At 64.4% G+C, this 111418-nt stretch carries 109 protein-coding genes, 1 tRNA gene, 1 other RNA gene, 1 pseudogene and 1 riboswitch (2 of these 113 only partly in view); of the genes and pseudogenes, 62 read left to right on the top strand and 50 right to left on the bottom strand.

Annotated elements, in window-relative coordinates:
• Positions 1-554 carry the 5' end (the start) of an esterase-like activity of phytase family protein gene (locus FJ546_RS11680; protein WP_140889464.1) on the bottom strand. It extends 916 nt beyond the left edge of the window, so only the first 554 of its 1470 coding nucleotides appear in the window; the start codon lies at positions 552-554; its stop codon lies off the left edge, out of view.
• 294 nt (positions 555-848) lie between these two features.
• Here FJ546_RS11680 and FJ546_RS11675 point away from each other — a divergent pair, with 294 nt between their 5' ends.
• The 4 genes from FJ546_RS11675 to FJ546_RS11660 all read left to right on the top strand — a co-directional run bounded on the left by FJ546_RS11675 (position 849) and on the right by FJ546_RS11660 (position 5502).
• Complete coding sequence (locus FJ546_RS11675; RefSeq protein ID WP_140889463.1) at positions 849-3260, top strand: FAD-dependent oxidoreductase; 2412 nt, start codon at positions 849-851, stop codon at positions 3258-3260.
• A gap of 13 nt (positions 3261-3273) precedes the next feature.
• A complete protein-coding gene (locus tag FJ546_RS11670; protein WP_140889462.1) occupies positions 3274-4827 on the top strand; it encodes a trimethylamine methyltransferase family protein in 1554 nt (517 codons plus the stop codon).
• Between the two features lie 99 nt (positions 4828-4926).
• On the top strand, positions 4927-5133 hold the full coding sequence (locus FJ546_RS11665) for a hypothetical protein (protein WP_246686812.1): 207 nt from the start codon (positions 4927-4929) through the stop codon (positions 5131-5133).
• 54 nt (positions 5134-5187) lie between these two features.
• Entirely contained in the window at positions 5188-5502 is a 315-nt protein-coding gene (locus FJ546_RS11660) for a hypothetical protein (RefSeq protein ID WP_095773971.1), read from the top strand.
• Between the two features lie 18 nt (positions 5503-5520).
• On the opposite strand, the gene FJ546_RS11655 is transcribed toward FJ546_RS11660, so the two are convergent.
• Complete coding sequence (locus tag FJ546_RS11655) at positions 5521-6546, bottom strand: LacI family DNA-binding transcriptional regulator (RefSeq protein ID WP_140889461.1); 1026 nt, start codon at positions 6544-6546, stop codon at positions 5521-5523.
• Positions 6547-6741: 195 nt separating this feature from the next.
• Here FJ546_RS11655 and FJ546_RS11650 point away from each other — a divergent pair, with 195 nt between their 5' ends.
• The 5 genes from FJ546_RS11650 to FJ546_RS11630 all read left to right on the top strand — a co-directional run bounded on the left by FJ546_RS11650 (position 6742) and on the right by FJ546_RS11630 (position 11704).
• Positions 6742-7761: a Gfo/Idh/MocA family oxidoreductase gene (locus FJ546_RS11650; protein WP_140889460.1), complete on the top strand. Its 1020-nt coding sequence runs from the start codon at positions 6742-6744 to the stop codon at positions 7759-7761.
• Between the two features lie 8 nt (positions 7762-7769).
• Positions 7770-8678: a sugar phosphate isomerase/epimerase gene (locus FJ546_RS11645; protein ID WP_140889459.1), complete on the top strand. Its 909-nt coding sequence runs from the start codon at positions 7770-7772 to the stop codon at positions 8676-8678.
• A 93-nt stretch (positions 8679-8771) separates the two neighbouring features.
• Positions 8772-9779 carry a substrate-binding domain-containing protein gene (locus FJ546_RS11640; RefSeq protein WP_019859056.1) on the top strand — a complete coding sequence of 336 codons (1008 nt, stop codon included), beginning with the start codon at positions 8772-8774 and terminating at the stop codon, positions 9777-9779.
• Positions 9780-9863: 84 nt separating this feature from the next.
• On the top strand, positions 9864-10661 hold the full coding sequence (locus tag FJ546_RS11635) for an ATP-binding cassette domain-containing protein (protein ID WP_140889458.1): 798 nt from the start codon (positions 9864-9866) through the stop codon (positions 10659-10661).
• Positions 10658-11704: an ABC transporter permease gene (locus tag FJ546_RS11630; RefSeq protein ID WP_140889457.1), complete on the top strand. Its 1047-nt coding sequence runs from the start codon at positions 10658-10660 to the stop codon at positions 11702-11704. Before FJ546_RS11635 ends, FJ546_RS11630 begins: the two co-directional genes overlap by 4 nt.
• A gap of 52 nt (positions 11705-11756) precedes the next feature.
• On the opposite strand, the gene FJ546_RS11625 is transcribed toward FJ546_RS11630, so the two are convergent.
• On the bottom strand, positions 11757-14447 hold the full coding sequence (locus FJ546_RS11625) for a UvrD-helicase domain-containing protein (RefSeq protein ID WP_140889456.1): 2691 nt from the start codon (positions 14445-14447) through the stop codon (positions 11757-11759).
• A gap of 84 nt (positions 14448-14531) precedes the next feature.
• Positions 14532-15398, bottom strand: a complete 867-nt coding sequence (locus FJ546_RS11620; RefSeq protein WP_246686811.1) for a DUF2059 domain-containing protein — start codon at positions 15396-15398, stop codon at positions 14532-14534.
• Positions 15399-15561: 163 nt separating this feature from the next.
• Between FJ546_RS11620 and FJ546_RS11615 the strand changes: the two genes are divergently transcribed.
• Positions 15562-17877, top strand: coding sequence for a glucose/quinate/shikimate family membrane-bound PQQ-dependent dehydrogenase (locus FJ546_RS11615; protein ID WP_140889455.1), 2316 nt, complete (start codon positions 15562-15564; stop codon positions 17875-17877).
• Between the two features lie 153 nt (positions 17878-18030).
• Here the strand turns inward: FJ546_RS11615 and FJ546_RS11610 are convergent, their stop codons facing one another.
• Together FJ546_RS11610 and FJ546_RS31195 are read right to left on the bottom strand one after the other, a co-directional pair.
• Positions 18031-18468: a hypothetical protein gene (locus tag FJ546_RS11610; RefSeq protein ID WP_140889454.1), complete on the bottom strand. Its 438-nt coding sequence runs from the start codon at positions 18466-18468 to the stop codon at positions 18031-18033.
• Between the two features lie 9 nt (positions 18469-18477).
• The gene (locus tag FJ546_RS31195) at positions 18478-18627 is read right to left on the bottom strand and encodes a hypothetical protein (RefSeq protein ID WP_181167910.1); all 150 of its coding nucleotides are present in this window, start codon (positions 18625-18627) and stop codon (positions 18478-18480) included.
• A 286-nt stretch (positions 18628-18913) separates the two neighbouring features.
• Here FJ546_RS31195 and FJ546_RS11605 point away from each other — a divergent pair, with 286 nt between their 5' ends.
• Positions 18914-19762 (top strand): dienelactone hydrolase family protein, encoded by an 849-nt coding sequence (locus FJ546_RS11605; protein ID WP_140889565.1) that lies wholly within the window; start codon positions 18914-18916, stop codon positions 19760-19762.
• Positions 19763-20054: 292 nt separating this feature from the next.
• Here FJ546_RS11605 and FJ546_RS11595 read toward each other — a convergent pair whose 3' ends face one another.
• Entirely contained in the window at positions 20055-20975 is a 921-nt protein-coding gene (locus tag FJ546_RS11595) for a DMT family transporter (protein ID WP_140889453.1), read from the bottom strand.
• A gap of 89 nt (positions 20976-21064) precedes the next feature.
• Here FJ546_RS11595 and FJ546_RS11590 point away from each other — a divergent pair, with 89 nt between their 5' ends.
• On the top strand, positions 21065-21544 hold the full coding sequence (locus FJ546_RS11590) for an Lrp/AsnC family transcriptional regulator (protein ID WP_140889452.1): 480 nt from the start codon (positions 21065-21067) through the stop codon (positions 21542-21544).
• Positions 21545-21595: 51 nt separating this feature from the next.
• Here FJ546_RS11590 and FJ546_RS11585 read toward each other — a convergent pair whose 3' ends face one another.
• Positions 21596-21793, bottom strand: coding sequence for a hypothetical protein (locus FJ546_RS11585; protein WP_010910205.1), 198 nt, complete (start codon positions 21791-21793; stop codon positions 21596-21598).
• 246 nt (positions 21794-22039) lie between these two features.
• Entirely contained in the window at positions 22040-22519 is a 480-nt protein-coding gene (locus FJ546_RS11580) for a thioesterase family protein (RefSeq protein ID WP_140889451.1), read from the bottom strand.
• Positions 22520-22705: 186 nt separating this feature from the next.
• Between FJ546_RS11580 and FJ546_RS11575 the strand changes: the two genes are divergently transcribed.
• Positions 22706-24148, top strand: coding sequence for an FAD-linked oxidase C-terminal domain-containing protein (locus tag FJ546_RS11575; RefSeq protein ID WP_140889450.1), 1443 nt, complete (start codon positions 22706-22708; stop codon positions 24146-24148).
• A 77-nt stretch (positions 24149-24225) separates the two neighbouring features.
• Positions 24226-24747 carry a hypothetical protein gene (locus FJ546_RS11570; RefSeq protein ID WP_140889449.1) on the top strand — a complete coding sequence of 174 codons (522 nt, stop codon included), beginning with the start codon at positions 24226-24228 and terminating at the stop codon, positions 24745-24747.
• 30 nt (positions 24748-24777) lie between these two features.
• On the opposite strand, the gene FJ546_RS11565 is transcribed toward FJ546_RS11570, so the two are convergent.
• Positions 24778-25764: a Dyp-type peroxidase gene (locus FJ546_RS11565; RefSeq protein ID WP_140889448.1), complete on the bottom strand. Its 987-nt coding sequence runs from the start codon at positions 25762-25764 to the stop codon at positions 24778-24780.
• 133 nt (positions 25765-25897) lie between these two features.
• Here FJ546_RS11565 and FJ546_RS11560 point away from each other — a divergent pair, with 133 nt between their 5' ends.
• Positions 25898-29899, top strand: coding sequence for an AsmA-like C-terminal region-containing protein (locus tag FJ546_RS11560; protein WP_140889447.1), 4002 nt, complete (start codon positions 25898-25900; stop codon positions 29897-29899).
• 50 nt (positions 29900-29949) lie between these two features.
• On the opposite strand, the gene FJ546_RS11555 is transcribed toward FJ546_RS11560, so the two are convergent.
• The 4 genes from FJ546_RS11555 to FJ546_RS31190 all read right to left on the bottom strand — a co-directional run bounded on the left by FJ546_RS11555 (position 29950) and on the right by FJ546_RS31190 (position 31887).
• Positions 29950-30837 carry an RNA polymerase sigma factor gene (locus tag FJ546_RS11555; protein WP_140889446.1) on the bottom strand — a complete coding sequence of 296 codons (888 nt, stop codon included), beginning with the start codon at positions 30835-30837 and terminating at the stop codon, positions 29950-29952.
• 31 nt (positions 30838-30868) lie between these two features.
• Positions 30869-31174 (bottom strand): hypothetical protein, encoded by a 306-nt coding sequence (locus FJ546_RS11550; protein WP_181167901.1) that lies wholly within the window; start codon positions 31172-31174, stop codon positions 30869-30871.
• Between the two features lie 123 nt (positions 31175-31297).
• Positions 31298-31735: a helix-turn-helix domain-containing protein gene (locus tag FJ546_RS11545; protein ID WP_140889444.1), complete on the bottom strand. Its 438-nt coding sequence runs from the start codon at positions 31733-31735 to the stop codon at positions 31298-31300.
• Positions 31723-31887: a hypothetical protein gene (locus FJ546_RS31190; protein WP_181167909.1), complete on the bottom strand. Its 165-nt coding sequence runs from the start codon at positions 31885-31887 to the stop codon at positions 31723-31725. Before FJ546_RS31190 ends, FJ546_RS11545 begins: the two co-directional genes overlap by 13 nt.
• Here FJ546_RS31190 and FJ546_RS11540 point away from each other — a divergent pair.
• Positions 31886-33682 carry a chloride channel protein gene (locus FJ546_RS11540; protein WP_140889443.1) on the top strand — a complete coding sequence of 599 codons (1797 nt, stop codon included), beginning with the start codon at positions 31886-31888 and terminating at the stop codon, positions 33680-33682. The two genes, FJ546_RS31190 and FJ546_RS11540, sit on opposite strands and share 2 nt — an antisense overlap.
• Here FJ546_RS11540 and FJ546_RS11535 read toward each other — a convergent pair.
• The 4 genes from FJ546_RS11535 to FJ546_RS11520 form a co-directional block, all read right to left on the bottom strand.
• Positions 33679-33906, bottom strand: a complete 228-nt coding sequence (locus FJ546_RS11535; protein WP_140889442.1) for a ribbon-helix-helix domain-containing protein — start codon at positions 33904-33906, stop codon at positions 33679-33681. The two genes, FJ546_RS11540 and FJ546_RS11535, sit on opposite strands and share 4 nt — an antisense overlap.
• A 24-nt stretch (positions 33907-33930) precedes the next feature.
• Positions 33931-34125, bottom strand: coding sequence for a DUF4169 family protein (locus FJ546_RS11530; protein ID WP_019859033.1), 195 nt, complete (start codon positions 34123-34125; stop codon positions 33931-33933).
• Between the two features lie 16 nt (positions 34126-34141).
• Positions 34142-34678 carry an SspB family protein gene (locus FJ546_RS11525; protein ID WP_140889441.1) on the bottom strand — a complete coding sequence of 179 codons (537 nt, stop codon included), beginning with the start codon at positions 34676-34678 and terminating at the stop codon, positions 34142-34144.
• A 146-nt stretch (positions 34679-34824) separates the two neighbouring features.
• A complete protein-coding gene (locus tag FJ546_RS11520) occupies positions 34825-35514 on the bottom strand; it encodes a TetR/AcrR family transcriptional regulator (RefSeq protein ID WP_140889440.1) in 690 nt (229 codons plus the stop codon).
• 187 nt (positions 35515-35701) lie between these two features.
• Here FJ546_RS11520 and FJ546_RS11515 point away from each other — a divergent pair, with 187 nt between their 5' ends.
• Positions 35702-36907, top strand: coding sequence for a multidrug effflux MFS transporter (locus FJ546_RS11515; RefSeq protein WP_140889439.1), 1206 nt, complete (start codon positions 35702-35704; stop codon positions 36905-36907).
• A 42-nt stretch (positions 36908-36949) separates the two neighbouring features.
• Here the strand turns inward: FJ546_RS11515 and FJ546_RS11510 are convergent, their stop codons facing one another.
• Together FJ546_RS11510 and ssrA are read right to left on the bottom strand one after the other, a co-directional pair.
• Positions 36950-37501, bottom strand: a complete 552-nt coding sequence (locus tag FJ546_RS11510) for an AAA family ATPase (RefSeq protein WP_140889438.1) — start codon at positions 37499-37501, stop codon at positions 36950-36952.
• Positions 37502-37614: 113 nt separating this feature from the next.
• Positions 37615-37975: a transfer-messenger RNA gene (ssrA, locus tag FJ546_RS11505) on the bottom strand.
• 168 nt (positions 37976-38143) lie between these two features.
• Here ssrA and FJ546_RS11500 point away from each other — a divergent pair.
• Together FJ546_RS11500 and FJ546_RS11495 are read left to right on the top strand one after the other, a co-directional pair.
• Positions 38144-38455 (top strand): DUF2853 family protein, encoded by a 312-nt coding sequence (locus FJ546_RS11500; protein ID WP_032930772.1) that lies wholly within the window; start codon positions 38144-38146, stop codon positions 38453-38455.
• A 155-nt stretch (positions 38456-38610) separates the two neighbouring features.
• Positions 38611-39405, top strand: coding sequence for a thymidylate synthase (locus tag FJ546_RS11495; protein ID WP_140889437.1), 795 nt, complete (start codon positions 38611-38613; stop codon positions 39403-39405).
• 66 nt (positions 39406-39471) lie between these two features.
• Here FJ546_RS11495 and FJ546_RS11490 read toward each other — a convergent pair whose 3' ends face one another.
• A complete protein-coding gene (locus FJ546_RS11490) occupies positions 39472-39681 on the bottom strand; it encodes a molybdopterin-binding protein (protein WP_140889436.1) in 210 nt (69 codons plus the stop codon).
• Positions 39682-39889: 208 nt separating this feature from the next.
• On the opposite strand from FJ546_RS11490, the gene modA reads away from it, so the two are divergent.
• The 4 genes from modA to FJ546_RS11470 all read left to right on the top strand — a co-directional run bounded on the left by modA (position 39890) and on the right by FJ546_RS11470 (position 42951).
• Positions 39890-40684, top strand: a complete 795-nt coding sequence (gene modA / locus FJ546_RS11485; protein ID WP_140889435.1) for a molybdate ABC transporter substrate-binding protein — start codon at positions 39890-39892, stop codon at positions 40682-40684.
• Positions 40685-40704: 20 nt separating this feature from the next.
• Positions 40705-41409 carry a molybdate ABC transporter permease subunit gene (modB, locus tag FJ546_RS11480; RefSeq protein WP_140889434.1) on the top strand — a complete coding sequence of 235 codons (705 nt, stop codon included), beginning with the start codon at positions 40705-40707 and terminating at the stop codon, positions 41407-41409.
• Positions 41406-42518 carry a molybdenum ABC transporter ATP-binding protein gene (gene modC, locus FJ546_RS11475; RefSeq protein ID WP_140889433.1) on the top strand — a complete coding sequence of 371 codons (1113 nt, stop codon included), beginning with the start codon at positions 41406-41408 and terminating at the stop codon, positions 42516-42518. The genes modB and modC overlap by 4 nt, the downstream gene beginning before the upstream one ends.
• 91 nt (positions 42519-42609) lie before the next feature.
• Positions 42610-42951, top strand: coding sequence for a winged helix-turn-helix domain-containing protein (locus FJ546_RS11470; protein ID WP_140889432.1), 342 nt, complete (start codon positions 42610-42612; stop codon positions 42949-42951).
• 120 nt (positions 42952-43071) lie between these two features.
• On the opposite strand, the gene cobF is transcribed toward FJ546_RS11470, so the two are convergent.
• Positions 43072-43836: a precorrin-6A synthase (deacetylating) gene (gene cobF, locus FJ546_RS11465; protein ID WP_140889431.1), complete on the bottom strand. Its 765-nt coding sequence runs from the start codon at positions 43834-43836 to the stop codon at positions 43072-43074.
• A 148-nt stretch (positions 43837-43984) separates the two neighbouring features.
• On the opposite strand from cobF, the gene FJ546_RS11460 reads away from it, so the two are divergent.
• The 6 genes from FJ546_RS11460 to FJ546_RS11435 all read left to right on the top strand — a co-directional run bounded on the left by FJ546_RS11460 (position 43985) and on the right by FJ546_RS11435 (position 49627).
• The gene (locus FJ546_RS11460) at positions 43985-45001 is read left to right on the top strand and encodes a DUF4424 domain-containing protein (RefSeq protein WP_140889430.1); all 1017 of its coding nucleotides are present in this window, start codon (positions 43985-43987) and stop codon (positions 44999-45001) included.
• A complete protein-coding gene (locus FJ546_RS11455) occupies positions 45001-45519 on the top strand; it encodes a dihydrofolate reductase (RefSeq protein ID WP_140889429.1) in 519 nt (172 codons plus the stop codon). The genes FJ546_RS11460 and FJ546_RS11455 overlap by 1 nt, the downstream gene beginning before the upstream one ends.
• A gap of 168 nt (positions 45520-45687) precedes the next feature.
• The gene (gene hflK, locus FJ546_RS11450; protein WP_140889428.1) at positions 45688-46803 is read left to right on the top strand and encodes an FtsH protease activity modulator HflK; all 1116 of its coding nucleotides are present in this window, start codon (positions 45688-45690) and stop codon (positions 46801-46803) included.
• Entirely contained in the window at positions 46803-47768 is a 966-nt protein-coding gene (locus tag FJ546_RS11445; RefSeq protein WP_140889427.1) for a protease modulator HflC, read from the top strand. The genes hflK and FJ546_RS11445 overlap by 1 nt, the downstream gene beginning before the upstream one ends.
• A 3-nt stretch (positions 47769-47771) precedes the next feature.
• On the top strand, positions 47772-47960 hold the full coding sequence (locus FJ546_RS11440; protein ID WP_140889426.1) for a DUF2065 domain-containing protein: 189 nt from the start codon (positions 47772-47774) through the stop codon (positions 47958-47960).
• A gap of 149 nt (positions 47961-48109) precedes the next feature.
• Complete coding sequence (locus FJ546_RS11435) at positions 48110-49627, top strand: DegQ family serine endoprotease (RefSeq protein WP_140889425.1); 1518 nt, start codon at positions 48110-48112, stop codon at positions 49625-49627.
• Positions 49628-49777: 150 nt separating this feature from the next.
• Here the strand turns inward: FJ546_RS11435 and FJ546_RS11430 are convergent, their stop codons facing one another.
• A complete protein-coding gene (locus tag FJ546_RS11430; RefSeq protein WP_140889424.1) occupies positions 49778-50350 on the bottom strand; it encodes a GNAT family N-acetyltransferase in 573 nt (190 codons plus the stop codon).
• Complete coding sequence (gene serB, locus FJ546_RS11425) at positions 50347-51234, bottom strand: phosphoserine phosphatase SerB (protein ID WP_140889423.1); 888 nt, start codon at positions 51232-51234, stop codon at positions 50347-50349. Before serB ends, FJ546_RS11430 begins: the two co-directional genes overlap by 4 nt.
• Here serB and miaA point away from each other — a divergent pair.
• Together miaA and FJ546_RS11415 are read left to right on the top strand one after the other, a co-directional pair.
• Positions 51224-52189: a tRNA (adenosine(37)-N6)-dimethylallyltransferase MiaA gene (gene miaA, locus FJ546_RS11420; protein ID WP_140889422.1), complete on the top strand. Its 966-nt coding sequence runs from the start codon at positions 51224-51226 to the stop codon at positions 52187-52189. The two genes, serB and miaA, sit on opposite strands and share 11 nt — an antisense overlap.
• A gap of 105 nt (positions 52190-52294) precedes the next feature.
• A complete protein-coding gene (locus FJ546_RS11415; protein ID WP_095787796.1) occupies positions 52295-53086 on the top strand; it encodes a GGDEF domain-containing protein in 792 nt (263 codons plus the stop codon).
• Between the two features lie 207 nt (positions 53087-53293).
• Here the strand turns inward: FJ546_RS11415 and FJ546_RS11410 are convergent, their stop codons facing one another.
• Positions 53294-55126 carry an ATP-binding protein gene (locus tag FJ546_RS11410; protein ID WP_140889564.1) on the bottom strand — a complete coding sequence of 611 codons (1833 nt, stop codon included), beginning with the start codon at positions 55124-55126 and terminating at the stop codon, positions 53294-53296.
• 154 nt (positions 55127-55280) lie between these two features.
• Here FJ546_RS11410 and FJ546_RS11405 point away from each other — a divergent pair, with 154 nt between their 5' ends.
• Both FJ546_RS11405 and FJ546_RS11400 read left to right on the top strand, forming a co-directional pair.
• Entirely contained in the window at positions 55281-55844 is a 564-nt protein-coding gene (locus FJ546_RS11405) for an XRE family transcriptional regulator (protein WP_140889421.1), read from the top strand.
• Between the two features lie 5 nt (positions 55845-55849).
• The gene (locus FJ546_RS11400) at positions 55850-56158 is read left to right on the top strand and encodes a hypothetical protein (RefSeq protein WP_140889420.1); all 309 of its coding nucleotides are present in this window, start codon (positions 55850-55852) and stop codon (positions 56156-56158) included.
• Between the two features lie 79 nt (positions 56159-56237).
• On the opposite strand, the gene FJ546_RS11395 is transcribed toward FJ546_RS11400, so the two are convergent.
• Positions 56238-57125, bottom strand: a complete 888-nt coding sequence (locus tag FJ546_RS11395; RefSeq protein WP_140889419.1) for a LysR family transcriptional regulator — start codon at positions 57123-57125, stop codon at positions 56238-56240.
• Positions 57126-57243: 118 nt separating this feature from the next.
• On the opposite strand from FJ546_RS11395, the gene FJ546_RS11390 reads away from it, so the two are divergent.
• Together FJ546_RS11390 and FJ546_RS11385 are read left to right on the top strand one after the other, a co-directional pair.
• Positions 57244-58395 (top strand): gamma-butyrobetaine dioxygenase, encoded by a 1152-nt coding sequence (locus tag FJ546_RS11390; protein ID WP_140889418.1) that lies wholly within the window; start codon positions 57244-57246, stop codon positions 58393-58395.
• Positions 58392-58976 carry an HD domain-containing protein gene (locus FJ546_RS11385; RefSeq protein WP_140889417.1) on the top strand — a complete coding sequence of 195 codons (585 nt, stop codon included), beginning with the start codon at positions 58392-58394 and terminating at the stop codon, positions 58974-58976. The genes FJ546_RS11390 and FJ546_RS11385 overlap by 4 nt, the downstream gene beginning before the upstream one ends.
• Before the next feature lie 281 nt (positions 58977-59257).
• Here the strand turns inward: FJ546_RS11385 and FJ546_RS11380 are convergent, their stop codons facing one another.
• Positions 59258-61060: an NAD(P)/FAD-dependent oxidoreductase gene (locus tag FJ546_RS11380; RefSeq protein ID WP_140889416.1), complete on the bottom strand. Its 1803-nt coding sequence runs from the start codon at positions 61058-61060 to the stop codon at positions 59258-59260.
• 488 nt (positions 61061-61548) lie between these two features.
• On the opposite strand from FJ546_RS11380, the gene FJ546_RS11375 reads away from it, so the two are divergent.
• The 9 genes from FJ546_RS11375 (at position 61549) to FJ546_RS11335 (ending at position 72297) form a co-directional block, all read left to right on the top strand.
• Entirely contained in the window at positions 61549-63330 is a 1782-nt protein-coding gene (locus FJ546_RS11375; RefSeq protein ID WP_140889415.1) for an acetolactate synthase 3 large subunit, read from the top strand.
• A gap of 78 nt (positions 63331-63408) precedes the next feature.
• A complete protein-coding gene (gene ilvN, locus FJ546_RS11370; RefSeq protein WP_013894763.1) occupies positions 63409-63984 on the top strand; it encodes an acetolactate synthase small subunit in 576 nt (191 codons plus the stop codon).
• Between the two features lie 119 nt (positions 63985-64103).
• Complete coding sequence (locus FJ546_RS11365; RefSeq protein ID WP_140889414.1) at positions 64104-64700, top strand: LysE family translocator; 597 nt, start codon at positions 64104-64106, stop codon at positions 64698-64700.
• A 214-nt stretch (positions 64701-64914) separates the two neighbouring features.
• Positions 64915-66177, top strand: a complete 1263-nt coding sequence (locus FJ546_RS11360) for an efflux RND transporter periplasmic adaptor subunit (protein WP_140889413.1) — start codon at positions 64915-64917, stop codon at positions 66175-66177.
• A complete protein-coding gene (locus FJ546_RS11355; protein ID WP_140889412.1) occupies positions 66174-69335 on the top strand; it encodes an efflux RND transporter permease subunit in 3162 nt (1053 codons plus the stop codon). The genes FJ546_RS11360 and FJ546_RS11355 overlap by 4 nt, the downstream gene beginning before the upstream one ends.
• A 78-nt stretch (positions 69336-69413) precedes the next feature.
• The gene (nthA, locus tag FJ546_RS11350; RefSeq protein ID WP_140889411.1) at positions 69414-70031 is read left to right on the top strand and encodes a nitrile hydratase subunit alpha; all 618 of its coding nucleotides are present in this window, start codon (positions 69414-69416) and stop codon (positions 70029-70031) included.
• Positions 70028-70687: a nitrile hydratase subunit beta gene (gene nthB / locus FJ546_RS11345; protein WP_140889410.1), complete on the top strand. Its 660-nt coding sequence runs from the start codon at positions 70028-70030 to the stop codon at positions 70685-70687. The genes nthA and nthB overlap by 4 nt, the downstream gene beginning before the upstream one ends.
• Positions 70674-71033, top strand: coding sequence for a nitrile hydratase accessory protein (locus tag FJ546_RS11340; protein ID WP_181167899.1), 360 nt, complete (start codon positions 70674-70676; stop codon positions 71031-71033). The genes nthB and FJ546_RS11340 overlap by 14 nt, the downstream gene beginning before the upstream one ends.
• Positions 71034-71169: 136 nt before the next feature.
• Positions 71170-72297 carry an ATP-dependent RecD-like DNA helicase gene (locus FJ546_RS11335; RefSeq protein ID WP_010910153.1) on the top strand — a complete coding sequence of 376 codons (1128 nt, stop codon included), beginning with the start codon at positions 71170-71172 and terminating at the stop codon, positions 72295-72297.
• A 2-nt stretch (positions 72298-72299) separates the two neighbouring features.
• On the opposite strand, the gene FJ546_RS11330 is transcribed toward FJ546_RS11335, so the two are convergent.
• Entirely contained in the window at positions 72300-72719 is a 420-nt protein-coding gene (locus FJ546_RS11330) for an STAS/SEC14 domain-containing protein (protein WP_140889408.1), read from the bottom strand.
• Positions 72720-72877: 158 nt separating this feature from the next.
• Here FJ546_RS11330 and FJ546_RS11325 point away from each other — a divergent pair, with 158 nt between their 5' ends.
• The 4 genes from FJ546_RS11325 to FJ546_RS11310 all read left to right on the top strand — a co-directional run bounded on the left by FJ546_RS11325 (position 72878) and on the right by FJ546_RS11310 (position 78813).
• Positions 72878-73618: a pyridoxine 5'-phosphate synthase gene (locus FJ546_RS11325; RefSeq protein WP_140889407.1), complete on the top strand. Its 741-nt coding sequence runs from the start codon at positions 72878-72880 to the stop codon at positions 73616-73618.
• A 98-nt stretch (positions 73619-73716) separates the two neighbouring features.
• Entirely contained in the window at positions 73717-75630 is a 1914-nt protein-coding gene (locus tag FJ546_RS11320) for a potassium transporter Kup (protein WP_140889406.1), read from the top strand.
• Positions 75631-75817: 187 nt separating this feature from the next.
• Positions 75818-77737: a potassium transporter Kup gene (locus FJ546_RS11315; RefSeq protein WP_140889405.1), complete on the top strand. Its 1920-nt coding sequence runs from the start codon at positions 75818-75820 to the stop codon at positions 77735-77737.
• A gap of 41 nt (positions 77738-77778) precedes the next feature.
• Entirely contained in the window at positions 77779-78813 is a 1035-nt protein-coding gene (locus FJ546_RS11310; RefSeq protein WP_140889404.1) for an aldehyde reductase, read from the top strand.
• A 6-nt stretch (positions 78814-78819) separates the two neighbouring features.
• On the opposite strand, the pseudogene FJ546_RS11305 reads toward FJ546_RS11310, so the two are convergent.
• Positions 78820-79056 (bottom strand): annotated as a pseudogene (locus FJ546_RS11305) (SDR family NAD(P)-dependent oxidoreductase); the annotation flags it as partial.
• A gap of 61 nt (positions 79057-79117) precedes the next feature.
• Here FJ546_RS11305 and FJ546_RS11300 point away from each other — a divergent pair.
• The gene (locus tag FJ546_RS11300) at positions 79118-80377 is read left to right on the top strand and encodes an NAD(P)/FAD-dependent oxidoreductase (protein WP_140889403.1); all 1260 of its coding nucleotides are present in this window, start codon (positions 79118-79120) and stop codon (positions 80375-80377) included.
• On the opposite strand, the gene FJ546_RS11295 is transcribed toward FJ546_RS11300, so the two are convergent.
• Positions 80364-81203 carry a glutathione S-transferase family protein gene (locus FJ546_RS11295; RefSeq protein WP_246686809.1) on the bottom strand — a complete coding sequence of 280 codons (840 nt, stop codon included), beginning with the start codon at positions 81201-81203 and terminating at the stop codon, positions 80364-80366. The two genes, FJ546_RS11300 and FJ546_RS11295, sit on opposite strands and share 14 nt — an antisense overlap.
• Positions 81204-81270: 67 nt before the next feature.
• On the opposite strand from FJ546_RS11295, the gene FJ546_RS11290 reads away from it, so the two are divergent.
• The 3 genes from FJ546_RS11290 (at position 81271) to ilvC (ending at position 83600) form a co-directional block, all read left to right on the top strand.
• Positions 81271-81729: a MarR family winged helix-turn-helix transcriptional regulator gene (locus tag FJ546_RS11290; protein ID WP_140889563.1), complete on the top strand. Its 459-nt coding sequence runs from the start codon at positions 81271-81273 to the stop codon at positions 81727-81729.
• A gap of 171 nt (positions 81730-81900) precedes the next feature.
• Positions 81901-82554, top strand: coding sequence for a TetR/AcrR family transcriptional regulator (locus tag FJ546_RS11285; protein ID WP_181167906.1), 654 nt, complete (start codon positions 81901-81903; stop codon positions 82552-82554).
• A 26-nt stretch (positions 82555-82580) separates the two neighbouring features.
• Positions 82581-83600, top strand: a complete 1020-nt coding sequence (ilvC, locus tag FJ546_RS11280; protein ID WP_010910140.1) for a ketol-acid reductoisomerase — start codon at positions 82581-82583, stop codon at positions 83598-83600.
• Positions 83601-83841: 241 nt separating this feature from the next.
• Here the strand turns inward: ilvC and FJ546_RS11275 are convergent, their stop codons facing one another.
• The gene (locus FJ546_RS11275; RefSeq protein WP_140889401.1) at positions 83842-84441 is read right to left on the bottom strand and encodes a BA14K family protein; all 600 of its coding nucleotides are present in this window, start codon (positions 84439-84441) and stop codon (positions 83842-83844) included.
• A 187-nt stretch (positions 84442-84628) separates the two neighbouring features.
• On the opposite strand from FJ546_RS11275, the gene FJ546_RS11270 reads away from it, so the two are divergent.
• A complete protein-coding gene (locus FJ546_RS11270; protein WP_140889400.1) occupies positions 84629-85744 on the top strand; it encodes an endonuclease/exonuclease/phosphatase family protein in 1116 nt (371 codons plus the stop codon).
• 41 nt (positions 85745-85785) lie between these two features.
• Positions 85786-86502, top strand: a complete 717-nt coding sequence (locus FJ546_RS11265; RefSeq protein ID WP_140889399.1) for a hypothetical protein — start codon at positions 85786-85788, stop codon at positions 86500-86502.
• On the opposite strand, the gene FJ546_RS11260 is transcribed toward FJ546_RS11265, so the two are convergent.
• The 4 genes from FJ546_RS11260 to FJ546_RS11245 form a co-directional block, all read right to left on the bottom strand.
• Complete coding sequence (locus tag FJ546_RS11260) at positions 86499-86741, bottom strand: hypothetical protein (protein WP_140889398.1); 243 nt, start codon at positions 86739-86741, stop codon at positions 86499-86501. The two genes, FJ546_RS11265 and FJ546_RS11260, sit on opposite strands and share 4 nt — an antisense overlap.
• Before the next feature lie 125 nt (positions 86742-86866).
• Positions 86867-88084 carry an ABC transporter permease gene (locus tag FJ546_RS11255; RefSeq protein ID WP_140889397.1) on the bottom strand — a complete coding sequence of 406 codons (1218 nt, stop codon included), beginning with the start codon at positions 88082-88084 and terminating at the stop codon, positions 86867-86869.
• Positions 88081-88794: an ABC transporter ATP-binding protein gene (locus FJ546_RS11250; RefSeq protein WP_140889396.1), complete on the bottom strand. Its 714-nt coding sequence runs from the start codon at positions 88792-88794 to the stop codon at positions 88081-88083. Before FJ546_RS11250 ends, FJ546_RS11255 begins: the two co-directional genes overlap by 4 nt.
• 4 nt (positions 88795-88798) lie before the next feature.
• Complete coding sequence (locus FJ546_RS11245; RefSeq protein WP_140889395.1) at positions 88799-90091, bottom strand: efflux RND transporter periplasmic adaptor subunit; 1293 nt, start codon at positions 90089-90091, stop codon at positions 88799-88801.
• Positions 90092-90192: 101 nt separating this feature from the next.
• Here FJ546_RS11245 and FJ546_RS11240 point away from each other — a divergent pair, with 101 nt between their 5' ends.
• Positions 90193-91101: a PhzF family phenazine biosynthesis protein gene (locus FJ546_RS11240; RefSeq protein ID WP_140889394.1), complete on the top strand. Its 909-nt coding sequence runs from the start codon at positions 90193-90195 to the stop codon at positions 91099-91101.
• Positions 91102-91308: 207 nt separating this feature from the next.
• Positions 91309-91384 (top strand) — tRNA-Lys (locus FJ546_RS11235).
• 465 nt (positions 91385-91849) lie between these two features.
• Here the strand turns inward: FJ546_RS11235 and cobT are convergent.
• The 7 genes from cobT to cbiE are packed head-to-tail and all read right to left on the bottom strand — an operon-like array spanning position 91850 to position 98183.
• Positions 91850-92860, bottom strand: a complete 1011-nt coding sequence (gene cobT, locus FJ546_RS11230) for a nicotinate-nucleotide--dimethylbenzimidazole phosphoribosyltransferase (RefSeq protein WP_140889393.1) — start codon at positions 92858-92860, stop codon at positions 91850-91852.
• A gap of 39 nt (positions 92861-92899) precedes the next feature.
• Entirely contained in the window at positions 92900-93676 is a 777-nt protein-coding gene (gene cobS / locus FJ546_RS11225) for an adenosylcobinamide-GDP ribazoletransferase (RefSeq protein ID WP_140889392.1), read from the bottom strand.
• On the bottom strand, positions 93673-94992 hold the full coding sequence (locus FJ546_RS11220; protein ID WP_140889391.1) for a cobyrinate a,c-diamide synthase: 1320 nt from the start codon (positions 94990-94992) through the stop codon (positions 93673-93675). Before FJ546_RS11220 ends, cobS begins: the two co-directional genes overlap by 4 nt.
• A complete protein-coding gene (gene cobA / locus FJ546_RS11215) occupies positions 94989-95807 on the bottom strand; it encodes a uroporphyrinogen-III C-methyltransferase (RefSeq protein ID WP_140889390.1) in 819 nt (272 codons plus the stop codon). The genes FJ546_RS11220 and cobA overlap by 4 nt, the downstream gene beginning before the upstream one ends.
• The gene (gene cobM, locus FJ546_RS11210) at positions 95804-96568 is read right to left on the bottom strand and encodes a precorrin-4 C(11)-methyltransferase (protein WP_140889389.1); all 765 of its coding nucleotides are present in this window, start codon (positions 96566-96568) and stop codon (positions 95804-95806) included. The genes cobA and cobM overlap by 4 nt, the downstream gene beginning before the upstream one ends.
• The gene (locus tag FJ546_RS11205; RefSeq protein WP_140889562.1) at positions 96565-96951 is read right to left on the bottom strand and encodes a cobalamin biosynthesis protein; all 387 of its coding nucleotides are present in this window, start codon (positions 96949-96951) and stop codon (positions 96565-96567) included. Before FJ546_RS11205 ends, cobM begins: the two co-directional genes overlap by 4 nt.
• Complete coding sequence (gene cbiE / locus FJ546_RS11200) at positions 96948-98183, bottom strand: precorrin-6y C5,15-methyltransferase (decarboxylating) subunit CbiE (RefSeq protein ID WP_140889388.1); 1236 nt, start codon at positions 98181-98183, stop codon at positions 96948-96950. Before cbiE ends, FJ546_RS11205 begins: the two co-directional genes overlap by 4 nt.
• A gap of 1 nt (position 98184) precedes the next feature.
• On the opposite strand from cbiE, the gene FJ546_RS11195 reads away from it, so the two are divergent.
• Positions 98185-98946 (top strand): cobalt-precorrin-6A reductase, encoded by a 762-nt coding sequence (locus FJ546_RS11195; protein ID WP_140889387.1) that lies wholly within the window; start codon positions 98185-98187, stop codon positions 98944-98946.
• Here the strand turns inward: FJ546_RS11195 and FJ546_RS11190 are convergent.
• From FJ546_RS11190 to FJ546_RS11155, 8 genes are all read right to left on the bottom strand, one after another.
• On the bottom strand, positions 98910-99674 hold the full coding sequence (locus FJ546_RS11190) for a precorrin-3B C(17)-methyltransferase (protein ID WP_140889386.1): 765 nt from the start codon (positions 99672-99674) through the stop codon (positions 98910-98912). The genes FJ546_RS11195 and FJ546_RS11190 overlap by 37 nt on opposite strands.
• Positions 99671-100429 (bottom strand): precorrin-2 C(20)-methyltransferase, encoded by a 759-nt coding sequence (locus tag FJ546_RS11185; protein WP_140889385.1) that lies wholly within the window; start codon positions 100427-100429, stop codon positions 99671-99673. The genes FJ546_RS11190 and FJ546_RS11185 overlap by 4 nt, the downstream gene beginning before the upstream one ends.
• Positions 100426-101058: a precorrin-8X methylmutase gene (locus FJ546_RS11180; RefSeq protein ID WP_140889384.1), complete on the bottom strand. Its 633-nt coding sequence runs from the start codon at positions 101056-101058 to the stop codon at positions 100426-100428. The genes FJ546_RS11185 and FJ546_RS11180 overlap by 4 nt, the downstream gene beginning before the upstream one ends.
• 2 nt (positions 101059-101060) lie before the next feature.
• The gene (cobG, locus tag FJ546_RS11175; protein WP_140889383.1) at positions 101061-102440 is read right to left on the bottom strand and encodes a precorrin-3B synthase; all 1380 of its coding nucleotides are present in this window, start codon (positions 102438-102440) and stop codon (positions 101061-101063) included.
• The gene (cobN, locus tag FJ546_RS11170) at positions 102437-105796 is read right to left on the bottom strand and encodes a cobaltochelatase subunit CobN (RefSeq protein WP_140889382.1); all 3360 of its coding nucleotides are present in this window, start codon (positions 105794-105796) and stop codon (positions 102437-102439) included. The genes cobG and cobN overlap by 4 nt, the downstream gene beginning before the upstream one ends.
• Before the next feature lie 18 nt (positions 105797-105814).
• Complete coding sequence (gene cobW, locus FJ546_RS11165; protein WP_140889381.1) at positions 105815-106852, bottom strand: cobalamin biosynthesis protein CobW; 1038 nt, start codon at positions 106850-106852, stop codon at positions 105815-105817.
• Between the two features lie 2 nt (positions 106853-106854).
• Positions 106855-107283, bottom strand: coding sequence for a DUF1636 family protein (locus FJ546_RS11160; RefSeq protein WP_140889380.1), 429 nt, complete (start codon positions 107281-107283; stop codon positions 106855-106857).
• Between the two features lie 39 nt (positions 107284-107322).
• Positions 107323-107529, bottom strand: a riboswitch (cobalamin riboswitch).
• Between the two features lie 30 nt (positions 107530-107559).
• Positions 107560-108759 carry a winged helix-turn-helix domain-containing protein gene (locus FJ546_RS11155; RefSeq protein WP_140889379.1) on the bottom strand — a complete coding sequence of 400 codons (1200 nt, stop codon included), beginning with the start codon at positions 108757-108759 and terminating at the stop codon, positions 107560-107562.
• Between the two features lie 333 nt (positions 108760-109092).
• Between FJ546_RS11155 and FJ546_RS11150 the strand changes: the two genes are divergently transcribed.
• From FJ546_RS11150 to FJ546_RS11130, 5 genes are all read left to right on the top strand, one after another.
• On the top strand, positions 109093-109458 hold the full coding sequence (locus tag FJ546_RS11150) for an NADH-quinone oxidoreductase subunit A (RefSeq protein ID WP_140889378.1): 366 nt from the start codon (positions 109093-109095) through the stop codon (positions 109456-109458).
• Positions 109449-110030 carry an NADH-quinone oxidoreductase subunit B gene (locus FJ546_RS11145; protein WP_140889377.1) on the top strand — a complete coding sequence of 194 codons (582 nt, stop codon included), beginning with the start codon at positions 109449-109451 and terminating at the stop codon, positions 110028-110030. Before FJ546_RS11150 ends, FJ546_RS11145 begins: the two co-directional genes overlap by 10 nt.
• A 4-nt stretch (positions 110031-110034) precedes the next feature.
• Positions 110035-110637 (top strand): NADH-quinone oxidoreductase subunit C, encoded by a 603-nt coding sequence (locus FJ546_RS11140; RefSeq protein WP_140889376.1) that lies wholly within the window; start codon positions 110035-110037, stop codon positions 110635-110637.
• A 34-nt stretch (positions 110638-110671) separates the two neighbouring features.
• Positions 110672-111049 carry a four helix bundle protein gene (locus tag FJ546_RS11135; protein WP_140889375.1) on the top strand — a complete coding sequence of 126 codons (378 nt, stop codon included), beginning with the start codon at positions 110672-110674 and terminating at the stop codon, positions 111047-111049.
• A gap of 66 nt (positions 111050-111115) precedes the next feature.
• Positions 111116-111418, top strand: the 5' portion of a protein-coding gene (locus tag FJ546_RS11130) for an NADH-quinone oxidoreductase subunit D (protein ID WP_140889374.1). It continues 888 nt past the right edge of the window; 303 of the gene's 1191 nt are visible here — the first part of the coding sequence; it begins with the start codon at positions 111116-111118; its stop codon lies off the right edge, out of view.

The following is a 111418-nucleotide window of genomic DNA, read 5'->3' as shown; positions in this document are numbered from 1 at the left end:
ATGAACATCGAGCCGTCCGGCAGGCGCACGATCGCCTCGTTGTCGAGGGCGAGCTTGCCATTGGTGGCGGCGGGCAGCATCGGCATGTCGCCTGCGGCGGCACGCACGTCCGACAGCGGATCTATGCCGGTGGCGTCGGCGTCCTTGTCGTCGGTGAGAAGCATGGTGTCGGTGAGCGTCGCCTTGACTTCGGTCTGTTGCTGGCCTGCGGCGCCTGCTGCTGCCGGCGTGAACTCGATGCCGACCGTGTTGAGGCGCGGCCGGTAGTCGGTGGTGCCGGTGACATTGTAGCCGCGATCCGGCAGCAGCCAGAGCGAACCCTTGTAGGTGCCCGCATCGCGCGTCCAGCTCGATGTGTCGATCGCCATGCCGGAACCCGAGCCGAACGTCTCGCCGAATTTGTCGCGCTGTGCGGCCGGGATGCGGCCGACGCCGACCAGGCCCTTGTTGACGAGGCCGCCGACTGTCGCGGTGCTGTCGGCAAGCGCCGGCGTGAGCGCGGTGAACAAGGCCAGCGCGACGCCGAGCGAGGCGGTTCGGTGCAGATGTTTCATGGATGATCCTCTTTGTGACAGATGTGCCGGAGCGGCCGAAGAGCAAAAAGCTGAAAGAGGCGGTACATCGATGATGCCGCGCGCCGCCCCCGAAAGCGATCTACGGCGCGAACATGATGCTTGCGTGACAGTGCGGCATGCCTGCCGGCCGTCATGTTCACAGGTCGAGAAAAACACGTGCTCTGGCGGAAGAATGGATCATCTCCACACATCCGTTCGGGCGTGCAAGCCTAGTACTGGACACTTGTGTCTAGTGTATATATGGTGCGCTTCTAACAGACCGGGAGGGGAGCCTTGAAGTCGCACTACCGCGCAGTCGTCATCGGAGGCGGGGTGGTCGGCGCCTCCGTGCTCTACCATCTGACGCGGTTCGGCTGGTCTGACGTGGCGCTGATCGAACGCGCGGAACTGACCGCCGGTTCGACCTGGCATGCGGCGGCCGGGTTTCATGCGCTCAACGCCGATCCCAACGTCGCGGCGCTGCAGGACTACACCATCAAGCTCTATCGCGAGATCGAGGCCGAATCCGGCCAGAACATCGGCCTGCACATGACCGGCGGCGTCAACATGGCCAGCGATCCCCAGCGCTGGGAATGGCTGAAATCTGCCTGGGCGATGTTCCAGTCGGTCGGCATCGAAACGGCTCGCCTGGTGACCCCGGACGAGATCAAAGAAATTTGTCCGATCGTCGAGGTCACCGGCGTGCTCGGCGGTCTCCACGATTCCAACGAAGGCCATCTCGACCCCTATGGAACGACGCACGCTTATGCCGGCGCCGCGAAAAAGCGTGGCGCCGACGTGATCCTGCGCAACCGTGTCGTCGAGTTGAAGTCTCGCACGGACGGCCACTGGGATGTCGTTGCCGAGCACGCCACCATCGTCGCCGAGCATGTCGTCAACGCCGGCGGTCTGTGGGCAAAGCAGCTCGGCCGCATGGCCGGCGTCAACCTGCCGGTGACGCCGATGGAGCACCATTATTTCATCACCGAGGACATTCCGGAGATCGCGGCACTCGACCGGGAGATCGGCATCGCCGTCGACCTCGACGGCTTCTCCTACTTGCGCCAGGAGCGCAAGGGCGTGCTGCTCGGCGTCTACGAGCAGAACCCGAAGCATTGGAACATGGACGGCGCGCCATGGGACTACGGCATCGAGCTCATCCCGGAAGACATAGACCGCATCAGCCCGGAACTCGCCAAGGCGCATGAGCGCTTTCCTTGCCTGGGGAGCGCCGGCATCCGCAAATGGGTCAACGGCGCCTTCACTTTTACCCCCGACGGCAATCCGATTGTCGGACCGGTGCGCGGGCTCAAAAACTACTGGGTCGCCTGCGGCGTCATGGCTGGCTTCAGCCAGGGCGGTGGCGTCGGCAAATCGCTGGCCGAATGGATGATTTACGGCGAGCCGCAGGCCGACATTTTCGGCATGGACATTGCGCGCTACGGCATCTTCGCCGCCAACCGCGAATATCTGAGACAAACGACGCGGCAATTCTATGCGCGCCGTTTCGTCATGACCTTTCCCAATGAGCGGCTGCCGGCGGGCCGGCCTTTGAAACGGCCCGGTGCCTATGACGGCATGAGTGCCGCGGGCTGCGAATGGACGGCGTCGTGGGGGCTGGAAATCCCGGCCTATTTCGCGCCGATGGGGTTTCGCGAGAACACCACACTCAAGCGCTCCAACGCCTTCGACATCGTTGGGGACGAGGCGTTGCAGGTCCGGCGGGCCGCCGGTCTCGTCGATATCTCGGCCTATGCGCGCTATGCGGTGTCCGGCGCGGGTGCCGAGGCATGGCTCGACCGGCTGCTGGCCTGCCGGCTGCCGAAGGCCGGACAGGCACGGCTGGCGCCGATGCTCGGGCCGGACGGGCGGCTGAAGGGCGACCTCACCGTGATCAACTGGGGCGGCGGCGACTATTGGCTGATGGGCTCCTACTATCTCAGGGAATTCCACATGCGCTGGTTCGAGAGCCAGGCAGGAGAGGGCGTCACGGTCACCGACATCTCCGATGCGACGGGCGGCTTCCTGCTGACCGGGCCGAATGCGCGCAAAATCCTGGAACGCACGACGCATCAGGATGTCTCCGGCGCGGCACTGCAGTTCATGGCCTGCGGCACGTTCGACATCGGCATGGTGCAGGCGAGGATTGCCCGCCTCTCCATCGCGGGCGAGCTGGGCTTCGAGATCAACTGCCCGGTAACCATGCATGCCACGCTGCGTGAGACACTGCTTGCCGCCGGCGAGGATCTCGGTCTGGCCGAGATCGGCTACTACGCGCTCAATGCGCTGAGGTTGGAGAAAAGCTTCGGCATCTGGTCGCGCGAATTCACGCAGGGCTACACGCCAGGCCAGACCGGCCTTGATCGGTTCATCGCCTTCGACAAGGGCGATTTCGTCGGCCGCGAGGCGGCGCTGACGGAGCGCAACGTTGGTGCGGCGGAACGGATCGTGACGCTGGAGGTCGACGCCGTCGATGCCGACGCCAGCGGCTTCGAGCCGGTCTGGCGTGATGGCCGGCGCGTCGGCTTCGTCACTTCGGGCGGCTTTGGCTACACGATCGGCAGAAGCGTCGCGCTGGCGTTGGTCGACGCCGATTTTACCGAGGAGGGTACGGCGCTTTCAGTGCACATTGTCGGCGTCGAACGGCCGGCTCGCGTCATCGCGGCGGCGCCCTACGATCCCTCGGGCAAGGCGATGCGGCAATGAGGAGGATTTTTCGATGATCGATGACGCGGCACGAGACAGCAGGCGCGAGCGCCGGCGTGGACGCACGGGCGAAGCCGGCAGCGAAAGCAGCCGCCGGCCCAACTACCGGTCGCTGAAGAACCCGTTCCTGCCGCAGCCGATCTTTTCGGATGACCAGGTGGCTTCCATCCACGGCACGGCGCTGCGCGTGCTGGAGGAGCTCGGCATCAAGGTGCTCTTGCCACAGGCGCGGGAGATTTTTGCCCGCGCCGGTGCGCTTGTGGACCCGGACACCGACATGGTGCGCATCGGCCGCGACATCGTGGCCGCGGCACTGGCCTCGGCGCCAAAATCAATTCCAGCACTGGCGGGCGACCGCAGCCGCGATCTTTTGCTCGAACTCGGCTCGATGACGTTCCTCGCCGGCGCGGGCGCGCCCAACGTCACCGATCTCGAGCGCGGCCGCCGGCCGGGAACGCTCGGCGCCTTCGAGGAATTGACCAAGCTCATCCAGCATTTCGACGTACTGCACATGCTTTGCCCCTGCATCGAGCCGCAGGATGTCGACAACCGTTTTCGCCACTATGCCGTCAACCGCGCGCAGTTGACGCTGTCCGACAAGTTCCCCTTTGTCTTCGCGCGCGGCACGCCGCAGGTCCAGGATGGGTTCGAGATGATCCGGCTGGCGCGCGGACTGTCGGAGCATGAATTCCGCGCTGGCGCCCATTGCTACACCATCATCAACACCAATTCACCGCGCCAGCTCGACATTCCGATGGCGCAAGGCATCATCGACTTCGCCCGCGCCGGGCAGGTCCTGGTCATCACGCCGTTCTGCCTAGCAGGCGCGATGGCGCCGATCACGGTCGCCGGCGCGCTGACGCTGCAGCATGCCGAGGCGCTGGCCGGTCTGGCACTGGCGCAGATCGTGCACCCGGGCGCACCCGTGCTTTACGGTTCCTTCTCCTCCAATGTCGACATGAAGTCGGGCGCTCCGGCATTCGGCACGCCCGAGCACGTCAAGGCGACACTGGGGGCCGGCCAATTGGCGCGCTTCATCGGCCTTCCCTGGCGTTCGGGCGCCGGCAGTGCCGCCAACATTTCCGATGCGCAGGCCGCCCATGAGTCGCAGTTCGCCCTTTGGGGCTCGGTGCTTGCCGGCGCCACCGTCTGTGTCCACGCCGCGGGCTGGCTGGAGGGCGGCCTGAGTGTCTCCTTCGAGAAGCTGATCACCGACATCGAGGCTGTGCAGTCGATTGCCGAGCTTTGCGCGGCAACGCCTGGCGACGACGACGCGATCGGTTTCGACGCCATCGCCGAAGTGCAGCCTGGCGGGCATTTCTTCTCGGCCGGCCACACGATGGCGCGCTACCGCACCGCATTCTATGAGCCACTGGTGGCCGACTGGTCGAATTTCGGCAACTGGACGCAAAGCGGATCAAGGACCGCCAGCGAGCGCGCCACCGGTATCTGGAAACGCATCCTCGCCGATTTCGAGCCGCCCGCTTCGGCTGCGGCGACCGCCGGAGTGCTCGACGAATTCATCGCGCGCCGCACCGAAGAGGGCGGCGCGGCGCCGGTTTCGTGAGCGGCGAGCTTTCGCGCGAGACACCCGGCCTTTGCCGCGACGTTCGCGGCGTGATCGGTGCCGGGGTCATTGGCAAGCGGTGCACTGCCGTGCGGAAATGTGCTTCATGCGTGGCTGGCGCTGATCTTCGCCAGTTTCGGGTTCAGGGCGCCGAAAAATGCCATCACGCTCGCAACCTACGTCGTCTCGGCCGCGCTGATCGCCGGGGCGATCTACCTGATCCTCGACATGGACGTGCCGTTCCCCGGAACGATCCAGATTTCGCCGGCACCGCTGGAGCGGGCGCTGGCGGAATTGCAGCGGTGATGCGGAACCGGCGGCATTCCCGGGCATTCATGGGAATGAACCACGGAGGACGACATGGGTTTCGACCAGTATCACGAACCGCCTGAAGAACTGTCACAGAAGGTGCGGACGTTTGCCCGCATGATCACCTCGCTGATCGAGGAGGCGGAAGCGATCGGCTGGTACGAACAGCGCATCTCGGTGGAGAAGGATGCGCAAGCGCGGGCCATCATGCAGAACGCGCAAGGCGAGGAGTTCAAGCATTTCGGCATGGACCTGGAATTCCTGCTGCGCCAGAAGAAGGACTGGCGGGCGGAGTTGAAGGAAATCCTGTTCACCACTGGCGACATCGTCAAGGCCGGCGAGCGGGGCGAGAAGAAGGTGGATTGATAGCCCTCACGAGCGCCATCAATCGCTGTCGCGCGCGACCAATTCCAGCGGCCAGACTTCGTGGATGATACGCGGGCCTTCCGGGCCGGCGAAGGCGGGAAGCGAGGCCAGCAGCATTTCGGCCAGGCGCCGGCCCATCGGCTCCAGCGCCGGACGGAAAGCGGTCAGCGCCGGGGAAAAATAGCGGCAGAGCGGCGTGTCGACGATGACGGTCACCGCGATGTCGTGGCCCGGCCGGATGCCCATCTCGGCCAGCGCCTTGCAGCCGCCGAGGGCCATGGCGTCGTTGTTGAAGATGATGGCCGTCGGCCGGTCCTTTGCCAGCATCACGCGCGGCGTCACCTGGTAGCCGCCGGCCTCGTTGATGAAACCGTCGGCGATCAGCGCGGGGTCGGCCTCGATGCCGTGCCGTTTCAGGGCTTTGCGGTAGCCGTTCAGAAACAGATGGCCGAAATTGAGATTGAGGGAAGGGCGGATGGCGGCGATACGGCGGTGGCCGCGCGCCACCAAGCGGTCGACCGCATCGCTGCCTGCCTTCTCGAAATCGAGGTCGAGCGACGGATAGGCCTTGCCGCCGCTGCGGCTGCGGCCGAGCGTGGCGAAGGGGAAACCGACCTGTGTGAGATAATCGATGCGCTCGTCCTCGCGCCGCGTCCAGGCCAGCAGCACGGCATCGGCGCGGCGCGTCTCGACGACGCGGCGCAGGCGCTCCTGCTGATAGTCGCCCGGCGCGCCCATCACCACGGTCAGGTCGAGCCCGCTTTCGGCAAGGCGGCCTTGCAGCCCGATCAGGAAGGGAATGAAGAACGGTTCGCCATATTGCTGGTCGCCAGGATGCGGCTGCAGCATGAAGGCGATCGAGTGGGTCGCGCCTTGCCTGAGACTGCGGCCGGACTGGTTGGGTGAATAGTTCAGCTTCTTGGCGGCGTCGAGCACGCGCTGGCGCGTGTCGGCATTGACGTCGGCGCGGCCGTTCAGCGCCCGCGACACGGTGCCGATCGAAATGTTCAGGTGACGCGCTAGGTCGTGAATGCTGGACGCCAAGGACTTTCTCCCCCTGCCTTCGCTATCATTGGCTGCCGCTCAGGCCAAGGCTTCGAGACGATTTTCGCGAGCGGCCAATTGACATTCTACGCTATCGGGTGTGTTCTCGTAAACGTTTACGGAAAAACGTTTACGGTGATGCCGTGGATGTCGTGACGATCGGTCTGGAGGGACCGAGCGGAGGAGGAACGCCGGATGATGAATGTCGTCCTCGTCGGCTGCGGCGCGATGAGCAGGCAATGGCTCGATGCCGCGAGGCAGATCGATGGACTTGCCATTGTCGGCCTTGTCGACCTCGACGCCGAGCGGGCGAAGGCGAGGGCGCACGAATACGACCTCATAGGCATTGTCATCGGCACCAGTCTCGACGCGGTGCTCGACCAGACCAGGCCCGACGCGGTGTTCGATGTCGTGGTTCCCGCCGCCCGGCGCGAGGTCGCGCTTTCGGCCTTCGCCCACAATTGCCATCTCCTGACCGAAAAGCCGCTGGCCGACAGTCCTGAAAACGCGCGCGCCATCGTCGAGGCGGCCCGCCGGGCCGGGCGCATCCATGCCGTCGTGCAGAATCGCCGCTACGTCGCCAATGTCAGGCGCATCCGCCGCTTCCTGGACTCCGGTGCCATTGGCGCGGCGACCAGCATCCATGCCGATTTCTTCGTCGCGCCGCATTTCGGCGGCTTTCGCGAGGAGATGGCGCATGTCTTGCTGCTCGACATGGCCATCCACACTTTCGACGCCGCCCGCTATATGGCCGGCGGCGAGCCGGCCGGCGTCTACTGCCAGGAATGGGAGCCGGCCAATTCCTGGTACCGGCAGGGCTCGTCGGCAAGTGCGGTCTTCGATCTCGGCGGCGGCAAGGTCTTCACCTATGCCGGGTCCTGGTGCGCCGACGGCCTCCGCACCAGTTGGGAAGGCAGCTGGCGCATCGTCGCCGAGCGCGGCAGCCTCATATGGGACGGCCATGACCTCTTGACGGCGGAGGTGGTCGCGACGGGCCGCGATGGGCTGTTCGCCAAGACCCAGCCGATCGACGTGCCGCCGCTCGATCCAGCCGACCGCGTCGGCGGCCATCTCGGCATCATCAGGGATTTCATGCACGCCATCGAGACCGGCACCGAGCCGGAGACGCGCGGCACCGACAACATCAAAAGCCTGGCCATGGTTTTCGGCGCCATCGAGAGCGCCGAAACCGGACGCCGCGTGGCGATTTCATAGGAAACGCGATGATGCCAAACCCGCTTCTCGACATCAGGATCGGCACCATGGTGCGGGCCAACCTCGACGACCCGGCGGCGTATATCAAGCAGATCCTGCCGCTCGGCTTCGAGAGCATCCAGCCCTTCTTCTGGCAGACGCTGGGCGGCAAGGACCTTCCACGCCTTGCCGGCGAAATCCGCGACGCGATCGGCGATGCCGATGTCGCGGTTTCGTCCATCGGCGTCTTCGGCAATCCGCTGGAGAGCGGCGAGGTCGATCGCGGCGTGCTCGCGGCCTGGGAGACGGTCATCGACAATGCGCATCTGTTCGGCGCTTCGATGGTCAGCGGCTTCACCGGGCGCATCCGCGGCAAGAAGCTGACGGACAGCCTGCCGCGCTTTCGCGAAGTGTGGGGGCCGCTGGCCAAGCGCGCCGCCGACAAGGGCGTGCGCATCGCCTTCGAGAACTGTGCCATGGACGGCAATTGGGCGGCCGGCGACTGGAACATCGCCCACAATCCGGACGCCTGGGAGCTAATGTTCAACGAAGTGCCGGACGACGCTCTCGGGCTCGAATGGGAGCCCTGCCACCAGCTCGTCTATCTGATCGATCCGATCCCGCAGATCCGCAAATGGGCGCCGCGCATCTTCCATGTCCATGGCAAGGACGCCACCGTGCGCTGGGACGTCATCCGCGAGCACGGCGTGTTCGGCCGGCTGCCCTTTGTACAGATGCGCACGCCCGGCTTCGGCGACAGTGACTGGACGCGGGTGATCAGCGAATTGCGGCTGGCCGGCTACAAGGGCGCCATCGACATAGAGGGCTGGCACGATCCGGTCTATCGCGGCGATCTCGAGATCACCGGCCAGGTCCGGGCGCTGGAGTATCTCAAGCAATGCCGGGGAGGCGCCAGCTACCTGCAAAATCCAACGTGAGGACCCGCCCGGCGGGAGGAGCCGGTTCGTAAGTGGCGAAACAATCGTCAACAACCCCTCGGCTGACGAGGGAAACAATGGGAGGACAAGTGCATGAGCATCGCGATCAGAACGACACTTCTGCGCACGACCGTCGTGGCCGCCGCCACGGCGCTTTGCGCAGCCATCTCGACCTTGCCGGCACGGGCGCTCGACGCCCAGTGGTGCAAGGATGTCCATATCCGCTTCTTCGTCGGCGGCGCCGAGGGCGACGCTTTCGGCACAATCGTCTATAATGGCGCCAAGCAGGCAGCGGCCGATCTCGGGCCAAAGGTCGACTACATCTTCTCCGGCTGGGACGTCGAAAAGATGGTGCAGCAATTGCGCGAGGCGGTTGCGGTCAAGCCCAACGGCATCGCCATGATGGGCCATCCAGGCGAAGACGCGATCATGCCGCTGGCCGAGCAGGCGCATAAGGACGGCATCAAGATGATGTACCAGAACGTGCCGGTGCCGAAGGTGACGGCGGCGTTCGGTGGCGGCTATGTCGGCGCGCAGCAGGAGCAGCAGGGCCGCGCGCTCGGCGCCGAGGCGTTCAAGCTGGCCGGGCTGAAATCCGGTGACAAGGCGATCATGATCGGGCCCTTCGACAATGAGAGCCGGGGCGCACGCGAGCGTGGGACGGTCGCCGCATTGAAGGAGGCCGGCGTCGACGTCGTGCAAATCAATTCCGCAACCGAGTGGGCCGCCGATCCGAACCTCGCCATACCGGTGATCACCGCGGCGTTGCTCAACAATCCGGGTGTCAAGGCAGTTGGCTATCCAGGCGGCCAGATGCTCGGCAATGTGCCGACCTACATGCAGGCCGCGGGCCGGAAGCCCGGCGACATCTTCAATTTCGGCTTCGACACCAGCCCGCAGATCGTCGAGGGCTTCAAGGGTGGCTGGGTGCAGCTGACGGCCGACCAGCAGCCATTCATGCAGGGCTATCTGCCGATCCTCAGCCTCTGCCAGCAAGTGGTGCTGGGGCTGGCGCCGATGAATGTCGACACCGGTGCCGGCTTCGTCACGCCGCAGAACTACGAGATCGTCTCAGAGCTCGCCAAGCAGGCGCTGCGCTGACCTCCCAAGGCTGCCGGCCGGTTCAACCCGGCCGGCAGGACCGCCGGCAAAGGGCCGGCATGCGACAATGAAAGCGAGGATCCGATGGCCGAACGCATCATCGAACTGCGCGATATCACGAAATCCTACGGTCAGGTCTATGCGCTGGGCGGCGTCAATCTCAGCGTCGACCGCGGCGAGGTGGTCGGCCTCATCGGCGACAATGGCGCCGGCAAGTCGACGCTGATCAAGATCCTGTCCGGCGTGGTCAGGCCGACCAGCGGCGACATCCTCGTGCGTGACAAGCCGGTGAGCGGCTGGAGCGCGGCGCGCTCGCGCGACGCCGGCATCGAGACGGTGTTCCAGGACCGGGCGCTGGCCGTGCAGCAGACCATCGTGCGCAACATCTTCATGGGCCGCGAACTGACCGGCTTCATGGGCTGGCTGAAGGTCAACAAGGAGATCGAGGAGGCGAGCCGGCTGATGCGCGAGATCGGTTTCACCTCGAAAGTGTTCACGCCGCACTCGATCGTCGGCCAGCTGTCGGGCGGCGAACGCCAGGGCGTGGCGATCGCGCGCGCCATCTACAAGCAGGCCGAGCTGATCATCCTCGACGAGCCGACGACGGCGCTGTCGCTGACCGAGACCGCCAAGGTGTTCCATTTCGTGCGCCAGGTGCGGGCGAGCGGACGCTCGATCCTGTTCATCGGCCACAACATCCATCATGTCTTCGACATCGCCGACCGCTTCGTGGTGCTCGATCGCGGCAAGGTGGCGCTGACCGCCGACCGCAGCGCGGTCAAGTCGGCGGAAGAGTTGATCAATTTCATGGAGGACGTCGCGCATCCCGGCGGATTGCCCGGGCTGCGCGAGGCCAGCGAAGCGGAGCAGCAAGCGCGATGAGCAAGACCATGGAACCCGATCTCGAAAGCCCTCTGCGCGCTCATGCCGGGTCCGCCCGCCAAGAGTGGAAACATCCATCCGACCACTGGCTGCGCGGCTTCGTCCTCGACAACCGCGCCTCGCTCGGCACGCTCGCCGTGTTCATCGTCATGATGGCGGTGTTCATGGTCGCCAACCCGACCGTGTTCACCACCTGGTATCTCTACAGCTCCGTGCTGACGACGCTGCCCGTGGCGCTGTTCGTGGTGGTGCCGCTGGTCTTCGTCGTCACCTGCGGCGAGATCGACCTGTCGTTTCCGGCGACGATGGGCTTTGCCTCCTGGGTCTTCGCCCTGGTGGTGCAGGCTGGCTACGACCCGTTCCTCGGCATTGCCGCGGCACTCGTCACCGGCATGCTGCTCGGTTTCCTCGTCGGGTCGCTGGTCGTCTATGGCGGGCTGTCCTCGCTGATCGCCACGCTCGGCATGAATTTCCTGCTGCGCGGCCTGATCCAGATCATCAACGAAGGCAAGTCGATGTCGCTGACCAGCCTCGGCAACAGCTGGGCCTACAAGATATTCTCCAGCCAGATCTACGGCGTTCCGGTGCAGATCTTCTGGGCCATCGCCTTCGTCGTGCTGTCGGCGATGCTCTACAACAGGCATCGTTTCGGCGCGCAGGTGAGGGTGGTCGGTGACAATCCCGATAGCGCCCAGCAGATGGGCATCGACGTCAAGCGCGTGCGGGTGAAGGTGTTCGTCTTCGTCGGCATAGGGGCTGCGATCGCCGGCACGTTTTCGGTGATGATCAACTTCACCTGGTGGCCGACGGCCGGCGACGGCTATCTCCTGCCGGTGCTGGCCTCGGTGTTCGTCGGCGGCACGCCAACCTGGGGCGGCATCGGCACGGTCGTTGGCGGCGCCATCGGCGCGGTCACCGTGTCGTTCATCCAGACCGGCGTCGTGGCGGCAGGCCTGAGCGGCTTCTACGTGCAGTTCTTCAACGGGCTGATCATTATCCTGTCGCTGCTCGGGCACAAGTGGAACCAGGCACGGTACCGGTGAGGGAGGCACTGCCGTTGTTGGAACGGCGCCGAGAGCTGCTCGGAAGGGCAGCTCACACCGCGGCCACAAACCCGTCGAGCACGCGTTTCTGGCCAGCCTTGTCGAAGTCGATGGTCAGCTTGTTGCCTTCTATGGCCGAGATGTTGCCGTTGCCGAATTTCTGGTGGAAGACCCGGTCGCCGACGCTGAAGGGCGACGGCTTGTCGGCGACGGATTTGGCGACCAGTTCGCCGTCGATGGTGCGGCCCTTTACGCTCGTGCGGCCGGCGCCGTAGCCCGAATCGGTCTCACCATAGCCGATGCGCTCGACCTGGTGGCCGGAGCGCGTGCCCCAGTTGCGGTCGGTGGCTTCGGTGCGGTTGGCCTGCGCGCGCTGCCAGCCGGGCGTCGAATAGGTGTTGGAGAAAGCGCCGGATTTTTCGGTGTTGGCGCCGACATTGTCGAAACGCGAGGCGCCGTAGGGGTTCTGTCGCCCGCCGCCACGGCCGGAGGCGAAGGAGCCGCCGCCATAGGGATTGCCGTAGCCGCCATAGGAATTGCCGCTTTCGGCGATCTCGACATGGGATTCCGGCAGCTCCTCGAGGAAGCGCGACGGGATGGTCGATTGCCAGAGCCCGTGGATCAGGCGGTTGGAGACGAACCAGATATGCAGGTTCTTCTTGGCCCGGGTGAGACCGACATAGGCCAGCCGGCGCTCTTCCTCCAGCCCGGAGCGGCCGCCTTCATCGAGCGCGCGCTGGTGCGGGAACAAGCCTTCTTCCCAACCCGGCAGGAAGACCGTCTCGAATTCGAGGCCCTTGGCAGAATGCAGCGTCATGATGGAGACGGCGTCCTGCCCGGCATTCTGCTCGGCATCCATGACCAGCGCGACATGCTCGAGGAAGGAGCGCAGCGATTCGTACTCCTCCATCGAGCGGATCAGTTCCTTGAGGTTCTCCAGCCGGCCCGGCGCTTCGGCCGAGCGGTCGTTCTTCCACATATCGGTGTAGCCGCTCTCCTCGAGAATGGTCTCGGCGAGCTCGGTGTGCGGCTTGGTTTCCAGCGCCTTCTGCCAGCGCTCGAAATTGGCGGCCACTTCGCGCAACGCGGCGCGCGGTTTCGGCTTCAACTCGTCGCTCTCGGCGAGATTGCCCGCGGCCTCCAGCATTGGAATGCGCAGCGCACGCGCCGTGTCGTGAATCTGGCGGATGGTGGCTTCGCCCAGCCCGCGCTTGGGCACATTCACGATGCGTTCGAAGGCGAGGTCGTCGCCGCTGTTGGCGACGACGCGGAAGAAGGCCAGCGCGTCGCGGATTTCCATGCGCTCGTAGAAGCGCGGGCCGCCGATGACGCGGTAGTTGAGGCCGAGCGTGATGAAGCGGTCCTCGAAGGCGCGCATCTGGAAGGACGCGCGCACCAGGATCGCCATGTCGTTGAGATTGTGCTTCTGGCGCTGATAGGCCTCGATGGTCTCGCCGATGGCGCGGGCTTCCTCCTCGGAATCCCAGGCGGCGTGGACATTGACCTTGCCATCCTCGGGGTCGTTGCGTTCGGTGAACAGCGTCTTGCCGAAGCGCCCTTCATTGTGGGCGATGAGATGCGAAGCCGCGCCAAGGATGTGCGCGGTCGAGCGGTAGTTGCGCTCCAGCCTGATGATGGTGGCGCCCGGGAAATCCTTGTCGAAGCGCAGGATGTTGTCGACCTCGGCGCCGCGCCAGCCATAGATGGACTGGTCGTCGTCGCCGACGCAGCAGATGTTTATGGTGGCGCGAGCCTCGACCGAAGCGCGCCCAATCTCCCCCCTTGAGGGGGAGATGTCGGCGGAGCCGACAGAGGGGGGCGGTGCCCCACCGGCCTGTCGGCGCGAGGCGCCCCCCTCTGTCCTGCCGGACATCTCTCCCTCAAGGGGGGAGATCGGCTTGCCGTCCGGCCGCTGCGCCAGCAGGCGCAGCCACATGTACTGGGCGGTGTTGGTGTCCTGATACTCGTCGACGAGGATGTATTTGAAGCGTCGGTGGTAGTCCTTCAGCACGTCCGGATTGGCGCGGAAGATGCGGATGGGGTGGCAGAGCAGGTCGCCGAAGTCGCAGGCGTTCAGCGTCTGCAGCCGCTCCTGATAGGCCTTGTAGAGCTCGCGGCCCTTGCCGTTGGCGAAGCTGCGCGCGTCGCCCTCGGCGATATCGGCCGGACCTTGCCCCTTGTTTTTCCAGCCGTCGATCATCTGGGCGAACTGCTTGGCCGGCCAGCGCTTGTCGTCGAGGCCCTCGGCCTGGATCAGCTGCTTGATCAGCCGCACGACGTCGTCGGTGTCGAGGATGGTGAAGTCGGAACGCAAACCGGCAAGCTCGGCATGGCGGCGCAACAGCTTCACGCCGATCGAGTGGAAGGTGCCGAGCCAGGGCATGCCCTCGACATTGCCTTCGCCGATCAGGATGCCGATGCGCTGCTTCATCTCGCGCGCGGCCTTGTTGGTGAAGGTCACGGCGAGGATCTGCGACGGGAAGGCCTTGCCAGTGGCAAGGATGTGGGCGATGCGGGTGGTGAGCACACGCGTCTTGCCGGTGCCGGCGCCGGCCAGCACCAGAACCGGGCCTTCGGTGGTTTCCACCGCCAGCCTTTGTTCCGGATTCAGCCCCTTGAGATAATCGGGCGCGCTGTTCTGGCCGCCGCGGGCAGCCATGGCGCGCGCGGCAATGCCCGACGGGGCCGTGGGCCGCGCATTGGGTTCATCGAAAAAGGGCATGTCTTCGGAAAAGCCGGACATCTTCCCCCGAATGTAGTGATTCGGCAGGGAAAGACCAGAACTGTCTACGTTTTGTTCCGGGTAAAAGTGGCTTATCCGAGCGGCTCAAGCCTTGCGGTAGCCGAGGGCGACGAAGAATCGATGGCCGAAGGCGCGCGCCTCGTCCGTCATTACCGCGCCCAGGGCGACCTGCATCTGGTCGTAGTAGCGGCTGCCGGCGGGTGAGGCCAGGAAGGCACCATAGAGCTTCAGGTCGGCCAAGGACATATCACGGTAGACATAGGCTGCAGATTCCATGGCCTCGCTGTCGATGTCACGGCGAAGCCCTTCGGTTTGCTTGCGCAGAAGGGCCATTACCTGGTCGTCGGGCAGGGGCTTTCCGGCCGCGCCCAGCATTTCGGAAAGCATCGCATAGCCCATGTTCAAGGCGACGGCTTCTCCGGTGTCGACGGCGCTGATATCGTCCATCATCTTCCTGTACAATGCGAACCTGGCCGGATCCCTGGATGGAAGCTCGCCGAGGATTTTGGCGCCCTCGATCTTCTTGGCCTCCCTTGCCTGCGGCGACGAAGCTTGGATCTCGAGCGCGGTGACCTGTTTGCCCAGGGGTGAAGCGTAAAACGAGGCCAGTTCGGACAGGTCCTTGGCACTGAGCCTGTCCGCCATCCGGGCTTCGATGGCCGCTTCCATCTTCTCCGGGTCAAACGCACCTTCCATGGCGGCGGCAAGGGCGTCCTGGACCTTTTGTGGCGGCGTTCCCGGCGCCGATTTCACGGCCGCGGTGAAATCCGGGCCAATGCCCATCAGCATCTCGTGAAAGCCGTTCGCCTTGTTGATCTCGCTGATTGTCTGCGCCGGCGCGGCCACAGTGCCAGCAATGAGCGGGACGAGGCAGTAGAACACAAGCGCCATGCGCATCAGTGGCGGAACGAGTGACGGCATTTTGCTTGCTCCACGGGAAAGATGATCCATGGAGACTGCGGGAAAAACCCTGACGCAGGCAAGATGGATTGCCACCTTGGCGTGTGGGCAGCTTGACAGGCGGAGCAGGCGGGAGAAAGCTGTGCGCAGGGCAGGAGCGGTGCACCGGTTTGCCATGGCCGCGCGAGCGCGCAACAGTCGAAGGAGTATCATCTTGGCTGTCACCATCACCTCTCTCGTTCTCTTTCTGCTCGGTCTGGCGCTTGGTGGCGGTGGCATCTGGCTGGCGTGGCTGGGGGGCAGTTGGTACTACATAGTCGTCGGCCTCGCCTTCCTGATCGCCGCCTGGCTGCTTTACCGGCGCCGGTCCACGGCGCTCTGGCTCTATGCGGCGATCGTGATCGGCACGCTGGCCTGGGCGGTCTGGGAAATCGGTTTCGACTGGTGGGAGCTCGGCCCGCGCGGCGGCATCATCGTGCTGGTGGCGCTATGGCTGCTGACGCCGTGGGCAAGGCGGGGCCTTGCCGGGCCTGACGGGCGCGCGCCGCTGATCCTTGCCGTGCTCGCATCGCTGGCGGTGGCCGGCTATTCGATGACGACGGACCCGAAGGACATTGCCGGGGCGCTCGATACCGACAAGGTGATTCCCAACGCCAATCTGGGCAATGATGTGCCGGCGGGCGAATGGCACTTCTATGGGCGCACGCAGTTCGGCCAGCGCTATTCGCCGCTCGACCAGATCACGCCGGACAATGTCGCCAGTCTGCAGCCGGCCTGGACCTACCGCACCGGCGACGTGAAGGGGCCTGACGACATCGGCGAGACCACCTATCAGGTGACGCCACTCAAGATCGGCGACACGCTCTACATCTGCACGCCGCACAATTTCGCCATCGCGGTGGACGCCGCGACCGGCAAGGAAAAATGGCGCTACGATCCCAAGATCAAGCTCGACAAGGACCGCCAGCACCAGACCTGCCGCGGCGTATCCTACTATGCCGATGCCACCGGCGCCGCCGGCCAGCCTTGTGCTGCCCGCGTCTATCTGCCGACTTCGGATGCGCGGCTGATCGCGCTCGATGCCGCCAGCGGGCAGGTCTGTCCCGCCTTCGCTGAGGGCGGCACACTCAACCTGTTGTCCGGAATGCCATACCCGAAGTCGGGCTATTACTACTCGACCTCGGCGCCGCTGATATCAGGCGGCAAGATCATCGTCGGCGGCGCGGTCAACGACAATTATTCGACGCAGGAACCGTCCGGCGTCATCCGTGCCTATGATGCGAGCACCGGCAAACTGATCTGGAACTGGGATTCCGGCAATCCGGACCAGACGACGCCACTGCCCGCCGGCCAGACCTACACCGCCAACTCGCCCAACATGTGGTCGACGCCGAGCGCCGACGAGAAGCTCGGCCTGCTCTACGTGCCGCTCGGCAACCAGACGCCGGACCAGCTCGGCGCCGGACGCAGCGCCAATGTCGAGAAATTCTCCTCCTCGATCACCGCGCTCGACCTCAACACCGGGCAGTTGAAATGGGTGCGGCAGACCGTGCACCACGATCTCTGGGACATGGACGTGCCGGCGCAGCCGAGCCTGATCGACATCACCAAAGCCGACGGCTCGGTCGTGCCGGCGCTGGTCGGGCCGACCAAGCAGGGCGACCTCTATGTGCTTGACCGGCGCACCGGCGAACCGGTGATCGCGGTCAAGGAAGTGCCGGCGCCCGGCGGTGCCATCGAGGGCGACCACACGTCGCCGACGCAGCCGGTCTCCGATCTTACCTTCATGCCGAAGCCGCTCACCGGCGCCGATATGTGGGGCATCACCATGTTCGACCAGTTGGCCTGCCGGATCGAATTCCAGGGCTTGCGCTACGAAGGCCGCTACACGCCGCCTTCCGTACAGGGTTCGCTGGTCTATCCCGGCAATTTCGGCACCTTCAACTGGGGCGGGGTGGCGGTCGATCCGGTGCGGCAGGTGATGTTCGGCATGCCGACCTATCTGGCGTTCAAGTCGCAGCTCATCCCGCGCGACCAGGTGCCGCCGCCGGATGAAGGACGGGGCAGCGAGCAGGGGCTGAACCGCAATGAGGGCGCGCCCTATGCGGTGGTGATGGGACCGTTCCTGTCGCCGCTCGGCATCCCTTGCCAGGCGCCGCCCTGGGGTTACGTCGCCGGCGTCGACCTCAGGAGCGGCACGATCAACTACAAGCATCGCAACGGCACCGTCTACGACATGACGCCGCTGCCGCTGCCGCTGAAGGTCGGCGTGCCCGGCATTGGCGGGCCGATGATCACCGCCGGCGGTGTCGCCTTCCTGGGCGCGGCGGTCGATGACTATCTGCGCGCTTATGACCTCACGTCAGGCAAGCAGCTCTGGCGGGCCCGATTGCCGGCAGGCGGCCAGTCGACGCCGATGACCTATACGGTCGCCGACGGGCGCCAGTTCGTGGTCATCGTCGCCGGCGGCCACGGCTCGGTCGGCACCAAGCCCGGGGATTATGTGATGGCGTACGCGTTGCCGAAGTAGCTGGGCCGCGCCAGCCTAAAGCGGTCTCGGCGCTAGGTCAGTTCACCGTTTCGTGGAAACGGCGAACTGCGCTAACCCTTTGTTTTGACGTAACTCGCAAGGGAAAGCGCTACGCGCTTTTCCCGGGAAACAGCACACTTTTCCTGGAATGCTCTAGCCGAGCCCGAGATGGCTCTTGAGGCTGGGCACCGAGCCCAGCACCTGGTTGGTCAAATCGGGGCCGGCGGCGGCTTCGGCCTCCTGGACCAGCGTCTCGCCGGCCTTCTGGATCTGCGCCAGATCGAGGCCGGATGCCTTGAGGGCGGCGAGGCCGTTGACCAGCGCGCCCGCCTTTTCGCCGAGAACGCCGCCAAGCGCGCCTTGCAGCGAGGACAGGAAGCCGCCACCACCGCCGGCAGGAGCCGCGGCCATGACGTCATATTTCTGCGCAAGCGCATCGGCGCCGGGAATCTTGGCGAAGAAGGATGAAGCGCTGGTGCCTTCCGCCTCGTGCTCGAGCACCGAGAAAATGGTGCCGACGACTTTTTCGGTCGTTGCCTGGTCAAGGCCGGCCTTCTGCGAGACGGTGTTCACGATATCCTGTACGTCCATGACTTCACCTCAACCCTGGGTTTTCTTGTTTGCCGGATGGCGCTGGCGGCTGCGGACCTTGACCATGGACTTCCGGTTCGCCGCCACAATGGTTGCGCGCATCGCCAGAATGGCGGCTGCGGCAAGCATGAAGGCGGTTGCCAGGATCGGCGAGGTCACGGTCATCAGTTTTCCTTTCACTTCAGGCCCTTCAGGCCAGCGGCCATGTCATGGACCGGCCGGATAGTCAGCTTCCCCCACTATTGTGGCAGCGCCATCAAGATTTGTCGCCGATAACAAAATTGTGATGATGGTTGCCGCCGCTTGCCAGGAACGGGAGCGTCACCGAGCCGTGACTGGACGGTGCGGGCCTCGCCCCTATCTTGCCAACGCAAGGACACCAAAGTCGAGGAGCGCCCCCGTGACCAGATCCACCATCGCCGACAAACCTGTCATCACGCAGGCAATGATCGATGCCTACGACGAATACACGCATCTGACGCTCGATCGCCGCCGCTTCATGGAACAGCTGACCAGGCTTGCCGGATCTGGTGCCGCGGCGGCCGCGATCGCGCCGATGCTGGCGGCGAATTCCGCCCAGGCGGCGATCGTTGCCGAGAACGATGCCAGGGTGAAGGGCGAGGACATCAGCTATCCCGGCAGCGGCGGCGAGATGAAGGGCTATCTGGTGAAGCCGGCAAACCAGGCCGGCAAGCTCGGCGCCGTCATCGTCATCCACGAAAACCGGGGGCTCAACCCGCATATACGCGACGTCGCCCGGCGCGTGGCGCTGGAGGGATTCGTGGCGCTGGCGCCGGATTTCCTGTCGCCGCTTGGCGGCACGCCTGATGACGAGGACAAGGCGCGCGACATGTTCACCAAACTCGATCCGACGCAGACCGTCGCCAACGCCGTAGCGACCGTCGCCTTCCTCAAGGCCGACAAGGATGGCAACGGCAAGGTCGGCGCCATCGGCTTCTGCTGGGGCGGCGGCACGGCCAACATGCTGGCCGTCAACGCGCCCGACCTCGCCGCCAGCGTCGCTTATTACGGCATGCAGCCGAATGCCGCCGATGCCTCGAAGATCAAGGCCGCACTGCTGCTGCACTATGCCGGGCTGGACGATCGCACCAATGCCGGCATCGATGCCTTCAAGAAAGCGCTCGACGCCGCGCACGTCGAATACACGGTCTATGTCTATGAAGGCGCCAACCATGCCTTCAACAACGATACGTCGGCGGCGCGTTACGACAAGAAAGCAGCCGATCTCGCCTGGGGCAGGACGATCGCTTTCCTGAAGCAGAAACTGGCGTAGCGACGTCAGGCCGCGGGTGCCCAGACGGCCTCGAATGCCGGCGATAGGGTGAAGCCGGCCGGCCAGGTGGAGACCGGCGGCGGGCGGCGCAAGCCTTCCTGCAGGTTCCGCAACGCCGACGTCAGACCGTTCTACGCCCGTCGGGCAGTCGGTGAGGTGGATGTCGACGTGGCGGGTCAACGGCTCGATGGCGCAATTGGTTCAATAATGGACGTCTTCTCGCAGTCAGGCGAGATCGGGAACCGACGCGGCGCTTGTGCAAACAATTGGCGATAAACGGTTTTCCCGGTGTCTAGTCGCTGGATGGAGGCTTGTGGAAGGCAACGCCGGCGACGACCAATGCGATCCCGAGGCAATCGCCGAGGCTTGGAATCTGGCGCAGCACGATGACGCCGATCAGCGTCGCGGTGACCGGCAGCAGCGACAGCATCAGTGCGAAACTCGAGCGCGGTAATCGCGACATGGCAAGCTGGTCGCAGATATAGGGAATGACCGAGGAGCAGATGCCGACGCCGATGGCGGCGATGAGCAGAGGCGGGGAGAAAAAGGCTGGCAGCGCGTCGCGGAAGCCGATCGGCAGCACGACGACGAAGGCGACCGCCATGGCGGCACCCAGGCCGGCAATGCCGCCGCCGGCGCCGGAACGGGCAACACGGTGGCCGAGCACGATGTAGCCGACGAAGAGCGCGCCGTTGAGGAAGGCCCAGAACAGGCCGATGGGATCGCTGGACCATCTGACGTCGATGAGGAGCAAGGTGCCGGTGACGGCTATGGCAAGGGCGGCGAGATTGCGCAGGCTCCTGAGGCCGATCAGCGCGACGCCGATGGTGCCGACGAATTCGATTGCCGCAACCAGCGAGATCGGCAAGCGGTCGAGGGCCAGGTAGAACGAGCAGTTCATCACCGCCAGGCAGGCGCCGAAGACCAGCAGCAGCAGGCGCGTCGGAGGATCGGCGCGGGCGAGGCTTCGCCAGGGGCGCGTCAGCGGCGCGAAGATCAGCGCGGCGGTGGCGATGCGCAGCCAAGCCATGCCGAGCACGCCGACATGCGGGAAGAGCAGCACGGCGAAGGCCGGGCCGAGATAGTGGAAGACGGCGCTGACGCCGAACCAGACATGCGGCGGCAATTTTGTTGCCAGGCCGCCAAGGCCAGAGCCGGTGGAGGCGGGGGCAAGCGCAGGGCCTGCCGTGGGAGCTTGCGCTGGATCATCCATCGGATCAGTATCGCAGGCCTTATCCGCAGTCTACATGGATGACGATCAATCCATCTGGTCACATCTCTGTCGAAAGCAAGGATTTATCCGTGAAACGCCTTCGAACTGAAAATGGCGATCTCGACGCGGCCGACATGAAGATCCTGCGGCTGCTGGAAAAGGACGCGCGCGCCAGCACGGCGGAGCTGGCGCGTTCGGTCGGCCTGTCGGCGCCGAGTGTCGCCGAGCGCATCAAGCGGCTGCAGGAAAACGGCGTGATCGAGGCCTACTGCGTCAAGATCAATCCCGCCGCCCTTGGCCTGAAGCTGTCGGCATGGCTGCGCATCCGGCCGGTGCCGGGGCAATTGTCCGTCGTGGCCGAGATCATCCGTGAAACGCCGGAGATCGCGCAATGCGACCGCGTGACCGGCGAGGATTGCTTCATCGCGCTCGCGCATGTCGGCTCGGTGGCCGAACTCGAACGGGTGATCGACCGCATCATTCCCTATGCGATGACGAATACGGCCATCATCCAGTCGTCACCGGTGGTGGCGCGCTCGCCGCTGGCGGCGGTGAAGCGGTCGCCGTAAACGGCGCGGTTTGATTGGTTGCCCGGTGTTTTCGCGAGTCGTCTCGCCGGCCTATGCGTGGCCGCGCTTCAGGCGAGCGCGCTTCAAGATGCTGCGCCAGCGGATCATGTCGAACGGGATCGGCTCGTTGTTGTTGGCGATGTGGAAGATCTCGTTGTCGACGTTCTTGAGCGAACGCCAGAAATCGTAGTCCGTGATGCGCGGATCGGCGGCCAGCCTGTCCACCTCGATCTTGATGTCGGTTTTCATGCACGTCCCTCGAACCGGCTTCGCCCCGCCGTCCGTATCGCAACTCGATGCGGATCGTTTTCGACCGCTCCGCTGAGTCGTTCAACGGCTCAATTGGCTTGTTCCCGTTAAAACCTCGGTAAGGTTAATGCGGGTGCCGGGCGGCTTCAAGCACTGGGGCCGGCCGATTTGGGGGTTCCGCGATTTTGGATTGCCGGTGTGGCTTTGAGGTCCCGTCACTCTGTTCGGAGCGGTGTCGGCTTCGCCCTATTTGCGTTTGATGCCGATCGAGCGGCCGGCACGCTCCGGCATCGGCAGCACGGAATGGGCGGCGCGCATGGCTTCGACCTTGGCCAGCACATCGGCGGGAAACGGCGCGACCTTCGGCCCCGACATGTCGACGTGCAGCGACAGCGTCTCGGAGGTGGCGGCGAGCCAACCATCGACATGGCGGATTTCCTGGTAGGCCCTGAGCCGTTTCTCGTCATGGTCGATGAGCTGGAAGGACACCCGGACCTTGTGGTCCAGATGCAATTCCTGGACATAGCAGACATGGACTTCGGCGGTGTAGATGGTGAGACGGCGCCCCTTCACATAGTCCAGCCCCATGCCCATCGCCTCGAAGGCCTCGTCCGAGCAGCGGTCGAACAGCACGTTGTAATAGGCCATGTTGAGATGGCCGTTGTAGTCGATCCAGTCCTTCTCGATGTCCATGGGCTTGGAGACGAAGGGGGCAGGGATGGACATCGAAACTTCCTTGTTCTGGTGCTGGACAAATTGTGACTGCGAAGACTTTTTTGTTCTGACGCAATTCCCAAGGGAAAGCGCTACACGCTTTTCCCGGGAAAACCGCTTCACACTTTTCCTGGAATTGCTTTAGGCATCCATAGCTGCATAACAAGCGTGGGCGCTGGTCCATTCGCGGAGGAATTCATGGCTCTGAGCGACCTCAATCCGGTCGAACGCAACGAGGAAGGCATCGCGGCGGTGCTCGGCATCCTCAAGCAACAACTGGGCGAGCGTTTTCAGACCGGCCAGGCCATCCGCTCGCAGCATGCGCATACCACCACCTATATTCCGACCCAGGCACCAGATGGTGTCGCTTTTCCGGAGACGGCCGCCGAGGTGCAGGAAATCGTGCGCGCCTGTGCCGCGCATCGTGTGCCGGTCATCGCCTTTGGCGTCGGCTCCTCGCTGGAAGGCCACACCAACGCACCGGGCGGCGGCATCTCGGTCGACACATCGCGGATGAACCGCATCCTCGCGGTCAATCCGCAGGATCTCGACTGCACGGTCGAACCCGGCGTGACGCGCGAGGATTTGAACCGGCATCTGCGCGACACCGGCCTGTTCTTCCCGATCGATCCCGGCGCCAATGCCTCGCTCGGCGGCATGGCGGCGACGCGCGCGTCCGGCACCAATGCGGTGCGCTACGGCACGATGCGCGAGAACGTGCTGTCGCTGACCGCCGTCATGGCCGACGGCGAGACGGTGACGACCGGCAAGCGGGCGAAAAAGAGCTCGGCCGGCTACGATCTGACGCGGCTGCTTGTCGGCTCGGAAGGCACGCTCGGCATCATCACCTCGCTGACGCTGAAGCTGCAAGGAATTCCGCAGGCGATCTCCGGCGGCGTCTGCCCGTTCCCGAGCGTCGAGGCGGCCTGCAACGCCGTCATCGCGACGATCCAGATGGGCATTCCGGTGGCGCGCATCGAACTGGTCAACGCGCTGCAGATGCGGGCGATGAAGAACTATTCCAAGCTCGACTATCCCGAAAGCCCGTGCCTGTTCGTCGAGTTCCATGGCAGCGACGCCGGCGTTGCCGAACAGGCCGAGACCTTTGGCATGATCGCCGAGGAAAATGGCGGCGGGCCGTTCCTGTGGACCAGCGTCGCCGAGGAACGGACGAAGCTGTGGAAGGCCAGGCACGATGCCTACTGGGCCTCGCTGACGCTGCGGCCTGGTGCCAAGGGCCTGTCGACCGATGTCTGCGTGCCGATCTCGCGCTTTGCCGAATGCGTCACCGAGACCGAGGCCGATATCGCCGAGATGGGCCTGATCGCGCCGATCGTCGGCCATGCCGGCGACGGCAATTTCCACGTGCTGGTGCTGATGGATGTGAACGATCCCAAGGAGATCGCGCTGTCGGAGAAATTCGTCGCGCGGCTCAACCTGCGGGCGATCGCCATGGACGGCACCTGCACCGGCGAGCATGGCATCGGCCAGGGCAAGATCGGTTTCATGCGCAGCGAGCTCGGCCATGGCGTCGACATCATGCGGACCATCAAGCAGGCGCTCGACCCGCAAAACATCATGAATCCTGGCAAGATATTGCCGGCTGTGGGGGTAGGGCTTCCCGAAAAACGCTCGTCTTGACCGCGCCGCCATTCGGGTCGAGGCTCCTTGCTCGGCAAGCCTGACAAGGCAGGCGTTGCCAGCGGAGGAGAACTGTCATGGCGATTTCACGCAAGGAAGAAGCGCGCGCACTGAGTGCCGATGAGAAGGAACTGGTGGAGAAGTCGCACCATCCGGGGGTGCAGGAGCTTTCCGACGCCGACCTTTCCGGTCTGGTCAAGCTGCTGCGCGAGCGGCGCGACAAGGCGCAGACCGAGGCGCATCGGCGCCGCCGTGAATTACGCGGCAAGGGCGCGCCCAAGAGCGCTGCCGCTTCAAAGGCCGATGGCGGCTCGCAGGTGAAGCTCGCGGTGCTGGCCACGGCGATGCGGCGGCTGAATGGCGAGGCCGAACGGCGGCGCCAACTGGCGGCTCGCGTTTCGCTCGTCGGGAATGCACGCAAGGCCCTGGCGATGAAGCAAAATGCGCCGGCGGATGGTCCCGCGCACAATTCACGCACGGCTCACAAGGGCATGCGGGCCGTGGCGAACCAGAAGGCACCGAAGCTGGTCCGGCCGGCGGAACTCGGCCGGCAGCGCAAGGCCGGCAAGGTGGCGCAAGCCAAGCGCGACGCACGCTGATCCCCGCGACAAGGGCTGTCGACAGCCGCTTTACCGTGCTGCGGGAGGCTGCTGCCGCACGCCCTCGACAAGGGCCTGCAGCATCGGGCGGGTTGGCGCGAAGAATGTCGTGCCGGTCTGCGGTGTCGAGACATCGAGCAGGCGGTCGTAGGCGCCCGGCGGATCGCCGACATACATGCGCTGCAGCATCTTTTCGGTGACCCAAAGATACCTGGAATAGCCGATGAAGTAGGTGCCGAACTCATTCTGCCCGGGCCGGCCGAACGGCATGTTGTCGCGCAATATGTCGTATTCGTTGCCGTCGGCATCCTCGATGGTGGCCAGCGATTTGTGCGATTTGCGCGGCGCGTCGTCATCGTCGATCTCGATGTTGTCGATCTTGGTGCGGCCGATGATCGCCTCCTGCTCGGGCGTCGGAATGCGCGCCCAGGCCTGCATGTCGTGAAGGTATTTCTGGACGACCACATAGGAGCCGCCGGCAAAGTCGCCATCCTCGTCGCCGATCAGCGCCGAGGCCGGCAGGTCGAGGCCGGTCGGGTTGGCGGTGCCGTCGATGAAGCCGAGCAGGTCGCGGGCATCGAAATAGCGAAAGCCGGTCACTTCATCGACGACGGTGACATCGGGGCCAAGCCGGTCGAGCAGGATACGCTCGAACTCGAAGCACATGTCGGGCCGTTCGGCCCGGATATGGAACAGAAGGTCGCCCGGTGTCGATGGCGCCGAATGGACCGCGCCCTTGATCGGCGCGAACGGTCTCAGTTCCTGCGGCCGCCGGCCGGGGCTGAGCCGATCCCAGAGGTCGCGGCCGATGCCGGCAATGCACGACAGGCGGCCGCCGAGATCGCGGAAACCGACAGTCTTGACCAGATCGTCAAGCTCGCCCAGCACGGAACAGACCTTGGCCAGGGCGGGCTGTTCGCCGGCGACGGTGACGACAAGAAAAATCGCCGACTGCGAGAGCGGCGCATCGACGCTCTGCGCGTCGATCGGCACGCGGTCCCAGTTCTTGCCTGACATCTGAAAAATCTCCGCTTTTGCCGGATTTGTTTCAGATCGCCTGGGATGACGCAATACCGGATGAATTGCCTCTTTATCGACACGCGGATGCGGGTAGAGTGCGGCAGAATTTCAATCAACCTGTTCGGAGCTGATGCTCGCACGCCTGTTCGTGATCTTCGGTGGCCTGTTCGTGCTGGTGCTGTGCGCGGCGCTGGTGGTCCCGTACTTTGTCGACTGGACCGGCTACCGCGCCCAGTTCGAGCGTGAGGCGAGCGCCATCCTTGGCCGCAAGGTGACCGTGCACGGCGACGCCACGGCTAGGCTGTTGCCGTTCCCGTCGGTGACCTTCTCCAACGTTGCCGTCGCCGGCGGCCCCAATGGCCAGCCGGCCATGACCGTCGAGACGTTTTCGATGGATGCCGAACTGGCGCCATTTCTGCGCGGCGAGGTGCTGATCTTCGACATGCGGCTGGTGCACCCGAAGGCGACCATCGATATTGCCAATGACGGCACCGTCGACTGGGCGATGCGGCCGTCCTCGCCCTTCGACCTCAACCAGATCTCGATCGAGAAGCTGACGGTGACGGAAGGGCAGATCGAACTGCGCCATGCCGCCGGTGGACGCAGCCATATTTTTTCCGAGATCAATTCGACCATTTCGGCCAAGTCTCTGGCCGGCCCGTGGCGCATGGACGGCACGTTGCGGCTCGACGGATTGCGCACCACGATCGCGGCATCGACCGGCAAGGCCGAAGGCAACGGCCAGATGCGGCTGCGGCTGAAGGCCGATCCCGACGCCTATCCGCTGGTCATCGAAACCGACGGCAATGCCGGCATCGTCAATGGTGCCGCCGTTTATTCCGGCCAGTTCAAGATCTCCGGCGCCGATAAGAATTCAGCCCAATTGCGCGGCACCGATGGCGAGACGGTGAAGGTCAGCGCCGGCAAGCCCGATCCGGGCTTTCGCCTGAACGGCAAGTTCTCGCTCGACCACCAGAAGCTTGGCGTCGATGAATTCCGTTTCGAAACCGGGCCGCTGGACAATCCCTACACGGCCGACGGCAAGGCTTCTGTCGATCTCGGCCAGAAGCCGAACTTCGCCATCGAGGCCAAAGGCGCGCAGGTGCAGTTCGACAAGGCGGTGGGCGCAGAAGCCGGCGCCGGCTTGACGCTCGACCAGCGCATCGCCGGGCTCGAGCAGGCGCTGGTCGCTCTGCCGAAGCCGACCATCCCCGGCACGGTGGAGGTGAAACTGCCGGCTGTGGTGGCCGGCGACACCACCGTGCGTGACGTGCATCTGTCCGCCGAGCCGGCCGAGGGCGGCTGGTCGGTCAAATCGCTGGCAGCGACCTTGCCCGGACGCACAACGCTGGAAGCCGACGGCATGCTCAGCGTCGAGGGCCATTTCGGCTTCAACGGCTCGCTGCTGCTGGCCGTGGCGCAGCCATCCGGTTTTGCCGCCTGGCTGTCGAAAGATGTCGACGAGGCGATCCGCCGTCTGCCGGCGGCCGGCTTCAAGGCCAAGGTCGACCTGACGGAAAAGCGCCAGGCCTTCAGCGATCTCGAGCTGATCCTGGGCAAGGCGAAATTCTCCGGCCGCATTGATTCCAGCCAGCCTGACGAAGCCAGGCCATCGGTGCTGATGCGGCTCGAAGGCGGTGAGCTTGACGTCGACGGGCTGACGGCCTTCGCCTCGATCTTCGTCAGCGACAAGGGCGCCAACCGCTTTGCCGACCGCGATCTCGATTTCCAGATCAAGGCCGGCCCCGTCAGCGCCGGCGGGCTGACCGCCGATACGGTGGACACCGCGCTCAGGCTGCGTGACGGCTTGCTCGAAGTCGACCGGCTGTCGGTCGGCGGATTGGCCGGCGCCTCGATAAGCGCCACCGGCCGCATCAAGGATTTCCCGGCGAGCCCGACAGGCAAGCTCGACGCATCGGTTGTCGCTGTGGACCTCAAGCCGCTGATCGACGTCGCCGTGCAGCATTATCCCGACAATGCGGTGCTGAAGGGGCTGGCGAGCCGCGCTGCCGCCTATCCCGACCTGTTCCAGGATGCACGCGTCGACCTGGTGGCAAGTGCCGCCGACAATGGCGATGGCACGACGGGCCTGGCGGTGAGCGGACAGGGCAAGGCCGGCGGCTCGGCCTTTTCGGCTTCGCTGTCGGGGAAGGGCGCGCCGGACAAGCTTCTCGAGGCGCCGGTGACGTTGACCTTCAACGCCAAGAACCCCGACGCGACCGCGCTGCTGGCGCTTTACGGCCTGCCGGCGCTGCCGCTCGGCATGCTGGGCGAGGCAACGACCGACATCCAGGCCAAAGGCACATTGGGCGGCGGGCTGGCGACAACTTTCAGTCTCGCCGGCAATGACTTCAAGGCCAGCTTCGAGGGAACCATCGCCGACACGCCGCAAGGGCCTGCCGCCAAGGGCAAGATCAATCTCGATGCGGCCGACATCGAACCGTGGCTGATGACGTCGGGCATCGGCCTGCCGGGCATGGGGGCTGGCATGTCGACATCGCTGTCGGCGCAGGGCGACTACGGCAATGGGCTGCTCGTGCTGGACAATGTCAGCGGCGCGATCAACGAGGCGGCGGTGTCCGGCGACGTCAACATCGACGCCAAGGACGGCGTGCCACATCTGGCGGGCGCGCTGGCACTCGACGAACTCGATCTCGATCCGATGGCCGTGGCGCTGTTCGGCGATTCCGCTTTCCTTGTCGATAAAAATAGCGCCGACAAAAATGCGGCTGACAAGAGCGCGGGCGACAAGAGCGGCTCCTGGCCGGCAGCACCGTTCAGCCAGAAGTCCAGCCTGCCGTTTACCGCCGCTCTCGACCTGACGACGGCGGCGCTTGCCGCCGGACCGTTCGCCACCGCCTATGACGCCGCTTTTTCGCTGAAGCTCGACCAGGAAGGCATCCGCGTTTCGGACCTGAAGGCGAAATTTCTTGGCGGGGCGCTGACCGGCCTTTTCGAGTTGAAGAACAATGAGGGCACCGGGCTTTTCACCGGCCAGATGAAGCTGGCGGGCGCCGATCTGGCAAACGTATTGCCGGATACCGGCATTGGCGGCGTCGGCGATTTCTCGACGACGCTGTCGACCAGCGGCAAGTCGGTCGATGCGATGATCGCCGCCCTCTCGGGTTCCGGCACGGCGACGCTCAGGGGTTTGCAGGTGGCGGGCGTCAATCCCGATGCGTTCAACGCTTTGCTGGCCAAGGCGGACGCGATCGGGCGCGACATCGATGCGGCCAAGACCGCTGATTTCGCGCCCGGGATCGCCGCCGATGGCAACTTCGCCGCAGGGAATGCCGACTTCGCCTTCACGATCGCCGGCGGCACGCTGAGGGCACCGCCGATCAGCCTCGAAAACCCGGCGGCGACCTTGTCCGCCGATATCACGGCCGATCTCAACACCAGCACGGTTTCCGCCAAGGGCGCCATTACCTATCGGCCCGGTGACGAGGCGCTGGTCGGCTCCGAGCCGGTCGTCAATTTCACCGCCGAGGGGCCGTTCGGCGCCGTCAAACGGCGGTTCGACAGCGAGCCTTTGGCGCAGTTCCTGACCCAGCGCGCGCTGGAGAAGGAGCAGCAGCGCGTCGAGGCGATGCAGGCGGTGTTGCTGGAGAAGCAGCGCCTGCGGCGCGAAGTGCGCTACTACGCGGCACTGCAGGACGCGCGCGACAAGGCCGCCGAGGAACTTCGCCAGCAGGAAGAGGCCGCGCGGCTGAAAGCCGAGGCCGACGCCAGGGCGAAAGCGGAGGCTGACGCCCAGGCGCAGGCTGAAGCGGATGCCAAGGCGAAGGCCGACGCGGAAGCGAAAGCCAAGGCTGATGCCGAAGCCAAGGCGAAAGCCGATGCCGACGCGAAGGCCAAAGCCGATGCCGATGCCGACGCCAAGGCCGCGGCCGAGCAGCAAGCCGCCGACGAAGCGGCCAAGGCGCAGGCCGAGCAGGAGCGCCAGAAGGCGGAAGAAGCGATGCGCATCGCCACGCAGGAAAAGGCCAGGCTGGAAGCCGAACGCAAGGCCGCCGAACAGGCGCCCAAGGTCGAGCCTGCGCCGTTGCCGGAAGCCAACGACAACCCGCCGCCAGCCAAGCCGAAGTCCAATCCGTTCACGATCGATAATTTGTTGAAGTCGTTGCAGTAGCGGTAGGGCAGTAGGGCGGTTGCGCGAAGCCTTCCCGTCCCGAAATCGTGTCAGAGAACGAGCATCTCAGCACTGTCAGCGACATAGCGGGCGTGGCGGAAATCGCGGATGGCGGCAAGCCTGCCGCCCTGCCAGGCCAGCAGGATGAAATAGGCAGGTCGCGCCGTCGGGTCGTTGGGATCGCGGACGAGGATTGCCTGCCTGTCTTCAACGAAGCCGGGTACGAGATGCCAATCCTGCACTTTGGAGTAGTTGCCGAAATAGGTGCCGACTTCCTTGCTGCCGTTGAGCCGTGTCCTGGCCACCAGTTCGAGCCGCACCTCTTCAGCCAGCATGTCGCGCACCGCGTCGAAATCACGGGCATTGAAGCGATCGATATAGGCGTTGAGCAACTGACGTTCCGCGGCGCTCAGTCTCGGGAGAGGGCGGTCATCGGGCTCGTGCGCAATCTGGCGCAGCCGGTCGCGGCCGCGATGCAGCGCGGCCTTGACCGCGGGGATGCTGATATCGAGCGTGGCGCTGATCTCTTGCAGGGAGTAGCCCAGAACGTCCATCATGATGACGCTGCTTCGCTGCGTGACGGGAAGGCGCATGAAGGTATGCAGCCCCGCGGAAGCGGCCTGGCGATCGATGGTGGGATTCGCCGGGTCGACGATCATGTCCAAATCCTCGTCGGAATAGGCCTGTTCGCGGGTGCGGCGGCGCAGGAAATCGAGCGCCGTATTGTGGGCGATGCGAAACAGCCAGCCTTCCGGATTGGCGATCGGGCCGGCACCGGGCAAGGCCTCGATCGCCTTGGCCAGCGCCTCCTGCAACACATCCTCGCCATCGAAGACCGAGCCCGTCATGCGGGCGCAGTAGCGGTGCAGCTTGGGGCGCAATTCCCCAAATAGGCGCTCGAAGAACCCATGCTGCCCGCCGGAAATGGGAATGTTCATGAGCCTCCGTTCTGCGCCTCGTCTGCCTTGATCAGGCATCCAGCATCCGGTAGCTGCCTATCACGGCCATCTCGTCGCGTTGCGGAGGTTCGCTGCAGCGATCCCCGAAGCCGCTTTGAAAAGCCTTGAATGTGGCCAGGCCGGTGATGCTATCAGAATGCGCATCGGTTTGCGTTTCGACCAGATGGATGAATGTCCCATCGGCGGCGCGCAACGTCAGGTAACGGACGCCGTCCGGCAATTTGTCGCGCAATTCCTGGAAAACGGCCTGGATCAGCCGCTCGTTCTCATCGGCTCGTTCGGGCTTCATCTTGTAGCGTATCAGATGGCGTTTCATCGCTGGTCTTCCTCTCGATTGCCTTGCGCCCTTTGGGCCTCTCATCGCCTAGACGATGCCGGGAAGCCAAAAGATGCGGGCGCCTGAAAAGAAAGGTGCCATCCCGCGCAAGACGCCTGGGCGTCACTCGCGGCCCTGATCGAGCAAGCGCCTCAGCATGGGCTCGATGCGCGAAAGCTCGTCGAGATGCGCTGCCGACAGTTCGGCCAGGCAATCGTCGGCGCGTTCGGTCAGCCGCAGCAGCACGCGGCGATGGTCGTCCTTGTCCTGATCGCGCACGACCAGGCCGGCTTCACTCAGGCGGTTGACCAGCTCGACGGCGCTGTGATGGCGGATGCGCAGGCGCTCCGCCAGATCGCCGACCGTCACCGGTCCGCCGCCCGGATAGCCCTTGATCGCCAGCAAGGCCTGATGCTGGCGCGGCGTCAGGCCGGCGTCTTCCGCCTGCAACTGACTGAATTCGAGGAAGCGGCGGATCAGGTAGCGGAACTCCGACAGCCGCTGGTAGTCGGCCAGTTCGATGGTGGGGCGAGATTTGCTGGGCTGCGTCATTCCAGACATTTGTTCCATTCCGGCCAAAGGCTCAAACGGTTTTGATGCGAAACCAGCTTGAATTTATATCGTGTTACGATACATAGCGAGCCGACAGAGCCGGCCGGCGTCTTCGCCGTGCCGCGTATTCGAGATCCGGCCGCCGCCAGAAAGCCCACCATGAAGCCCTCCGAAAACAACCATCTCAGGGATTTCACCACCGACGCGCGGGTGCTGACCATCGCGACCATCGCCGTGGTGGTCGCCACGGCTGGGCTGTTCGCCGGCATCGTGCTTTTGAAACTGATCCGGCTTGCCACCAACATCGCTTATTTCGGCCAGTTCACGTTTGCCGAGCTGAAATTGCAGGATACGCCGCTTGGGCTTGCTGCGGTGGTGGTGCCGGTCATCGGCGCGCTGATCATCGGGCTGATGGCGCGCTACGGCAGCGAGAAGATTCGTGGCCATGGCATTCCCGAAGCGATCGAGGCGATCCTGCTCGGGCGTTCAAAACTCGATGCCAAGGTTGCGATCCTGAAGCCGTTGTCGTCGGCGATCTCGATCGGCTCAGGCGGGCCGTTCGGCGCCGAGGGTCCGATCATCATGACCGGCGGCGCGATCGGCTCGCTGATCGCGCAGATGCTGCCGGTCACCGACAATGAACGCAAGACGCTGCTGGTGGCAGGCGCGGCAGCGGGCATGACCACCGTGTTCGGCACGCCGATCGCGGCCATCATGCTGGCGGTGGAACTGCTGCTGTTCGAATGGACGCCGCGTTCCTTCATTCCCGTGGCGGTTGCCGCGATCATTGCCGAGGTCGAGCGCACCGTGCTGCATCTGCCTGGGCCGATCTTTCCGTTTCAGGGTGGCATGGCGGTCTCGTTCACCGGGCTTGGCGGCTGGGTTCTGGTCGGCATCTGCGCCGGCCTGCTGTCGGGGCTGCTCACCCAGATGGTCTATGCCTGCGAGGACGCCTTCCAGAAACTGCCCATCCACTGGATGTGGTGGCCGATGATCGGCGGCCTGGCGGTCGGCATTGGCGGGCTGATCGAGCCGCGGGCGCTCGGCGTCGGCTATGACAACATCGCCGACATGCTGGATGGCCGCACGCTCGCGGCCGCCGCGCTGCTGCTGCTGGTGGTCAAGGCCATCATCTGGTCGGTGGCGCTCGGTTCGGGAACATCAGGGGGCGTGCTGGCGCCGCTGCTGATCATGGGTGGCGCAATGGGGGCGGTGCTCGCCGGCATCCTGCCCGCGGCGGATCCGGGCTTCTGGGCCCTGCTTGCGATGTCGGCGACCATGGGCGGCACGATGCGGGCGCCGCTGACGGCGACGTTCTTTGCCGTGGAACTGACCGGCAACACGCATGTGCTGGTGCCGCTGATCGCGGCTTGTGCCGCGGCGCACGCCGTCACCGTGCTGTTGATGAAGCGGTCGATCCTGACCGAGAAGATCGCCAGGCGCGGGCACCACCTCGTGCGCGAATACCGCGTCGACCCGTTCGCGCTGACCAGGGTGCGCGAGGTGATGACGGCGCAGGTCGAGAGCGTGCCGGCGACGATGACGTTGCATGGGGCGGCGGCGTTCTTGACCGCGCCGGAGACCCGGCATCCGAGCTTCCCGGTCATCGACGAGAACAGGCGGGTGCTCGGCCTTATCGATCCGCCGGCGATCCTGCGCTGGCGCCGTGCCGGCAAGCACAGGACGACGACGCTCGGCGACCTGCTTGCTGGAAGCAAGGTGACGCTTGCCTATCCCGACGAATATCTGGAAGGCCTCTCCGACAAGCTGTTGATGGCCAATGTCTCGCATCTGCCGGTCGTGACCCGCGAAAGCCTGCAACTGATCGGCTATGTCGGCTGGAAGGATCTGATGCGCGTGCGGTCGAGGAAACAGGCCGAGGAGCGCGACCGCTCGACCTTGCTTGGCTTCGGCACCAGGCGCGGGAAAAAGGCGGACGCGGTCGAAGGCGTCTAGCCCAAGCCAGCTCCGCGCTTCGCCCATTCCAGGACATGCAGCCGCAGCGCCGAGGACAGGTTGGTGTCGCGGGGCCGCGTCTCATCGACTTCGGCGACGAGTGCTGCCAGCGTCAGCTTTCTCGCCGCCGCGATGGCGACGAGGTCGTCATAGAAGGGCTTTTCGAGGGAATAGCTGGTGCGATGGCCGCGAATGGTCACCGAGCGCTTTTCGACGACGCTCACGGCCGGAGACTCACTGCCGGAGACTCACTGCTTGTCCTTGCCGGACGGGTCGAGGCGATGGCCGGCGACAAATTTTTCGGCCTTGTCGGCATTCAGCCGGTCGCGTTGCTTGTCCGCCTTGGAACGGCCATGCAGGGCCCGGTTCTGTTCGGCGACGCGCGTCTTCTCGTCCCGCGCCTTCTGCTTGCGAGCCTGGCGGAGATTGACGATGTCGGCCATGGCGCGGACCGCGAAGCTATTTCTTGCGGAAGGCGTCGAGCGAAACCACTTCGGCGCCCTTGGCGCCGGCCTCGGTTGCGGCGGGCTTCTTCTCCGGCTCGGCTGCAGCCTTCTTCTCGGCCTTCGGCTTTTTCTCGGAAACGATGGTCAGCGGCTCGGGCGCCGGCTGGGCCGGTTCCTCTTCAGGCTGCGCATCGGTCTTGACGTCGAACTCGAGCTCGAAATTCACCGAGGGATCATAGAAGCCACGCACGGCCGAGAACGGGATTTCAAGTTTCTCCGGCACGTCGGAGAAGGACAGGCCAACCTCGAAGCCGGTGTCGGTCACCTTGAGGTCCCAGTACTGGAACTGGATGACGATGGTCATCTGCTCGGGATAGCGCTCGCGCAGGCGCGACGACACGCGCACGCCGGGCGCGCCGGTCAGGAAGGTAATGAAGAAATGATGGTTGCCGGGGAGGCCGGTGCGTGCGACCTCGGCCAGAACCTTGCGCATGACGCCGCGCAACGCCTCCTGGGCCAGAATGTCGTAGCGGATGTGGTCGTCGGCCATGTGGTGGTCGGGTTCCGTTGAATCGTCCGCATAGCTGTAATCAAGCTTGAGCGCGGCGTAAACCTGATATAGCCCACCGTCGCGTCGAAGCGAGGACTATTGCCAACGATTTGATCGGCAAGGCGGCTTTGCGGCAACCGCAAATGTTATGCGTTAGCCAGCGCAGTGTGCTTTTTGACGCTGCCCGGGGAAAGGCGCCTGCCGAAAGCGCGCAGGAAGGTGCGCACGCCATTCGTCGCCGATTGCACCACTTCGTCCTCACGCGGCGTGCCGCCGAGCATGAAGGTGGTCTGCAGTTCGGCATTGACCAGGCCGAAGAACTGGCGCGCCGCGACGTCAGGGTCGTCGATGGTGAGGTAACCGCCATAGGCGAGGCGGGCGAAGCGGGCGGCGATTGCCGGCCACGTCGTGCCCGGACCCTGTTCGCGCCATTCGGCAAACAGTTCGGGGTAGCGTTCGCCTTCGGTCTGGATCAGCTTGCGCAGGAATTTTCCGTCGCGGTTGCAGATGCAGTTCCGGTTCAGGCGCACGGCAAATCCGATCAAATCCGCTTCGAGATCGCCGGGCTGGTCAGGGAAGGTGGCAATGGTGGCGAAGATGCCGACATTGCAGCGATCTGTGAGGTCGCGCACCACGGCCATGAAGAGCTTTTCCTTGTCGCCATGGTGGTTGTAGACGGTCTGGCGCGAGACGCCGGCCCCCGCGGCGATCAGGTCGATATTGGCGCCGGCAAAGCCTTCGCGGCAGAACACGCTGGCGGCGGCGTCGACGATCGACAGGCGCTTGGCCTCGTGGCCGCGTGGCGGGAAAGTGTCAGGAGAAACGCTCGCTCTCATGAAAATCTATATAGAGGTGATTGACGATTTAGACAAGGCTGTCTAAATTTGTGGACATGCGATAAAGAGATTTCGCGCCGGGAGACGACAAGATTCGCTGCTGGAGTGTCGGAACCTCACGGGATGGAACGTCCTAGGTCAGACGTCGCCTGGCGGCGGTAACCAGATTTCGAAAGAAGCCAATATCATGAGTCCCAAATTCCTCCGCATCGCGGTCGTGCTCGGCCTGTTGTCCGCCATCGGCCCCTTCGCGATCGACATGTATCTTCCCGCTTTGCCGTCGATCGGCGCGGATCTGCACGCCGGCACCGCCGCGGTACAGATGAGCCTGCTGATCTTCTTCCTGTCGATGGGCTTCGGCCAGATCGTCGTCGGGCCGATCTCCGACATGGTCGGCCGCAAGCTGCCGCTCTATGGCGGTCTTGCGCTGTTCATGGTCGGCGGCATCGGTTCGGCAATGGCGCCGACCATCGAGTGGCTGATCGCCTTCCGCTTCTTGCAGGGCCTTGGCGCCAGCGCCGGCATGGCTGTGCCGCGCGCCATCGTGCGCGACCTGCACACCGGCAATGAGGCGGCCAAGCTGATGTCGTTGCTGATGCTGGTGTTTTCGGTGTCGCCGATCCTGGCGCCGCTGACCGGCAGCCAGATCATCGAGAATTTCGGCTGGCGCGCCGTGTTCTGGACGGTGACCGGTGCGGCAGCCCTTGCCACCATCCTGCTCGCGACCTCGCTCAAGGAAACGCGGCCGGTGGCAGAGCGCGTCGGTTCTTCCTTCGGCACCGCGCTTGCCGGCTATCGCTTCCTGATGGGTGACCGCAACTTCCTTGGCCTGGTGGCAATTGCCGGCTTCGGCATTGCGAGCTTCTTCGTCTATCTGTCGAGCTCGTCCTTCATCCTGATCGACCATTACGGGCTGTCGCCTTCGGTCTACAGCATGTTCTTCTCGATCAACGCGGTGGCCTTCATCGGCATGTCGCAGCTGACGGGCCTGCTGGCCGAGCGTTTCGGGCTGCGGCGCGTGGTGCGCGTCGCAGTCACCGGCTATGCCTCGACGATGGTGGTGCTGCTGGCGATCATGGCGACGGGTGTCGACCGGCTCGACGTGATGGCGGCCCTGCTGTTCGTCGGCTACGGCTTCCTCGGCCTGGTCATCCCGACCACCTCGGTGCTGGCCATGGAAGAACATGGCGAGATCGCCGGCACGGCCTCGGCGCTGATGGGCACGCTGCACTTCGCCATCGGCGCGCTCGCCATGGGCGTCGCCGGCGTGTTCTTCGACGGCACGCCGCTGCCGATGGTCGCCGGCATCACGCTCTGCGCGGTGATTTCCTTCACGCTGGCCAAGCTCACGCTCGGCCGTTCGCGCGAGGCGGTCGAAGCGCCGGCGGAATAGGCATTGCTCGCAAGCGCATGAAAGGCCGGGTTTCCCGGCCTTTCATTTCAGCCCTGCCTCGGCCAGCACGAAACGCAGCCTTGTCTCGACCGGCGCCAGGGGCAGCGGAACCAACTCATAACCCAGCTCCATATAGACGCCGGCCAGCGCATGGTAAGTGCGCTCGGCCTCGTCGAGTGTCTGCCTGCGCTCTTGATCCTGCGTGAAAATGCCAGGCCAGGGCGGGGCGATGAACACGCGCGGATTGTAGCGGAAGCGCTCGACGGCGGTTCTGATGTGTTCTGCCACCGGCAGGCCGCTCAGCCTGAGATAGCCGAGCGTGTCCGGCACGCCGCGATCGAAGAAGACCGGTCCCTTCTGTTCGACCGCGTTCCGATACGAGCGCATCTCCCACGATAGCATCAGTTCGGCGAACAGCGCGCGGTCGCTCCAGGGCAGGGCGGTTCCGCCTATCGAGGACTGGTCGCGGATGATGCCGCGCCCGGCTTCAACTGAAGTCGCAAAGCCCGCCCGGCGCAGGGCTTCGATCAAAGCGGTCTTGCCGGAGCCCGGGCCACCGGTCAGCACGAAGAATCGATCGGAATCGTTTTGCATTCTTGTCCATGGAGAAAGAGGCACGCGATGCGGCTTCGCGGCAAATGGGCCGTACGAAGGCCGGACGGCAAAAGGCGGCCGTTGCGCGTGACGTGGATTGAGGGAGGGAGAGAAGTGGAGGTTTCTGTTGCCAGGTACCTCCGAACCCCGCCTAGAAGTGCGAACCCCTAGGGCTTGATTTGAAGCTATCGCACTGCATTAAGCAGCGAGACGTGCTTCCGCATAGTTGTCGTTGGCAACTATAAGTTTAGCCCGATGACGGTGGTACAATGCCGGGCAAAAGTACGATCTTTACACCTTCGTCGATCCTATTTCGCCCCCAGCAAAAACCGCTCTGTCGTCAACAGCGGCTTTTGGTGGAGGCGCCGGGTACCGCCCCCGGGTCCGAACGGCTTATTTCATCGCCCATTTATCGCCATAGTCGGTCAAGCCGACAAAACGAATATAGGGGGCGTTCGCCGAAAATGAAAGGCCGCAATGAGGCTTTGTCCCTGTGTCAAATCGCGACGGCAAGGGTTGACTTGGGCGCGGTCTCAACGGAAGCTTTGCGAGCGGTGAGGAGTTACCGACCTAGCGCACAAGTTGCGAAGCGCGCCACAGCCCTCATCGATCGGATCCGTGGCGCTGACGAGGGGAATTTTGATGGCCGACTATCTTGCGGATGTGAAGAAATACGACGCGGGCGCCAGCGCCGACGCGGTCGAAAAGATCGTCAAGCATCTGGGCATTGCGCTGAGGAACCGCGATTCTTCGCTGGTGTCCTGCACCGACCCGAAGGAGCTCGAGCGCGTCAAGGAGAGCTGGGTGGCCAAAAAGCTCGGCGTCAGCGACGGGGCGAAGGCCGACGCCTCGATCGAGAAGACCTGCAAGGCGATGCACGCCGACAACACCAAGAGCCGCGTGACCTTTTACTACCTAGTGGCCAAGGATCTGGGCAAACTCGGCGCCCTCTGACGATCGCGTCAATTTGCGAAGGCTGGCGCCGGCGTTGCGGCCAGCCACTTTCTCCCCGTTCACGCAGTGCGCAGGTCCAACTAGCGCCGTTTTGCTGTGTTCGACCGCCGGTCTGGTCGCTATAATATGCGCACACTCGAATCGAGCTGGAACCGATGCGCCAATATCTCGACCTCTTGCAGCATGTGCTGGACAATGGCGCCGATCGCGGCGACCGCACCGGCACCGGCACGCGCTCCGTCTTCGGCTACCAGATGCGTTTCGACCTGGCGCGCGGCTTTCCGGTCACCACGACCAAGAAGCTGCACCTGAAGTCGATCATCCATGAGCTCCTGTGGTTCCTGGCCGGCGACACCAACATCAAATACCTGACCGACCACGGCGTCACCATCTGGGACGAATGGGCCGACGAGAATGGCGACCTTGGCCCCGTTTACGGCAAACAGTGGCGTTCCTGGCCGGACGGCAATGGCGGCTCGATCGACCAGATCGCGGGCCTTCTCAAGGAGATACGCCGCAATCCTCAATCGCGTCGGCTGATCGTTTCGGCGTGGAATCCAGCCGAAGTGGAGGCGATGGCGCTGCCGCCCTGCCACTGCCTGTTCCAGTTCTACGTGTCCGAGGGCCGGCTGTCCTGCCAGCTCTACCAGCGTTCGGCCGACATCTTCCTCGGCGTGCCGTTCAACATCGCGTCCTATGCGCTGCTGACACTGATGGTGGCGCAGGTGACCGGGCTGAAGCCGGGCGATTTCGTCCACACGCTGGGCGATGCGCATCTCTATTCGAACCATTTCGAACAGGCGCGCGAGCAGTTGCGGCGCACGCCGAGGGCGCTGCCCACAATGTGGATCAATCCGGAGGTGAAGGACCTGTTCGCCTTCCGCTTCGAGGATTTCCGCCTGGAAAACTACGTGGCCGATGCCTCGATCAAGGCGCCTATCGCCGTCTAAAGTATGTCGATATTCAGGTGATGCCGGCCTGACCCGACTCTCAACATACCTTGAGCTCGACCTCCGTCAGTCGATGCCGACCATCACGTCCGAGGCCTTGACCACGGCATAGGCCTGCTTGCCCTTTTCGAGCTTGAGATCGGCGACCGCCTCGTTGGTGATCGAGGCGGTGACGATTGCGCCGCCGCCAATGTCGATCCTGACATGCGAGGTGGTGGCTCCCTCGACGATCTCGGTGATCGTTCCCTTGAGGACGTTGCGGGCGCTGATCTTCATCGAGCTCTCCATTGCTTTGCATGCCGTTCTCCCAAAACCGGGGTCACTTTTGGGCAACATGCAGCAGGGTTTTCCACTCGTCTTACCAGAACAATCGACGGGGCACAGGCGTTTTCGCAAGCCGCCGGCCTTCCCTTGTTATATTCATGCGGATATATCGATCGACAGGCCTCGCACCGCACGGATTTCAAACCAGGGAGAGTTTTCGATGACGCGCAAAGGTTTCGGGTTGAGGGCGATCGCCATTGGTGGTCTTGCGGCGACGTTGATGGCTGCGGTGCCGGCCGCACATGCGCAAGACAAGGTCGTGGTGTTTGCGGCGGCCAGCCTCAAGGACGCACTCGATGCGGTCAACAAGGCCTGCGAGGCCGATGTCGGCGAGGCCGCGACCGTTTCCTATGCGGCAAGCTCGGCACTGGCCAAGCAGATCGAGGGCGGGGCGCCGGCCGACGTCTTCATCTCGGCCGATCTCGACTGGATGAAGTATCTTTCCGACAAGAAGCTGACCAAGCCCGACACCGAGGTGAAGCTGCTCGGCAACGAGATCGTGCTGGTGGCGCCGAAGGATTCGAAGGTCGAGACCAAGATCGAGAAGGGTTTCGACCTCGCCAAGCTGGTTGGCGACGGCAAGCTCGCCATGGGCGACTTCAAGGCGGTGCCGGCCGGCAAGTACGGCAAGGCGGCACTGGAATCGCTCGGCGTCTGGTCCTCGGTCGAGGGCAAGGTGGCGCAGGCCGAGAATGTGCGCGCCGCGCTCAAGCTGGTTTCGACAGGCGAGGCTGCTCTCGGCATCGTCTATGCCACCGACGCGCATGCCGAAAAGGGCGTCAAGGTGGTCGGCACCTTCCCGGAGGATTCGCATCCGCCGATCATCTACCCGGTTGCCCAGACCGCCGATTCGAAGGACAAGGATACGACGGCTTTCCTGAAATGCCTGAAGTCCGCCAAGGCCGGCGCGCTCTTCAAGGAACAGGGTTTTACCGTGCTCACGCCGAGCAATTGAACAGGGCCTGATAGCGCAATATGACCTGGCTGCTGGACCTCACTCCCGACGAATGGAATGCGGTCCGGCTGTCCATCAAGGTGGCGACCGTGGCGATGCTTGCCAGCCTGCCGCCGGGCATAGCCATCGCGCTGCTGCTTGCCCGCGGACAATTCTGGGGCAAGACGCTGCTCAACGGCGTGGTTCATCTGCCGCTGATCCTGCCGCCTGTCGTGACCGGCTATCTCCTGCTTTTGACGTTTGGCAAGCGCGGTCCGGCCGGCGCCTTTCTGGCCGAGCATTTCGGCATCGTCTTCTCGTTTCGCTGGACGGGTGCGGCGCTGGCCTGCGGTGTCATGGGCTTTCCCCTGATGGTACGGGCAATCCGGCTGTCGATCGAAGCGGTGGACCGCAAGATGGAGGCTGCGGCGGGAACGCTTGGCGCCAGTCCTTTGTGGGTGTTCGCCACCATCACGCTGCCGCTGATCCTGCCCGGGCTGATCGCGGGCGCCATCCTGGCCTTCGCCAAGGCGATGGGCGAGTTCGGCGCGACCATCACCTTCGTCTCCAACATCCCCAACGAAACGCAGACGCTGCCCTCGGCGATCTACACTTTCACGCAGGTGCCGGGCGGCGATGAGGGGGCATTGCGGCTGACATTGATCTCGGTCGTCATCTCGATGGCGGCTTTGGTCGCCTCGGAAGTGCTGGCGCGGCGGGTCGGGCGGCGGATGGACATCGCATGAGCGTCCGCGTCGACATCGGCCACCGGCTCGGCGATTTCGCCATCGAGGCGCGCTTCGAGAGCGCCGGGCGGCTCACCGCGCTATTCGGGCCGTCAGGCTCGGGCAAGACGACGCTCATCAACATGATCGCCGGGTTGATCCGGCCTGACAAGGGTCGCATCGAGGTGGAGGGCCGTGCACTGGTCGACACCGATGCCGGCGTTGTCGTGCCGAAGCACAGGCGCCGCATCGGCATGGTGTTCCAGGACGCGCGCCTGTTTCCACATATGAGCGTGGCCAGCAATCTGCGTTACGGCCGCTGGTTCACGCCGGCCAAGGAGCGCTACGCCGACATGGATGCCGTCGTCGACCTGCTCGGCATCGGCCCGCTGCTGAACAGACGCCCGGTGAAGCTCTCGGGCGGCGAGAAGCAGCGCGTGGCGATCGGCCGGGCGTTGCTCGCCAGCCCCAGGCTGTTGCTCATGGACGAGCCGCTGGCCTCGCTCGACGAGGCGCGCAAGGCCGAGATCCTGCCCTATATCGAACGGCTGCGCGATGAGACGAAGATCCCGATCGTCTATGTCAGCCATTCGGTCGCCGAGGTGGCGCGGCTGGCCAGCGACGTGGTGATGCTGGCGCAAGGCAAGGTCGTTGCCAGCGGTCCGACCGAGGCGGTGATGCAAAGGCTCGACCTGCTGCCGGCGGAAGAGCGCGGCGAGGGCGGTGCGGTGCTGGACACCAAGGTGCTGCACCACGACGAGATTTTCGGCATGACCGTGCTCGTCTCGGCCGCCGGAGAGATCCGCGTGCCGCGCCTGGCGATGAAAACCGGGGCTCCCGTGCGTGTCCGCATCCGTGCCCGCGATGTGATGATCGCCGCGGAGAAGCCGACAGGCCTCAGTGCGCTCAACATCCTGCCCGGCACGATCGTTGCGATCCGTCCGGGCGAAGGGCCGGCGGTCGAGGTCGACATCGATTGCAATGGCGCAACGGTGCTCGCCCGCATCACCGAACAGTCGCGGCAGGCGCTGGAACTGCGGCTCGGCGGCAAGGTTTTCGCCGTGGTCAAGACAGTGAGTTTCGACCGGGCCAACACCGGCGCCGGCCTGCCGCTCGAGGTCGATGGCTGACAGAAGCGGCGATCGCCGCTATATTGACTTGGAATAACGGTACCGCTGAAGTGGCTTCGGCAGGAGTCCTGGCGACCGCGGAGGAGCAAAGATGCCATCGCTGAGCTTGCGGATAAATCTCGATCCCGACGGGCGGATCGGTCCGGGCAAGATCGAGCTTCTGGAGCAGATCGCTACCTTCGGCTCGATCTCGGCCGCCGCGCGCGGCATGGAGATGTCCTACAAGCACGCCTGGGATCTGGTGGAGGACATGAACCGGGTGTTCGGCAAGCCGCTGGTCGCCGCGCAGACCGGGGGCCGCAGGGGCGGCGGCGCGCAGCTGACGGCCATTGGCCTGGCGGTGGTCAGCCGTTTCCGCGCCATCGAGCGCGCGGCCACCGCGGCGGCGGCGACGCATATGGACGCGCTGCAGGCGGAGATCGATGCGGGCTGAGGGCAGTAGGGCAGTAGGGATTGCGGCCCAACTCGTCGCCGTCGGAGATTTTCGTTTCCGAATCTGCCTTAACGCGCGTCTAAATTAGAATTTCACTGCCTACTGCCTACTGCCTACTGCCTATTCTTCCGGCTTGCGCAGCAGATAGGTGTCCATGATCCAGCCCTTTTGCCGGCGGGCTTCCTCGCGGACCTTTTCGATCTCAGCGCCGACATCGCCGAGGCGACCGGAGACGATGATCTCGTCCGGCGTGCCGAGATAGGCGCCCCAATGGATGACGACATCCGGGTCGGCCAGCGTGTTGAAGGCGCATTTGCCGTCCAGCATGACGACTGTGCTGCCGGCATTGCTGGCCAGACCTTCCTCGGTCAGCCTGCGGCCGGTGGTGACCAGGAACGAATCGCCGATGCGGTTCAATGCCGTTTTGTGGCTGGCGGCAAGCGCCTGGATGGCGGTGATGCCGGGGATGACCTCCAGTTCGAAGGCGACATTGTTCCTGAGGCGCACGCGCTCGAGGATGCGCAGCGCGCTGTCGTAAAGCGAAGGATCGCCCCAGATCAGGAAGGCGCCGCAGTCATTTTCCGCAATCTCGTCGCGGATCAGGGCTTCGTAGATGGCCGCGATGGCTTCGTGCCAGTCGTCGACGGTCGAGCGATAGGAGGACGTTGGCTCGGCGCGGACCGGCACGTCGAATTCGACGCGGCGCGATTTCGGGTTGGTGACGAAGCGGTCGCAGATCTCGCGCCGCAATTCGGCAAGGTCGTTCTTCTTGGCGCCCTTGTCGGGGATGAACAGCACATCGGCACGGTTCAAGCCTGATATGGCCTGAACCGTCATATGGTCGGGGTTGCCGGCGCCGATGCCGATGACGAGAAGCTTGCGCATGGGCCGAACTCCTGCCCGATCGGAAGCTGTTAGTCCAGACCGCTAGCATGTCCAGACCGGTGTGGCGTAGCCGCGCAAGTGTAAGGGCTTTGAAACGCCGCACTGAAACGGCTAGGGTCGTCAGGGCATTCTTGCCGAGGGGGCTTCGATGTTGCGATATGTTCTGACTGCGGCGCTGGCGCTTTCGGCAGCACCCGCATTGGCCAACGATTCCGTTGCCGAGCTTGGCACAGGCGGCTTGATCCTGTCGCGCAGCGATGCGGTCGCGATGCAAAGCGAGGATCTCTTCATATCGCCCGAAAAGGTGATGGTCGACTACGTCTTCCACAACAACACCGACAAGGATGTCGACGCGATCGTCGCCTTCCCGATGCCCGACATTTCGGGCGATCCCGAAGAAATGCCGGCCATCCCCGAAAACCAGAGCGACAATTTCCTCGGCTTCGAGGTGACGATCGACGGTGTCGCGGCAAAGCCTCAACTCGAGCAGAAGGTGTTCGCGCTCGGCATCGACATCGGCGCCGATCTCAAGGCGCAGAATGTGCCGTTCAACCCGTTCGGCGATGCGGCCAAGGCGGCATTGGCGAAGCTGCCGCAAGCGGTGGCCGACGACTGGGTCAACCGCGGCATCATCATCGAGGACACCGCCGATGACGGCAGCGGCATGAAATCCTCCTATGCGCCGTTCTGGCAATTGCGCTCGACCTATTGGTGGCGCTCGACCTTTCCGGCCAACAAGGACGTTCACGTTTCCCATCGCTACAAGCCGAGCGTCGGCGGCACGTCGTCGGTCAGCTTCTTCTATGACGGCCAGTTCCAGGGGCAATATGCGACATACAAGACCCGCTACTGCATGGACGACATGTTCGAGAACGCGGTGCGCAAGGCGGCGAAGGACAATCCGGACGGCTATCCCAAATATTATGAAAGCCGCATCGCCTATATCCTGACCACCGGCGGCAACTGGGCGGCGGGCACCATCGGTAAGTTCAAGCTGACCGTCGACAAGGGCAATCCGAAAGCCCTGGTCTCGTTCTGCGGCGACAATGTCAAAAAGGTCGGGCCGACAAGTTTCGAGATGACCGCGAACGATTTTTACCCAGAGCACGACATCGATATCCTGCTGCTCGAACCGTCGGACAGCAATGGCGGGGACGCGAACTGATGCATGTGGCAATCTACGTCGCCATTGCCGAGAACGGCGTGATCGGGCGGGATGGCGGACTGCCATGGCGGCTCTCCACCGATCTCAAGCGCTTCAAGGCCGACACGATGGGCAAGCCCATCATCATGGGCCGCAAAACCTATGAAGGCATAGGCCGTCCGCTGCCGGGCCGGCTCAACATCGTCGTCACCCGCGACAAGAGCTGGCGTGCCGAGGGCGTCGAGGTGGCGCATACGCTGGAGGCCGCGATTCAGCTGGCAACGGTGCGCGCGCGCTGCATGGCTGGCATCGACGAGGCCTGCGTGATCGGCGGCGGTCAGATCTATGCCCAGGCGCTGCCGCTGGCCGACCGGCTGCACGTCACCCATGTGCTGGCCGCCGTCGACGGCGACGCGCATTTCCCGCCGATCGACGCTGAGACATGGCGCGTGGTCAGTTCGCAGGAGGTTCCGGCCGGGGAAAAGGACAGCCACGCAACACGCTATTCGGTCTATGAGCGGCGCCGCCCGATACTTTGATAGACAAAAAGTGCATTGAAGGACGACAAAGGGTCGCTACCGGCCCAAAACGGATGATGTCGGCGGCGCATCGCGTTGAAAGCGTGCCGTGGCGTCCCTATAGAAGAACAACACTGGATTTGCGCCGTAACTCCGGCGCTTGAGGGAATTCCAAGCGAAAGGACATTCATGCCCTGGAACGACAAGAGTGGCGGAGGCGGCGGCCCGTGGGGCGGCGGCGGTAACAATCAGGGGCCCTGGGGGCAGGGGCCCAAGGGGCCAAGCGGCCCGCAGGGCTCGCCCCCGGACCTCGAAGACATTATCCGCCGCGGCCAGGACCGGCTGCGGCGCGCTCTGCCCGGCGGCGGTGGCGCCAGTCCGGCAGTGTTCGGGCTGATCGCCGCGGTGCTGGTCGTTCTGTGGGCATTCCAGGCGGTCTATACGGTGCAGCCCGACGAGGTCGCCGTCGAATTGCGTTTCGGCAAGCCGAAGGCCGAACTCTCACAGCCTGGCCTGCATTTCCATTGGTGGCCGCTTGAAACCGTCGAGACGGCCAAGATTTCCGAGCAGCTCGTCGATATTGGCGGCGGCAACACCAGCGGCAACGGCCTGATGCTGTCGGGCGACCAGAACATCGTCAACGTGCAGTTTTCGGTGGCCTACCAGGTTTCCGATCCCCGGGCCTATCTGTTCGACGTCTCGGATCCGGACGGCATGCTGCGGCAGGTTGCCGAAAGCGCCATGCGCGAAGCCGTCGGCCGCCGGCCGGCACAGGACATCTTCCGAGACGACCGCCAAGGCATAGCCGCGTCGGTCCGCGAAATCATCCAGTCGACGCTGGACGGCTACAAGGCCGGTCTCAACGTCAACGCCGTGTCGATCGAGGATGCAGCACCACCACGCGAAGTGGCCGATGCGTTCGACGAGGTGCAGCGCGCCGAGCAGGACGAGGACAAGTTCGTCGAGCAGGCCAACCAGTATTCCAACCAGAAGCTCGGCCAGGCGCGTGGCCAGGCGGCACAGATCCGCGAAGACGCGGCCGCCTACAAGAACCGTGTGGTGCAGGAAGCCGAAGGTGAGGCCCAGCGCTTCATCTCGGTCTATGACGAGTACGCCAAGGCGCCGGATGTAACCCGCAAGCGCCTCTATCTGGAAACCATGGAGAGGGTTCTGAAGAACTCGAGCAAGGTCATCGTCGAGCAGGGCAACGGACAAGGTGTCGTGCCCTATCTGCCGTTGCCGGCATTGCAGGCGAAACCGCCGGCTCCGGCCGCGCCCGCCGCGAACACGGGAGGTGCCCAGTGATGGCCAACCGTCTTCCCATTTTCGTCGTCATTGCGGCGGTCGTCCTTTTCCTGATCTATTCCTCGGTCTTCGTGGTCAATGCGCGCCAGCAGGCGCTGGTGTTGAGGTTCGGCGAGATCGTCGACGTCAAGACCGAGCCCGGCATCTATTTCAAGGCGCCGTTCTCGTTCTTCGACGCCGATACGGTGCAGCTGATCGAGAACAGGGTGCTGCGCTTCGACCTTGACAACATCCGCGTCCAGGTGTCTGGCGGCAAGTTCTATGAGGTCGATGCCTTCATCGCCTATCGCATCTCGGATCCGCGCGTCTTCCGTGCCGCCGTGTCCGGCCAGATCGAATTGGCCGAGGCGCGGCTGAGGACGCGTCTCGACGCTGCCTTGCGCCGCGTCTACGGCCTGCGCGACTTCGAGGCGGCACTCTCGGAACAGCGTGCCGTGATGATGCGTGAAGTGCGCGATCAGCTCCGGCCCGACGCCACCTCGCTCGGCCTGCAGATCGAGGATGTCCGCATCCGCCGCACCGACCTCACGGCCGAGGTTTCACAGCAGACCTATGATCGCATGAAGGCGGAACGTCTGGCCGAGGCCGCCCGGCTTAGGGCACGCGGCAACGAGGCGGCACAGCGCATCACGGCACGCGCCGATCGTGAAGTGGTCGAGATCGTTGCCGAAGCGCAGAAGGAATCCGAGATCCTTCGCGGCGAGGGCGAAGCCCAGCGCAGCGCCACCTTCGCGGACGCCTACAAGCGCGACCCGGCCTTCTTCGACTTCTACCGGTCGATGAATGCCTACGGCACGGCGCTGGACAATACCGGGACGACCATGGTGCTGTCGCCGGGTTCGGAGTTCTTCCGCTACTTCCGCGATCCCGATGACAGGGAAGGGCCGGCGAAACCGGCGGCACCCGCCGCACCGGCAACGGCGCCCGCCACGCCGACGACACAACCCAGCACCGGCCAGAAATAGCGGGTGCAGGACTTCTTCGCGGCGATAGGCCTGGTCCTCGTCATAGAGGGCCTGGTCTATGGCGGCTTTCCCAGCTTCGCGCGGAAGCTCGCCGGCGAGGTGCTGTCGATGCCGGAGAACGCATTGCGGATCGCCGGGCTGGTCGCGATTGCCATCGGTGTCGGCATCGTCTGGCTGGTGCGGGGCGGATGAGATGGCCGTTATTCGTCCGCGGCAAAACGGAGGATTAATCCTCTGCCGATAGTCGTAGCCGCAAACGTGCCGTATTTTTTGCCAACATAGCGCAACGCGGTGTTTTCGCCGTTGCGCTTTCTCTTTCAGAAAGACCGGGAGGCTTCTCGATGACATCCACACTCCTTTTGCGCGCGGCACGGCGGACTTTCATCGCCGGCACGGCAGCGCTTCTCGTCGGCACCGTCGCCGTCCCGTCCTTCGTGGCGCCGACCTTCGCGGCCGATGGGCCTGCTTCGGTGGCTGACCTGGCGCAGGGCGTGCTCAGCGCGGTGGTCAACATCTCGACTTCGCAGACGGTGAAGGGCACGGAGGGGCCAGGCGCGGTGCCGATGCCGCAGCTTCCCGAGGGCTCGCCGTTCCAGGATTTCTTCGACGATTTCTTCAAGAACCGCGGCGGCAACAAGGACAATAGCGCGCAGAAAGTGCAGTCGCTGGGATCCGGTTTCGTCATCGACGCCGAGCAAGGCATCGTCGTCACCAACAACCACGTGATCGCCGACGCCGACGACATCGAGGTCAATTTCTCCGATGGCGTGACGCTGAAGGCGACGCTGGTCGGCACCGACACCAAGACCGACGTCGCGGTGCTGAAGGTCGATCCGAAAGGCCACAAGCTGACCGCGGTGAAGTTCGGCGATTCCACCAAGATGCGCGTCGGCGACTGGGTGATGGCGGTCGGCAATCCGTTCGGCCTCGGCGGCACGGTGACGGTAGGCATCGTGTCGGCGCGCAACCGCGACATCAATTCCGGCCCCTATGACGATTTCATCCAGACCGACGCGGCGATCAATCGCGGCAATTCGGGCGGACCGCTGTTCAACAGCGCCGGCGAAGTCATCGGCATCAACACCGCGATCATTTCGCCGTCCGGCGGCTCGATCGGCATTGGCTTCTCCATTCCCTCGCAGCTTGCCGCGGGCGTCGTCGACCAGTTGCGCCAGTTTGGCGAGACGCGGCGCGGCTGGCTCGGCGTGCGCATCCAGCCGGTGACGGACGACATCGCCGAAAGCCTCGGCATGGCGACCGCCAAGGGCGCGCTGGTCGCCGGCGTCATCAAGGGCGGCCCCGTCGACAACGGCACCATCCAGGCCGGTGACGTCATCATCAAGTTCGACGGCAAGGACATCCATGAGATGCGCGACCTGCCGCGCGTCGTCGCCGAAAGCCCAGTCGGCAAGGCCGTCGACGTGCTGATCGTGCGCAAGGGCGTCGAGCAGACGGTGAAGGTGACGCTTGGCCGGTTAGAGGATGGCGAGAAGCTTGCCAGCAGCGGCGAGAACGGCAATACCGACCAGGACAAGGGCAACAAGGCTCCGGCCGTTTCGACCGCCTCAGTGCTCGGCATGACCGTCGGCGAACTCAATGACGAGACGCGCAAGAAATTCAGCATCGCCGCCGATGTCTCCGGCGTCGTCATCACCGATGTGGCCAAGGATTCGGCCGCCTCCGAGCGCGGCATACAGCCGGGCGAAGTGATCACCGAGATCGCGCAGGAATCGGTCGCCTCGCCCAAGGACGTCATGGACCGGATCGGCACCCTGAAGGAGCAGGGCCGCAAGAACGCGCTCCTGATGCTGGCGTCGAAGACCGGCGAGTTGCGCTTCGTGACGATCCGGATGGATTGAGATTTCAATCCGGCGATTCAAAAAGGCGGATAGAGCATTTTCACACGGAAACGGTGAAATGCTCCATCCTTTTGTTTTGAAGCAATTCCCAAGGGAAAGCGTTACGCGCTTTTCCCAGGAAAACCGCTTCACACTTTTCCTGGAATTGCTCTAAACAGCCGGCTTTTTTCTTGCCTGCCAGTCCTCGCGCGAAAGCCTGTAGAGCACATGTCGCCTGAGCGCGGAATGGCTGTCGGGAATGCCGGGATGGTCGAAGTCGGCCGCTGGATCGGCTGTCATGCCGAGGCGTTTCATGACGGCGGTCGAGCGGTGGTTTCCCGCGACCGCGAAGGAGACGATCTCGTCGACGGCCAATGTTTCGAACCCGTAAGCCAGCCAGGCTTCCGACGCCTCGGTGACATAGCCCTTGCCCCAGAATTCGGGCGCCAGCCGCCAGCCGATCTCGATGGTGCCGGCGGGCAGGACGTCGATATCCTCTGTTCCCGACAGGCCGACAAAGCCGATGCACTCGCCCGTGGCGGCAATCTCGGCCGCGGCGAAGCCACAGCCGTCCTCATCGATCCATGCGCGGACCTCGTCCATCTTGGCGTCCGCGGCGGCACGGTCGCGACGGAACGGGAAGAATTCCATGACGCGCTCGTCGGAATTGATGCGATGGAAGAGCTCGCGGTCACGCTCTTCCCAATTGCGCAGGATGAGGCGTTCGGTGCGCATGGGTTTCATTGGACGAACTCTTCCTGGCGATAGCCCTGCAGATAGAGCAGCGCCGTGAGGTCGCCGTGGTCGATGCGAACCTTGGCCTGCGCCGCCACGGTCGGCTTGGCATGCAGCGCGACGCCGGTGCCGGCGAGGCGGATCATGTCGAGGTCGTTGGCGCCATCGCCGACGGCGATGGCGTCGGCCGGCGTCAGGCCAAGGCGTGCGCATATTTCGAGCAGCGCGTCGGCCTTGGCGGCGCGGCCGAGGATCGGCTCGCCGACCAGGCCAGTAAAGCGCCCATCCTGTTCGAGCAGGCGGTTGGCGCGGTTCTCCTGAAAGCCGAGCATGGCCGCGATTCGGGTCGTGAACACTTCGAAGCCGCCCGAGACGAGCGCCGCCCAGCCGCCATTAGCAAGCATGGTCTGGACCAGCGCGCGGCCGCCCGAGGCCAATGTCAGCCGATTGGCGACGATGCGGTCGACGATGGCGGCTTCGAGCCCCTTCAACAGCGCGACGCGTTCGCGCAGGGCCGGCTCGAAGGCGATCTCGCCGTTCATCGATCGCGCGGTGATCGCCGCGACGTGCTCCTTGAGGCCGATCTCGTCGGCCAGCTCGTCGATGCACTCCTGGTCGATCATGGTCGAATCCATGTCGGCGATGAGGATTTTCTTGCGGCGCGTTTCGGCCTGTTGGACGATCACGTCGACCGGTTCCGCGGCCAATGCGGCACGCAGGGCAGCCGTGGTATTGGCAGTATCAGCCGCTTGCGGCAGGGCTAGATCGCAGGCAATGCCTTCGGCCAGCCAGACGACAGTGCTTGCGCCCACCGACCGCGAGGCCATATTCGCAAGCGACGGCGATAGAGCGCGGTCAGCGGGACGGGAAACAAGCGTGGCAATGAGCGGCATCGAGAATTCCGGCACGGATGCGGGCGAAGGCCGCGTGAAGAACGCGATCCTGATAGCCGGGCCGACCGCCAGCGGCAAGTCGGCACTGGCGCTCGACCTGGCCGAACGCGCAGGCGGCGTCATCGTCAACACCGATTCCATGCAAGGCTATTCGGTGCTCGACGTGCTGACCGCCCGCCCGGAGCCGGCCGACCTCGCACGCGTGCCGCATTTTCTCTACGGCCACGTCCATCCCGCGACCGCCTATTCGACGGGTGCGTGGCTGCGCGACGTGATGAAACTCATCGACGATGGCGAACTGTCGCGGCGGCCGGTCTTCGTCGGTGGCACCGGCCTCTATTTTCGCGCGCTGGCCGAGGGTATTTCGGAAATGCCGGACATTCCGCCGCGCATCCGCGACCGCTGGCGCTACGAGCTGAAGGAACAAGGCGCGGTCAAGCTGCACGGCCTGCTGCTGCGCGAGGATTCGAGAGCCGCCATGCAGCTCAAGCCAACCGACAGCCAGCGCATCGTGCGGGCGCTCGAAGTGCTTGACGCTTCCGGCCGGTCGATCCTGGAATGGCAGGCCGAGCGCGGCCGCCCGCTCATCGACAGGCAGACGGCGCGTTTCCTGGTCATCGAGCCGGATCGGGCCGCGCTGGTCGATCGCATCGAGAGGCGCTTCGACCTGATGCTGGACAAGGGCGCGCTGGAGGAAGTCAGGCAGCTTGCGGCCCTTCGCCTTGATCCGGATCTGCCGGCAATGAAGGCGATCGGCGTTCGCGCCCTGCAGGCGGCGATGGCTGGAGAGTTGAGCTTTGCCGAAGCAATCGAGCGCGCCAAGATCGCAACCCGGCAATACGCCAAGCGGCAGGCGACCTGGTTTCGCCACCAGCTGGGGCCCGAATGGCAGAGATTGCGCCCCGGTGACAATCTCGAAACCACGATCCAAACACTTGTTGCTAATGCAACTTAAAAAGTTGACCATGACGGAAGGGTTCGCGCCGAAGTTGCCGGGATTAACGCTCCGTAAGGCGGTCCGTGCCATAAGGTCGATGGGCACTTTTCCATTGGGGAGCAGATGCGTTTCCATAAGGCGGAATCCGCTTTTTTCGTCTTTATTTTCGTGATCCTGGCCGCTGGCCTGGTGACGCTGCACGCCTATGGGCTCTTGCAATCCTTCGCCACGGAACTCCATACGCAGTCGGGCCTGGACAAGGTCATCTACCTCAACAAGCTGTTGTTCGCGACCGGGGTGCTGCTTGCGACCGCGCTGTTTTTCGGCATCTTCTTCATCTATCCGCTGATCCGCAAACAGGCGACGGAAGAAGGCAAGCTGCGCGCCATGACGGTTTCGCTCAGCGCTCGCTCCGAAACGCTCGAGCATGCCGCGCTGACGGACAGCCTGACCGGCATGCAGAACCGACGCTATTTCGACGATGCGCTGAAGGAATATCTCGAGGAGTTCCGCCGCATCGAAAAGCCGGTCGGGCTGATGATCCTCGATCTCGACCATTTCAAGCAGGTCAACGACACGCACGGCCACGATGTCGGCGACGAGGTCCTCAGGGCCGTCGCCAGCTGCCTCAAGGACATGACACGTTTCCACGACGTGGTGGCACGGCTGGGCGGCGAGGAGTTTGCCGTGGTCACGCCCAACATGGAGGCGGAGCTGCTGGCCAAATTCGCCGAGCGCATCCGCAAGGCGGTAGCCAACATGTCGATCCTTTCGGGCAACGTCCGGCTCAAGATCACCACCAGCGTCGGCCTTGCCGTCTGGGACCGCAAGGAAACGGCCGAGGAGTTCTATCGCCGCGCCGATCGCCAGCTCTATGAGGCGAAGAGGCAGGGCCGCAACCGCGTCTGCGCCTAAAATCCCGAAGAAGAATTCATGAGGCCGGTTGCCTGACGCGGCTTTCTCGACTTCCGGTGCTCACGGACTGAATGTCCGCTCCGCTCCGGCTTCTCGAAAACCGCGCCATTCAATCCGGCCTGATGAATTCCCTTTCGGGATTTGCCCAAGCTGGTTCGACGATGTCGAGCCTTTCGAGGTGCCGCTCTTCGTCAGAGAGTTGCAGGCTCAGTCGTTCTGGGGGCGCAGGCCGAAGGTGGCGGGCTTCAGGCCGTAGCGCATGTCGAAATCGTCGTCCGCTTGCACGCGGCCGGTTGCCGGCTTGCGGTAATCGGGGTCGCCGGCCTGGCGGCCGGAATCGACCACTTCGGCGAAGGCCATAGCCTGCTGCGTCGATTTCGGCACGTTGCGCAGCCGCTCGACGATCGCCACCAGGTCGACATCGTCGCCGGCCCTTGGCGACTCGGTCTCTTCGCGCTTGGCCGTGCCGGGAAGCAGGTGGCTGGGCAGTTTCTCGAATTTCAGCCGCATGGTCGTCGCCACGCCTTCACCGAAGGCGATGGCTTCGCGCTGTCCCATGGACGACAGGAAGGCAAGCGTGGAGGCGGAGGAGTCGGCGATGGCCGAGCGAATGATCGCCTGGTCCTGCTCGTTGGCGAGCCGCATGGCGAAGAAGGTCGAACACTGCGACAGGATGGTCGGGTCAAGCTCGCCCGGACGCTGGGTGACGACGCCGAGATAGCAGCCATATTTGCGGCCTTCCTTGGCGATGCGCGACAGCGCGTGCCGGGTCGGCGCGAAGCCGAGACGCGGATCGGCCGGCATGTAGCGATGCGCTTCCTCGCACAGCAACAGCAGCTGCAGCTTGCCCTCGCTCCACAGAGCGAGGTCGAAGGCCAGGCGCGCCAGCACCGAACAGACGGAGTTGACCACTTCGGAAGGCATGCCGGCCATCTCGAAGCAGGTCACCGGCCGGCCGTGATGCGGCACGCGGAAGATGTTGCCGATCGTCTCGTGGATGGTGTCCTCGATCAGGCGCGAACTGAACATGAAGCGATAGCGCGGATCGGCGGACGCCGATTCGATGCGCGTCTTCAGCGATTTGAGCGTCGGGCGCTCGTTCTTGCTTTCGAGCATGCCCATGCGCTCGTCGATCTGCTTGAGCAGATCGGCGATGCGGTAAGGCACCGGCGTATCGGCGGTCAACGCATCGTTGCCGCGCCTGAGATAGGCGCCTGAACTCGGGTTGCGGTAGAGGCTCTTGGCCAGTGGAATGAGGTCGCGCAGCGCGTCGATCTCTTCCGGCACCGTTTCACGGCCGCGAAACAGCACCTCGGCGAATTCCTCGAGCTTGAACATCCAGAACGGCAGGTCGAGCGTCTTGGAATCGACCTTGACGCAATATTCCGGCAGCGATGCCGCGAATTCATTGTGCGGGTCGAGGATCAGGATGCGCAAATCAGGGCGCGCCGCGATCGATTTGCGCAGCAGCAGCGAGACGGCGGTGGACTTGCCGACACCGGTGGTGCCGACAATGGCGAAATGGCGCGCCAGCGTGTCGTCGATGGCGATGTTGGCGGCGATCGCCTCGTCCTGCGACAGCGAACCGATGGTGATGGAATGGCGGCCGGCGAGATCGTAGACGGCCTGCAGGTCGCGGGTGCGGATGCGGTGCGCGATCGCGCCGATATGCGGATAGGTGGTGATGCCGCGGTCGAAGATCGGCTTGGCGCCGGGCTCGGCACCATCGCGCACTTCGCCGATCAGCTCGATGCTGACCTCGATGGCGTTCTGGCCTTCATTGCTCCAGGCGCGGTCCGACTTGCCGATGCCATAGACCAGGCCAACGGTTCGTGTCGTGCCGAGATTGATCGAGATCATCTTGCCGACCGTCCAAAGGCCGGTCACCGCGCCGTCGACATCATCGGCATAGGCGGCGATGGTGGCGCGCGCGCCGTCGCATTGCACGACATTGCCCAGGATGCGCCGGTCGTTCTGCTCTGCGTCGCGGCGCTCCTGCGATGTCGGTTCTCCGACCGAAGCTTCGCGTTCGACATACATGGACACGCCAATCCCCATTTCCTTTGACATCAGACCCTACCGGAATGGGGTTAAGGTCGGATGAGGTCGGATGGTGTAGAGAGGATTAAGTGTCTGGCGAAATTTGTCGCGAAATGGCCCTTCACCACTCCCAGTCGTTCGCTATAATGAACGAATGGATGATATAGCGAACGATATTTCTTCGACCCTAGGCAGGCGGATCCACGCCGAGAGGGTCATGCGGGACTGGTCGCTTGCCGAGCTTGCCGAGCGGTCCGGTGTTTCCAAGGCGATGCTGAGCACGATCGAGCGCGGCATGACCAGCCCGACGGCGGCCCTTCTGGTGCGAATCGCGGCGGCTTTCGGCATGACGCTGTCGACCCTCATCGCGCGCGCGGAATTGCAAGGCGGCGGGTTGCTACGCGAGGCCGATCAGCCGGTGTGGCGCGATCCCGATACAGGCTATGTCAGGTGGCATCTGTCACCGGCCGGCGACATGCCGCTCGAACTGATCAAGGTGCATCTGCCGGCGGGCGCCAGGGTCAGTCTGCCGGCGGCTTCGTACGCCTTCATCAAGCAGCAGATCTGGCTGATTTCCGGACGGCTCGAATTCACCGAGGGCGATGTGGTGCACAGGCTCGAACCCGGCGACTGCCTGGCGCTCGGCGCGCCGTCGGACTGCACCTTCCATGCCCTGGAGGTGGGCGCCGACTATCTCGTCGCGCTGGTCAGGGGCTGAAAATCATGGCGAGAAGGCCAAAACGCTCCCACAACGGGGGGCCGCCGCTTGACGACTATAAGGGGCCACCCTGGGGCAAGGGCGATCCCTATATTTTCCTGGCCTGGCAGGCCGCGCACGCCAAGGCATGGAAGGCGCCGAGCCGCGAAATCATGCTGATGCGCATGGACAAGGCCGAACGGCTGGGCCTGACCTATGAGGAATACACGCTCGAGATCCTCGAGCGTGGACGGCATCTCCGGGAAGAAGACACAGAACGCATCAGCGCCATCAAGGCCGCGCGCAAGCGGCGCCGCGTGCGCCATTTCGATTGACGCAGGCATGGCGGGGTTGGCCGGCACGCTGACCTACTGGAAGCGTATCGGCGCGCCACATCGCGCCAGACAGTGCCGATCAGGCCGGGGCCTTTCTGGACAGGTGCACCAGCAGCCACTGGCGGAATTCCTGTTCGGCACTGGTCAGGCGCGCGGTCGATGCGCTGGTCAGAAAATGGCCTGAGCTGCTGGAGAGTTCGAATTCGGAAAGCGGCACTAGGCTCCTGCTCTTGAGCGCTGCGTCGACAAGCGGCCGCGACCCCAGAAGCACGCCGGCGCCGGCGCTCGCCGCTTCCATCGCCGCGACGAAACTGTCGAAGCGATGCGACCGCTGGGGGTGGCCGGCCAGTCCGGCGGCCGCGAACCATTCCGCCCACATTTCGCGCGCGCCGGCGACCAGAAGCAGCGGCAGGGCTGTCCAGTCGGCGGCACCGGCGAGGGTCGGACTTGCCACCGGCACAAGGCGCTCGGCAGTCAGTCTGTCGGCCTCGCGCCCGGGAAAGGAGCCGTTGCCGAAACGGATGTCGAGCGCCGAGCCCGGCAAGTCATAGTCGGTCGGCCGATGGATCGTCACCAGATCGAGCTGGATGCGCGGCAGCGCCTGCTCGAGATCGGGCAGCGCCGGGACCAGTATCAGCAAGGCGAAAGAGATCGGCACCCGGATCGAGACGGTCTGGACAGCGCGCGGCTCGAAAAGTTCCGTCGTGCTGCTGGAGATGGTGGCGAAGGCCGACTGGATGTGCGGCAGATAGGCGGCGCCTTCCGGCGACAGCGCGACGCCGCGCGCCAGCCGCGAGAACAGGCGCGTCTTCAACCGCTCCTCGAGCAGCCGGATATGCTGGCTGACGGCCGCCTGGGTCAGGCCGAGTTCGGCCGCGGCCGCCGTGAAATTCGACAGCCGCGCCGCGGCCTCGAAACTGCGCAGCCAATCGAGGGGAGGGAGAGCGGGAATGGGTTTTTTAGGCATTAGAAATTTGTGGTCTTTGGCCGAAAAATGATAATTTGAGTTATGCCTTTCTTATGGCCAACATGCAATCGAAACCCTGCGGACCGGGCCGCGGGCGTAGAGGACAGGAAACGGATCCATGCTCACCCACGCGCTGATTGGCGACGAAGGCAGAACGATCGAACTTGGCTGGCAGGGCGGGAGGCGCACCCGCTTTCACGCCATGTGGCTGCGCGACAATGCGCTCGACGACAAGACGCGCAGCGCCGGCAATGGCCAGCGGCTGATCACCATCCTCGACATTCCAGCCGAGACGAGGATCGGAGCTGCCGCGATCAAGGGCGGCGCGCTGGAAATCAGCTTCGTGCCGGAAGGAAAAACGGTCAGCTTTCCCGCTCAATGGCTGAGCGCCAACGCCTATGATCGCGACGAGCTTCGCGAACCCGGCTGGACGGGCGATATCATCCAGCGCTGGACCAAGGCGACGATGCAGAATTCGGTGCCGCGCGCCAGCTACAAGGCGGCCTTTCATGGCCGCAGTGTCCTGCGCGAATGGCTTTCGGCGGTGCGAACCTACGGCTTTGCGGTGATGGACGGACTGCCGGCGGAGTCCGGGGCGCTGTGCAAGGTCTCCGACCTGTTCGGTTATATCAGGGAGACCAATTACGGCCGCTGGTTCGAAGTGCGCGCCGAGGTCAATCCGAACAATCTCGCCTACACCAATCTCGGCCTCCAGGCGCACACAGACAATCCCTATCGCGATCCGGTGCCGACGCTGCAGATCCTGGCCTGTGTCGAGAATACGGTGGAGGGCGGCGAGTCCAGCGTCGTAGACGGCTTTGCCGTTGCGGCCGCGCTGCAGGCCGAAAACCCTGAGGGCTTCCGGCTGCTGAGTTCCTGTCCGGCACGCTTCGAATATGCCGGCTCGTCCGGCGTGCGGCTGCAGGCGAAGCGGCCGATGATCGAGCTTGGACCGGATGGCGAGCTGATCTGCATCCGCTTCAACAACCGTTCGCTGGCGCCTGTCGTCGACGTGCCGTTCGCCGATATGGACGCCTACTATGCCGCCTATCGCCGGTTCGCGGAGCTGATCGAGGATCCCGCCTTCGAAGTGACGTTCAAGCTAAAGCCTGGCCAGGCCTTCATCGTCGACAACACGCGCGTCATGCATGCCCGCAAGGCGTTTTCGGGCACCGGCAAGCGCTGGCTGCAGGGCTGCTACGCCGACAAGGACGGCCTGTTGTCGACGCTTGCGGCGATCGAGCATAGCTTCAAGGAGGCCGCGGAATGAGAGGCCAGGATTTGAACGCGGACAATATCGTCGAATTCATCGCCGACATTTTCGAGCGCCGGGGCGCGGAATCCTATCTCGGCGAGCCGGTGACCATGTCCGAGCACATGCTGCAGGGGGCCTGGCTGGCGGAGCAGGATGGTGCGCCCGAAGTGCTGGTGGCGGCCGCGCTGCTGCACGACATCGGCCACTACACCAGCGAGTTCGGCACCTATTCGCCCGACGATGTCGAGGACAAGCATCATGACGAGGCCGGCGGCGAGGTGCTGGCGCCGTTCTTCCCGCCGGTCATCGTCGAATGCGTGAGGCTGCATGTCGCGGCCAAGCGCTATCTCTGCGCCACCGACCCGACCTATTTCTCGAGACTGTCGCCGGCTTCGGTCCATACGCTGTCGCTGCAGGGCGGACCGATGAGCGCCGACGAGGTGGCCGAGTTTCGCGAGAACCCGTTCCACGAGGAAGCGGTGCGGGTCCGTATCTGGGACGAGGGCGGCAAGGTCGCGAACATGAAGACGCGGGCGTTTCGCGACTATGTGCCGTTGCTGCAGCGCGTCGTGCACGATTTCAGCAACCGCGTCTGACGGCGGATCATCACCGGAGAGGACAGCCATCTGTTACTGCTTCGACGGGCAAGGGGCGGTGACGCCACATAGGCCTGAAAACTGCCGGGAGCGCGGGCGTGTTGAAGGCGCTCCCCGGTGCAGTTCAGTTGCCGCTGTTGGTAAGCTTGGTCTTCTCGATCCGGCGAGCCGGTCCGAGCCGCTCGAATCCACAGACATTGCGCGCGCATAGCGATGCATTCTGGAGGCGCGGCATTTGCCGCACCTCCCTGGTGCCTGGCCCCAGCTGGCCACCCGGCCGGTTATCCCTTGTGGTGCACCGTCTGCAGCCCGTAGACCGGCGTCGGCATGCCGGCATGCCGGGCCTTCAATTGCAACGACAGGAACTGCGAATAATGGCGCGACTGGTGCAGATTGCCGCCGTGGAACCATAGCGCTTCCTGCTGCGTCGGCTTCCACATGTTGCGCAATTCGCCTTCCCAGGGGCCGGGATCCTTGGTGGTGTTGGAGCCGAGGCCCCAGCATTTGCCGACCTTGTCGGCGGTTTCGCGCGAGATCAGATCGGCGGCCCAGCCGTTCATCGAGCCGTAGCCGGTGGCGTAGACGATGAGGTCCGCGGGCAGTTCCGATCCGTCACTCAGCACAACCGAATGCTGCCTGATCTCTTCGACGTCGACGCCGCTCTTGAGCTTGATCGAACCATCGATGATCAGCTGGGAGGCGCCGACGTCGATGTAATAGCCGGAGCCGCGCCTGAGGTACTTCATGAACAGGCCGGATTCGTCGTCGCCCCAGTCGAGCATGAAACCGGCCTTCTCCAACCCTTTGTAGAACGCCGCGTCGCGTTTCTTCATCTCGGCATAGGCCGGGATCTGGAACTCGTGCAGGATCTTGTAGGGCAGCGAAGCAAAGATAAGATCGGCCTTGGCCGTGGTGACGCCATTCTGCAGCGCCTGCTCCGAATAGAGCGATCCCAGTCCGATCTCCATCAGCGTGTCGGATCTGGAGATATGGGTGCTCGAGCGTTGCACCATGGTGACGTCGGCGCCGGCTTCCCAAAGGGCCGCCGCGATGTCATGGGCGGAATTGTTGGAGCCGATGACAACGGCTCTTTTCCCGGCATAGCCATCGGGGCCAGGGTGCTTCGAGGAGTGGTGCTGGTCGCCCTTGAAACTCTCCATGCCCTTGAATTTCGGCAGATTGGCCTTGCCGGACTGTCCGGTGGCCAGCACCAATTGCTTGGGCTTCAAGATGATGTCCTTGCCGTCGCGGCGGACGACGACGGTCCACTCCTTCTTCTCGTCGTCATAGGAGGCGCTCCTGGCCTCCGTCGAGGACCAATAGTTCAGCTCCATCACCTTAGTGTACATTTCCAGCCAGTCGCCGATCTTGTCCTTCGGCGAGAAGACTGGCCAGTTCTTCGGAAAATCGATATAGGGCAGATGGTCGTACCAGACCGGATCGTGCAGGCAGAGCGACTTGTAGCGCTTGCGCCAGCTGTCGCCGGCCCGTTCGTTCTTCTCGACGATGATGGTCGGCACGTCGAGCTGGCGCAGCCTTGCCCCCAGCGCGATGCCGCCTTGGCCGCCGCCGATGATGAGCGTGTAGGGCTGCGTCTTGAAGCCGAGCTCGGCGGCCTCCTTCTCACGCTCTTCCTTCCATGTCGGACGGTTCTTGCCCGAGCCATGCTTGGCGCCCATCGGCCGCGCGAAGCCGGCCGGTTCCTCATGGCCTTTCAACTCGACCATGGTGGTCAGCAGCGTCCAGATCTTGCCTTCCTTAAGCCTGATATGGCCAAAGCCGCGCGCCACTTCAGTCTCGAAACTGATCCAGCCCTCGATCAGGCCGTCGCTCTCGGTCGCGTCCTCTCCCTTGGCGAGTGCCCAATGTGACGGCTTCGTCTTCGACAGCTGGCTCTTCAGCATGTCGCGGACCTGGTCCTTGCCCTCCATGGTCTTGATGTTCCAGGTGAAGGTGACGAGGTCGCGCCAGTAGCAATCCTCCTGGAAGCAACCGACAGCCCTGTCGATGTCATTGGCGGCGAGGGCGCCGCCGAATTGATCGAGCAGATCGGACAGTTTCTTGCTTGGGGCCTTGTCGAGCATAAGTTTTCCTCCGTGAAATCCAGGCCGTCATGGTGGCTCCTCCCGACTTGTAAGCCGGACGATGAAGTATCGGCAGAGAGGGCGGCCTTCGTCACGCCCCACCATAGTTTCGCGTGGCTTCAAGGACTTATCTGGAGAGCGCGGTTTCCGAGCCGGTCTGGAGCGCTCTTGCGAGGGGCGATGGTGGTGGTGTCGGCACGATGCGGCGTCCATCGCGAAAATCGTGACGGGCCATTTGTCGAATTGGGAAGCGCCTTCATCGCCGGCGCGATTTTTGCCGTTGACAGGGCGCCTTGCCGGCCCGTAGTGTCCGCGACCATGAAAAAGGCACTCATTCTCGTAGGAAGGCGCGTGGGCAAGGCGGTGTAACCGCCGGGCGAAAACCTCCCATGCGCAACACACAGGCTCCCTCGGGGGCCTTTTTTATTGCCTGAAACACGACTAAACGACCAGCAACGCCCAAGTGGCGACAGTACGGGACCAGACCGATGAGCAACGGACAGAGTGAGCGGCGCGAGATGACGGGCGCCGAAATGGTGGTGCAGGCGCTGAAGGACAATGGCGTCAAGCATGTCTTCGGTTATCCCGGCGGCGCTGTTCTCCCGATCTATGACGAGATCTTCCAGCAGGACGACGTCGAGCACATTCTCGTGCGGCACGAGCAAGGCGCGGGCCACGCGGCCGAGGGCTATGCGCGCTCGACCGGCAAGGCCGGCGTCATGCTGGTGACATCGGGCCCCGGCGCCACCAATGCGGTGACGCCGCTGCAGGATGCGCTGATGGATTCGATCCCGCTGGTCTGCCTGACGGGCCAGGTGCCGACCTCCTTGATCGGCTCCGACGCTTTCCAGGAATGCGATACGGTCGGCATTACGCGGCCCTGCACCAAGCACAACTGGCTGGTGAAGGACGTCAACGAGCTCGCCGCGACCATCCATGAGGCTTTCCACGTCGCGACCACGGGCCGTCCCGGTCCGGTTGTGGTCGACATCCCCAAGGACGTGCAGTTCGCCAAGGGGTTTTACGTCCCGCCGCAGATCGCGCCGCGCACCAGCTACCAGCCCAAGGTTCAGGGCGATCTGGAGAAGATCAAGGCCGCGGTCGAACTGATGGCCACCGCCAAGAAGCCGATCATTTATTCGGGCGGCGGTGTGATCAATTCCGGTCCGGAAGCGAGCCATCTGCTGCGCGAACTGGTCGACCTCACCGGTTTCCCGATCACCTCGACGCTGATGGGGCTCGGCGCCTATCCGGCGTCGGGCAAGAACTGGGTCGGCATGCTCGGCATGCACGGCACCTACGAGGCCAACATGGCCATGCATGACTGCGACGTGATGATCTGCATCGGCGCGCGCTTCGACGACCGCATCACCGGTCGGCTCAACGCGTTCTCGCCGCACTCGAAGAAGATCCACATCGACATCGACCCGTCCTCGATCAACAAGAACGTGCACACCGAGGTGCCGATCATCGGCGATGTCGGCCGGGTGCTGGAGGATATGGTGCGGCTGTGGCGGGCAACCGCCAAGGCCGACAAGAAGGCGCTCTACCCCTGGTGGGAGCAGATCGCCAAATGGCGTGCGCGCGATTCACTCGCCTTCAAGATGAACAACGACGTGATCATGCCGCAATACGCCATCCAGCGGCTCTACGAACTGACCAAGGACAAGGACACCTACATCACCACCGAGGTCGGCCAGCACCAGATGTGGGCGGCGCAGCATTATCATTTCGAAAAGCCGAACCGCTGGATGACCTCAGGCGGTCTGGGCACGATGGGCTACGGCCTGCCGGCGGCGCTCGGCGTGCAGATCGCGCATCCCGATGCGCTGGTCATCGACATTGCCGGCGACGCCTCGGTGCAGATGACGATGCAGGAGATGAGTGCCGCGGTGCAGTACAAGGCGCCGATCAAGATCTTCATCCTCAACAACCAGTATATGGGCATGGTGCGGCAATGGCAGCAGCTCTTGCACGGCAACCGGCTGTCGCATTCCTACACCGAGGCGATGCCTGACTTCGTCAAGCTGGCGGAGGCCTATGGCGGCCATGGCATACGTTGCGAGAAGCCGGACGAACTGGACGACGCCATCACCGAGATGATCTCGGTCCGCAAGCCCGTGCTGTTCGACTGCCGCGTGGCGAACCTCGCCAACTGCTTCCCGATGATCCCGTCGGGCAAGGCGCACAACGAGATGCTGTTGCCGGACGAGGCCACCGACGAGGCCGTGGCCAATGCCATCGACGCCAAGGGCAGGGAGCTGGTGTAATCGACGGGCCAAGGCAGGGCTTGTCGAAAGAAGCCGTGCGCAAACAAACAATCAGACCAAGAATTTGAGATCCAAGTCATGAACGCACAGCATCTTCAACCGACCGGCTCCGCCTACTTCATCGCCAAGGAAACGGAGCGGCCGGAGAACCACACGCTCTCCGTGCTGGTCGACAACGAGCCGGGCGTGCTTGCCCGGGTCATCGGCCTGTTCTCCGGGCGCGGCTACAACATCGAGAGCCTGACCGTTTCCGAGACCGAGCACGAAAAGCATCTGTCGCGCATCACCATCGTGACCCGCGGCACGCCGCATGTGCTGGAGCAGATCAAGCATCAGCTCGAGCGCATCGTGCCGGTCCACCGCGTGGTCGATCTCACCGTGCGCTCGCATGAATTCGGACAGGAGCGGCCGCTGGAGCGGGAACTGGCGCTCGTCAAGGTCGCCGGCACCGGTGAGGCCCGGGTCGAGGCGCTGCGGCTGGCCGACGCCTTCCGCGCCAGCGTCATCGACGCCAACACCGAGCATTTCATCTTCGAGATCACAGGCAAGGGCTCCAAGCTCGACCAGTTCATCGCCATCATGAAACCGCTCGGCCTGGTCGAGATCTGCCGCACCGGCGTGGCGGCGATGAACCGCGGCCCGCAGGGCATGTAGACACGCCACCGCGCAAGGAATCCGTCGCTCACAACGCCTGGTTCGATCGGTGGCCGGGCGCTGGCCTTTGCGCGGCAGCAAAAAAGCGACAACGATGCTGACGTATCTGGGAGGATAACATGTCTCTCGACGCATTCCTCGCACTGCTCGTCTATGCCTTCGTGACCTCGATCACGCCGGGGCCTAACAACCTCATGCTGCTGGCATCGGGGGTGAATTTCGGCATTACCAGAACCGTTCCGCACATGCTTGGCATCAGCATGGGCTTCCTGGTGCTGCTGCTTGCCGTCGGCCTTGGCCTTGGCGCCGTGTTGACGGCGTTTCCGGCGCTGCACACTGGATTGAAGATCGCCGGGGGCGCCTATCTGCTCTATCTCGCCTGGAAGATCGCCATGTCGCGCTCGCTGACCGGCAAGGGTGAGACGAAGGCGCGGCCGATGCGCTTCATCGATGCGGCTGCATTCCAGTGGGTCAATCCGAAAGCCTGGGTGATGGCGATCACCGCCATGGCTGTCTATGCCAATGCCGAGCACCCTTTCCTGTCAGTGGTGTTGATCTCGATCGCCTTTACCATCGTCAACCTGCCGAGCGTTTCGGTTTGGGCGGGATTCGGCACGGCACTGCGGGGCTTTCTGTCGGATCCGGCGCGGCTGAAATGGTTCAACATCGCCATGGGCGTGCTCTTGGCGGCCACGCTTTGGCCAATGCTGAAATAGGGTTCCCCGAAGGTTCGACGGGCCTCGCCCCGCGGCGATAGTGGCGCTGCCTACCGATTGTGCAGTGCACATTAAATCTTCGTAATGCCGTGTTTTGGCCCTTTTCCAACAAATGCGTGTCCTATCTATTCGGCGAAATCGCGGCAACGAGCCGTGGATTGCGCTAGAATACGACCCCAGACTACGGCGTGTCGGACGGAGAGGCCTTTTGTCGATGCGTGGAAAAGTCATTGTTTCATTGCTTGTCGTCGCCTGTGCGGGCGCGGCCTGGCTCTATCTGTCTCCGGACACGCTGGGCAAGGTTAAGCAACTCATCGGCGCAAAGCAGGTCGTGGCGTCGGATAAGGCGGCAACCGACAAGCAGGCAGCCGGGGGCAAGCAGGGGGCCGGCGGCGGCGCCCGTTCGGCCTCGATCGTTTCGGCGGCGGCAACCACGGCCGACTTCCCGATCCGGCGCTACGCCATCGGCTTCGTCTCTTCGCCCGCCGTGGTCAGCATCAATGCGCGGGTCTCCAGCCAGATCGTGTCGATCGACGTCAAGGACGGGCAGATGGTGAAGGCGGGCGACACCCTGTTCTCGCTCGACGACCGGGCGCTCAAGGCGCAGCTCGCCAAGGACCAGGCCACGCTCGCCAAGGACCAGGCGCTGCTTGCCAGTTCGAATTCCGATTTTCAGCGCGCCAAGGACCTTGTCGCCAAGCAGGCCGGCACGCAGCAGACCTACGATCAGGCCGTAGCCGCACAGAAGGCGGCGGCCGCCACTGTCGACGCCGACAAGGCGACGATCGACGCGGACAATGTCCAGCTTGGCTTTGCCACCATCGCGGCGCCGATCGCGGGTAGGCTGGGTGCGGTCAACGTTGCCGTCGGCGATCTGGTGACCACCAGCAATGGCAACAGCAGCAACTCGACGCCGCTGGTGACCATCACCCAGATGGACCCGTTGCAGGTCAACTTCAACTTGCCGGAAAGCAACCTTGCGCTGCTGCACAAGGCGCTTGCCGATCCGCAGCAAGGGGCGGTGACGTTGACCAAGGATGGCGCGCCGACGCCGATCGGCAAGGGTACGCTCGATTTCGTCGATTCCAGCGTCGATACCGCCTCGGGCACGATCGCCACGCGGGCGAGCATACCGAACGTCGATCTGTCGCTGTGGCCGGGCCAGTATGTGAATGTCGTCCTCGACGCCGGCATCATGCCGCAGATGACCTCCGTTCCCACCGTCGCGGTCCAGCCCAGCCAGAAGGGGCCGTTCGTCTATGTGGTCAAGCCGGACAACACGGTCGAGATGCGGCCGGTGCAGGTGGCGCTGACCGAAGGCGAAAACAGTGCCATCAGCCAAGGCCTCAAAGCCGGCGAGAAAGTGGTCACGGAAGGCCAGACCAGGCTGAAGGATGGCGCCGCCGTGCACGAAGGCACCGCGGCCGCCGCGCCCAAGGTGGCCGAAGCAACCAACGCCGGCGAGGCGGCCCGATGATTTCCGAATTCTGCATTCGCAGGCCCGTCGCCACCCTCCTGATGTCGTTCGCCCTGGTGCTGGCTGGACTGTTCGCCTACAAATTCCTGCCGGTGGCAGCACTGCCCAGCGCCGAATTCCCGGTGGTCAACGTCTCGGCTTCACTGCCGGGCGCCTCGCCGGAAACCATGGCGACATCGGTGGCGACGCCGCTGATCAAGCAGTTCGCGACCATCGCCGGCATCGATTCCATTTCGACCACGAACTCGCTGGGCCAGACCTCGATCGCCATCCAGTTCGTGCTCAACAGGAATATCGACGCAGCGGCGGCGGATGTGCAGGCCGCGATCGCGCGAACGCAAAAATCGCTGCCGCCGCAGATGACGTCGCCACCCAGCTATCGCAAGGTCAATCCGGCCGATGCGCCGATCCTTTTGATGTCGCTGGTCAGCGACACGGTTCCGCTGACCGACCTCGACGCCTTTGCCGAGAACGTCATCTCGCCGTCGCTGTCGACCATCGACGGCGTGGCCCAGGTCTCGATCTTCGGCCAGCAGAAATATGCCGTGCGCATCCAGATCGATCCGACAGCGCTTGCCGCGCGCGGCATCTCGATCGATCAGTTGCAGACGGCGCTTGCGTCGGCCAACAGCAATACGCCGCTCGGCGTGCTGCAGAACAACAAGCAGCAGTTGACCATCACCGCCAACACGCAGCTGACCAATGCCGCGGGCTTCTCCAACCTCATCATCGCCACCAAGAACGGCCATCCGGTGCGGCTGGGCGAGGTGACCCGCGTCGTCGATTCGGTGCAGACCACGACGACGGCGAGCTGGTATGACGGCACGCGCGCGATCATCATGGCCGTGCAGCGCCAGCCCGACGCCAACACTGTCGACGTCGTCGACAAGGTCAAGGCGATGCTGCCGTCCTTCCAGGACCAGATGCCAGCCGCTGCCCAGATCAAGCTGCTCAACGACCGCTCGACCTCGATCCGCCAGGCGGTCGACGACGTGCAGTTCACGCTGCTGTTGACCATTGCGCTGGTGGTGATGGTGATCTTCGTGTTCCTGCGCCGGGTGACGGCGACCATCATCCCGGCCGTGGCGGTGCCGATCTCGCTGATCGCCACGCTGGCTGCGATGTTCCTGTTCGGCTTTTCCATCGACAATATATCACTGATGGGTCTGACGCTGGCGGTGGGCCTCGTCGTCGACGACGCCATCGTCATGCTGGAAAACATCTTCCGCCACATGGAGGAGGATGGGTTGTCGGCCTTCGACGCGTCGTTGAAGGGCGCGCGCGAAATCGGCTTCACCATTATCTCGATCTCGATCTCGCTGGTGGCCGTGTTCATCCCCGTGCTTCTGATGGGCGGTGTCATCGGGCGCATCTTCAATGAGTTCGCCGTGGTGGTGACGGTCGCCATCCTGGCATCGATGTTCGTGTCGCTGACGCTGACGCCGATGCTGTGCTCGCGGCTCTTGTCGGTCACCAAGGCCGATCGCGAAGCACACGCCCCTGGCCACAAGCGGGACCTCCTCACAGGCGGCTACGACCGGGTCCTGAGCTTCTGCCTGCGCCACACTTTCCTGGTGTTCCTGGTCTTCATCAGCACCGCGGCAGCATCGGTGTGGCTGATCGAGATCTCGCCGAAGGGCTTCTTCCCGCAAGAGGATATCAGCCAGATCTCGGTGACCACCATCGCGCGGCAGGACATTTCGTTCGACGCCATGGTGAAGCTGCAAGGGCAGGTGGCAAGCGTCTTTTCCCATTCGCCCTATGTTTCGCATGTGGCCTGGTCGGCAGGCAGCGGCAACAATGCATTGAACCAGGGCCAGCTCTATGTGCAGTTGAAGGACAAGAGCCAGCGACCCGACATCGAGAAGGTACAGGCGGATCTGCGCAAGCAACTGGCCGGCGTGGCGGGTATCGAAGCCTACATGCAGCCGGTGCAGAACCTGAGATTGGGTTCGCGGTCGTCCGCTAGCGCCTACCAGTTGGTGGTTCAGGGCCTCGACACCGTCCAGACCGATATCTGGGCGCAGAAACTGAATGACGCAATGGCGGCCGACCATGCGACCTTCACCGACGTCACCAGCGACCTGCAGAACAATGCGCTGCAGGCATCGCTGGTGGTGGATCGTGACAAGGCTGCCCAGCTTGGCATCGATACCGGCACGCTGCGCTCCGCTCTCTACGGCGGGTTCGGCACCGACCAGGTTTCGACGATCTTCGGTTCGGCCGACAGCTACGAAGTCATCACCGAGCTCGATCCCAAGATCGAATGGTCGCCCGAGCGGATGCTCGCCATCCAGATGCGCACGGCGAGCGGCAGCCTGGTTCCGCTTGGTGCCTTCGCCCGCGTCGATCGCACGGCGGGCGCCCTGACGGTCAACCAGCTCGGCCAGCTTCCGGCTGTGACCATCTCCTACAATCTGCCGCAAGGCGTGGCGCTTGGCGACAGTACGGCTCGCATCAGCGCGCTGAAGGACCAGATCGGCATGCCGACGGCGATCTCGACTTCCTTCGCCGGCACGGCCAAGACCTTCCAGGATTCGCTTGCCAATCAGGGCCTGCTCATCGGCGGCGCTATCCTGACGATCTATATCGTGCTCGGCATTCTGTATGAGAGCTTCATCCACCCGCTCACCATCCTCACCGGCTTGCCGTCGGCGGTGCTGGGCGCGGTCGTTGCCTTGCGCTTCGCCGGCATGGATCTGTCGGTCATCGCGGTGATCGGCATTCTGATGCTGATCGGCATCGTCAAGAAGAACGGCATCATGATGGTCGACGTCGCGCTTGAATTGCGACGAGAGGGCATGTCGGCCAAGGACTCCATCCACAAGGCCTGCCTGATGCGTTTCAGGCCGATCATGATGACGACGCTGGCGGCGCTGATGGGCACGTTCCCGATCGCGCTCGGTACCGGCGCCAGCGCCGAACTGCGCCAGCCGCTGGGCGTCGCCGTTGTCGGCGGCCTGCTGGCCTCGCAGGCGCTCACCCTGTTCGTGACACCGGTGATCTACGTCTACATGGAGAATTTCTCGGGCTGGCTCGCCGGGCTGATGCCGAAGCGCAAGGCCGAGTTGCCCGCGGTCGTTGATGCCGAACAGCCGTCGCTGTTCGGCATCAACGACGACATCCCGGCCGAGCCGCAGAAGACGGCGGCCGAATAGCCGGCCATCAGGCGCTGATTTCCGCTGGCCCAAGCCGTCATGCTTGCGGCCGGCGGGGCGGGACCGTAATTTGCGGCCATGTCCCATGATCATGACCACGACAACGAGCTCGATCCGTTTGCCGCCCGCGTGCGGGCGCTGGAGACCATCCTGACCCGCAAGGGGCTGATCGATCCGGCGGCGATCGACGTCATCGTCGATACCTACGAGACCAAGATCGGCCCGCGCAACGGCGCCAGGGTGGTGGCTAAGGCCTGGAGCGATCCTGCCTATGCGGATTGGCTCAAGCGCGATGCGACGGCGGCGATCGAATCGCTGAGCTATACCGGCCGCCAGGGCGAGCACATGCAGGCAGTGTTCAACACCGAGGAGACGCACAACCTCGTCGTCTGCACGCTGTGCTCCTGCTATCCATGGTCGGTGCTTGGCTTGCCGCCGGTCTGGTACAAGGCGCCGCCCTATCGGTCGCGCGCGGTGATCGATCCGCGCGGCGTGCTCGAGGAATTCGGACTGGCGCTGCCGGCCGCAACCAAGATACGCGTCTGGGATTCGACGGCGGAACTGCGCTATCTCGTCGTGCCGATGTGCCCCAAGGGAACCGAAGGCTGGAGCGAGGAACGGCTGGCCGCACTGGTGAGCCGCGATGCGATGATCGGCACGGCGCTGGCCAAAGCACCGGAGGGGCAGCCGGCATGAACGGGCCGCACGATCTCGGCGGACAGATGGGGTTCGGACCGGTCGCGCCCGAAAAGGACGAGCTTTATTTCCACGCCGAATGGGAGAGGCGGGCGCTCGGCGTCACGCTGTGCGCCGGCGCCATGGGCGCCTGGACCATCGACGAGAGCCGGCATGCGCGGGAATCGCTGCATCCGGCCGACTATTATTCCTCTAGCTATTACCAGATCTGGATCAAGGCACTGGAAACGCTGCTCAAGCGCCATGGTTTCGTCAGCGAACGCGATCTCGAGGCGGGCGACGCGATCGATGCGGCGGCGACCCCCAAACGGGTGCTGAAGGCGGAAAATGTGCCTGCCGTGCTGGCCAAGGGCGGTCCCTGCAACCGGCCGATGGCGGAGCCGGCGCGGTTCAAGGCCGGCGACGCCGTGCGGGCGAAGAATTTCAACCCGACCGGCCACACAAGGCTGCCGCGCTATGCGCGTGGCAGGCAAGGCAAGATCGAGGCGGTGCGCGAGGGCTTCGTCTTCCCCGACAGCAACGCGCATGGGCAAGGCGAGAACCCGCAATGGGTCTATACGGTGGTTTTCGACGGCACGGAGATCTGGGGCGAGGGCGCGGATCCGACGCTGACCGTTTCGATCGATGCCTGGGAGAGCTACCTTGAGCCGGCCTGACGGGGCCGCCGCCGATTTGCCCGCGGGCCTGGATGCGCCGGTTTTCGCCGAGCCCTGGCAGGCCGAGGCGTTCGCCATGACGGTGGCGCTGCACGACAAGGGCCTGTTCTCGTGGAGCGAGTGGGCGGATGCGCTCTCGGCGGAAGTGAAGAAGCCGGGTGCGGCAGCCGATGGCCATGACTATTACGAGCATTGGCTGGCGGCGCTGGAAACCCTGCTTGCCTCGAAGGGGCTGGCCGCCAAATCCGATGTCGATGCGATGGCGCGGGCCTGGGAGCGCGCCGCGCATGCCACGCCGCACGGCAAGCCGATCCTGCTGGAGAACGATCCGCACGCCGCGAGATGATCACCGGCGGAACGATGGTTGTTCCCTTTACGTTCTTGGTTGCGCCTGATAATCTGGGCGTGGGGAGTTAGCCGCCGTCTGTATCGATGGTGGCGCCTATCTTGTCTTTCCCTCGCGAATCCGGTCACACGATCAGATGGAATTTTCTCCCCAACAGGACGAGGCGCTGCAAGCGGTCGCCCGCTGGCTGCAGGCCGGTAAGCCGCAGCTGTTCAGGCTGTTCGGCTATGCCGGCACCGGCAAGACGACGCTGGCGCGCTATTTCGCCGAACATGTCGACGGCCAGGTGCAGTTCGCCGCCTTCACCGGCAAGGCCGCCCAGGTGCTGCGCTCCAAGGGTGCGGTCAATGCCCGCACCATCCATTCGCTGATCTACAGGCCCAAGGGCGAGGAATCGGTGGAGGACGAGGTGACCGGCAAGACTTCGATGTCGCCGACCTTTTCGCTCAACCGGCAGAGCCCGATCTCGCGCGCGAAACTGGTCGTCATCGACGAATGTTCGATGGTCGACGAGCAACTCGGCCGCGACCTGATGAGTTTCGGCACGCCGATCCTGGTGCTGGGCGATCCCGGCCAGTTGCCGCCGATTTCGGGCGGCGGCTTCTTCACCGATCACGAGCCCGACTTCCTGCTCACTGAAATCCACCGGCAGGCGCGCGACAATCCCATCCTGCGGCTGGCGCTCGACGTGCGCGAAGGCCGCGAATTCATGCGCGGCGACTATGGCACGGCGCAGGTGATCGGCAAGGAAGACGTCACCCAGGAACTGGTGCTCAAGGCGGACCAGGTGCTGGTCGGCACCAACCGCACGCGGCGCCGCTACAATCAGCGCCTGCGCGAACTCAAAGGCTTCAATGCCGACTATCCGCAGGCCGGCGACAAGCTGGTCTGCCTGCGCAACGATCCAGCCAAGGGCCTGCTCAACGGCTCGCTGTGGAAGGTGATGACCTCGTCACGCGAGACGGTGAAGCCGGGCATCAACCTCCTGGTCTCGCCGGAAGAAGACGATCCGGACCGCGGCGTCGCCAAGATCAAGCTGCTCAAGGCGGCGTTCGAGGATCCCGACGCCGACATCCCCTGGCAGCAGAAGAAGCGTTTCGACGATTTCGACTATGGCTACGCCTTGACCGTGCACAAGGCGCAGGGCTCGCAGTGGAACGAAATCGTGCTGTTCGACGAAAGCTGGGCCTTCAAGGAAACGCGCCAACGCTGGCTCTATACCGCGATCACCCGCGCGGCCGAAAGATTGACCATTGTCAGATAGAGTTACGACGCCGGCTTCTCCCGCACGCCGACCTTCCGGACCCCAAGCCATTCCCAGGCCTCTTCTTCGTCATCGGCCTTGAAATGCCTGAATTCGATGGGCGACGACGCGGGCAAAGCGTGTCGCGCGTCCGGCGTCCAGTCCGGCGTGCCGATCGCTGCGCAGCGACCTATATGCTCCAGCGCATGGATGGTGCCCTGCTTCAGGGTCTCGTCGGAGATGTCGGTCCAGTCGACGCCGTCGTGATCGACGATGCGCACGGCCACGTCGATTCGCTGATGCACCGCGTAGGCCGCCTCCAGCAGACCGAACAGGTTTTCCGCATCGGCCGCCGAGACATGACCGACCACGTCGATGGCGAACAGGTCGTCGCGATCGGTGTCGATGCGACGGATCGTCGGCACGGATTGCAGGAAATTCACGAATGGGCCTCCTTGCGCAATACAGCTCCGTCTTCTGGAACACCGGAAACCCCTATCTGTTCCCGTCAAAGGCGCTATAGATGCCCAGTCTCAAGCGTGCCGCGGCTGAACGGATAGGTGTGGCGCGTGTTAACCGCCTGATTTCAGGGACACCAGACATGCCCGCAAAGCTTTCCGTCAACCTCAACGCCATCGCCATGCTGCGCAACCGGCGCGACCTGCCATGGCCCAGCGTCACCGGCATCGGCCGGCTTGCGCTTGCCGCCGGGGCGCATGGGCTGACCGTGCATCCGCGTCCCGACGAGCGTCATACGCGGCATTCCGACCTGCCCGAGATCCGGGCGCTGATCGACGATGAGTTTCCGCAGGCCGAATTCAACATCGAGGGCTACCCGAGCGAGGATTTCCTGGCGCTTGTGGAAAAGCATCAGCCCGAACAGGTGACGCTGGTTCCCGATGATCCGGCGCAGGCGACCTCCGACCATGGCTGGAACTTCGTCGCCGATGCGGCGATGCTGACGCCTATCGTCAGGCGCCTGAAGAAGGGCGGCTTCAGGGTGTCGCTGTTTTGCGACGCCGATCCCGCCGGCATGACAGCCGCGCGCGATACCGGCGCCGACCGGATCGAGCTCTACACCGGCCCTTATGGCAGCTACCATTCCGATTCCGCAAAAGCCGCCAAGGAACTGGAACGATTGGGAAAAACGGCCGACGCGGCACTCGCCGCTGGTCTGCAGGTCAATGCCGGGCACGATCTGACGGTGGGCAATCTGCCGGCCCTGGCCAAGCGCATTCCGGCATTGGCCGAAGTGTCAATCGGACATGGGTTGACAGCCGACGCGTTGGAGTATGGCATGGCCGGCACGGTGGGTCGGTTTCTTAGGGCTTGCGGTTGGTAGGGGTGGAGTTTCGCCTTGCAGGTATGGCAGCCATAGCGTGCAATTGACATCGCATCGCAGCATGCGTGAAGCACCGCGCGCTCGTCGGGGAGTGGTCTATGGACCTTGCCAGACGCGATAGCGAGGCCGAAACCGTCGAGCAGTCGAGCCATTCCGGAGCCGAACAGCACAGCACCAAGGTTCTTATGCTGGGTGCGCTCGGCGTTGTCTATGGCGATATCGGCACCAGTCCGATCTACGCTTTCCGTGAGGCGCTTCACGCTTCGCCCGGTATCGATACGCGCGCTCAGGTGCTTGGTGTGCTGTCGCTGATCGTCTGGGCGCTAACGATCATCGTGACGATAAAATATGTCGCCTTCGTACTTCGCGCCGACAATAAGGGCGAAGGCGGTACGTTATCGCTGATGTCGCTGGCGCGAACCGCCTATCCCAAAGGTGCGCGACTCATTCTGGCGATCGGCCTTTGCGGCGCGGCGTTGTTTTTCGGCGATTCGATCATAACGCCGGCCATCTCCGTGCTGTCGGCGGTCGAAGGCCTCAGGGTGGTGACGCCGACACTGGACCCCTACGTCGTGCCGATCACGCTGCTCATCCTGGCCATCCTGTTCTCGGTGCAGCGCTTCGGCACGGGAAAGGTGGCGGCGGTGTTCGGGCCGGTGACCGCACTATGGTTCCTGGCTATCGGCGTAGCAGGGCTCTATCACCTGTTGGACAATCCATCGATCCTGCTGGCCATCAATCCCTATTACGCGGTCGCCTATCTCGCCAGCACACCCACGGCCGCCTTTGTCACTGTCGGCGCGGTGTTCCTGGCGGTGACCGGCGCCGAGGCACTTTATGTCGATCTCGGCCATTTTGGACGCAAGCCTATCGTGTTGGCGTGGTTTTCCGTGGTTTTCCCCTGCCTGCTGCTCAACTATTTCGGGCAAGGTGCTTTTGTGCTGGCCAATGGCGGGAGGCCGACCAATCCATTTTTCCAGATGCTGCCTGACTGGGCACTGATGCCGATGGTGGGGCTGGCGACGGCCGCAACCGTCATCGCTAGCCAGGCAGTCATCTCCGGTGCTTTTTCGCTGACCCGCCAGGCGGTGCAGCTTAACCTTCTGCCACGCATAGAGGTGCAGCATACGTCCGAAATGCAACTCGGCCAGATCTACATGCCCCGCATCAATCTGCTCGTCGCCCTGGGGGTGATGCTGCTGGTCGTCGGTTTCGGCAGTTCGAGTTCGCTGGCTTCCGCCTACGGCATCTCGGTAACCGGCGAAATGCTGATGACGACGATCCTGTTGTTCGTCGTGATGCGCAAGCTGTGGAAATGGGGGCTGGCGGTCGCGCTGCCGCTGACATTGCTGTTCGGCATCATCGACAGCGGCTTCTTCCTGGCAAACATCGTCAAGATATTCGAAGGCGGCTGGGTATCGATCACGGTTGCCTGCCTGATGGGGCTGATCATGTGGACCTGGATACGCGGCACGCGCTATCTGTTCGACAAGACCCGCCGCAACGAGATCCCGCTCGATTTCCTCGCCGCCAATTTGCTGAAGAAGAAGCCGCATCTGGTGTTCGGCACCGCGGTGTTCCTGACCAGCGATCCGCTCAGCGCGCCGACCGCGCTGATGCACAGTCTGAAGCACTACAAGGTGCTGCATGAGCAGAACGTCATCCTTTCGGTAATGACGGCGCCGCAGCCGGTGGTGCCTGATAGCGACCGGGTCAAGATGGAGACGGTCAACGAGTTGTTCATGCGGGTGACTCTGACCTTCGGCTATATGGAACAGCCCAACATTCCGCGCGCGCTGGCAATCTGCCGCAAGCAGGGCTGGAAGTTCGACATCATGACGACATCGTTCTTCCTGTCGCGGCGCTCGCTCAAGGCCTCGCCCAATTCCGGCATGCCGGTGTGGCAGGATCGCCTGTTCATCGGCTTGGCGCGCACGGCGGCGGATGCGACCGAATATTTCCAGATCCCGACCGGGCGTGTCGTGGAAATCGGCACGCAAGTCGCTATCTAAAGGCTGATACGGCAGCTTTTAAGGGCGCCAGCCATGCCGCGCGGCCGCGAAATCAGCTCGCGACCATTGGATTATAGACCATTTCCCAAGGAGCCTAGCGTTGCCAACATGGGAGCCATCACGCTACGGCACTTGATATTGCATCGCAGCAAGCGTAGAGCACCGCGCGCTTATCGGAGTGTCGTCCATGGCCCTTACCAATGCTGGTACTGAGGCAGAACCCGTCGAACAATCGAGCCATCCAGAAATCGAGCAGCACAGCACCAAGGTGCTGATGCTGGGCGCGCTCGGGGTCGTCTATGGCGATATCGGCACCAGCCCGATCTACGCCTTCCGCGAGGCGCTGGTGGCGTCGTCCCATGGCAACGTCGCGCAACGCGGCGATATCCTTGGCGTGCTGTCGCTGATCATCTGGTCGCTGACCATCATCGTCACCATCAAATACATCATGTTCGTGCTGCGCGCCGACAACCGCGGCGAGGGCGGCGTGCTGTCGCTGATGGCGCTGGCGCGCGGCAGTTTCCCGAAGCGCTCGGCCGTCATCCTGGGCATCGGTATAGTCGGCGCCTCGCTGTTCTTCGGCGACGCGGTCATCACGCCGGCGATTTCGGTGCTGTCGGCGGTCGAAGGCATGAATGTCGTCACCCCTGCCTTCCAGCCCTATGTCGTGCCGCTCACGCTGGTCATTCTTGCCGTGGTGTTCGCAGTGCAGCGTTTTGGCACCGGCGGGGTGGGATTGGTCTTCGGCCCAGTGACCGCGATATGGTTCCTGGCGATCGGTCTGTCGGGCCTCAATCACATAGTCGCCGATCCGGAAATCCTGTGGGCGATCAGCCCCCACTACATCGTTGCCTTCCTGATCCATTCGCCAGATGTTGCCTTCGTCACCATCGGCGCCATTTTCCTGGCGGTGACAGGCGCCGAGGCGCTCTATGCCGATCTCGGCCATTTCGGCCGCAAGCCGATCGTGCTGGCCTGGCTGTCAATCGTCTTTCCCTGTCTGCTGCTCAACTATGCCGGGCAGGGTGCCTTCGTGCTGGCCAAGAACGGCGTCGTCGGCCATCCATTCTTCGAGATGAACGAGGGCTGGGCCCTGATCCCGATGGTGGTGCTGGCGACCGCGGCGACGGTCATCGCCAGCCAGGCGGTGATATCAGGCGCCTTCTCGCTGACCAGGCAGGCGGTGCAGCTCAACATGCTGCCGCGCCTCGAAATCCTGCATACCTCGGAAAAACAGTCCGGCCAGATCTACATGCCGCGCGTCAATCTCCTGCTGGCGCTGGTGGTGATGCTGCTGGTGGTCGGTTTCGGCGAATCCAGCAAGCTGGCCTCCGCCTACGGCATCTCGGTGACCGGCAACATGCTGGTGACGACCACGCTGCTCTTCGTCATCATGACGCGCATCTGGAAGTGGAATCTCTGGCCGGCGATTGCGCTGACGGCGCTGTTCGGCCTGATCGACATCGGCTTCTTTGCCTCCAACATCGTCAAGGTGTTCGAGGGCGGCTGGGCTTCGCTGGCGGTGGCCTTCACCATCGTGCTGGGCATGTGGACCTGGGTGCGTGGCAGCCGCTATCTGTTCGACAAGACCCGCCGCAACGAGATTCCGCTCGATTTCCTCGCCGCCAATCTGCTGAAGAAGAAGCCGCAGCTTGTGTCCGGCACCGCGGTGTTCCTGACCAGCGATCCGCTCAGCGCGCCGACAGCGCTGATGCACAGCCTGAAGCACTACAAGGTGCTGCATGAGCAGAACGTCATCCTTTCGGTGGTGACGGCGCCGCAGCCGGTGGTGTCCGACAGCGACCGGGTCAAGATGGAGACGGTCAACGAGCTGTTCATGCGGGTGACGCTGACCTTCGGCTATATGGAACAGCCCAACATTCCGCGCGCGCTGGCGATCTGCCGCAAGCAGGGCTGGAAGTTCGACATCATGACGACGTCGTTCTTCCTGTCGCGGCGCTCGCTCAAGGCCTCGCCCAATTCCGGCATGCCGGTGTGGCAGGACCGCCTGTTCATCGGCCTGGCGCGCACGGCGGCGGATGCGACCGAATATTTCCAGATCCCGACCGGCCGCGTGGTAGAGATCGGCACACAGGTGGCGATCTGACAAGTTCGATCGCCTTTGCCTGAAAAGGTGCGGAGGCGGGCATGAGCGGCGAATTGGTCCTTGTCACCGGCGGGTCGGGCTTCCTCGGCGCCCACTGTATCCTTGCCCTGCTGAACGCGGGCTACCGCGTGCGCACGACGGTGCGCTCCGCCAGGCGTAAAACCGATGTTCTGGCCATGCTCAAGGCCGGCGGTGCCGAGCCTGGCGACAGGCTTTCGTTTGCCATGGCCGACCTCATGAGCGACGCCAGCTGGCCGCAAGCAGTCGCCGGCTGTGACTATGTGCTCCATGTTGCGTCGCCATTTCCACCCGGCGTGGCGAAGCACGAGGATGATCTGATCATCCCGGCTCGCGAGGGGGCGCTGCGCGTGCTGCGGGCGGCGCGGGACGCTGGTGTCAAACGCGTCGTGCCGACCTCGTCCTTCGCGGCAATCGGTTACGGGAAGATGCCGCCCGACGGCCGGCCGTTCACGGAGGAGAGCTGGACCGATCCGACGGCCAAGGTCAGCGCCTATGTGAAGTCGAAGACGCTTGCCGAGCGCGCGGCCTGGGATTTCATCGCCGCGGAGGGCGGCGGGCTGGAATTGGCGGTCGTCAATCCGGTAGGCATCTTCGGGCCTGTGCTCGGCTCCGACCATTCGACCTCCACCGAATTCGTCCAGCGCATGATGAACGGCGCCGTGCCGGGGCTGCCGCGCCTGTCCTTCGGCGTGGTCGACGCACGCGACGTGGCTGACCTGCATGTGCGCGCCATGACCAATCCAACCGCCAAAGGCGAGCGCTTCCTGGCGATATCGGGTGATTTCATGACTGTGCGGGAAATCGCGCAGACCTTGAAGACGCGGCTCGGCGACGCGGCAGCGCGCGTCAAGACCCGGGAACTTCCCGATTGGCTGGTGCGGATCGTGGGACTGTTCAACCCCGAAGCCGCGCAGCTGGTGACGGAACTGGGCAACGTCAAGAATGCCACCAGCGCCAAGGCCGTGCGCATGCTCGGCTGGGCGCCACGCTCGCGTGAAGACGCGCTGGCCGCCACCGGCGAGAGTCTGATCCGGCTCGGCCTGCTCAAGAAGTAGCGCCTTTCAGCCAGCCAGTGCGGCCTTGTTGGCTTCGAGGAACTGTTTCAGCGTTCGCGGCTTCCTGCCGGAAAGCGTTTCGACCGCGTCCGTTGCCATGGCGATGCGGCCGGACCGCGTGTTGGCGTCGAAAGACACGATGACGCGAGCGAATTCCTCGGGAACGCCGGCCGCCTTCACGCCTTCGGTCAGGACCTCGTCGGGCAGCTGAATGACGTCAAGCGGCTTGCCGGTGACTTCGCTCGGCTTGAACCGCCGGGCAGCGTTCGACGGCGCGACTTGATTTCATCAGGCGGCTGAAGGATTGTCCCGGCCAGTTCGGCTTGGGGGCATCGGCATTTCCTACGACATTGCAATTGCAGGCGCCGGTCCGGCGGGGCTGGCCGTGGCGCTGTATCTCAAGCGGGCAGGGCACAGGGTCACCATCTTCGAGCGCTTCGAGGAGCTGCAGCCGACCGGCTTGACCGTTTTGGCCGATCTCGGCCTGCTCGACGACATACTGGCACTCGGCGCCCGCATCGACCGGCTGCACGGCGCCGATGCCTCGACCGGGAGCACCGTGCTCGACGTCCGCTACGATGCCCAGCGCGGCCGCCGGTTCGGCCTGGCCGTGCACCGTGCGGCGCTGTTCGGCGTGCTCTTCCGCACCGCCCAGCGCGAGGCCATCGCCATCGAGACCGGCGTTGAGATCGAGACGGTCGAGGCCGGCGAGCGGGCGATTCTTGTCTGTGGCAATGGACGAAGTGCGGGGCCGTTCGACTTGGTCGTCGACGCCAGCGGCTCGCGCTCGAAACTGCGGCGGAGCGTTGGCGCTGCGGGCGCGCCACACCCTCTGACCTATGGCGCGTTCTGGGCATCGCTCGGCTGGCGTGGCGAAGGCTTTGACGAGCACGCGCTGTCGCAGCGCTACGACAAGGCCAGCGTGATGATCGGCGTGCTGCCGATCGGCCGGTCGGAGCCGGGCGCAAAGACGATGGCGGCCTTCTTCTGGAGCCTGAAGCCTGATGATGCCGACGCGGTACGCGCTGTCGGCCTCGACGCCTGGAAGGAGAAGGTGGTGCGGCTGTGGCCGCAAAGCGAAGCGTTCACCAGCCAGATCGACAGTTTCGACCAGCTGTCGCTGGCCCGCTACGGCCATCACACGATGAAACAACCGGTCGGCCGGCGGCTGGCCGTCATCGGCGATGCCGCGCACTCGACCAGCCCGCAGCTTGGGCAAGGGGCCAATATGGCGCTGCTCGATGCCGCCGCGCTCAGCCACGCGCTGGCGCGCACGCAGAACATCGAGGCAGCGCTCGCAGCCTATGCCAAGGCGCGGCGCTGGCACGTGCGTGTCTTCCAGGCGTTGTCGCTGGCGTTCACGCCGTTCTACCAATCGGATTCGGTGGCACTGCCCTTCATCCGCGACAGGCTGGTGGCGACCGTCGCGAAAATTCCGCCGGCGCCGCAGTTTCTGGCGTCGATGGTCGCCGGCACGGTGATCGATCCGTTCAGGCGGGCAGGGTTAAAGGAGACGGATTGGCCGAGGACGGATAACCGCGACGTGCGCGTCACAAGGTCTTAGTTCGCCCAGCCGCTGCACGCTTCTGCTGGCGCTCGCCTCCATGGTCGCCGGCATGATGATCGATCCGCTCAGGCGGCAGGGCTTGTCGAAGCTCGGTGGCTTGATCGCCACGGCGGATGAGGCTCGACAGGAAGGATCCCTTCGCTTGCAGGAAAGCATGCAGACGCTGCGGATAATCCGGCGCGACGGCGTGCTTGATCGACGGACGATCACTCAGCGCCTTCCTCCAGGCCTGGACGTGCGGCTTGCCGTCCAGGATGTCGAAATCGCCGATCCGGTCGAACGCGTCGAGATATCTGAAGACAGGGCCGTACACCGCATCGACCAGCGAAAAGCGGTGGCCGGCGAACCATGGCGCGCTCCGCAAGGCATCGTCCGCCAGTTCGGCCTCAAGGCGGTCAAACATCCCCGACAGCGCGCGGGACTCGGCAAGGAAACCGGCCTCGGTCGGTGCTGAATAGAGCCGGCCGATGGCGTTGAGCACGGCCGAACCGTATTCGATCCAGGCACGGTGCCGGGCACGGGCGTAGGGGTCGACCGGGTGGAGGGGCTTAGCCTGCGTCTCCTCGAGGAATTCGAGGATGACCGCGGATTCGAAGATTGTCGTTTCGTCGCCATTTCGCTGGACGCGCAACAGCGGCACCTTGCCGAGCGGCGAGATGGCCTTGAACCAGTCCGGCTTGTCGGCGAGGTCGATGTCGACGCGCTCGAACGGCACGCCTTTCTCGGTCAGCGAGATCGCCGCACGCTGGACGTAGGGGCAGAGAGGGTGGCTGACGAGAATGAGGGCGTTCACGGATTGGTTCCGATGTTGATGCAGTTGCATGCATATAGATGCATCTGCATTGATCGTCAAGCTTGATGCATCTGCATCTATCTCTTATGGTGCGGCCATGACCGAGAAAGCCACGCCTTCGCCGGAAGCCATCAAGGCCTGGGCTCGCCTGATGCGGGTTTCGCGCCAGCTTGTGGAAAGCGTCGAAGACGCGCTGAAGGAGGGCGGCCTGCCGCCGCTTGCCTGGTACGACGTGCTGCACGAGCTCGCCGAGGCGGGCGAGGGCGGTCTGCGGCCGTTTCAATTGATCGAGCGCACTTTGTTTGCGCAGTACAGCATCTCGCGGCTGCTGGCCCGGCTCGAGGCCGACGGTCTGGTCGAGAAGCTGCCGGTGGCCGATGACGGTCGCGGGCAGACCATCCGCATCACGGCCAAGGGGCGCGAAACGCGCCGCCGGATGTGGGCCGTCTATGGACGATCAATCGCCGAACTGGTTGGCGGCAAACTTTCAGCGGATGAGCTGAAGATGGTGTCGGCGCTGCTGGGCCGGCTGCGTGATCCGCCTGTCCTCGACTGATCTGGCCGCTGTGCGGCGACGCCTCAATGACAGCGCTGGCGCTCGCGGCCGTCGATCTTTTTTCCGCGCCGCCCCCTTGCGCGCCGGGCCGGATTGCGCAATATGCCGAACCGTAACGTACGGTACGGCTATCCGGAAGAACTGGACGGCCTTACCTGCCGAGGGAAGAGCGTGGTGCACATCGTGCCTGACATCGACACCAGCGAGACGCTGACGGAGCGGCAGAAGGCCGTTCTGGATGCGGCGTTGCGGTTGTTGGTTGAGGAGGGCGATCAGCTGACCATGACCGCGGTGGCGCGGCGGGCCAGCTGTTCCAAGGAAACGCTCTACAAATGGTTCGGCGACCGCGACGGGCTGTTGACGGCGACCGTGCAGTGGCAGGCCTCCAAGGTGCGCGTGGCGCCCGTCGACGGCAAGGGGCTTGACCTTGCCTCGCTGACGGCGAGCCTCGAACGCTTTGCTTCCGACTGGCTGAAGGTGATTTCCAGCGACACGTCCATCGCGCTCAACCGGGTGGCGGTCGGCCATGCCGGTTCCGGCAAGGACAACCTTGGCGCCGTCGTGCTGGAGAACGGCCGCTTCGCGCTGGCCAGGCGGCTGAAGCCGGTGCTCGAGGCGGGGCGCCAGGCCGGGCTTCTCGAGTTTGCGGATGCCGAGACGGCATTCCGCAGCTTTTTCGGGCTGGTCGCCCGTGACGTGCAGATCCGTCTGCTGCTTGGCGACCGGCTGGAATTGACTGAGGCGACGATCGGCGGCGATGCCGTTCGGGCGACGCAGCAGTTTCTCGCTCTTTTCGGAGCAAAAACCGGGCCGCAGGGCCTCTGATCTCAAGAAACGGGAAGGAAGTAAAAATGCGCGTCTATTACGATCGTGATGCCGATCTCAACCTGATCAAGGGCAAGAAGGTCGCCATCATCGGCTATGGCAGCCAGGGCAGGGCGCATGCGCTCAACCTCAAGGATTCCGGCGCCAAGGAAATCGCCATCGGCCTTAAGGCCGGCTCGGCGACCGCCAAGAAGGTCGAGGCCGACGGGCTCAAGGTGATGAGCGTGGCGGACGCCGCCAAATGGGCCGACCTGATGATGATGGCGACGCCCGACGAGCTGCAGGCCGACATCTACAAGAACGAAATCGCGCCGAACATCCGCGACGGCGCGGCGATCGCCTTCGCGCACGGCCTCAACGTGCATTTCGGCCTGATCGAGCCGAAGTCGACCGTCGACGTCGTCATGATCGCGCCGAAGGGCCCGGGCCACACGGTGCGCGGCGAATACCAGAAGGGCGGCGGCGTGCCGTGCCTTGTCGCCGTCAACCAGGATGCCTCGGGCAATGCGCTCGACCTGGCGCTGTCCTACGCCTGCGGCGTCGGCGGCGGTCGTTCGGGCATCATCGAGACCAATTTCCGCGAGGAATGCGAGACCGATCTGTTCGGCGAGCAGGTCGTGCTGTGCGGCGGCCTGGTCGAACTGATCCGCGCCGGCTTCGAGACGCTGGTGGAAGCCGGCTACGCGCCCGAAATGGCCTATTTCGAGTGCCTGCACGAGGTCAAGCTGATCGTCGACCTGATCTATGAAGGCGGCATCGCCAACATGAACTACTCGATCTCGAACACCGCCGAATGGGGCGAGTATGTCTCCGGTCCGCGCATCATCACCGCCGAGACCAAGGCCGAGATGAAGCGCGTGCTGAAGGACATCCAGACCGGCAAATTCACCTCGGAATGGATGCAGGAATACCGCGCCGGCCTGTCGCGCTTCAAGGGCATTCGCCGCATGAACGACAGCCACCAGATCGAAGAAGTCGGCGCCAAGCTGCGCGCGATGATGCCGTGGATTTCGAAGAACAAGCTCGTCGACAAGGCCAAGAACTGATCGAAATCCGTTCTTCCCAATCAAAACAAGAAAACGGCGCCGCGAGGCGCCGTCAGACTGCTGACAAACCTCCGCACGTCTCGAAATCACCCAAGATTCACGGAACGTCTCAGATTCAGATCGCGAACAAACCGGAATCAAAACCCCTCGATTTTGACTGCTGTCAAAAACCGAGGGGTTTGTAATCAATCTGACGGCGCCGCGAGGCGCCGTTTTTACCTTGTTCGGTCTGACCTACAGCTCAGCTATAGGGCGACCAGCACTGCTGGCGCGGGCCGCCATAGGGCTGGAACGTGTTGTCCCAGGCGCGGTAAGACCGGTAGCGGTTATAGCACCAGCGGACATGGGCGTTGGAAAGCCGCCCGGCGCGGTAATAGCGGCGCGGTGCCGGCGCATAGTAGTCGTAGTTGTTGTAGTTGTTGTACATGCTGCCGAGGCCGAGCCCGAGGCCAAGGCCAAGGATCGCGGCACCCGCACCGTCATCATAGTAGCCGCGATGGTGATGACGACGCCAACGCCAGTCATCGCCGCGGTCCCAGTTCCCGCGGTTCCAGTTCCCGCGGTTCCAGTTTCCGCCGTTCCAGTTGCCTCCACCGTTCCAGCGCCGACCACCGTTCCAGTTACCTGACCGGCGCCATCTCCAGTCGTCACTGAAGGCCGGGCGGTTATTGCCACCGGCCCACCCTTCGCGCACCGGCGTTACAGCCGGTGCTGCCGTGCTTGTAGGAAGCGCCAGATCCGGTTGCATGATCGGTCCGGCGGCCGATGGCGCCGTGATGCCGGAGACAATGCCGAGCGCAATCAGCCCGGATTTGATGGTGGATGAAAAGAGCGAGTTCATAACACTCTCCAAGAGCTAAAGGCCCCACGCCTACCCTGGAATGGGCCCACTGTGGATCTTTGCGTCTGAACGGCGGATGAACGGAAAGGTTCCGTCAACCATGGCGCGAATGCCGTCAGGTCCAACGATCTTGGCTTGTGGTCCTGCGATCTTGTGTTCCGGCGCTCTTGCAGGCAAAGGTCAGGGCATGTCGCTGCGCCTTGCCACCTTCAATGTCGAGAACCTGATGAACAGGTTCGACTTTTCCGGCTATCGCAACCAGCTCAACGAGGATCGGACGCTGGCGCTGTTCGATATACAGAGCGAAGCCGAATACAAGATGCTGGAGCAGGCCCGCGCCATAGCGCAGTCCGACGACACGCGCCAGCTGACGGCGCTGGCGATCGCCGCCACCCGGGCCGACATCATCTGCATGCAGGAGGTCGACAATATCGAGGCCCTGAAGGCCTTCGAATACGGCTATCTGTTCAAGATGGTGGGGCAGGGCTATCGGCAGAAATACACAACCTCAGGCAATGACTCGCGCGGCATCGATGTCGCCGTGATGATGCGCAACGAGACCGCGCAGGGACAGCCGATCGAATTCGTGCGCATGACCAGCCATGCCTACGTCACCTATGAGCAGTTCGGGCTGCACACGCCTGAACTGGCGGCCCTCGGCAGCCAGGCCAATGAACGCATCTTCCGGCGCGACTGCCTGGAAGTCGACATCACCGTCGGCGGCGTGCCGCTGACGCTCTATCTCGTGCATTTCAAGTCGATGGGCTCGCCGCGCAACGGGCTCGACGGGCGCGAGGCGACGATGCCGGTGCGCATCGCCGAGGCGCAAGCGGTGCGGCGGATCATCGAGGAGCGTTTCGGCAAGGACCATGCCGCCGACAAGCGCTGGGCGATCTGTGGTGACATGAATGATTACCGACAGCGCGTGAAGATCGCCGGCGATGATGTCGACGGCTACCATTTCGAGGTGATCGACGAGGCGCGGTCCTGCATCGACGTGCTGACCGCCGGGGGCTTCTGCGAGAACGTCATCGAGCGTCGGCCGGAAATGAACCGCTGGACCTTCTATCACACGCGTGGACCCGAGGAGCGGCATCTCTGCCAGCTCGACTATATCCTGCTGTCCAGGGGGCTGGCGGCGAAGAACGCCACCGCTGTTCCCGACATCATCCGCAATGGCCAGCCCTGGCGCACGATCTTTCCGGCTGGCCAGGAAGTCGAGCGCTTTCCGCGCGCCGGCTGGGACCGGCCGAAAGCGTCTGACCATTGCCCGGTGGCGATCACGCTGGACATGGTTGGATAAGCATGATCGGGCCTCGATAGGCGACAGTGGGGCTTACACGCATGAGTTTCGATCTTCCGCGCAATGTCATCCTGCCCGTCGATGCCGTCGACGTCCGGCTCGATCCCGGCCCGCATCCCTTCGCCAGGGATAATGCCGCGGCGATCGCCGAGAACTGGCAGCGCGAGATAGCAGCCAATCCGGCGCTGTTCGACGGCACGGTGGTGCTGCTGTCGCAGCTTGCCTGGCGTGACAACAGCCTGATCGGCCGCTGCCATGCGGTCAACTACTCCACCTTCATGCTCTGGCGGAAGCAGCGCGAGAAGTCCGGAGCCGAGCATGCCTATGCCCATGCCATGCTGGTGGCCGGCGACAATGCGCTGGTGGCGATCCGCATGGGACGTCACACGGTCAATGCCGGCCGCGTCTATTTCGCCGCCGGTTCGTTCGAGCCCGTCGATTTCCGCGATGGGCTGGTCGATGTCGACTTCAACATGATCCGCGAGGTGCGCGAGGAGACCGGCCTCGACCTGTCGGCTGCTGAACGCGGCGAGCGCTACCACGCCTTGTCGACGAACAGCGGCACGGTGATCTTCCGCCGTTATCACGAGCCGGCGCCGGCTGATGAGATCGCGCGGCGAATCTCAGCCTTCGTCGCCAGCGAAACCGATCCGGAGATCGAAGGGCCGGTGGTCATACGCCATGCCGGCGACCTGCCGGACGGGTTGACATCGTATATGAAGCCGCTGATCGAGTGGCACTTTTCCGGCGTGGATTAAGGGCGCGTCTTCTCCTGCGCCGCCTTGCGGTCGTTGCGGGCCGCGACGAGGAACAAGATAAAGCCGATGCCCAGCAACCCACCAATGGCCATTCCCATGGTCTGGCCGACGACTGCCTGGAAATCCGACGTGACGCGATCGGGATTGGCCGTGCCGAAGCGGGCGAGGTGCCACCAGATGCCTGCCAGGGCGGCCTCGATGATCACCGTCGTCACGATCAGTCGCGCCTTCTTGCTCATGCGTTGTTCCCTCGACCGGAGATGTCTTGCCTTGGCATCGTCGACCAGCGGGCGACAGGGCCGTCGGTGCGGCAAGCGTCCAAGGTTGGGGTTAGCCGCGGCCGTGGCGGAGCCGGTCCGGCCTTTTATTCGTGCCTCAGCGCGTCGATCGGGTCGAGGCGGGCGCCGCGCAGGGCCGGGAAGAAGCCGAACACCATGCCGATCAGCGCCGAGAAGCCGACGGCGAGCAGGATGACCGCCGGGCTCGGCGCGAAGGGGATGGTCAGCGTCGCTGAGGCCAGGCCGGCGAGCGCCAGGCCGATCAGGATGCCGATGATGCCGCCGAGCAGCGACAGCACCGTCGCCTCGACCAGGAATTGAATCAGGATGTGCTTTTCGTGCGCGCCGATGGCGAGCCTGATGCCGATCTCGCGCGTGCGCTCGGTGACCGAGACCAGCATGATGTTCATGATGCCGATGCCGCCGACCAGAAGGCTGACGCCGGCGACCGCGCCCAGCATGCCGGTCATGGTCGTGGTGGCGCTGGCCATGGCGTCGGCGATCTGCGTCATGTCGCGGATGGCGAAATCGCTTTCGCGATCCGGCGTGATGCGCCTGATATCACGCAAAATGTCCTCGACGCGCGGCTGCAACTCGCTGGTCGGCGTGCGGTCGTCGGCGGCGATGTAGATGTTGTCGATGTCACGATTGCCGGCGATGCGGCGCTGATAGGCGTGCAGGGGCATCAGGACGACATTATCCTGGTCCTGGCCGAAGCCGGTGTAGCCCTTGGGCTCGAGCAGGCCGATGATCTTGCAGGAGGTGCGGTTGACGCGGATGATCTCGCCTTCGGGGTCCCCGGCGCCGAAGAATTGCTGGCGCACCGTCTCGCCGATCAGGCAAACGCCGGTGCCCGAGCGGGTTTCGGAATCGCTGAACGGGCGGCCCGACACCAGCTTCCAGTCGCGCGCATCGAGATAGGCGCTGTCGGTGCCGGTGACGCCTGAGGTCAGGCTCTCGGTGCCGAAGATGACGCGGACCTGCTTTTGCGAGGCCGGCGAAATGGCGCGCGCGCCGGTCAGATGCGCGATCAGCGCCGCAAGGTCCTTCTCGGCCAGCGGCCGCACCACCTGGTCGAGCCCGCCCGGACCGCCGGGGCCTGCCGGGCGTCCGGCACGAACAACCAGAAGATTGCTGCCGAGCTTGGAGATGTCGGCCTTGACCTTCTGCGTCGTGCCCGAGCCGATGGTCAGCATGGCGATGACGGCGGCGACGCCGATGACGATGCCGAGCAGCGTCAGGAACGAGCGCAGCACGTTGCGGCGGATCGAGCGTAGCGAGAGGCGGACGGTTTCCCAGATCATGGCTGTGCCGTTTCCAAGTTCACGTCGTCGGAGGCGACGTGGCCGTCAAGGAAGCGGATGGTGCGCTCGGCATAGTCGGCGACGTCGGCCTCGTGGGTGACCATGGTGACGGTCAGGCCGAGCTCCTTGTTGAGCTTTGTCAGCAGTTCCATGATCTCATGCGTGCGGGCGGTGTCGAGATTGCCGGTCGGCTCGTCGGCGACGAGCAGCATCGGCCGGGTGACGATGGCGCGCGCGATCGCCACGCGCTGCTGCTGGCCGCCGGAGAGCTCGGCCGGCGTGTGATGCTCGCGGCCGACCAGGCCGACCTGGGCGAGCGCCTGCATGGCAAGGTCGCGACGCTCGCGGCTGGCCACGCCGCGATAGATCAGCGGCAGTTCGACATTTTCCGCCGCCGTGGTGCGCGCCAGGAGATTGTAGCCCTGGAAGACGAAGCCGACATAGAGGTTGCGCAGCATGGCGCGGCGGTTGCGGTCGAGCCGGCCGGCGTCGACGCCCAAGAAGGAGTAGGTTCCGGCCGTCGGCGTGTCGAGGCAGCCGATGATGTTCATCGCCGTCGATTTGCCCGAGCCGGAAGGGCCCATGATGGCGACGAATTCGCCGCGCCGGATGGCAAGGTCGACGCCGGCCAGCGCGTGCACCTTGGCCTCGCCCTGGCCATAGCTCTTCCAGACCTTGTCGAAGATGATGAGGGGCGCGCCCGCGGCCACGGCCTCAGCTCCGCAGCTGCGAGGCGGTGATGACCTGGGCGCCTTCCTCCAGGCCGGACGTGATCTCGGTCAGTTCGCCATCGGTCGAGCCGATCTTGACGTTCACCGCATGCGGCCGGCCGTTCTCGAGCACATAGAGTGTGCGCGAGCCGTCGGTAGGGGCCGTTGCGACCTGGCGCTGGCGATTGCCGCCCGGACGGCCCATGCGGCCGGTGAACAGGTCGCTGAAGCTCCATGCGCGGGCTGCTTGCTGCGTCGGGCGATAGCGGAAGGCGCTGGCGGGCACGGTCAACACATCCTTGGCCTGTCTTGTGACGACCGAAACCGTGGCGGTCATGCCGGGGCGCAGCAACAGCTCGTTGTTGTCGACCTCGAGCCGCGCGTTGTAGGTGACGACGCCGTCCGTCGTGACCGAGGCATAGGAGATGTCGCGGATCTCGGCGTCGAACGGCCGCTCCGGGAAGGCGTCGACAGTGAAGCGCGCATGCTGGCCAGTCTTGACGGCGCCGATATCGGCCTCGTCGACCGCCGCCACCAGCTCCATGTTCCGCAAATCGGCGGCGATGATGAACAGCACCGGCGCCTGCAGCGAGGAGGCGACCGTCTGGCCGGGGTCGACCGAGCGCGTCAGCACGATGCCGTCGATCGGCGCATAGATGGTGCTGTTGGCAAGGTCGGTCTGCTGCGATTTCAGATCGGCATTGGCGATGGCGAGATTGGCCTGAGCGCTATCAAGCGCAGCTTTCGAGCGGTCGCGCGTCGCCGTCGCCGCCTCCAGCGACTGGTCGGTCGCCATGCCGCGCTTGGTCAAGGCGGCCGCGCGCACCAGCGCGCTCTCGTTCTCGGCGAGCGTCACCGTGGCGTCCTCGACATTGGCGGCCGCGCCCTTGGCGGAAGCCTCGGCGCGCTCGATCTGCACCTGCAGCTTGGTGGTGTCGAGGGCCGCCAGCACGTCGCCCTTCTTCACCTGCTGATTCTCATTCACCGAGACCGAGCGGATGATGCCGGAGAGCTGGCTGGAAATATCGACCTGGGTGAGCGGCTGCAGCGTGCCCGTCGCCGAGACTTGGACGGTAAGGTCGGCCTTGGCGGCCGGCACCGTGGTGTAATCGATCGCGGCGGGCGTGCCCGCATACCACTGGTAAAGGCCAAGAACGGCGGCGAGCACGATCAGGGTTAGCAACACATAGAGCCAGCCACGTCGGCGCGTCTTGCTCCGCCCCTTCTTGTCGAGCCCGAGCGCCGTCTCGATGGCGGAATCCGATTCCGTCTTTGGCAGATTGACAATCTGGTCCACGTCGGACCCCTATGATGCGTAATATCCCTATCTGTGCACAGATCAGGGTTACCGGCTCAAATATCAAATTAAATTTCGCCCATGTTGGGATTGAGGCAGGAATGCAAACCCGGAATTACTTGCTTTACGATGTGTTTACGACCGTGCGACTGGCCGGCAACCCGCTGGCCGTGGTGTTGGATTGCAAGGGTCTGGACACGGTAGCGATGCAGGCCATCGCGCGCGAATTCAACCTGTCCGAGACGGTCTTCGTGCTGCCGCCGGACAATCCCAAGCATAAAAACCGCATCCGCATCTTCACGCCGGACTATGAAATGCCGTTCGCCGGCCACCCGACAGTTGGTTCGGCAATCGCGCTGGCCGACCTGGATGGCGAAAGCGGGGCCGGCATCTTCGTGCTGGAGGAAAACATCGGCCCGGTGCGCTGCGCCGTCAGCAGGCATGACGGCGCCGCTTTCGCCGAATTCGACCTGGCGAAATTGCCGGAGCCGTTGAAACTCGAGGCCGATCCACAGGCGATCGGCGCCGCCCTCGGCCTGGCGCCGCATGAGATCGGCTTCGAGAATCACCGCGTCGCCTTCTGGTCGGCGGGCGTGCCCTATGTGACCATTCCTGTCGCCAATCTCGAAGCGGCGGGCCGCATCCGGCTGGACAACCAGGCCTGGTCGGAACTGGCGCCACGCAAGAGCGACTGGGCCTTCGCCAGCCCCTATGTCTATTGCCGCGAGACGATGAACCATGAAAGCGCCTTCCATGTGCGCATGATCGTGCCGGGCACGCCTTCCTATGAAGATCCGGCGACCGGTTCGGCAGCGGCCGCTTTCGCCGGCGCCATCATGCATTTCGATGCTCCCACGGATGGTGTTTCGCAGCTGTGGATCGAGCAGGGGCTGGAGATGGGCCGGCCGTCACGCATCCGCCTGGAACTGACCGTGCAGGGCGGAAAACTGGCCTCCGCGCGCATTGGCGGCCATGCGGTCAAGGTGGCGGAAGGCAGACTGTTCGTCTGATCGCAAGAAGGGCCGGAGCCTGTTCCATCCCGATGGAATCGGGATGGGGCTCCGTCTTTTTGTATGAGCATGATCTCTTCCGAAAACCGGATTCCACTTTTCGGGATCATGCTCGAGTCGATTTGTCGGGAAATGATTCCGGCAGGGCTAGACATGACCGATGGTGGCGGCTATATGCCCGCCAACGCCGGTTTTTGCCGGCCGAGTGGGTGCGTAGCTCAGTTGGTAGAGCAGCTGACTCTTAATCAGCGGGTCCACAGTTCAATCCTGTGCGCACCCACCAAATTCCTAGAAGACTTGGTGGAAAGACCCTGAAAGCGAGATGCGTTTGGCGTGTCTCGGGGCCATGCGCGTGACCGCGGTCCTTTAACCGGCAGCGGTACTTGGTCCTGGTGGCGATCTAACCGCGTCGAAAAATGCGGCTCAGAAATCTGCCGAATCGAAAACCGACGCTCTCTTCCACGCTTGCAGCTTCGTTGGCATCAATTTCGCCTTTGCTGCCCGAGAAATCACTGATGAGCCACCAGAAGAAGACCAGGAAAACAACGAAAATGGCAGTGTCGATCGGGCCATAAGTTGAATATCCGCTGTGACGAAGCACAACAGCGAACCGCTACGGCGATAGACACTGCAGCTGCAACGGTATGAAGCTTTTTCATCCTCCAAATCTATTCCAGAATCCGAACAGTAGGAAGATGCCGATCACACCGGCGTCTGTGCTTGGCGTTGTCCGCAACGGAGCCGGCGTCTACTTCTCCGACACCCCCGCCTCGGCAAAGCTTGCCATCCTCGCATGGCACTCCAGCGCCGAGCGGACGACGTTGACGGCGAGGCAGGCGCCGGAGCCTTCGCCGAGCCGCATGCCAAGATCGAGCAGCGGCGGCAGGCCGAGCGCTTCGAGCAGGCTGCGGTGGCCCGATTCGGCCGAAACATGAGCCGCGATGGTGTGGGAGAGGCCAGTCGGATGCAGCCTGGCCAGCGGGGCAGCAGCAGCCGTACAGACGAAGCCATCGAGCAGCACGGGTATGCCCAAATGACGGGCGGCCAGCGTGGCGCCGAGGATGGCGGCGAGTTCGCGCCCGCCGAGTGCCGCGGCGATGCCCAACGGATCGGCGAGGGCTGCGGCGTGCCGCTTCAGGCCGGCTTCGATGGCGACCACCTTGCGCTTCAGGCCGGCATCGTCGACGCCGGTGCCGCGCCCGGTCCATTTTTCCGCCCCGCCGCCGAATAACGCCGCCGAAATGGCGGCCGCCGGCGTGGTGTTGCCGATGCCCATTTCACCAACGCAGACCAGGTCGAGGTCTTTCGTTACGGCGTCATAGCCCGCCGAGACAGCGGCGAGAAAGGCCTTCTCGTCCATTGCCGGCACTTGGGTGAAGTCGCCGGTGGGATGGTCGAGGTCGAACGGGATGACATCGAGTTCGGCGCCGGCGATGCGGGCGAGCTGGTTGATGGCGGCACCGCCGCCGGCGAAGTTCGCCACCATCTGCACGGTCACCTCGGAGGGATAGGCCGACACGCCTTGAGCGGTCACGCCGTGATTGCCGGCGAAGACGAAGACCTTTACCCGGTCGAGCCTGGGCATGTCGCGGCCCTGCCAGCGCGCCAGCCAGGCGGCGATGGTTTCCAGCCGGCCGAGGCTGCCTTGCGGCTTGGTCAGCGTATCCTGGCGGCTGGCAACGGCTTTGGCGGCTGTATCGCTGCCGACAGGCAGGTCGAGGCAGGCGGCGCGCAATTCATCGAGGGATTTGAAGGGCATGGGGGCAAGGTCTCCGAAAGGGAATCAGGTCAGGGGGAATCAGGAAAGCGCGACGGAAGCGACGAGAAGCACCGCGATTTCGCTGACCTGCTGCAAGGCGCCGATCGTGTCGCCGGTCTGGCCACCGATCTGGTTGAGGCAAAGGGCGTGGAAGGCGGCAAAGAACAGGCCGAGCAGGATCAGCGCGGCGATGGCGCCGCCGGCCCCGAGCAAGAGGAGCGGGATCGCGCCAAGCACGGCGCCGGCGATCGCGGTTTCAAGCGAGACGGTGCCGGCGCCGGCCGAGAGGCCGTCGGAGCGCGCCGGCGGCAAAAGGTGCATGAAGGCGCCCAACACGCCACGCGAGGCCGCGTGCGCGGCAACAAGGGCAAAGAGCGCCTGAGTGGGATCAACCAGTTCCGAAAGCACGTTCCAGCGGATCAGCAGCGATAGGGCCAGCGCCATGGCGCCATAGGCGCCGATGCGGCTGTCGCGCATGATGTCGAGTTTGCGGCCGCGCGACTTGCCGCCGCCAAAGCCGTCCGCGACGTCGGACAGTCCATCTTCGTGCAGGCATCCAGTGGTGATCACGGTTGCCACTAGGGCAAGTGCTGCCGCCGGTCCCATGGCAAGGCCGAATCGTTCCGCCGTGGCAAAGACGATGGCGCCGATCAAGCCGATGACGAGGCCGGCGACCGGTGCGGCCCAGATCGCGGCGGCAAGGCCGCGGCCGCGAAAGTCGAGGTCGGGCAGGGGCAGGCGGGTGAAGAAGATCAGGCAAAGCGCGACGTCGTCGAGGATTTGCCGGGGTGAAAGGGTCAAATTCGGGAGCTTCACGCGCTGGCCCTCGCTATCGCATGGAAGAAGGTGCCGCTGACACGACCACGCCGGTAGCCGGAAGCGCCGATCGGATTGCCCTGGCCGTCGGCAAGGTCGGCCAGAGGCTCGTCATTGCCGGTGGCCATCATCTGCGCATAGTGGAATTCATGGCCGCGGATCAGCGCGCCTTGAGCCCCCAGCAGGCAATCGGCGCGCAGCCGCGCCTCGCGATAGCCGAGATTCATCTTTCGCTTGGCGAAGCTGGTGGCGTGTCCGAGCAGGCCGAGCATGCGATGCGTTTCGCCGGCAGCATCCTCCAGCGCTTCGCCAAGCACCATGAAGCCGCCGCACTCGCCATGGACGGGCCTGGTCGCGGCGAAACGCGCCATTCCGGTATGGAAATTCGCAGCCGCGACAAGCTTGCCGGCGTGAAGCTCGGGATAGCCGCCGGGCAGCCAGCAGACATCGCAGCTGTCGTCGGGCGCCTCATCGGCAAGCGGCGAGAACCGAACGATCTCCGCGCCGGCCTTGCGCCAATAGGCGGCGACATGCGGGTAAAGGAAAGTGAAGGCGGCATCCTCGGCAAGCGCGATACGTTGACCGGGCGGCCGCAGCGCATCGCCAAAATCGCCGGCCGCCGGAGCGAGGGGCGTCGCCAGCCTCATCACGGCATCGAGGTCGAGCGATTTCTCCGCCATGTCGGCCAGCCGGTCGAGATGCGCCATCAGATCATCATACTCGCCGGCCTGGACCAGGCCGAGATGGCGCTCGGGCAAGTTCAGCGTAGGGTCGCGTAAAATGGCGCCGACAACGGGCAGGCCGATCGCCTCGATGGCGTCGCCGGACAGGCGGCGATGGCGTTCGCTGCCCAGCCGGTTGAGCACGACGCCGGCCATGCGCACATCCGGATCGTAGGTGGCGAACCCCTTGGCGACAGCAGCCGCCGTGGTCGACTGGCCCGACACGTCGAGGACCAGCAGCACCGGCAGGCCGTAGAGCCGGGCAAGGTCGGCGGCAGACCCGGTTCGCCCCGGCGCGGCCGGAATGCCGTCGAACAGGCCCATGGCGCTTTCGAGGATGACGAAATCGGTGTCGTCGGCCTGTTGCGCGGCCAGCGCATTGAGCAGTGACGGCGGCATCGCCCAGCTGTCGAGATTGACGCCGGACAGGCCGGTGGCGGCGGTGTGGAAGCCGGGGTCGATATAGTCGGGGCCGGATTTGGCGCCGCGCACCTTCAGGCCGCGCCGGGTGAGCGCGCGCAAGATGCCGATGGTGACGCTGGTCTTGCCGGAGCCGGAGCGTGGCGCGCCGATGATGATGGCGCGGGCGGTCATGCCTGCCCCGTCAATGCGGCGCGCATGGCGACGATGCCGCCGACGACGATCAGCGCCGGCGAGGTCAGCCCGGCGGCGGCCGCCTCCTCGGCGATGGTGGCGAGCGTGGCGACGACGGTCCGCTCCTGCGGCGTGGTGGCGGCGACGATCACCGCCGCGGGCGTCGACGGTGCCAGCCCGCCGTCGAGCAGGGCTGCCGCGATCAGCGGCAGATTGGCCATGCCCATATAGACCACGACTGGCTGGCCGGTGCGGGCGATCGCCGCCCAGTCGATGTCGTCGTCAGTACCAGCGGCGTGGCCGGTCGCCAGGATCACAGCCTTGTTGATGCCGCGCATAGTGGCCGGGATGCCGGTTGCGGCGAGCGCGCTGAGGCCGGATGTCAGGCCCGGCAGCACGCGGAAGGGGATGTTTTCGCGTGCGAGCGCCAGGGCTTCTTCGCCGCCACGGCCGAAAATATAGGGGTCGCCGCCCTTGAGCCTGATAACGCGGCGGCCTTCGCGCGCCAGCCGGACAAGCAGAGCGGTAATGTCATCCTGCTTCATCGACGGCTGGCCGCCGCGCTTGCCGGCAAAGAACAGCTCGGCGCTTGCGGCAACGGCGACGACGTCAGGCGAGACCAGAGCGTCGTAGACCAGCGCATCCGCTTCGGCCAAGGCCGCCAGCACTTCCAGCGTCAGGCAGCCGGGGTCGCCGGGGCCGGCCCCGGCCAGCCAGACATGGCCCGGCTCCAGCGGGCGCGGCTTGAAATTCAGCCGCGAAAAGGCCTGTTCGAGCGTCGCGTTGCCGCCGTTGTTTTTGGTGTTGCCGCTCACAATCCGTCCCGTCCGCGAAAACGCCGCTGATAGTGGGCGTCGTACAATGAACTTTCGCCAAAACCTTCCGCTGCCAGCGAGCGGCCGACGAAGATGATCGCGGTGCGCTCCATCGGATCGGCGGCAAGCCGGGCCTCGATGGAGGCCAGCGTACCGGTCAGCACCCGCTCGTCCGGCCAGGAGGCGCGGAAGACGATCGCCACCGGACAATCGCCGCCATAATGCGGCGTCAATTCGGCGACGACGCGGTCGATGGCGTGGATGGCAAGATGAATGGCGAGGGTGGCGCCGGTGCGGCCGAAGCCGGCCAGCGTTTCGCCCGGCGGCATTTTTGAAGCACGTCCGGAAACGCGGGTCAGCACCAGGCTTTGCGCGACTTCGGGAATGGTCAGCTCGCGGCGAAGTGCTGCGGCCGCGGCCGCGAAGGAGGGCACGCCCGGCGTCAGCGTGTAGGGGATGCCGTGCTTTTCCAGCCGGCGGATCTGTTCGGCAACGGCGCTCCACACCGACAGGTCGCCGGAATGCAGGCGGGCGACATCATGGCCCGATTTGTGAGCGTCGACATAGGCCGCCTCGATCTCGTCGAGCGACATCGGCGCGGTGTCGATCAGTTTCGTCCCCGACGCGCAGTGCTGCAGCAATTCAGGCGAGACGATCGAGCCGGCATGCAGGCAGACCGGGCAGCTTGCCAGGAGCCTTGCGCCGCGCAGCGTGATGAGGTCGGCGGCACCCGGACCGGCGCCGATGAAATGAACGGTCATGGGGCGTCTCCGCTGATGGCGATGGCGCAGGTGACCGGGCCGAGCACGATGCGGGGGCCAAGCAGCTTCGCGCCGGCACCGGCCACGGCAAGGGCGGATGCTTCGGAAACCGAGGGCGTGCCGGCGACTTCTTGCGACAGGTCGGAGTGGCTCAGTGTTTCCCCCGAGACGCCCCGAAGGGCCGCGTCATCGACGATGATGAGCGGAAGGCTCAACGCGCGGCCGGCGGCGGCAATCGCCGCTTCATCCCTCTTCGGTGCAGCAGTTGCCAGTGCGGAAAGCGCCGTCATGGCCAGCCCATGCGCTTCGAGAGCGGTTTCAATCGAGGCAAGCACATCTTCAACGCTCACGCCTTTGCGGCTGCCGATGCCTGCGACCATCATGGCTTCACCCAGCTCCATTGGGTGACCGGCATTGACGGCCGCCAGGCCTGCATCGAGCCGACCGGAGATGCGCGAGAGATGTCTATCCGGGTAAGGTCGCCGCCGAGCTTTGTGTGCTGCGCGAGAAGCAAGGCTTCCATCTCCAGCGTCACAGCGTTGGCGACGAGCCGGCCGCCGGAACGCAGCGCCTTGATGGCGGCGTTCAACACGCCGGCATCGCTGCCGCCGCCGCCGATGAAGATCGCGTCCGGCGTGTCCAGTCTGGCCAGCGCCTTGGGCGCGCTGCCTTCCACCACGACAAGGCCGGGAACGCCACAGGCGGCGGCGTTGCGGTGGATGCGGGCGGCGCGGCCCGGATCGGCTTCGATGGCAATCGTGCGCATCAAGGGGTGCGCCAGCATCCATTCGATGCCGATGGAGCCCGAGCCGGCGCCGATGTCCCACAGCAATTCGCCACGCCTCGGCGCCAACGACGACAGGGTGATGGCGCGGATTTCGCGCTTGGTGATCTGGCCGTCATGGTCGAACAGGTGGTCGGCAAGACCAACCGTGAGCGGCAAGACGCGGGCTTGCGGATTCGAATCAATTTCGATGGCCAGCACGTTGAGCGGATTGATGTTTTCGAGGTCGAAGGCATCAGCGCGGGCGGCGCGCCGGTTCTCGTTTGGCCCGCCAAGCGCCTCAAGAACCGTTAACCGCGAGGCGCCGAAATCGAGTTCGGTGAGCAGGCGGGCAATTGCATCAGGCGCTTCGGCATCCGACGTCAGCGCCAGGATGCGCGCATTGGGCTGCAGCAGCGGCCGGATCAGGTCGAGCGGCCGGCCATGCAGCGAGACGATCTCGATATCCTGCAGCGCCCAGCCAAGGCGGGCGGCCGCCAGCGAAACCGCCGACGGCGCGGGGATGACATGCATCTCCCGCGGCTTGACCTTGCGGGCGAGGGTGGCGCCGACGCCGTGGAAAAAAGGATCGCCGGAAGCGAGCACACAGACGTTTCTGCCGGCAAGCGCCAGCACATCGGCCATCCCGGCATCGAATGGCACCGGCCAGGGCCGTGGCTCGCCCTTGGCGAAGGACGCGACCAGCGCCAGATGCCGCTTGCCGCCGAAGATGATCTCCGCCTTGGCAATCCGCTGCTTGGCCTCGTCGCCGAGACCCGCTAAACCGTCCTCGCCGATGCCGATCACCGTCAGCCATTCCGGCCTGGCGCCGGGCGAACTTTCAGCAGGCATGATGACCCACCGCATTCTGATCCTCGGCGGCACCACGGAAGCCCGGCAACTGGCCGGCAAACTGGCGGTACGCGCCTCGGTCACGCTGTCGCTGGCCGGCCGCACGGAAAACCCGATCGCGCAAGGCGTGCCCGTGCGAAGCGGAGGCTTTGGCGGCGCCGAGGGGCTGGCCGCCTATCTCCGGGAGACCGCCACCGATCTGCTGATCGACGCCACACATCCTTACGCGGCGCGAATCTCCGCCAATGCCGCGCAAGCGGCGCGGCTGATCGGTGTGCCGATCCTTGCCTTGCGCCGCCCCGGCTGGGAGCCAGTCGAAGGCGACCGCTGGACGCTGGTCGATACAACAGGCGATGCCGTGCGAGCGCTTGGCCCGGCGCCGCGTCGCGCCTTCCTGGCGCTTGGCCGGCAAGAGGTTGCTGCCTTCGAAGCAGGCCCCCGGCATCACTACCTCATTCGCAGCGTCGATCCGGTCGAGCCGCCGCTGGCCGTGCCGGATGCGACCTATCTGCTGGCGCGCGGGCCGTTTGACGAGGCGGAAGAACGCGCGCTGCTCGAAAGGCATCGCATCGACGTGGTCGTCTCCAAGAACAGCGGCGCCGCCGCCACGTACGGCAAGATTGCCGCCGCGCGAGCGCTTGGCATCGAGGTGGTCATGGTCCGCAGGTCTGATCTGCCGGAGGTGCCTTCGGCTCAAACCGTCGATGAGCTCGCCGCGATGGTCGATCATTTCGTCGAGCCTGCTGCCGAGCGTGGCGTGTAGACCAGCGCCGGTTTGTCGCCGCGTTTGATGATCCGGGTTTCCGGCGAGCCGATGATGATGCAGGTCGCCATGTCGGCTTTTTGCGCGTCGACATCGGCCAGCAGATAAACCTCGATGCGCTCGTCCGGACGGCCGGCGGCGCGGCCGAAAATGACTGGCGTGGTGCCGGGCAGGATCGCGGTCAGGCACTCGAAGGCGCGGCCAAGCTGCCAGGGGCGCGACTTGCTGATCGGGTTGTAGAGCGCGATGACGAAGCCGGCGCCGGCCGCCGCCAGAAGACGCAGTTCGATCAACTCCCACGGCTTCAGATTGTCGGACAGCGAAATGGCGCAGAAATCATGACCGAGCGGCGCGCCGATACGGGCGGCGACAGCGAGCATTGCGGTGATGCCAGGCACGACGGCGACATCGACCGCGCGCCATTCGGCCGGGCCGGCCTCGATCGCCTCGCAGACGGCGGCCGCCATGGCAAAGACGCCGGGATCGCCACCGGAAACCACGGCGACGTCATGGCCCTCGGCGGCCTTGATCAAGGCATCCTTGGAGCGGGCGAGTTCCTCGCGGTTGTCGGACGCGACACGAGTCTGGTCCGGGCGCAGTTCGAGCCGGTCGAGATAGGGCTTGTAGCCATAGAAGAATTTCGCTTCGGCCACGGCGCGGCTGGCTTCAGGGGTGACCTGATCGGCATTGCCGGGCCCGAGACCGATGACGGTGAGACGGCCGCTCATGCTTGCACTCCCAACGCCCCGGGCCGGCCGGACCAGCCGGCGACCAATATGATGGCGAAATAGGGCGCCTTGTCGTCCTGTTTGTCGGCGAGCTTCATCGAGACGCTGCCCGCCATGGTGCCGCGCTCGACATAGACGGCGCGGGTCAGCTTGCCGGTGGCTTCCAGCGCACGCCTGATCTTGGACAGGTTGCGGCCGACCTTCATGATGACGGCTGCATCGGTGTCGGCCAGCCGACGGGTCAACTCGAATTCGCTCATCGTGCCGGGCAGCACGGCCAGCACATCATCGCCCTGGACGATCGGCACACCGGTCTGCGACCAGCAGCCGGACATAGCGGTGACGCCGGGAATGACCTCGGTCGGGAAACGATGGGCGAGGCGCACATGCAGATGCATGTAGGAGCCGTAGAACAGCGGGTCGCCTTCGGACAGGACGGCAACCATTCGGCCTGCTTCGAGATGTTCGGCGACCTTTTGCGCCGACTCCTCGTAGAAACCGGTGATCTGCGAGCGATAGTCGTCGTGATCCTTGTCGATCTCGGTGGTGACGGGATAGAGCAGCGGCAGTTCCAGCATATCCGGCCGGAAGCGCGCCTCGACGATGGCGCGCGCATTGCTGTTGTTGCCGCGCTTGGCGAAATAGGCGACGACATCGGCCTCGGCCAAGGCACGCGCGGCCTTCAGCGTCAACAGTTCGGGGTCGCCGGGACCGGTGCCGACGCCAACGAGCTTGCCTTTGGGAAGCGCGTTCACAGGCCGGGCCTCGCCAGGGAATTGAGCGCGGCGGCGGTCATGGCGCTGCCGCCGAGCCTGCCGCGCACGATGGCATAGGGCACGCCATAGGAATTCTCGGCCAGCGCATCCTTCGATTCGGCGGCACCGACGAAGCCCACGGGCATGCCGATGATGGCCGCCGGCTTCGGTGCGCCGTCGCGCAGTTTCTCCAGGAGATAGAAGAGTGCAGTCGGCGCATTGCCGACGGCGACGACGGAGCCGGCCATGCGTTCGCCCCACAGGTCGATCGCGGCGGCGGAGCGGGTGTTGCCGATCTCCTTGGCAATGTCGTGCGTGCGCGGGTCGCGCAGTGTGCAGATCACCTCGTTGCCGGCCGGCAACCGGGCGCGGGTGACACCGTGCGAAACCATTTCCGCATCGCAGAAGATCGGCGCGCCGGCGGCGAGAGCCCTGCGAGCGGCGGTGACGAAGTCGGGCGAGAAAACGAAATGGCTCGATGCTTCGACCTGGCCGCAGGCATGGATCATGCGAATGGCGACATCGGCCTCGGCTTCGGAGAAGCGCGAAAGGTCCGCCTCGGCGCGGATGATGGCGAAGGAGCGCTCGTAGATCGCCGTGCCGTCGTGGATGTAGTTGTAGGCGGCCATGCTCATTTCCGTTTTTTAGTTTGGGCCTGTCGGTAAGTCTCGGCGATTGCCGCCGGCCCGAGCCTTGTCAGGCAAGCAGCGGCGGTCTCGCCCTGAAATCGTGCACTGCGGATCACCGCCGCGACGCGACCGATGCCGCGCGCGGCGTCATAGCCCGGCCTGTAGCCGGCAGGAAGAGCCTTTGCCGTCGCGTTCACGACAAGTCCGGCTCCATTTTCGCCGCCGACGATTGTGAGCGCCGCCGGGCCGGGATGCGCGCAGCCCTTGGCGCAGCCGGAAACGTGCAGCGTGAAGTCGAGGATGTCGGCGTTTTTGGCGGCGATCGTCTCGGCGATGTCACGGGTGGCGATTCGGCCGGAGGCGCAGGCTGGCGTGCCGGGGCAGGCGGCGATGCGCGTGCGCGGGTCGGCGGGGGAGGTGACGAAGCCGAGGCCGGCGGCTGTGGCTTGGAGAGACGGATTGGTGTCCGAGGGTTGGCCGAGGAAGAGCATCGCGCGGCCTGGGGCGAGACGGATTTCGGTGGTGCCGAGGGTGAGGGCGTTTTTTGCGAGAGCGATGATTTTGTCGGCAGGCATGCTGCCGTAGGGGAGGGCAATGCCGAGGGTGAAAGTGTCGCCGGCTAAGGGGAAAAGGCCGATAGGTTTGCGCGAGGCGGAGATGTCCGGCAGGACAGAGGGGGGCGCCTCGCGCAAACTTGGCAAGCATAGCCAATCCGCAAGAGACACCAACTGCCTTTCCGACAAGTCTCTTGCGTGAGCCTCGCGGCCTTTCTCTGCAACCATCCTCAGCACTGCAACAGCAATGTCGCGCGCCGCGTCGTCTCGTACGGTGGCGAGCAGCCTCGCACTCTGCCCATCACCCGCAACAGACACCTGCCACCGAACCCCGGCCCCACTCCGCACCGCCTTCAGCCGCGCATCGGCCGTTACCGCATCCAGCGTCAGCTGCCCGCCGCCGTCCACCACGACAGACACTTTCGGTCCCAGTCTTGACGTCAGCCCAGCATCCTCGATCGCCGCGCTGACCCGCTCAGCCAGCGGTCGCGGATCGGCGATTTCCTGCGGGTCGATACCTGCCAGCGGTCCCGTCTCGACCGGCAGGCCAGTCCGTACCGCAATGCCCAGCGCATCCACTTCCGCTGCCAGCAGTGTTGCGCTCTCCGTTGTCAGACCACGTATCTGCAAGCTTCCACGCGCGGTCACTTCCATGATGCCGTTGCCATGGCGCAGGGCGGATTCGGCCAGACCGATCAACAGCTTTGGCGACAATCCTTCAGAAGATGGGGTCCCAGCAACCGGGTTGAGCCGCACCAGCAGCCCATCGCCGGTCTGCATCGGCGCCGACAGGGCCGGGCAGGCGCCGCGACGCGAGATGGCGTTCATGCCGCCACTCCCAGCGCCTCGGCCTCGGCAATCAGCGCGGCGAGATCGTCGTCGATGGAATTGCGCAAGGGATGCCAGAGGCCGCGCCGGCGCGCCGACAGGAAACGCTCGGCAATGACTTTCGCCGCCGCCGGGTTTTCCCGAAGGATAAAGGCGCGGACTTCCGCGTCGCCGATATAGGCATCGTGCACGGCCTCGATCAGCGCGCCTGAAATGGCGTGGGTGGTTTCGGCGAAGCCGACCAGCCGGTCGACCGTCTCGGCGAATTCGGAGGCGCCGCGGGGGCCGTGCCGCATCTGGCCCGATATGAAGCGCGCATTGACGGCGCGGGCGCGCACCACCCGCGATACGGCCTCGCTGACAGAGCGCGGCTTCGGTTTTTGCGGGTCTGTCGTGTCGAGCACGATGACATCGGCATTCCGGCCAAGGGCGGCAAGCGCGGCCGAGAAGCCGCCGATGAAGGCGACGTCGGCGGAGCCTTCGAGAATATCGCGGCCGGGGTCGTCGCCGGTGTGGACCAGAAGATCGGCTTCGGCGATGCGGGTTTCAAACGCGCCGGGCGCCGAGATGCCTTCGCCACCGGCACCGCCATAGGCATGCGAGGTGGCGTCGAGATAGGCGCGGCCGATCTCTTCGCGCGTACCCCAGTCGCCACTGGACAAAAGATCCTCGACGCCGGCGCCATAGGTGCCGGGCGAGGTGCCGAAAATGCGCGGGCTAATCCTGCCGTCCGCTCGGGTCCGGGCCGCGAAAGGGTTTTCCGAATCGTCCTCGTCGCGGGCGGCGACGGCGTTGGCGGCGGCGGCGAGCAGCGCGATCTGGGTCGGGAACATGTCGCGGAACAGGCCCGATATGCGCCAGGTGACGTCGACGCGCGGGCGGCCGAGCGTGGCCGGCGGCAGAACTTCGATGCCGGTGATGCGGCCGGTGGAGGCATCCCATTGCGGCCGGCAGCCCATCAGCGCCAGGCCTTGTGCGATCTCCTCGCCGCCGGTGCGCAGCGAGGCCGAGCCCCACAGGTCGATGACCAGCGAACGCGGCCAGTCGCCATGCGATTGCAGATAGCCGCGCACCACTTCTTCGGCCGCCGCCTTGCCCAGATCATAGGCGGTCGGCGTCGGCATGGTGCGCGGATCCGACGTGAACAGATTGCGGCCGGTGGGCAGCACGTCGGAACGTCCGCGCGCCGGCGCGCCGGCCGGGCCGGCCTTGACGTGGCGGCCGTCGAGGGCGGCAAGCAGCGCTGACCTTTCAGCCTCGGCGCTTTGGCGGCGCATGGCGTCGGCCTCATCGTCGGGCGCGCGGCCGTAGATATGCAACCCGTCCTTGATGGCGAAGTCCTTGAGGTCGCAGAGCCAGGCGTCGATGCGACGCAGCGCCTCGTCGGGTGCGTCGGTCCTGGCGACACCTGCTTCGGCGGCGAGGCCGGTCTTTCGCGCCGTGTCGACGATCAGCTTGGCCAGGCGGTCGCGGCGGCGGCGGTCGAGGCCGTCGGCCTGGGCGTATTCGTCGACTAGGCGTTCGAGCCTGTGCTGATCTTCGTCCAGCCCGGCGCCGGTCAGCGGCGGCGGCAGATGGCCGAGGGTCACGGCGGCAATGCGCCGCTTGGCTTGTGCTGCCTCGCCGGGATTGGAGACGATGAAGGGATAGATGACGGGCAGGGCGCCGGTGACGATCTCGGGGAAGCAGCTTTGCGACAGCGCAACGGTCTTGCCCGGCAGCCATTCCAGCGTGCCATGAGCACCGAGATGAATCAGGGCGTGCACACCCAGCGATTTGCGCAGCCAGAGGCCGAAGGCGATCAGCGCGTGGCGCGGCGGCAGCGTTGGATCGTGGTAGTCGGCGCGGCGATCGGCGGAGCGGCCGCGATCTGGGGCGAGGGCGACTGTGATGTTGCCGAAGGTCGCGGCGCGGAACGGGAAGCTTGCTGAGGTCGCTTGTGAAGGTTGGCGCGAGGCGCCCCCCTCTGCCTTTCCCCATGCGGCCTTAACCGCAGCGATAGCCTCAGCCGGTAGGTCTTTCGAAAAGTCGACATAGTCGCCCAACCCCAACCCACCATCGCTGCGCTCCAGCAAATCCAGCAGTTCGCGCGGCGATTGCGGGATCCCTTCAACGCCATAGCCCTGTTCTTTCAGGTCATGCAGCATCGCCAGCACGCTGGACGGCACGTCGAGGCCGACGGCATAGCCGGTACGGCCGGGAGCGCTTGGGTAATCCGGGATCAGAATGGCCAGCTTGCGCTCGGTGCGGGGCGTGTCCTGCAACTTGATGAAGGCTGCCACGCGGTCAGCCACCTGCGCCACGCGATCCGGTTCCGGCCGGTTGGCGACGGCGCGGTGGCCAAGCGCGGGATCGACATCGCTTTCGCCCTTGAAGGAAATCGCACCGGCGAGGATGCGGCCGTCCAGTTCGGGCAGCACGACATGCATGGCGAGGTCGGCGGGTGTCAGGCCGCGCTGGTTGTTCTCCCAGATGTCGCGGCGGGTGGTGGCGACGATGACCTGGAAGACCGGCACGCCGGCGCGGTCGAACAGGGTTTCGATGCCGGGTTCGGCACCAGAGGCGAAGGCGGTCGCGGTGATGATGGCGGCGGGTCTGAGCGTGGCGAGCGCGGTTTCCGCGAAGGCCAGGGATGTCGGGTCTTTGAGGCTGGAGACGAAGATGGGGACCGGGGTTATGCCGCGCTGGCGCAGCGCTTCAAAAAGAGCGTCGATCGGCGCGACATCGGCGGCGAGAAGCATTGAGCGGTAGAAGAGAATGGGCACGACCTTCCCCTCGCCCTCGAGGGGGAGGCGGACGACGCCGCGATCTGGCTCGTAGTAGCCGGCCTTCGGCACCGCCACCGGCTCAACAACGGCCGCGTCCTGTCCAGATAGCCTGGCCAGCCTCTGCACCAGCGCGCCCATATTGACCGAGCCGCCCTCGCGGAAATAGCCGAGCAGGGCTTCCAATTCCCGGCGCGGCAGCGTCGAGGCTTCGATCAGCCTGATATCCTCGTCATGGCTTTCGCCCGGCAGCAGCGCCAGCTTGATGCCGCGCTCGCGGGCGGTCGAGGCCAGCTGGTCGCAGCCATAGCGCCACCAGTCGTAGCCGCCGAGGATGCGCACCAGGATGATCTTGGCGTGGCGAGCGACGCTGTCGATCCAGAGGTCGACGGACAGGGGATGGCGCAGGTCGCGCAGTGCCGCCAGCCGCATCGAGGGCAGGCGGGCTGCATCCGCCTTCCAGGCGGCGGCCAGTCCGGCGAGGTCGCTGTCGGTGAAGGACAGGGCCACGATATCCGCCGGCATCTGCCGCAGATCGACCGGCTCGGCGAAATCGTCGAGCGAGGCGGAGGTCGTGGTGAGGATATGCATCGCGGCCCGTGTGTCAAATCAGCCGGCGAGTATACGCTCGATTGCCGGGCGGTTCAGCCCCTTGAGGCCGATGACGACAAGGCGCGAACGGCGGTCGTCCTCGGCGGTCCAGGCGCGGTCATAGTAATGATTGACGCGCGGGCCGACCGCCTGCAGCAAGAGCCGCATCGGCTTGCCGCCGACCTCGACGAAGCCCTTCACGCGCAGCACGTTTTCCTGTTCGGCGGCAGCGGCGACGCGCTTTGCCAGTTCGTCCGGATTGGCGATCGAGGGAATGTCGACGATGAAGGTGTCGAAGTCGTCATGCTCATGGTCGAAGGCGCCGTCATGATGGGATTTGCGGTTCTCGATGTCGTCCTCGACGGCGAGACCGAGCCCGAGCAGCACGGAGGGATCGACCTTGCCATGCGAGGTCGGCACGATCTTCACGGCACGGGCGGAATGTTCGCCGATGATGGCGTTGGCGCGGGCCGAGCCGGCGGCGTTCATCAGGTCGCTTTTCGATAGGATGATCAGGTCGGCGCAGGCGATCTGGTCCTCGAACAGTTCCTCGACCGGGTCGTCATGGTCGAGGCTGTCATCTTGCGCACGCTGCGCCTGCAAGGCGTCCATGTCGTTGGCGACGCGGCCTTCGGCAAGTGCTGGACCATCGACCACGGCGATGACGCCGTCGACGGTCACGCGGCTCTTCACCGTCGGCCACTGGAACGCCTGGACCAGTGGCTTGGGCAGGGCGAGGCCCGAGGTCTCGATCAGGATGTGGTCGACCTTCGGCGTCAGCGATAGGATCTGGTCGAGCGCGGGCACGAAATCGTCGGCCACGGTGCAGCAGATGCAGCCATTGGCCAGTTCGACGATGTTTTCCTCCGGGCAGGTGTCGATGCCGCAGCCCTTCAAAATCTCGCCGTCGATGCCGATGTCGCCGAACTCGTTGACGATGATCGCAATGCGCTTGCCGCCGGCGTTCTCCAGGAGATGGCGGACCAGCGTCGTCTTGCCGGCGCCGAGGAAGCCGGTGACGACGGTGCAGGGGACGCGGGTGACGGAAGCGCTCATGATCAGTCCTTCAGCAGGTCGAGGGGAGGAATGCGGGCAACGAGGCCGCGCTTGAGAGAATCAGGCCGGCCGCGCCATGGAATGAGGCCGTCCGTCGAGGTGGCGAAGAGCTTGGCGCCGGTGATAAGGTCGGCGCCGCTGCTCACGGTCAGATCGCCGAAGACGTAGCTCCAGCAGCCGTCGCGCAGGATCGCGGCGCTCAGCCGGCGCTTGCAATTGCCGAGACATTCGACCGTGCGGATGTGGATGTTTTCATCAGATGCGGCACAGCGCGTGTCTTCGGCCAACAGTTCGCCGGCGCGGGGATGGGCGTCGGAGCCGGTCTCGTCGCGGCACGAGGCGCAGACGATCACCGTGACGCCGGGCAAAGCTTCGCTGTCGGCGGACGAATTGTCCGCTGTGCCAGGCGAAAAACTGCCGTTCTGGTCCAAAAAGCCGGGCTCCTTGCCCGGAAACCCGCCGGGCGATCGGATTCTTTTGTCGCAGACGGCAGGTCTCCTGGCTCGCGGGTCATCGCCTTGGGTGCCGCCTTCCCGGGAACATCCCAGTGGCTTTCGGCCTCGGCTCGTCGCTTACAGTTGCGGGGACAGCCGCGGATTTGAGATTTTTCACCTCGCACCGCATTCCCTCTTAGCCCCTGCCGTTGCGGGCAAGGGACCGTCTGGAGCGGGATTTAGGCTTTTGCAGGCAGCGGTGTCAACGCACGGCTACGACATGGCGATGTCGGCAAGCGCCGAGCCCAAATCGCCGGCAGGCGTCACTTCCATGCGTTCAAGGCCGAGCCAGCCTTGCATCTGCTTCAGTTCCTCGAAGAGCTGCGCGGCGGTCTCAGGCGGAGCGTTGGGCTCGGCGTAGGCGGCGTGGACGCGCAGGACGCTGGCCGGCCGGTCGGCCTTGAGGTCGACGCGCGCCACGATCCTGTCGCCGAGCAGGAAAGGCAGGACGTAGTAGCCGTATTGGCGCTTTTCGGCCGGCGTATAGATCTCGATGCGGTAGTGGAAATCGAACAGCCGCTCCGAGCGCGAGCGCTCGAAGACGACCGGGTCGAACGGCGCCAGCAAGGCGCGGGCCTCGATCTTCCGGGGCAGGCGGGCGTTCTTGTGAAGGTAGGCCGGCTTGTCCCAGCCTTCGACGCGCACCGGCAGCAGTTCACCCAACTCGACCAGTTCCTCCAGCCGGCCTTTCATGTCGGCCGGCGACAGCCGGAAATAGTCGCGCAGGTCGCCTGATGTCGCCACCCCATGGGCGCGGGCGGAAATGCGCAGCAATTCGCGGTGCGCGTCCTCGGCTGGCGGCACGGGCAGGTCGAGGATCGCCTGCGGCAGCACGCGCTCGGGCAAATCATAGAAGCGCTCGAAGCCGCGGCGGTGCGCCGTGGTGATGCGGCCAGCCCAGAACAGCCATTCGAAGGCGTGCTTGGCATGGCTCCAGCCCCACCAGCCGCCCGAACCTTTCTGGCCTTCCAGCGCCGAAGCCGCGATCGGGCCGCGCGCGACAACCTCGCGGTAGATCTCTTCTATGTAGGCGGCATGCTCGCGGCCCCATTTGGCCAGGCCCAGATACATCTCGTCGCCCTGCTCGGCGCGCTGCATGCGCCAGCGCATCAGCGGGTAGGTCTCGACCGGCAGGAACGAGGCCTCATGCGCCCAGTATTCGAAGACCGTGCGCTTGCGCGTCACGGCGGCGTTGTCGAGCAGCGCGAGCGGATACGGGCCGAGCCGCGAATAGAGCGGCATGTAATGCGCGCGCACCACCGCGCTGACGGAATCGATCTGCAGCAGGCCGGTGCGGGAGAGCACACGGGCAAAGTGGCGGCGATCGGGTGTGCCATTTGGGTGGGGATCGAGAAACCCTTGAGCGGCGAGAGCGATGCGCCGGGCGGCGGCAAGCGAGATCTTTTCCTTCATGCAGCTGTCACTCTAAGGGCGTTTCGACCGAGGTCCGACGGGTGATTCCAGCCCATGCTAGCAGGGTTTTTGCGGCAACCCTGTCAGGAGAGAAAAGTGGAGTAAAAAGAGAAGGAAATCAAACAGGAGCGGATCGGACCAGTTTCTCCGGATATGCCGTCCAGGTCGGCGTTTTGAACAAGGTTTGACTTGCTTCGCTGGAAGTGCTGCGCTAACCCTCGCCGCGTTGCAGCATAGGCCCCTTAAAACGGTTCAGCGGTTAATCTGTCACGCTTCCGCAATAAGGTCCGGTGCTGTAATCAAAGTGGATTGGCGCCAACGGAAAGCCGCTGCATGAACGCACTTCTCAGTTCGTACCTGTCCATCGTCCTGTTCATCGGCGTGGCACTGGTCGTCGGCCTGGCGCTGCTGGCCGCACCGTTCCTTGTGGCCTACCGCAATCCCGATCCCGAAAAGCTTTCCGCCTACGAGTGCGGTTTCAACTCGTTCGACGACGCCCGCATGAAATTCGACATCCGGTTCTACCTGGTGTCGATCCTGTTCATCATCTTCGATCTGGAGGTGGCCTTCCTGTTTCCCTGGGCCGTGTCCTTCTCGAAGATCGGCATGCTCGGTTTCTGGTCGATGATGGTGTTTTTGGCAGTGCTGACCATCGGCTTTGCCTATGAATGGAAAAAAGGAGCGCTGGAATGGGATTGAACGACAGTTCAGGCACCCTCGTCGCGCCGAAGCCGAAGGGTATCATCGATCCCAACACCGGTCGGCCGGTGGGGGCGGACGATCCCTTCTTCCTCGAAATCAACAATGAGCTCGCCGACAAGGGGTTCTTGGTCACCTCGACCGAGGCGCTGATCACCTGGGCGCGCAGCGGCTCGCTGATGTTCATGACCTTCGGTCTGGCATGCTGCGCCGTCGAGATGATCCACACCTCGATGCCGCGCTATGATTCGGAGCGCTTCGGTGTCGCGCCGCGCGCGTCGCCGCGCCAGTCCGACATCATGATCGTCGCCGGCACGCTGACCAACAAGATGGCGCCGGCGCTGCGCAAGGTCTACGACCAGATGCCGGAGCCGCGCTACGTCATCTCGATGGGCTCCTGCGCCAATGGCGGCGGCTACTACCACTATTCCTATTCGGTGGTGCGTGGCTGCGACCGCGTCGTGCCGGTCGACATCTATGTGCCCGGCTGCCCACCGAGCGCCGAAGCTTTGCTCTACGGCATTCTTCTCCTGCAGAAGAAAATCCGCCGCACCGGCACGATCGAACGGTAAACCCATGGCCGCATCCCTTAGCGAACTGTCGACCTATCTCGGCGAAAGGCTGATTGGTCGCGTCAATGACGCGGTGCTTGCCTATGGCGAGCTGACCATCCATGTCGAGCCGCGCGACCTCATCGAAGTCGTGACCTTCCTGCGCGACGATGCGCGCTGCCAGTTCATCTCGATCGTCGATGTCTGCGGCGCCGACTATCCGTCGCGGGCCAAGCGCTTCGACGTCGTCTATCACTTGTTGTCGCCGAAACAGAATGTGCGCATCCGCGTCAAGGTGCAGGCCGACGAGGAGACGATGGTGCCCTCGATCACCGGCGTCTATCCTGGCGCCGACTGGTTCGAGCGCGAGACCTACGACCTCTATGGCGTGCTGTTCTCCGGTCATCCCGACCTGCGCCGCCTTTTGACCGACTACGGTTTCGAAGGCCACCCGCTGCGCAAGGATTTCCCGCTGACCGGTTTTGTCGAAGTGCGTTACGACGACGAAGCCAAGCGCGTCATCTACGAGCCGGTCGAGCTCAAGCAGGAATTCCGCAATTTTGATTTTCTCTCGCCATGGGAAGGGACGGATTACGTCCTGCCGGGCGATGAAAAAGCGAAACAGTGAGTAGGGAAGTAGTGAGTAGTCAGTAGGGAAAGAGTTGGAGCAACGGATCGAATCCTATCGAGACTTGAAAGTGTGGCAATCGGCGATGATTCTCGCTGAGGACTGTTACCGCGTCACCAAAGAGTTTCCGAAGGACGAGATTTACGGCATGACCTCTCAGATGCGTCGATCAGTGGTTTCGATCGCGGCGAACATTGCAGAGGGATACGGTCGGGAAAACAGAGGTTCGTTCGTTCAATTTTTGCGCATGGCGCAAGGCTCGTTGAAGGAACTGGAAACGCACGTACTACTGGCATGCCGAGTTGGTCTGCTACGAAAAGACAATGAGATTGAACTGCTGCTGCGATGCGAAGAGATTGGAAAAATGATGAGATCTCTTATCCGAACGGTGCAGGCCAAGCAGGCGGAATGAAGCAGGCATTGAGATTGATGATCACTACTCACTACTCACTACTGACTCTTCGCCAGAGGCGCCAGAATGGCTGAGACCTCCGTCCGCAATTTCAACATCAACTTCGGCCCGCAACACCCTGCGGCGCACGGCGTTTTGCGCCTCGTGCTGGAGCTCGACGGCGAGGTCGTCGATCGCGTCGATCCGCATATCGGGCTGCTGCACCGCGGCACGGAAAAGCTGATCGAGGCAAAAACCTATCTGCAGGCCATCCCTTATCTCGACCGGCTCGACTATTGCGCGCCGATGAACCAGGAGCACGCCTTCGCGCTGGCCGCCGAGCGCCTGCTCGGCATCGAGGTGCCGAAGCGCGGCCAACTGATCCGCGTG

It is taken from the genome of Mesorhizobium sp. B2-4-19, assembly GCF_006441315.1.
GTDB lineage: Bacteria > Pseudomonadota > Alphaproteobacteria > Rhizobiales > Rhizobiaceae > Mesorhizobium.
This window is presented reverse-complemented; position numbering and strand designations above follow the sequence as displayed.

Bases quoted from the DNA above. Each gene is read 5' to 3' on its own strand.
- miaA (WP_140889422.1), top strand. From the start codon at position 51,224: ATGAGCGGCATCGAGAATTCCGGCACGGATGCGGGCGAAGGCCGCGTG.
- FJ546_RS11490 (WP_140889436.1), bottom strand. From the start codon at position 39,681: ATGAAGATCAGCGCCCGCAACGTCCTCAAGGGAACGATCACCGAGATC.
- cobN (WP_140889382.1), bottom strand. From the start codon at position 105,796: ATGCATATCCTCACCACGACCTCCGCCTCGCTCGACGATTTCGCCGAG.
- hflK (WP_140889428.1), top strand. From the start codon at position 45,688: ATGCCCTGGAACGACAAGAGTGGCGGAGGCGGCGGCCCGTGGGGCGGC.
- FJ546_RS11275 (WP_140889401.1), bottom strand. From the start codon at position 84,441: ATGAACTCGCTCTTTTCATCCACCATCAAATCCGGGCTGATTGCGCTC.
- ilvN (WP_013894763.1), top strand. From the start codon at position 63,409: ATGAACGCACAGCATCTTCAACCGACCGGCTCCGCCTACTTCATCGCC.
- FJ546_RS11530 (WP_019859033.1), bottom strand. From the start codon at position 34,125: ATGGCCGACATCGTCAATCTCCGCCAGGCTCGCAAGCAGAAGGCGCGG.
- modA (WP_140889435.1), top strand. From the start codon at position 39,890: ATGACGCGCAAAGGTTTCGGGTTGAGGGCGATCGCCATTGGTGGTCTT.
- FJ546_RS11445 (WP_140889427.1), top strand. From the start codon at position 46,803: ATGGCCAACCGTCTTCCCATTTTCGTCGTCATTGCGGCGGTCGTCCTT.
- FJ546_RS11290 (WP_140889563.1), top strand. From the start codon at position 81,271: ATGACCGAGAAAGCCACGCCTTCGCCGGAAGCCATCAAGGCCTGGGCT.
- nthB (WP_140889410.1), top strand. From the start codon at position 70,028: ATGAACGGGCCGCACGATCTCGGCGGACAGATGGGGTTCGGACCGGTC.
- FJ546_RS11400 (WP_140889420.1), top strand. From the start codon at position 55,850: ATGGCGAGAAGGCCAAAACGCTCCCACAACGGGGGGCCGCCGCTTGAC.
- serB (WP_140889423.1), bottom strand. From the start codon at position 51,234: ATGCCGCTCATTGCCACGCTTGTTTCCCGTCCCGCTGACCGCGCTCTA.
- FJ546_RS11385 (WP_140889417.1), top strand. From the start codon at position 58,392: ATGAGAGGCCAGGATTTGAACGCGGACAATATCGTCGAATTCATCGCC.
- FJ546_RS11560 (WP_140889447.1), top strand. From the start codon at position 25,898: ATGCTCGCACGCCTGTTCGTGATCTTCGGTGGCCTGTTCGTGCTGGTG.
- FJ546_RS11605 (WP_140889565.1), top strand. From the start codon at position 18,914: ATGATCGATGCCTACGACGAATACACGCATCTGACGCTCGATCGCCGC.
- FJ546_RS11220 (WP_140889391.1), bottom strand. From the start codon at position 94,992: ATGACCGCCCGCGCCATCATCATCGGCGCGCCACGCTCCGGCTCCGGC.
- FJ546_RS11520 (WP_140889440.1), bottom strand. From the start codon at position 35,514: ATGAGAGCGAGCGTTTCTCCTGACACTTTCCCGCCACGCGGCCACGAG.
- FJ546_RS11390 (WP_140889418.1), top strand. From the start codon at position 57,244: ATGCTCACCCACGCGCTGATTGGCGACGAAGGCAGAACGATCGAACTT.
- FJ546_RS11180 (WP_140889384.1), bottom strand. From the start codon at position 101,058: ATGGCCGCCTACAACTACATCCACGACGGCACGGCGATCTACGAGCGC.
- FJ546_RS11630 (WP_140889457.1), top strand. From the start codon at position 10,658: ATGAGCAAGACCATGGAACCCGATCTCGAAAGCCCTCTGCGCGCTCAT.
- FJ546_RS11395 (WP_140889419.1), bottom strand. From the start codon at position 57,125: ATGCCTAAAAAACCCATTCCCGCTCTCCCTCCCCTCGATTGGCTGCGC.
- FJ546_RS11190 (WP_140889386.1), bottom strand. From the start codon at position 99,674: ATGAGCGGCCGTCTCACCGTCATCGGTCTCGGGCCCGGCAATGCCGAT.
- FJ546_RS11670 (WP_140889462.1), top strand. From the start codon at position 3,274: ATGATCGATGACGCGGCACGAGACAGCAGGCGCGAGCGCCGGCGTGGA.
- modB (WP_140889434.1), top strand. From the start codon at position 40,705: ATGACCTGGCTGCTGGACCTCACTCCCGACGAATGGAATGCGGTCCGG.
- cobW (WP_140889381.1), bottom strand. From the start codon at position 106,852: ATGAGCGCTTCCGTCACCCGCGTCCCCTGCACCGTCGTCACCGGCTTC.
- cobM (WP_140889389.1), bottom strand. From the start codon at position 96,568: ATGACCGTTCATTTCATCGGCGCCGGTCCGGGTGCCGCCGACCTCATC.
- FJ546_RS11195 (WP_140889387.1), top strand. From the start codon at position 98,185: ATGACCCACCGCATTCTGATCCTCGGCGGCACCACGGAAGCCCGGCAA.
- FJ546_RS11325 (WP_140889407.1), top strand. From the start codon at position 72,878: ATGCCCGCAAAGCTTTCCGTCAACCTCAACGCCATCGCCATGCTGCGC.
- FJ546_RS11550 (WP_181167901.1), bottom strand. From the start codon at position 31,174: ATGAAACGCCATCTGATACGCTACAAGATGAAGCCCGAACGAGCCGAT.
- FJ546_RS11620 (WP_246686811.1), bottom strand. From the start codon at position 15,398: ATGGATCATCTTTCCCGTGGAGCAAGCAAAATGCCGTCACTCGTTCCG.
- FJ546_RS11640 (WP_019859056.1), top strand. From the start codon at position 8,772: ATGAGCATCGCGATCAGAACGACACTTCTGCGCACGACCGTCGTGGCC.
- FJ546_RS11510 (WP_140889438.1), bottom strand. From the start codon at position 37,501: ATGCAAAACGATTCCGATCGATTCTTCGTGCTGACCGGTGGCCCGGGC.
- FJ546_RS11415 (WP_095787796.1), top strand. From the start codon at position 52,295: ATGCGTTTCCATAAGGCGGAATCCGCTTTTTTCGTCTTTATTTTCGTG.
- nthA (WP_140889411.1), top strand. From the start codon at position 69,414: ATGTCCCATGATCATGACCACGACAACGAGCTCGATCCGTTTGCCGCC.
- FJ546_RS11295 (WP_246686809.1), bottom strand. From the start codon at position 81,203: ATGCAACTGCATCAACATCGGAACCAATCCGTGAACGCCCTCATTCTC.
- FJ546_RS11310 (WP_140889404.1), top strand. From the start codon at position 77,779: ATGAGCGGCGAATTGGTCCTTGTCACCGGCGGGTCGGGCTTCCTCGGC.
- FJ546_RS11365 (WP_140889414.1), top strand. From the start codon at position 64,104: ATGTCTCTCGACGCATTCCTCGCACTGCTCGTCTATGCCTTCGTGACC.
- FJ546_RS11455 (WP_140889429.1), top strand. From the start codon at position 45,001: ATGCATGTGGCAATCTACGTCGCCATTGCCGAGAACGGCGTGATCGGG.
- FJ546_RS11595 (WP_140889453.1), bottom strand. From the start codon at position 20,975: ATGGATGATCCAGCGCAAGCTCCCACGGCAGGCCCTGCGCTTGCCCCC.
- FJ546_RS11650 (WP_140889460.1), top strand. From the start codon at position 6,742: ATGATGAATGTCGTCCTCGTCGGCTGCGGCGCGATGAGCAGGCAATGG.
- FJ546_RS11205 (WP_140889562.1), bottom strand. From the start codon at position 96,951: ATGATGGTCGCAGGCATCGGCAGCCGCAAAGGCGTGAGCGTTGAAGAT.
- FJ546_RS11270 (WP_140889400.1), top strand. From the start codon at position 84,629: ATGTCGCTGCGCCTTGCCACCTTCAATGTCGAGAACCTGATGAACAGG.
- FJ546_RS11625 (WP_140889456.1), bottom strand. From the start codon at position 14,447: ATGTCCGGCTTTTCCGAAGACATGCCCTTTTTCGATGAACCCAATGCG.
- FJ546_RS11405 (WP_140889421.1), top strand. From the start codon at position 55,281: ATGGATGATATAGCGAACGATATTTCTTCGACCCTAGGCAGGCGGATC.
- FJ546_RS11320 (WP_140889406.1), top strand. From the start codon at position 73,717: ATGGACCTTGCCAGACGCGATAGCGAGGCCGAAACCGTCGAGCAGTCG.
- FJ546_RS11570 (WP_140889449.1), top strand. From the start codon at position 24,226: ATGGCGATTTCACGCAAGGAAGAAGCGCGCGCACTGAGTGCCGATGAG.
- modC (WP_140889433.1), top strand. From the start codon at position 41,406: ATGAGCGTCCGCGTCGACATCGGCCACCGGCTCGGCGATTTCGCCATC.
- FJ546_RS31190 (WP_181167909.1), bottom strand. From the start codon at position 31,887: ATGGTGGGCTTTCTGGCGGCGGCCGGATCTCGAATACGCGGCACGGCG.
- FJ546_RS11495 (WP_140889437.1), top strand. From the start codon at position 38,611: ATGCGCCAATATCTCGACCTCTTGCAGCATGTGCTGGACAATGGCGCC.
- FJ546_RS11150 (WP_140889378.1), top strand. From the start codon at position 109,093: ATGAACGCACTTCTCAGTTCGTACCTGTCCATCGTCCTGTTCATCGGC.
- FJ546_RS11610 (WP_140889454.1), bottom strand. From the start codon at position 18,468: ATGGACGTACAGGATATCGTGAACACCGTCTCGCAGAAGGCCGGCCTT.
- FJ546_RS11555 (WP_140889446.1), bottom strand. From the start codon at position 30,837: ATGAACATTCCCATTTCCGGCGGGCAGCATGGGTTCTTCGAGCGCCTA.
- FJ546_RS11155 (WP_140889379.1), bottom strand. From the start codon at position 108,759: ATGAAGGAAAAGATCTCGCTTGCCGCCGCCCGGCGCATCGCTCTCGCC.
- FJ546_RS11470 (WP_140889432.1), top strand. From the start codon at position 42,610: ATGCCATCGCTGAGCTTGCGGATAAATCTCGATCCCGACGGGCGGATC.
- FJ546_RS11585 (WP_010910205.1), bottom strand. From the start codon at position 21,793: ATGAAAACCGACATCAAGATCGAGGTGGACAGGCTGGCCGCCGATCCG.
- FJ546_RS11315 (WP_140889405.1), top strand. From the start codon at position 75,818: ATGGCCCTTACCAATGCTGGTACTGAGGCAGAACCCGTCGAACAATCG.
- FJ546_RS11375 (WP_140889415.1), top strand. From the start codon at position 61,549: ATGAGCAACGGACAGAGTGAGCGGCGCGAGATGACGGGCGCCGAAATG.
- FJ546_RS11380 (WP_140889416.1), bottom strand. From the start codon at position 61,060: ATGCTCGACAAGGCCCCAAGCAAGAAACTGTCCGATCTGCTCGATCAA.
- FJ546_RS11645 (WP_140889459.1), top strand. From the start codon at position 7,770: ATGATGCCAAACCCGCTTCTCGACATCAGGATCGGCACCATGGTGCGG.
- FJ546_RS11575 (WP_140889450.1), top strand. From the start codon at position 22,706: ATGGCTCTGAGCGACCTCAATCCGGTCGAACGCAACGAGGAAGGCATC.
- FJ546_RS11525 (WP_140889441.1), bottom strand. From the start codon at position 34,678: ATGGCCGACGACCACATCCGCTACGACATTCTGGCCCAGGAGGCGTTG.
- FJ546_RS11260 (WP_140889398.1), bottom strand. From the start codon at position 86,741: ATGAGCAAGAAGGCGCGACTGATCGTGACGACGGTGATCATCGAGGCC.
- FJ546_RS11565 (WP_140889448.1), bottom strand. From the start codon at position 25,764: ATGTCAGGCAAGAACTGGGACCGCGTGCCGATCGACGCGCAGAGCGTC.
- cobG (WP_140889383.1), bottom strand. From the start codon at position 102,440: ATGAACGCCATCTCGCGTCGCGGCGCCTGCCCGGCCCTGTCGGCGCCG.
- FJ546_RS11460 (WP_140889430.1), top strand. From the start codon at position 43,985: ATGTTGCGATATGTTCTGACTGCGGCGCTGGCGCTTTCGGCAGCACCC.
- FJ546_RS11545 (WP_140889444.1), bottom strand. From the start codon at position 31,735: ATGTCTGGAATGACGCAGCCCAGCAAATCTCGCCCCACCATCGAACTG.
- FJ546_RS11435 (WP_140889425.1), top strand. From the start codon at position 48,110: ATGACATCCACACTCCTTTTGCGCGCGGCACGGCGGACTTTCATCGCC.
- FJ546_RS11355 (WP_140889412.1), top strand. From the start codon at position 66,174: ATGATTTCCGAATTCTGCATTCGCAGGCCCGTCGCCACCCTCCTGATG.
- FJ546_RS11635 (WP_140889458.1), top strand. From the start codon at position 9,864: ATGGCCGAACGCATCATCGAACTGCGCGATATCACGAAATCCTACGGT.
- FJ546_RS11360 (WP_140889413.1), top strand. From the start codon at position 64,915: ATGCGTGGAAAAGTCATTGTTTCATTGCTTGTCGTCGCCTGTGCGGGC.
- FJ546_RS11335 (WP_010910153.1), top strand. From the start codon at position 71,170: ATGGAATTTTCTCCCCAACAGGACGAGGCGCTGCAAGCGGTCGCCCGC.
- FJ546_RS11515 (WP_140889439.1), top strand. From the start codon at position 35,702: ATGAGTCCCAAATTCCTCCGCATCGCGGTCGTGCTCGGCCTGTTGTCC.
- FJ546_RS11240 (WP_140889394.1), top strand. From the start codon at position 90,193: ATGCAAACCCGGAATTACTTGCTTTACGATGTGTTTACGACCGTGCGA.
- FJ546_RS11140 (WP_140889376.1), top strand. From the start codon at position 110,035: ATGGCCGCATCCCTTAGCGAACTGTCGACCTATCTCGGCGAAAGGCTG.
- cbiE (WP_140889388.1), bottom strand. From the start codon at position 98,183: ATGCCTGCTGAAAGTTCGCCCGGCGCCAGGCCGGAATGGCTGACGGTG.
- FJ546_RS11430 (WP_140889424.1), bottom strand. From the start codon at position 50,350: ATGAAACCCATGCGCACCGAACGCCTCATCCTGCGCAATTGGGAAGAG.
- FJ546_RS11255 (WP_140889397.1), bottom strand. From the start codon at position 88,084: ATGATCTGGGAAACCGTCCGCCTCTCGCTACGCTCGATCCGCCGCAAC.
- FJ546_RS11265 (WP_140889399.1), top strand. From the start codon at position 85,786: ATGAGTTTCGATCTTCCGCGCAATGTCATCCTGCCCGTCGATGCCGTC.
- FJ546_RS11580 (WP_140889451.1), bottom strand. From the start codon at position 22,519: ATGTCCATCCCTGCCCCCTTCGTCTCCAAGCCCATGGACATCGAGAAG.
- cobF (WP_140889431.1), bottom strand. From the start codon at position 43,836: ATGCGCAAGCTTCTCGTCATCGGCATCGGCGCCGGCAACCCCGACCAT.
- FJ546_RS11500 (WP_032930772.1), top strand. From the start codon at position 38,144: ATGGCCGACTATCTTGCGGATGTGAAGAAATACGACGCGGGCGCCAGC.
- cobT (WP_140889393.1), bottom strand. From the start codon at position 92,860: ATGCCCTTCAAATCCCTCGATGAATTGCGCGCCGCCTGCCTCGACCTG.
- FJ546_RS11145 (WP_140889377.1), top strand. From the start codon at position 109,449: ATGGGATTGAACGACAGTTCAGGCACCCTCGTCGCGCCGAAGCCGAAG.
- FJ546_RS11410 (WP_140889564.1), bottom strand. From the start codon at position 55,126: ATGTATGTCGAACGCGAAGCTTCGGTCGGAGAACCGACATCGCAGGAG.
- ilvC (WP_010910140.1), top strand. From the start codon at position 82,581: ATGCGCGTCTATTACGATCGTGATGCCGATCTCAACCTGATCAAGGGC.
- FJ546_RS11540 (WP_140889443.1), top strand. From the start codon at position 31,886: ATGAAGCCCTCCGAAAACAACCATCTCAGGGATTTCACCACCGACGCG.
- FJ546_RS11660 (WP_095773971.1), top strand. From the start codon at position 5,188: ATGGGTTTCGACCAGTATCACGAACCGCCTGAAGAACTGTCACAGAAG.